This is a genomic window from Nitrospira japonica, from assembly GCF_900169565.1.
Taxonomy (GTDB): Bacteria; Nitrospirota; Nitrospiria; order Nitrospirales; family Nitrospiraceae; genus Nitrospira_C; species Nitrospira_C japonica_A.
Window position 1 is genome coordinate 2,392,501 of sequence record NZ_LT828648.1, and the last position, 115,343, is coordinate 2,507,843.

General features: G+C 58.8%; 96 protein-coding genes, 2 rRNA genes and 2 pseudogenes (2 of these 100 only partly in view). 49 read left to right on the plus strand and 51 right to left on the minus strand.

The window, feature by feature from the left end:
• The 8 genes from NSJP_RS11535 to NSJP_RS11570 all read left to right on the plus strand — a co-directional run.
• Positions 1 to 585: ribosomal RNA gene (locus NSJP_RS11535) — 23S ribosomal RNA — on the plus strand; it begins 2,423 nt to the left of the window's first position.
• A gap of 75 nt (positions 586 to 660) precedes the next feature.
• Positions 661 to 777 (plus strand): 5S ribosomal RNA (gene rrf / locus NSJP_RS11540).
• 757 nt (positions 778 to 1,534) lie between these two features.
• The gene (locus tag NSJP_RS11545) at positions 1,535 to 2,419 is read left to right on the plus strand and encodes a hypothetical protein (protein ID WP_080887040.1); all 885 of its coding nucleotides are present in this window, start codon (positions 1,535 to 1,537) and stop codon (positions 2,417 to 2,419) included.
• 26 nt (positions 2,420 to 2,445) lie between these two features.
• Positions 2,446 to 3,012, plus strand: coding sequence for a hypothetical protein (locus NSJP_RS11550; protein ID WP_172834294.1), 567 nt, complete (start codon positions 2,446 to 2,448; stop codon positions 3,010 to 3,012).
• Positions 3,013 to 4,113: 1,101 nt separating this feature from the next.
• Positions 4,114 to 5,070 (plus strand): SAVED domain-containing protein, encoded by a 957-nt coding sequence (locus tag NSJP_RS11555; RefSeq protein WP_197685406.1) that lies wholly within the window; start codon positions 4,114 to 4,116, stop codon positions 5,068 to 5,070.
• Positions 5,063 to 6,253: a nucleotidyltransferase domain-containing protein gene (locus NSJP_RS19300; RefSeq protein WP_155970123.1), complete on the plus strand. Its 1,191-nt coding sequence runs from the start codon at positions 5,063 to 5,065 to the stop codon at positions 6,251 to 6,253. Before NSJP_RS11555 ends, NSJP_RS19300 begins: the two co-directional genes overlap by 8 nt.
• A gap of 1,082 nt (positions 6,254 to 7,335) precedes the next feature.
• Entirely contained in the window at positions 7,336 to 7,692 is a 357-nt protein-coding gene (locus tag NSJP_RS11565; protein WP_155970125.1) for a hypothetical protein, read from the plus strand.
• A gap of 224 nt (positions 7,693 to 7,916) precedes the next feature.
• Positions 7,917 to 9,368: a nucleotidyl transferase AbiEii/AbiGii toxin family protein gene (locus NSJP_RS11570; RefSeq protein ID WP_172834295.1), complete on the plus strand. Its 1,452-nt coding sequence runs from the start codon at positions 7,917 to 7,919 to the stop codon at positions 9,366 to 9,368.
• A 193-nt stretch (positions 9,369 to 9,561) separates the two neighbouring features.
• Here the strand turns inward: NSJP_RS11570 and NSJP_RS11575 are convergent.
• Positions 9,562 to 10,691 (minus strand): IS3 family transposase gene (locus tag NSJP_RS11575; RefSeq protein ID WP_231989370.1). Its coding sequence is split into 2 segments (ribosomal slippage): positions 9,562 to 10,442 and positions 10,442 to 10,691, totalling 1,131 coding nucleotides; the frame shifts between segments, so codons are not numbered across the junction.
• A 73-nt stretch (positions 10,692 to 10,764) separates the two neighbouring features.
• Here NSJP_RS11575 and NSJP_RS19305 point away from each other — a divergent pair.
• Positions 10,765 to 11,004, plus strand: a pseudogene (locus NSJP_RS19305) (integrase core domain-containing protein); the annotation flags it as partial.
• Here the strand turns inward: NSJP_RS19305 and NSJP_RS11585 are convergent.
• The 4 genes from NSJP_RS11585 to NSJP_RS11600 all read right to left on the minus strand — a co-directional run bounded on the left by NSJP_RS11585 (position 10,920) and on the right by NSJP_RS11600 (position 15,614).
• On the minus strand, positions 10,920 to 12,164 hold the full coding sequence (locus NSJP_RS11585; protein ID WP_080887045.1) for an NAD(P)-binding domain-containing protein: 1,245 nt from the start codon (positions 12,162 to 12,164) through the stop codon (positions 10,920 to 10,922). The pseudogene NSJP_RS19305 and the gene NSJP_RS11585 sit on opposite strands and share 85 nt — an antisense overlap.
• A 66-nt stretch (positions 12,165 to 12,230) precedes the next feature.
• Positions 12,231 to 13,103, minus strand: a complete 873-nt coding sequence (locus NSJP_RS11590; protein WP_080887046.1) for an exodeoxyribonuclease III — start codon at positions 13,101 to 13,103, stop codon at positions 12,231 to 12,233.
• 44 nt (positions 13,104 to 13,147) lie between these two features.
• On the minus strand, positions 13,148 to 13,855 hold the full coding sequence (locus NSJP_RS11595) for a 2OG-Fe(II) oxygenase (RefSeq protein WP_080887047.1): 708 nt from the start codon (positions 13,853 to 13,855) through the stop codon (positions 13,148 to 13,150).
• Between the two features lie 655 nt (positions 13,856 to 14,510).
• Entirely contained in the window at positions 14,511 to 15,614 is a 1,104-nt protein-coding gene (locus tag NSJP_RS11600) for a GlxA family transcriptional regulator (protein ID WP_080887048.1), read from the minus strand.
• Positions 15,615 to 15,782: 168 nt separating this feature from the next.
• Here NSJP_RS11600 and NSJP_RS11605 point away from each other — a divergent pair, with 168 nt between their 5' ends.
• The gene (locus NSJP_RS11605; RefSeq protein ID WP_080887049.1) at positions 15,783 to 16,382 is read left to right on the plus strand and encodes an OsmC family protein; all 600 of its coding nucleotides are present in this window, start codon (positions 15,783 to 15,785) and stop codon (positions 16,380 to 16,382) included.
• A gap of 517 nt (positions 16,383 to 16,899) precedes the next feature.
• On the opposite strand, the gene NSJP_RS11610 is transcribed toward NSJP_RS11605, so the two are convergent.
• Together NSJP_RS11610 and NSJP_RS11615 are read right to left on the minus strand one after the other, a co-directional pair.
• Complete coding sequence (locus NSJP_RS11610) at positions 16,900 to 17,535, minus strand: hypothetical protein (protein WP_080887050.1); 636 nt, start codon at positions 17,533 to 17,535, stop codon at positions 16,900 to 16,902.
• A 178-nt stretch (positions 17,536 to 17,713) separates the two neighbouring features.
• Positions 17,714 to 20,164, minus strand: coding sequence for a hypothetical protein (locus NSJP_RS11615; protein WP_080887051.1), 2,451 nt, complete (start codon positions 20,162 to 20,164; stop codon positions 17,714 to 17,716).
• A gap of 256 nt (positions 20,165 to 20,420) precedes the next feature.
• Here NSJP_RS11615 and NSJP_RS11620 point away from each other — a divergent pair, with 256 nt between their 5' ends.
• The 3 genes from NSJP_RS11620 (at position 20,421) to NSJP_RS11630 (ending at position 22,218) form a co-directional block, all read left to right on the plus strand.
• Entirely contained in the window at positions 20,421 to 20,888 is a 468-nt protein-coding gene (locus NSJP_RS11620; protein ID WP_080887052.1) for a hypothetical protein, read from the plus strand.
• Positions 20,889 to 21,045: 157 nt separating this feature from the next.
• Positions 21,046 to 21,573 carry a P-loop NTPase family protein gene (locus NSJP_RS11625; RefSeq protein ID WP_080887053.1) on the plus strand — a complete coding sequence of 176 codons (528 nt, stop codon included), beginning with the start codon at positions 21,046 to 21,048 and terminating at the stop codon, positions 21,571 to 21,573.
• Between the two features lie 72 nt (positions 21,574 to 21,645).
• Positions 21,646 to 22,218 (plus strand): pyridoxamine 5'-phosphate oxidase family protein, encoded by a 573-nt coding sequence (locus tag NSJP_RS11630; protein WP_080887054.1) that lies wholly within the window; start codon positions 21,646 to 21,648, stop codon positions 22,216 to 22,218.
• A 53-nt stretch (positions 22,219 to 22,271) separates the two neighbouring features.
• Here NSJP_RS11630 and NSJP_RS11635 read toward each other — a convergent pair whose 3' ends face one another.
• The 5 genes from NSJP_RS11635 to NSJP_RS11655 all read right to left on the minus strand — a co-directional run bounded on the left by NSJP_RS11635 (position 22,272) and on the right by NSJP_RS11655 (position 26,283).
• Positions 22,272 to 23,027, minus strand: coding sequence for a cytochrome c biogenesis CcdA family protein (locus NSJP_RS11635; RefSeq protein WP_080887055.1), 756 nt, complete (start codon positions 23,025 to 23,027; stop codon positions 22,272 to 22,274).
• A 27-nt stretch (positions 23,028 to 23,054) separates the two neighbouring features.
• Positions 23,055 to 23,549 carry a TlpA family protein disulfide reductase gene (locus NSJP_RS11640; protein ID WP_080887056.1) on the minus strand — a complete coding sequence of 165 codons (495 nt, stop codon included), beginning with the start codon at positions 23,547 to 23,549 and terminating at the stop codon, positions 23,055 to 23,057.
• A 17-nt stretch (positions 23,550 to 23,566) separates the two neighbouring features.
• Positions 23,567 to 24,094, minus strand: a complete 528-nt coding sequence (locus NSJP_RS11645) for a DsrE family protein (RefSeq protein ID WP_080887057.1) — start codon at positions 24,092 to 24,094, stop codon at positions 23,567 to 23,569.
• A gap of 94 nt (positions 24,095 to 24,188) precedes the next feature.
• Positions 24,189 to 24,857, minus strand: coding sequence for a response regulator (locus NSJP_RS11650; RefSeq protein ID WP_231989371.1), 669 nt, complete (start codon positions 24,855 to 24,857; stop codon positions 24,189 to 24,191).
• A complete protein-coding gene (locus NSJP_RS11655) occupies positions 24,838 to 26,283 on the minus strand; it encodes a sensor histidine kinase (RefSeq protein WP_080887059.1) in 1,446 nt (481 codons plus the stop codon). Before NSJP_RS11655 ends, NSJP_RS11650 begins: the two co-directional genes overlap by 20 nt.
• Positions 26,284 to 26,687: 404 nt before the next feature.
• Between NSJP_RS11655 and NSJP_RS11660 the strand changes: the two genes are divergently transcribed.
• The 3 genes and pseudogenes from NSJP_RS11660 (at position 26,688) to NSJP_RS11670 (ending at position 28,842) form a co-directional block, all read left to right on the plus strand.
• Positions 26,688 to 27,887 (plus strand): alpha/beta hydrolase family protein, encoded by a 1,200-nt coding sequence (locus NSJP_RS11660; RefSeq protein ID WP_172834296.1) that lies wholly within the window; start codon positions 26,688 to 26,690, stop codon positions 27,885 to 27,887.
• An 87-nt stretch (positions 27,888 to 27,974) separates the two neighbouring features.
• Positions 27,975 to 28,079: pseudogene (locus NSJP_RS11665) on the plus strand (nucleoside deaminase); the annotation flags it as partial.
• Between the two features lie 100 nt (positions 28,080 to 28,179).
• Positions 28,180 to 28,842, plus strand: a complete 663-nt coding sequence (locus tag NSJP_RS11670; RefSeq protein ID WP_080887061.1) for a hypothetical protein — start codon at positions 28,180 to 28,182, stop codon at positions 28,840 to 28,842.
• 132 nt (positions 28,843 to 28,974) lie between these two features.
• Here the strand turns inward: NSJP_RS11670 and NSJP_RS11675 are convergent, their stop codons facing one another.
• The gene (locus tag NSJP_RS11675) at positions 28,975 to 29,445 is read right to left on the minus strand and encodes a hypothetical protein (RefSeq protein WP_080887062.1); all 471 of its coding nucleotides are present in this window, start codon (positions 29,443 to 29,445) and stop codon (positions 28,975 to 28,977) included.
• 246 nt (positions 29,446 to 29,691) lie between these two features.
• Between NSJP_RS11675 and NSJP_RS11680 the strand changes: the two genes are divergently transcribed.
• From NSJP_RS11680 to NSJP_RS11690, 3 genes are all read left to right on the plus strand, one after another.
• A complete protein-coding gene (locus tag NSJP_RS11680) occupies positions 29,692 to 30,021 on the plus strand; it encodes a hypothetical protein (protein WP_080887063.1) in 330 nt (109 codons plus the stop codon).
• Between the two features lie 36 nt (positions 30,022 to 30,057).
• Complete coding sequence (locus tag NSJP_RS19525) at positions 30,058 to 30,399, plus strand: hypothetical protein (RefSeq protein ID WP_197685410.1); 342 nt, start codon at positions 30,058 to 30,060, stop codon at positions 30,397 to 30,399.
• Between the two features lie 129 nt (positions 30,400 to 30,528).
• Entirely contained in the window at positions 30,529 to 31,173 is a 645-nt protein-coding gene (locus tag NSJP_RS11690) for a dihydrofolate reductase family protein (protein WP_080887064.1), read from the plus strand.
• A 308-nt stretch (positions 31,174 to 31,481) separates the two neighbouring features.
• Here NSJP_RS11690 and NSJP_RS11695 read toward each other — a convergent pair whose 3' ends face one another.
• Positions 31,482 to 32,219, minus strand: a complete 738-nt coding sequence (locus tag NSJP_RS11695; RefSeq protein WP_155970129.1) for a hypothetical protein — start codon at positions 32,217 to 32,219, stop codon at positions 31,482 to 31,484.
• A 131-nt stretch (positions 32,220 to 32,350) separates the two neighbouring features.
• Between NSJP_RS11695 and NSJP_RS11700 the strand changes: the two genes are divergently transcribed.
• Both NSJP_RS11700 and NSJP_RS11705 read left to right on the plus strand, forming a co-directional pair.
• Positions 32,351 to 33,361 carry a phosphotransferase family protein gene (locus NSJP_RS11700; RefSeq protein WP_080887066.1) on the plus strand — a complete coding sequence of 337 codons (1,011 nt, stop codon included), beginning with the start codon at positions 32,351 to 32,353 and terminating at the stop codon, positions 33,359 to 33,361.
• A complete protein-coding gene (locus tag NSJP_RS11705) occupies positions 33,362 to 34,105 on the plus strand; it encodes an HAD family hydrolase (protein WP_080887067.1) in 744 nt (247 codons plus the stop codon).
• 19 nt (positions 34,106 to 34,124) lie between these two features.
• On the opposite strand, the gene NSJP_RS11710 is transcribed toward NSJP_RS11705, so the two are convergent.
• Positions 34,125 to 35,816 (minus strand): glycoside hydrolase family 13 protein, encoded by a 1,692-nt coding sequence (locus NSJP_RS11710; protein WP_080887068.1) that lies wholly within the window; start codon positions 35,814 to 35,816, stop codon positions 34,125 to 34,127.
• Positions 35,817 to 36,090: 274 nt separating this feature from the next.
• On the opposite strand from NSJP_RS11710, the gene NSJP_RS11715 reads away from it, so the two are divergent.
• The 5 genes from NSJP_RS11715 (at position 36,091) to NSJP_RS11735 (ending at position 38,641) form a co-directional block, all read left to right on the plus strand.
• A complete protein-coding gene (locus NSJP_RS11715; protein WP_080887069.1) occupies positions 36,091 to 36,537 on the plus strand; it encodes an SRPBCC family protein in 447 nt (148 codons plus the stop codon).
• A gap of 87 nt (positions 36,538 to 36,624) precedes the next feature.
• A complete protein-coding gene (locus NSJP_RS11720) occupies positions 36,625 to 36,975 on the plus strand; it encodes a cupin domain-containing protein (RefSeq protein ID WP_172834297.1) in 351 nt (116 codons plus the stop codon).
• Between the two features lie 42 nt (positions 36,976 to 37,017).
• Positions 37,018 to 37,494, plus strand: a complete 477-nt coding sequence (locus tag NSJP_RS11725; protein WP_080887071.1) for a glutathione peroxidase — start codon at positions 37,018 to 37,020, stop codon at positions 37,492 to 37,494.
• A 36-nt stretch (positions 37,495 to 37,530) separates the two neighbouring features.
• Complete coding sequence (locus tag NSJP_RS11730; protein ID WP_080887072.1) at positions 37,531 to 37,959, plus strand: hypothetical protein; 429 nt, start codon at positions 37,531 to 37,533, stop codon at positions 37,957 to 37,959.
• A 100-nt stretch (positions 37,960 to 38,059) separates the two neighbouring features.
• On the plus strand, positions 38,060 to 38,641 hold the full coding sequence (locus NSJP_RS11735; protein WP_080887073.1) for a hypothetical protein: 582 nt from the start codon (positions 38,060 to 38,062) through the stop codon (positions 38,639 to 38,641).
• An 8-nt stretch (positions 38,642 to 38,649) separates the two neighbouring features.
• Here NSJP_RS11735 and zwf read toward each other — a convergent pair whose 3' ends face one another.
• The 3 genes from zwf to NSJP_RS11750 all read right to left on the minus strand — a co-directional run bounded on the left by zwf (position 38,650) and on the right by NSJP_RS11750 (position 41,795).
• Complete coding sequence (gene zwf, locus NSJP_RS11740; protein ID WP_080888579.1) at positions 38,650 to 40,044, minus strand: glucose-6-phosphate dehydrogenase; 1,395 nt, start codon at positions 40,042 to 40,044, stop codon at positions 38,650 to 38,652.
• A gap of 25 nt (positions 40,045 to 40,069) precedes the next feature.
• Positions 40,070 to 41,086 carry a phosphogluconate dehydrogenase (NAD(+)-dependent, decarboxylating) gene (gene gnd, locus NSJP_RS11745; protein WP_080887074.1) on the minus strand — a complete coding sequence of 339 codons (1,017 nt, stop codon included), beginning with the start codon at positions 41,084 to 41,086 and terminating at the stop codon, positions 40,070 to 40,072.
• 199 nt (positions 41,087 to 41,285) lie between these two features.
• Complete coding sequence (locus NSJP_RS11750) at positions 41,286 to 41,795, minus strand: DUF2938 family protein (protein ID WP_080887075.1); 510 nt, start codon at positions 41,793 to 41,795, stop codon at positions 41,286 to 41,288.
• A gap of 135 nt (positions 41,796 to 41,930) precedes the next feature.
• Here NSJP_RS11750 and NSJP_RS11755 point away from each other — a divergent pair, with 135 nt between their 5' ends.
• Complete coding sequence (locus NSJP_RS11755) at positions 41,931 to 42,941, plus strand: cysteine synthase A (RefSeq protein ID WP_080887076.1); 1,011 nt, start codon at positions 41,931 to 41,933, stop codon at positions 42,939 to 42,941.
• Between the two features lie 126 nt (positions 42,942 to 43,067).
• Here NSJP_RS11755 and NSJP_RS11760 read toward each other — a convergent pair whose 3' ends face one another.
• Complete coding sequence (locus NSJP_RS11760; protein WP_080888580.1) at positions 43,068 to 44,174, minus strand: Rieske 2Fe-2S domain-containing protein; 1,107 nt, start codon at positions 44,172 to 44,174, stop codon at positions 43,068 to 43,070.
• A gap of 176 nt (positions 44,175 to 44,350) precedes the next feature.
• Positions 44,351 to 45,073, minus strand: coding sequence for a hypothetical protein (locus NSJP_RS11765; protein WP_155970131.1), 723 nt, complete (start codon positions 45,071 to 45,073; stop codon positions 44,351 to 44,353).
• Positions 45,074 to 45,282: 209 nt separating this feature from the next.
• Here NSJP_RS11765 and NSJP_RS11770 point away from each other — a divergent pair, with 209 nt between their 5' ends.
• Positions 45,283 to 47,034, plus strand: coding sequence for a thaumatin family protein (locus tag NSJP_RS11770; protein ID WP_080887078.1), 1,752 nt, complete (start codon positions 45,283 to 45,285; stop codon positions 47,032 to 47,034).
• Positions 47,035 to 47,067: 33 nt separating this feature from the next.
• On the opposite strand, the gene NSJP_RS11775 is transcribed toward NSJP_RS11770, so the two are convergent.
• From NSJP_RS11775 to NSJP_RS11800, 6 genes are all read right to left on the minus strand, one after another.
• The gene (locus NSJP_RS11775) at positions 47,068 to 47,622 is read right to left on the minus strand and encodes a cytochrome P460 family protein (protein WP_080887079.1); all 555 of its coding nucleotides are present in this window, start codon (positions 47,620 to 47,622) and stop codon (positions 47,068 to 47,070) included.
• A gap of 299 nt (positions 47,623 to 47,921) precedes the next feature.
• Positions 47,922 to 48,230 (minus strand): antibiotic biosynthesis monooxygenase, encoded by a 309-nt coding sequence (locus NSJP_RS11780; RefSeq protein ID WP_080887080.1) that lies wholly within the window; start codon positions 48,228 to 48,230, stop codon positions 47,922 to 47,924.
• Between the two features lie 42 nt (positions 48,231 to 48,272).
• Positions 48,273 to 49,472 carry a fascin domain-containing protein gene (locus NSJP_RS11785; RefSeq protein ID WP_080887081.1) on the minus strand — a complete coding sequence of 400 codons (1,200 nt, stop codon included), beginning with the start codon at positions 49,470 to 49,472 and terminating at the stop codon, positions 48,273 to 48,275.
• 422 nt (positions 49,473 to 49,894) lie between these two features.
• Positions 49,895 to 50,359: a DUF302 domain-containing protein gene (locus NSJP_RS11790; RefSeq protein WP_080887082.1), complete on the minus strand. Its 465-nt coding sequence runs from the start codon at positions 50,357 to 50,359 to the stop codon at positions 49,895 to 49,897.
• A 60-nt stretch (positions 50,360 to 50,419) separates the two neighbouring features.
• Entirely contained in the window at positions 50,420 to 51,196 is a 777-nt protein-coding gene (locus NSJP_RS11795) for a class I SAM-dependent methyltransferase (protein WP_080887083.1), read from the minus strand.
• A 132-nt stretch (positions 51,197 to 51,328) separates the two neighbouring features.
• On the minus strand, positions 51,329 to 52,015 hold the full coding sequence (locus tag NSJP_RS11800) for an outer membrane beta-barrel protein (RefSeq protein WP_172834298.1): 687 nt from the start codon (positions 52,013 to 52,015) through the stop codon (positions 51,329 to 51,331).
• A gap of 259 nt (positions 52,016 to 52,274) precedes the next feature.
• Here NSJP_RS11800 and NSJP_RS11805 point away from each other — a divergent pair, with 259 nt between their 5' ends.
• The 6 genes from NSJP_RS11805 (at position 52,275) to NSJP_RS11830 (ending at position 73,395) form a co-directional block, all read left to right on the plus strand.
• Positions 52,275 to 52,691: a DUF1398 domain-containing protein gene (locus NSJP_RS11805; protein ID WP_080887085.1), complete on the plus strand. Its 417-nt coding sequence runs from the start codon at positions 52,275 to 52,277 to the stop codon at positions 52,689 to 52,691.
• Between the two features lie 41 nt (positions 52,692 to 52,732).
• On the plus strand, positions 52,733 to 53,311 hold the full coding sequence (locus NSJP_RS11810; RefSeq protein ID WP_080887086.1) for a dihydrofolate reductase family protein: 579 nt from the start codon (positions 52,733 to 52,735) through the stop codon (positions 53,309 to 53,311).
• The gene (locus NSJP_RS11815; RefSeq protein ID WP_080887087.1) at positions 53,308 to 54,639 is read left to right on the plus strand and encodes a flavin monoamine oxidase family protein; all 1,332 of its coding nucleotides are present in this window, start codon (positions 53,308 to 53,310) and stop codon (positions 54,637 to 54,639) included. The genes NSJP_RS11810 and NSJP_RS11815 overlap by 4 nt, the downstream gene beginning before the upstream one ends.
• Positions 54,640 to 54,788: 149 nt before the next feature.
• Positions 54,789 to 61,103, plus strand: coding sequence for a SpvB/TcaC N-terminal domain-containing protein (locus tag NSJP_RS11820; RefSeq protein WP_080887088.1), 6,315 nt, complete (start codon positions 54,789 to 54,791; stop codon positions 61,101 to 61,103).
• A 64-nt stretch (positions 61,104 to 61,167) separates the two neighbouring features.
• Positions 61,168 to 62,535 (plus strand): RHS repeat-associated core domain-containing protein, encoded by a 1,368-nt coding sequence (locus NSJP_RS11825; RefSeq protein WP_172834299.1) that lies wholly within the window; start codon positions 61,168 to 61,170, stop codon positions 62,533 to 62,535.
• 144 nt (positions 62,536 to 62,679) lie between these two features.
• Positions 62,680 to 73,395 (plus strand): Tc toxin subunit A-related protein, encoded by a 10,716-nt coding sequence (locus NSJP_RS11830; RefSeq protein WP_080887090.1) that lies wholly within the window; start codon positions 62,680 to 62,682, stop codon positions 73,393 to 73,395.
• A gap of 71 nt (positions 73,396 to 73,466) precedes the next feature.
• Here NSJP_RS11830 and NSJP_RS11835 read toward each other — a convergent pair whose 3' ends face one another.
• Positions 73,467 to 73,931, minus strand: coding sequence for a hypothetical protein (locus NSJP_RS11835; protein WP_080887091.1), 465 nt, complete (start codon positions 73,929 to 73,931; stop codon positions 73,467 to 73,469).
• 95 nt (positions 73,932 to 74,026) lie between these two features.
• Between NSJP_RS11835 and NSJP_RS11840 the strand changes: the two genes are divergently transcribed.
• On the plus strand, positions 74,027 to 75,319 hold the full coding sequence (locus NSJP_RS11840; RefSeq protein ID WP_080887092.1) for a hypothetical protein: 1,293 nt from the start codon (positions 74,027 to 74,029) through the stop codon (positions 75,317 to 75,319).
• A gap of 21 nt (positions 75,320 to 75,340) precedes the next feature.
• Here the strand turns inward: NSJP_RS11840 and NSJP_RS11845 are convergent, their stop codons facing one another.
• From NSJP_RS11845 to NSJP_RS11855, 3 genes are all read right to left on the minus strand, one after another.
• Positions 75,341 to 76,834 (minus strand): MltF family protein, encoded by a 1,494-nt coding sequence (locus NSJP_RS11845; RefSeq protein ID WP_197685412.1) that lies wholly within the window; start codon positions 76,832 to 76,834, stop codon positions 75,341 to 75,343.
• 150 nt (positions 76,835 to 76,984) lie between these two features.
• On the minus strand, positions 76,985 to 78,163 hold the full coding sequence (locus NSJP_RS11850) for a thiolase family protein (RefSeq protein ID WP_080887094.1): 1,179 nt from the start codon (positions 78,161 to 78,163) through the stop codon (positions 76,985 to 76,987).
• Between the two features lie 40 nt (positions 78,164 to 78,203).
• Complete coding sequence (locus NSJP_RS11855; RefSeq protein ID WP_172834300.1) at positions 78,204 to 80,105, minus strand: acyl-CoA dehydrogenase family protein; 1,902 nt, start codon at positions 80,103 to 80,105, stop codon at positions 78,204 to 78,206.
• A gap of 193 nt (positions 80,106 to 80,298) precedes the next feature.
• Here NSJP_RS11855 and NSJP_RS11860 point away from each other — a divergent pair, with 193 nt between their 5' ends.
• The 3 genes from NSJP_RS11860 to NSJP_RS11870 are packed head-to-tail and all read left to right on the plus strand — an operon-like array spanning position 80,299 to position 85,514.
• Positions 80,299 to 81,624, plus strand: coding sequence for a thiolase family protein (locus NSJP_RS11860; protein WP_172834301.1), 1,326 nt, complete (start codon positions 80,299 to 80,301; stop codon positions 81,622 to 81,624).
• Between the two features lie 2 nt (positions 81,625 to 81,626).
• Complete coding sequence (locus NSJP_RS11865; protein ID WP_080887096.1) at positions 81,627 to 83,813, plus strand: 3-hydroxyacyl-CoA dehydrogenase NAD-binding domain-containing protein; 2,187 nt, start codon at positions 81,627 to 81,629, stop codon at positions 83,811 to 83,813.
• Between the two features lie 42 nt (positions 83,814 to 83,855).
• Positions 83,856 to 85,514, plus strand: coding sequence for a long-chain-fatty-acid--CoA ligase (locus NSJP_RS11870; RefSeq protein ID WP_080887097.1), 1,659 nt, complete (start codon positions 83,856 to 83,858; stop codon positions 85,512 to 85,514).
• On the opposite strand, the gene NSJP_RS11875 is transcribed toward NSJP_RS11870, so the two are convergent.
• Positions 85,511 to 86,677 carry an NAD(P)/FAD-dependent oxidoreductase gene (locus NSJP_RS11875; protein WP_080887098.1) on the minus strand — a complete coding sequence of 389 codons (1,167 nt, stop codon included), beginning with the start codon at positions 86,675 to 86,677 and terminating at the stop codon, positions 85,511 to 85,513. The two genes, NSJP_RS11870 and NSJP_RS11875, sit on opposite strands and share 4 nt — an antisense overlap.
• Before the next feature lie 53 nt (positions 86,678 to 86,730).
• Between NSJP_RS11875 and NSJP_RS11880 the strand changes: the two genes are divergently transcribed.
• From NSJP_RS11880 to NSJP_RS11900, 5 genes are all read left to right on the plus strand, one after another.
• Positions 86,731 to 87,942: a patatin-like phospholipase family protein gene (locus tag NSJP_RS11880; RefSeq protein ID WP_080887099.1), complete on the plus strand. Its 1,212-nt coding sequence runs from the start codon at positions 86,731 to 86,733 to the stop codon at positions 87,940 to 87,942.
• 132 nt (positions 87,943 to 88,074) lie between these two features.
• Positions 88,075 to 89,052: a hypothetical protein gene (locus NSJP_RS11885; RefSeq protein ID WP_080887100.1), complete on the plus strand. Its 978-nt coding sequence runs from the start codon at positions 88,075 to 88,077 to the stop codon at positions 89,050 to 89,052.
• A gap of 97 nt (positions 89,053 to 89,149) precedes the next feature.
• The gene (locus tag NSJP_RS11890; RefSeq protein ID WP_080887101.1) at positions 89,150 to 89,536 is read left to right on the plus strand and encodes a hypothetical protein; all 387 of its coding nucleotides are present in this window, start codon (positions 89,150 to 89,152) and stop codon (positions 89,534 to 89,536) included.
• Positions 89,520 to 90,308, plus strand: a complete 789-nt coding sequence (locus tag NSJP_RS11895) for a lipid-binding SYLF domain-containing protein (RefSeq protein ID WP_080887102.1) — start codon at positions 89,520 to 89,522, stop codon at positions 90,306 to 90,308. Before NSJP_RS11890 ends, NSJP_RS11895 begins: the two co-directional genes overlap by 17 nt.
• Positions 90,305 to 91,528: an endonuclease/exonuclease/phosphatase family protein gene (locus tag NSJP_RS11900; RefSeq protein WP_172834303.1), complete on the plus strand. Its 1,224-nt coding sequence runs from the start codon at positions 90,305 to 90,307 to the stop codon at positions 91,526 to 91,528. Before NSJP_RS11895 ends, NSJP_RS11900 begins: the two co-directional genes overlap by 4 nt.
• A 25-nt stretch (positions 91,529 to 91,553) precedes the next feature.
• Here the strand turns inward: NSJP_RS11900 and NSJP_RS11905 are convergent, their stop codons facing one another.
• The 10 genes from NSJP_RS11905 to NSJP_RS11950 form a co-directional block, all read right to left on the minus strand.
• Positions 91,554 to 92,156, minus strand: coding sequence for a DUF1579 domain-containing protein (locus tag NSJP_RS11905; protein WP_080887104.1), 603 nt, complete (start codon positions 92,154 to 92,156; stop codon positions 91,554 to 91,556).
• 77 nt (positions 92,157 to 92,233) lie between these two features.
• Complete coding sequence (locus NSJP_RS11910) at positions 92,234 to 92,593, minus strand: DUF1428 domain-containing protein (RefSeq protein ID WP_080887105.1); 360 nt, start codon at positions 92,591 to 92,593, stop codon at positions 92,234 to 92,236.
• A 71-nt stretch (positions 92,594 to 92,664) separates the two neighbouring features.
• Complete coding sequence (locus NSJP_RS11915) at positions 92,665 to 93,090, minus strand: YciI family protein (protein ID WP_080887106.1); 426 nt, start codon at positions 93,088 to 93,090, stop codon at positions 92,665 to 92,667.
• 96 nt (positions 93,091 to 93,186) lie between these two features.
• Entirely contained in the window at positions 93,187 to 93,672 is a 486-nt protein-coding gene (locus NSJP_RS11920) for a VOC family protein (RefSeq protein WP_080887107.1), read from the minus strand.
• A 52-nt stretch (positions 93,673 to 93,724) separates the two neighbouring features.
• Positions 93,725 to 94,087 carry a YciI family protein gene (locus NSJP_RS11925; protein ID WP_080887108.1) on the minus strand — a complete coding sequence of 121 codons (363 nt, stop codon included), beginning with the start codon at positions 94,085 to 94,087 and terminating at the stop codon, positions 93,725 to 93,727.
• 32 nt (positions 94,088 to 94,119) lie between these two features.
• Positions 94,120 to 94,476 carry a YciI family protein gene (locus NSJP_RS11930; protein ID WP_080887109.1) on the minus strand — a complete coding sequence of 119 codons (357 nt, stop codon included), beginning with the start codon at positions 94,474 to 94,476 and terminating at the stop codon, positions 94,120 to 94,122.
• A 40-nt stretch (positions 94,477 to 94,516) separates the two neighbouring features.
• Positions 94,517 to 94,924, minus strand: a complete 408-nt coding sequence (locus NSJP_RS11935) for a VOC family protein (RefSeq protein WP_080887110.1) — start codon at positions 94,922 to 94,924, stop codon at positions 94,517 to 94,519.
• Between the two features lie 214 nt (positions 94,925 to 95,138).
• Positions 95,139 to 96,395: an RNA polymerase sigma factor gene (locus NSJP_RS11940; RefSeq protein ID WP_080888582.1), complete on the minus strand. Its 1,257-nt coding sequence runs from the start codon at positions 96,393 to 96,395 to the stop codon at positions 95,139 to 95,141.
• 104 nt (positions 96,396 to 96,499) lie between these two features.
• Positions 96,500 to 96,796 (minus strand): MoaD/ThiS family protein, encoded by a 297-nt coding sequence (locus NSJP_RS11945; protein WP_080887111.1) that lies wholly within the window; start codon positions 96,794 to 96,796, stop codon positions 96,500 to 96,502.
• Complete coding sequence (locus NSJP_RS11950) at positions 96,793 to 97,980, minus strand: WD40/YVTN/BNR-like repeat-containing protein (protein WP_080887112.1); 1,188 nt, start codon at positions 97,978 to 97,980, stop codon at positions 96,793 to 96,795. Before NSJP_RS11950 ends, NSJP_RS11945 begins: the two co-directional genes overlap by 4 nt.
• A gap of 318 nt (positions 97,981 to 98,298) precedes the next feature.
• Here NSJP_RS11950 and NSJP_RS11955 point away from each other — a divergent pair, with 318 nt between their 5' ends.
• A complete protein-coding gene (locus NSJP_RS11955) occupies positions 98,299 to 99,228 on the plus strand; it encodes a hypothetical protein (protein ID WP_080887113.1) in 930 nt (309 codons plus the stop codon).
• 27 nt (positions 99,229 to 99,255) lie between these two features.
• On the opposite strand, the gene NSJP_RS11960 is transcribed toward NSJP_RS11955, so the two are convergent.
• Complete coding sequence (locus NSJP_RS11960; RefSeq protein ID WP_080887114.1) at positions 99,256 to 99,606, minus strand: hypothetical protein; 351 nt, start codon at positions 99,604 to 99,606, stop codon at positions 99,256 to 99,258.
• 94 nt (positions 99,607 to 99,700) lie between these two features.
• On the minus strand, positions 99,701 to 100,435 hold the full coding sequence (locus tag NSJP_RS11965; protein WP_172834305.1) for a Tll0287-like domain-containing protein: 735 nt from the start codon (positions 100,433 to 100,435) through the stop codon (positions 99,701 to 99,703).
• Between the two features lie 195 nt (positions 100,436 to 100,630).
• Between NSJP_RS11965 and NSJP_RS11970 the strand changes: the two genes are divergently transcribed.
• The gene (locus tag NSJP_RS11970) at positions 100,631 to 101,029 is read left to right on the plus strand and encodes a PilZ domain-containing protein (RefSeq protein WP_172834306.1); all 399 of its coding nucleotides are present in this window, start codon (positions 100,631 to 100,633) and stop codon (positions 101,027 to 101,029) included.
• A gap of 13 nt (positions 101,030 to 101,042) precedes the next feature.
• Positions 101,043 to 101,405, plus strand: a complete 363-nt coding sequence (locus NSJP_RS11975) for a PilZ domain-containing protein (RefSeq protein ID WP_155970135.1) — start codon at positions 101,043 to 101,045, stop codon at positions 101,403 to 101,405.
• Positions 101,406 to 101,555: 150 nt separating this feature from the next.
• Here NSJP_RS11975 and NSJP_RS11980 read toward each other — a convergent pair whose 3' ends face one another.
• From NSJP_RS11980 to NSJP_RS12005, 6 genes are all read right to left on the minus strand, one after another.
• On the minus strand, positions 101,556 to 103,877 hold the full coding sequence (locus NSJP_RS11980) for a GspE/PulE family protein (protein WP_080887118.1): 2,322 nt from the start codon (positions 103,875 to 103,877) through the stop codon (positions 101,556 to 101,558).
• 200 nt (positions 103,878 to 104,077) lie between these two features.
• Positions 104,078 to 105,796, minus strand: coding sequence for a proline--tRNA ligase (locus tag NSJP_RS11985; RefSeq protein WP_080887119.1), 1,719 nt, complete (start codon positions 105,794 to 105,796; stop codon positions 104,078 to 104,080).
• A gap of 6 nt (positions 105,797 to 105,802) precedes the next feature.
• Complete coding sequence (gene rseP, locus NSJP_RS11990) at positions 105,803 to 107,188, minus strand: RIP metalloprotease RseP (protein WP_080887120.1); 1,386 nt, start codon at positions 107,186 to 107,188, stop codon at positions 105,803 to 105,805.
• Positions 107,189 to 107,217: 29 nt separating this feature from the next.
• Complete coding sequence (locus NSJP_RS11995) at positions 107,218 to 108,378, minus strand: 1-deoxy-D-xylulose-5-phosphate reductoisomerase (protein ID WP_080887121.1); 1,161 nt, start codon at positions 108,376 to 108,378, stop codon at positions 107,218 to 107,220.
• Between the two features lie 10 nt (positions 108,379 to 108,388).
• Positions 108,389 to 109,258, minus strand: coding sequence for a phosphatidate cytidylyltransferase (locus NSJP_RS12000; RefSeq protein ID WP_080887122.1), 870 nt, complete (start codon positions 109,256 to 109,258; stop codon positions 108,389 to 108,391).
• A gap of 61 nt (positions 109,259 to 109,319) precedes the next feature.
• Positions 109,320 to 110,105 carry an isoprenyl transferase gene (locus tag NSJP_RS12005; RefSeq protein ID WP_080887123.1) on the minus strand — a complete coding sequence of 262 codons (786 nt, stop codon included), beginning with the start codon at positions 110,103 to 110,105 and terminating at the stop codon, positions 109,320 to 109,322.
• 208 nt (positions 110,106 to 110,313) lie between these two features.
• On the opposite strand from NSJP_RS12005, the gene tldD reads away from it, so the two are divergent.
• From tldD to NSJP_RS12020, 3 genes are read left to right on the plus strand one after another with little or no spacing between them, the layout of a single operon-like run.
• Positions 110,314 to 111,747, plus strand: coding sequence for a metalloprotease TldD (gene tldD, locus NSJP_RS12010; protein WP_080887124.1), 1,434 nt, complete (start codon positions 110,314 to 110,316; stop codon positions 111,745 to 111,747).
• A 3-nt stretch (positions 111,748 to 111,750) separates the two neighbouring features.
• Positions 111,751 to 113,118 carry a TldD/PmbA family protein gene (locus NSJP_RS12015; RefSeq protein ID WP_080887125.1) on the plus strand — a complete coding sequence of 456 codons (1,368 nt, stop codon included), beginning with the start codon at positions 111,751 to 111,753 and terminating at the stop codon, positions 113,116 to 113,118.
• A gap of 54 nt (positions 113,119 to 113,172) precedes the next feature.
• Entirely contained in the window at positions 113,173 to 113,640 is a 468-nt protein-coding gene (locus NSJP_RS12020) for a hypothetical protein (RefSeq protein ID WP_080887126.1), read from the plus strand.
• Between the two features lie 356 nt (positions 113,641 to 113,996).
• Here NSJP_RS12020 and NSJP_RS12025 read toward each other — a convergent pair whose 3' ends face one another.
• Positions 113,997 to 114,635 carry a glutathione S-transferase N-terminal domain-containing protein gene (locus NSJP_RS12025; protein WP_080887127.1) on the minus strand — a complete coding sequence of 213 codons (639 nt, stop codon included), beginning with the start codon at positions 114,633 to 114,635 and terminating at the stop codon, positions 113,997 to 113,999.
• Between the two features lie 66 nt (positions 114,636 to 114,701).
• On the minus strand, positions 114,702 to 115,343 hold the 3' portion of the coding sequence (locus NSJP_RS12030) for a uracil-DNA glycosylase (protein WP_080887128.1). It continues 3 nt past the right edge of the window; the window shows 642 of its 645 coding nt (coding positions 4-645); its start codon lies beyond the right edge, outside the window — the gene reads right to left on this strand; it ends in the stop codon at positions 114,702 to 114,704.

The following is a 115,343-nucleotide window of genomic DNA, read 5'->3' on the forward strand; positions in this document are numbered from 1 at the left end:
GTCGAGTGTAAAGGCAGAAGGGAGCTTGACTGCGAGAGCGACAGCTCGAGCAGGGACGAAAGTCGGGCTTAGTGATCCGGTGGTTCTGTGTGGAAGGGCCATCGCTCAACGGATAAAAGGTACGCCGGGGATAACAGGCTGATCTCCCCCAAGAGTTCACATCGACGGGGAGGTTTGGCACCTCGATGTCGACTCATCGCATCCTGGGGCTGAAGCTGGTCCCAAGGGTTAGGCTGTTCGCCTATTAAAGCGGTACGAGAGTTGGGTTCAGAACGTCGTGAGACAGTTCGGTCCCTATCTGTTGTGGGCGGAGGAGAGTTGAGAGGGGCTTTCACTAGTACGAGAGGACTGTGAAGGACGGACCGCTAGTGTGCCGGTTGTCGTGCCAACGGCAGTGCCGGGTAGCTATGTCCGGTGTCGATAATCGCTGAAAGCATCTAAGCGAGAAGCGTGCCTCAAGATAAGCTCTCCCGGGGCGCAAGCCCCCTAAAGACCACTCGTAGACCACGAGTTTGATAGGCTGGGTGTGGAAGGTCCGTAAGGGCCGTAGCTAACCAGTACTAATCGGTCGTGCGGTTTAACATCCTTTGCTCCTGATAGACATGGTCTTCAACAATCACACGGCGAAAAGCCGTGAAGACCTGTTCAGTGATGAATGTTCCCGGTGGCCATACTGGAGGGGCCACACCCGTTCCCATACCGAACACGGAAGTTAAGCCCTCCAAGGCCGATGCTACTGCTGCCGTGAGGCAGTGGGAAAGTAGGACGCTGCCGGGTTACAAAAAGAGCCCGATGATCGAAAGATCATCGGGCTTTTGCTTTTCTGATTTGGATTACCGGTGTGCCAAGGCTCAGCCGCTCCCACACCTTTCGGAGCGACCCCTTCGGACTCGGTGGGCGGAAGCCTTCTGGAATTCCTTCAGCCGCGATCATGCGATCGCAGTGCGTTCAGTCAGTTCCAGCTTTCCTGCCCAGCCGAGTCTCGGTGGGTCCCCGCTCCACGGTGTGAAGTCGCGCTGAGCCTTGGCACACCGGCCTCAATAGAGGAAGATTGCCAGTTGTTCTTTCGATCCACGTACCTTTGGATTTGCAAGGCAGCTTTTAGAGCGTATTGCTCGTTCCGTTGAAAGCTGCGCTTGAACGGAACTGCGCAAGGCTACGAGTTGATCGAATGCGGCGGCATGAGCAAGCGAACGGGTAAAGAGCCTGTCTCGGCAGGCTCGGGGCGGGGGGTGAGTGAAATATTTGGACCTCTGCCGGGTTTATAAACAAGCGCCCGCTGGAGCCAGTCAGCGGGCTTTTGTTCGTCCCGAGCAGGACAGGACGGCAGGGGAACCGCTTTGCGGATTAAGAGGTTGACACAAATTTCCATAAAAAGTAGCCTGTCTCCGATTTCCACTATTCTCCTCTCGCTGTACCTGTGAAAAGGAATGTTCAGGCATGAGCAAACTATAAATTCTTAACAAGAATCAGGAAAAGAGATCCTAGAGAACAAGAGTGAAGATGAGCTTGTTTTACAGCAATCCATCACATCATGCCTGACACTGATTTTCACCCGGATAAGGACAGCGAAGAGCTCGCCCGCAAACTGGCCTCTATTGGCGTCGAAGACATTCGCAGGTCAGGGGAACCATCGTATGCATCCGATGCTTTGCCTGTATTTCTGGAAATGCACGCCCGCGAACTCGGCATAGAAGCCCCGATGCGTGATGTAGCGTACGTAATGCAAGAGTTCGCATGGCAATGGGGACTGGGACGCGAGTTTGGGCGGATGCCTTGCGTACGAATCGCTAGTGGCGAGCAATCGGAGATAGTTCCCTTATCTTTGCCATTCGATTTCCCATTCCCGAGGGGTGTTCGGCCATGGCCTTGGCTTCGCAGGTTGTACCCGTTTCCGCCGGGGTTTCTTTTTGAAGCTTACGAGGATTTCCTTCGTTCGCGGGGCGATAGCGAGGGAATTAGTATCGAGTCTGTCGACTATGTTTTGGAGCGTCTTCGAAATGGCTTGGCTAGCTTCCTAGCCTATCGGATTGCCGGGTTTCGTGATTGGGCAATGGGAAAGGAAAAAGGTGGACAAGGAAATTTGGGTGGCAAAGGCGGCAAAAGGGCACGGGGCAAAGGTGGCGGGGGACAGGGAGGCTCCGGTTCTGGCGGTCCGCTACCGCCAGCATCCTTGTCTTCGGGAGGCGGTATGGGAGTGGAGATGTGGTGCACCTCGCCTGGCCTTACTATCGAGTTTTCCCACGCATATTTCATCCACTTTCTGAACTTCGGGGCGCCGAGTTTCCCAGTCAGTAACACGTTGCTAGGTGGACGTTACGTGTTTCAGGGCAAAGGACCAACTTATCCTTCAGGCACGGTGCGTTCGCAGGTGTTCAGAATTCCACCCGACTACAAGGCAGTAACAACTTATTTCTGATCATGCTTACTGCTTCCGAATACGGTGTGTTTGCGCCACTGGTCGCTATTATTTCCACAATTATGGCTGCTGGGGCAGCGGTTATTCTTCTATGGGCTGGCCCTCTAGAAAAGTGGCGTCCTGCAGATGCGGATCTGCCAGGAATGGCAAAGAGAATCATCTTTCTCGCCTGCTCTGTCGTGATGGTTCTATTGGCTCTCGAATCCGCGCCACAGAATCTCGAATGGATGAAAGAGACTGCATGGTGGCTGCTTGGCGTTTGGGTGGTACTCGGAATTGTGTATTCGGCTCTTCGTTACGGACTTTATCATTCAAAAGTGAATCCGAACGGAAAAGGAAGGAAACCAATCCTCGGTGGGCTTTGGATGAGGGCAGCAGCGAAAACTTCGATGAAACAAAACAAGATAACTGAGGTCGATGATCTTCTTGATGGTGCTCCTGGGCCGCAAGCAATCTGGTCAGGCCCTTCACGCTTTCTTGCCCGAGTTTTGATCCTCGGAATGTTCATCGTGTTTGTTGTTTCGGCCACTACTTCGCTCATGGCGGTGGGCTTGATCACATACGTCAAGACCACAGGGAAAGCTCTTTTCTGAGTAGATGGCGAGTGTGAGTGAGAATAAGGGAACAGGCTGAGCCTGAGTGTAAGCAAACTGTAGCCAGAAATCGTTTGCTGTTCCGGACAGTCTTCGGCATCCGCTCTGCGGACCGCAGCTGCTCGGCAAGTTTGGTAACCCGAACCTCCGCAATTCGCGACGCGCGGTCCACCATCCAGCTCGACAACACCCTTCAGCTAAGCAAGAGACGGGAGCGCCGCGATCGCTCATGGATCGCGGCGTTCTCTCTATTGGCACGTCGTGTCAATCGTCCAAAATTTTGCCTGGTTAGGCAGAGAAAAATAGCATGTTGCGATCCTGAGATCTGTGGAGAAATCGCGCGCGGTCGCCGCCAAAACCACAACAGATGCTGGCTTAGGCTTATCCACAGGAACTCCGTGTTATCCAGCGTGGGCCACAATATTTGGTGTTGACAATTCTCTCCGATGGCTATATGTAGAACCAGGTTAAGTAGGATTTGGAGATAATTATTATTTGCAGATTATTCAATCATGCCCGACCGAATCTACAAATGCCCTTGTGGGCAGCATCTCGTGAAGTCAGTAGGGGGTGTTGTTGTTAACCGGTGTAAGGTTTGGCGGGATGAATTCTTGGAGTGTCCGAAGTGCAAATCGCATCTTCCGTATCCGGTGTGGTTACCGTGGAGGCCCAAAAATATTAGTTGATCGTTTGAATTGAAAAGTTGGTGGGTTTGAAGGCGTAGAACTCTAGTCGAGTTTTTCGATTAGGGACAGAAAGCCGCAGTGAGGAGGCGAATGCTTCCTTAGGGCGGCTTTTTTATTTGACGAAAGTCGTAGGAAGAGAACTTATTCCAAAGGTGAAGAGAGATTCGTGATGCCACAGATGAAAATGAAAAAAGGTCACTCTGGGAGAAGGGGCATAAGAGTTTTGTACGAGGTGACTCGTCACATAGGTCGCTGTGAGGAGAGAGAACTCTGGGCTCGTGCCGCGGGGCGTTGTCAGTTTAAGGGTTGCAACCGAATCTTGTACAAGTCCCCAGTGACCCAAGAGTGTGTCAACGTATCAGAAAAGGCTCACATATATTCATTCTCCGCCCGTGGTCCACGAGGACAAGGACCGTTGAGTCAGAAAAAACGCCTTCTGAATAACATAGGCAATCTCATGCTGGTTTGTCACGATTGCCACAGAAAAATTGACAAGGAGTTGGATGGAGGCCGCTACACAGTGGAGTTGTTAACGAAATGGAAACATCACCACGAAAAACGAATCGCAATTGTAACAGGAGTGGCCCCAACGAAAAAATCTACTGTAGTCCTCTATGGAGCCAACATTGGCGATGAGTTGTCCCCACTTCAGGCTCAAGAAGCTCACTTAGCCATGTTTCCACATTCTTGTCCATCAGAAGAGCTGCCCCTTAGACTTAATATGAAATGGGAGGGAAAGGACAACGACCCACAGTACTGGATGACTGAAGAACAGAATCTCCGAAGAGGGTTTGAGCGCTTAATATATCCGCGGATAAGCGAGGGTGACAATTTCTCTATCTTTGGATTGGCGCCTATCCCTTTGCTTATCAGGCTCGGCACTTTAATGACTGATAAGATCCCAGCCCAAGTATATCAATTGCACCGTGAGCCAGATCAAACCTGGCTGTGGAGCAAGAAATCGCATGATACAAACTATCTTTTAAAGTCTCCCGCATCGTTCGAAGACCCGCCTGCATTGATTATTTCACTTAGTTCGCATATCGCTCCACAGCGCGTGACATCTATTTTAGGAGAACATGTTGCGATCTGGGAGCTTACCATTGAGGAACCGCACAACGATTTTCTTCAATGCCGTATGCAGCTCTCAGGCTTTCGCGAGGCTGCTCGACGCATGATCGCCAAGATAGCCAAACAACACGGACAGAATACTCCATTGGCGATCTTTCCTGCTATGCCGGTCGCTACTGCGATTGAACTTGGGCGTGTAAGGATGCCGAAGGCTGATATGCCATGGATTATTTACGATCACAACAACAAAACTGGAGCCTTCGCAATGGCTCTGAAAATTTCTGGAGGTGTATATGAATGACAGTCTCAGAGATCGATTACTGACCGACCTCGTTCGGGAGCTGGATATACCGGATAATGCTTATGAAGCAGCGGAGAGTCGCTATCATGACCTTGGAGAATGGTTAAGAGACGAGTCGAAAGCTAAGATTGCTCAATTTCAACCTCTTGTTTCGGCACAAGGGTCATTTCGAATGGGAACCGTGACTAAACCATGGAAGACAGATCATCATGACCTAGACATCGGTTGTAGTTTGCAAGAAGGAATTACTCCGGAAACCTGTACGCAATATGACCTCAAACATCTCGTGGGGAGTGATCTTTATACGTATCGGAGTGAGCGACGAATTCAAGATGAACCTGAGGAGAAGCATCGTTGCTGGAGACTAAACTATCAAGACAATCTTCACTTCCATGCTGACGTCGTGCCATGCGTTCCCCATAGTGAACGAATCCAAGCAATTATCAAATCTCGGATGCTACAGACCGGGACTTCTCCATTGTTGGCTCAAGACATTTCAAAATTAGCCGTCGCCATTACCGACGATCGTCATCCTGGCTATCGGCGGTTAGATCATGATTGGTACATTAGTAATCCAGAAGGCTATGCTCGTTGGTTCGAATCGCGAATGAAGCAAGCGCATGCTTTATTGAAATCTAGAACACTCCAAGCAAAGGTTGGTCGAATAGAGGATCTGCCGGTCTTTCGTTGGAAGACCCCTTTGCAAGCAGCCATCCAGATTCTCAAACGGCATCGCGATGTAATGTATGAAAATCTCCCAGAGAGGAAGCCAATTTCGATCATCATCACTACTTTGGCTGCCCATGCGTATCGAGGTGAATTCGATCTGTCAGATGCACTGATACAGATTCTCGATAATATGTGCGTAAACCCTTCCGAACCGCGTGTGCCCAACCCCGTCAATGCCCAAGAGGATTTCGCAGATCGGTGGAAGTCGTCAGAGGGCCGAGCGTTACGGCTAGAGGAAAACTTCTTCGTATGGCTAGAACAAGCTAAGCGTGATTTTTACGCAATTCTTTCTCCGTCAGACTACGGAATGCTTCCTGAACACATACGAAAACGTTTCGGAGTATCAATAAACCAGGACCTTATGAGGCAAATATCTGGCACTTTATCACCCAGGATTTCGTCACCAGCATTGCATATCAAGCGAGAAATGGTTCCTAAGCCTTGGGGCAGGTGAGCATGAACGGAATTATAAAGATCGATGAATTCCTCCGTTCTTATCCGCGGATGAATGCAGCGCCCATTTATGATGGCAGTATGTGTCTTGAAGGGATCATCGATTTCTCGGCCGACTCTGAGGAGTGCGGCTTAATTAGTGATTCGTTCCAACTTAGAATGGTCGTGCCAGAAACGTTTCCGAATGACCTTCCGATCGTATACGAACTTGGCGGCCGAATACCTCGTGACCGGAGTTACCATATCAATCAATATGATAATTCTTTATGTCTCGGCTCACGCTTAAGATTACTTCTGACTATCTCCAAGAGGCCGACACTAATGGGGTTCACTCAAAACTGTCTGATCCCTTATCTTTATGCCGTTTCGCGCAAACTTTCGCTGGGGGGATGTTTTGCCTTTGGAGAGCTTCCCCATGGGATGAAGGGTGAAGTTGAAGACTATCGCTTGCTGTTTTGTCTTCAAACGACAGATCAAGTCTGGAAGACTATCGATTGCCTTGGCATGAAGAAGCGACGGGCAAACAAACATCCTTGCCCTTGCGGGTGCGGGAGAACATTGGGCAGATGTCGGTTTAACAGACGCATCAGAAAGTTTCGATCGCTGACTGGAAGGACTTGGTTTCAAAACGTTGCACGAGAACTGAAGCGAGAACCTCCGACGCAAGCTTCATTGGTCACGACGGCTCAGAAGGTAATGGCGTGCATCTGAAAACTATAAGGAAGGAAAGAAAAACAATGGGATCGGAAGTCATTATTTTAAGCCTCCTTTGCTTGCCTGCGGAACTCACCTGATCAGTCAGCTGTACTGAGATTCGTCTCAAATAGTCCTCGGCTCCGCATCTACTCGGCAAGTCTGGTGACCCGAACCGCCGCAATTCGCGACGCGAGATCCACCATTCCGGAGAGAATACCCTTCAGTTAAACGGAAGACAGTGGAGCGCTGCAATCGCTTTGTAGATCGCAGCGCTCTGATGGTGGCTTTTGCCTCCTTGATCAATCAGTGCTCGGCGTCCAATTGACATGACAAGCTTCCCCAGCTAGGTTGTGGCCATGCGACGGGAAGATCTTCAAGCTAGACGCCATGCCCAACGTACAGCAAGAGCTTGGCCTCAGTGACGAGCAATTCGGTAAGCTACAGCTATTCAATCGTATCCTGATCTCATACAACGACTTCAGGCAAGTATTTGAAGTTGCTTCACTCATGCTTGACGGCGACCTCTATCGTAATTACCCGAGGGAGAACCGGCAACTCGTCATTGCGCTGAACATGGCAGCTGTTATCGCCTACTCTCGGCCATTCCTTAACAGCGGTGGTGAACTCGCTCACAATCGATTGCCTCGTCGAGTGCTTCGCGATTTCACCGCGGAGGAGCTCAATATTCATGAGCAAGGGCTCAATGATCGCAACACGACGATGGCGCACTCCGATGCAGATTAGAACGTATCGATACCGGTTGTAATTGAGACAGATCGGGGACCGGTTGTGATTCCCAATAATGCAAGCGCGTATGCAATTCCACTGCTGCCGGAGGCAATCTAGCTATTACGAGAGATGGCGTTCAAGCTCCAAGAGAAATGCTTTGCTTTGCGCCAGGAGATGGAGCCGGAAGTGATCCCGTTTCTCCCCAGAGTTCAGCCCGAATCAGAATGGGAGTCGCGGCCGTGATTGATAAGGAAGAGATGGACAGTAAGTCGGAGGAATTGGGCGTTCATGTTTCGAATGTCCAGCGCGACTACGTGTTCGGATGGCTGTTGAGCGGCCTTTTTCAGCCTGGTAATCCCTTGGGCGAATTGTTGATACTAAAAGGCGGAAATGCGTTTCGGAAGGCATACTTCGAAAACGCACGGTTCTCAAATGACCTCGATTTCTCAACCGAAGTCGAGCTAAATGAAGACCTTCTCCGAGACGGCGTCGCGCAAGCGTGCGCTCACGCGAAGGCTGGGAGCGGAGTGGAGTTTTTCGTTGATGAAAATCGGATAGGAGCGCGGAGTCTTGCAGGAGAAGAGATCATCCTTTACGAGGTCCGCGTGTACTTCAAGAGCTTCTATGGCGAGGAGGATCTAACCCTCAAGGTAAAGCTCGACGTCCAAGAGTTTGATCGCATCTTTCTGCCTGTTCAGACGCGCAAGCTTATCCATTCCTACTCCGATTACGCTGCATGTCAAGGGCACTTGCGGAGTCTCAAGCTCGAAGAGTTGCTGGCCTCAAAGCTAAAGGCGCTTCTTCAGCGGCAGCATTCTCCAGATCTCTATGATTTCGTTTATTCCATCTTCTTTCAGAAAGTCCTGGACGTATCCAGACGCGAAATCATTACCACATTTCTGAAGAGGACTATCTATGAACCAACTCCTCATGTTGCTCGAAACATGTTACTTGAGCTTCCATTTCAAGTTCTTAGAGGACTTTGGAATCAGTACTTAATCTGCCCGAAAATATCCATTGTTAGTTTCGACGACGCGGAATCGTCATTTCGCAGTTCTGTCGCGGAGATCTTCAACATTATCGCGCCAGGACCGAGGCCAGCTTTTGCGACGGGTGGAATCCAGGGTGTCGGCCGCCTGAGCTTCTATGATCGTGGCTATCGCGAGACTATAATGGAAGCCGGTCGACTCAGACGACTTCTAAAATTGGTCTATGACGGATACGAGCGTCTGGTAGAGCCATATGCGCTGTCGTTCAAACGAAGGCAGGATGGCATAGCGAGAGAGTACTTTTACGCGTGGGACCGGAGTGGTGGTCGAAGCATGCAGACCGGGATCAAGTCATTCATATCCGATAATGTTCAGTCTGTGCAGTTGACTGAACAGACATTCGAACCACGTTTTCCAATCGAGCTCGCCGGGGGAGGCGGATACTTTAGCACGTCTTCATTTTCGACCGACTCCGGGACACATTCCTCCTTCGGGAACACGGCTCCGCGCTCGCGCACAAGCTCGACCTCTCATTTTGGCCGTTCTCGTACCAAGACAACTAAAGCGTTCGGAATCATGTATACCATACAGTGTCCTTATTGCAATAAGCGCTTCAAGCGAGACAAGTTAGACGCGAAGTTGAACGAGCATAAAGATCAATATGGCAATCGTTGCTTCGGACGTCTTGGGTTCATCGTCTAGGCGCTGCAGCTGCACCCGGCTCGGTCCCCACTGTCTAGGCCATGGCGCTAGCAACTAAGATCGGCGCGCGGCAATTCACGAGGGTTGCGCGATCAACACTTCCTGCTTCCATTCTTATTAGAACAAGAAAAGGGGACAGGCTGAATAAAATACACTCGACCTGTGGCTCGTCGCTATGACCTTCCCCCCTTTATTACACCAAAGCTGAGGAAGTTAGCGCCTGTGTCGGCTGGGCCTGGTTTTGATAGTTGGTAATGAACTCCTGGGGTGTCACATCCCCACTGGCCCTATGCGTCCGGTCTTCGTTGTATTCCCGACGCCACGCTTCAATCACGACCTGCGCTTCCTGCAACGTCACAAACCAATGCTCGTTGAGACATTCATCCCGAAACTTACCATTGAAGCTCTCGATAAACGCGTTCTGCACCGGCTTCCCTGGCTGAATGAAGTGCAGATGCACGCCGTGCTGTGCCGCCCAGGCATCGAGCGCCGTCCCCGCGAATTCTGGGCCGTTATCCAGGATCAGCGTCTCGGGCAGCGGGCGAGTCAAAAACACCCGATCGAGAATCCGGCACACCCGTGCCCCACCGATCGACACATCGACCTCAATCACAGGAACCTCTTTGGAACAGGGATCCGTCATCGTCAAACATTTGTACCGGCGCCCGGTCACCAATCGGTCATGCACGAAATCCAGTGCGTAGCAGCGCCCTGGATCCGCCGGCTGGGGGAGTGTGACCCGCGGCACCGCGGCGAATTTCTTCCGTCGACGCCGGCGTACCGACAGCCCTTCGTCGCGATAATAGATCCGTTCGACTTTCTTATGGTTCACGCGCCAGCCCGCGCGCCGCAACCGGATATAAATCCGAGGGCAGCCGTACCGCCGCTTGGCCTCGGCAATCTCGCGGATCCGAGTTCGCAGCGCCTCATCCTCATAGCGGCGGCTGCGATACCGGAGCGTCTGGCGCTCGAGCGCCAGGAGCCGGCACACCCGTCGTTGACTGAGCCCAAAGCGCTCGGTGCCCCACTGAGCCGCCGCTCGCTTCGCCTTGGGCCCTACCAGTTTTTTGCGTTGATCGCTTTCAGCGCTTGGATGTCCAGGGCTTGGTCCGCCACCATCTGCTTGAGCCGCCGGTTTTCGTCCTCCAGCTGGCGGAGCGTCTTTACAGCGCTGACTTCTAGCCCGGCATATTTCGCCCGCCACTGATAAAACGTGGCGTCCGAGATGCCGTGCTTGCGGCAGAGCTCTTGGACCCCGGTGCCCGCCTGGGCATCCTTGAGTACCGCAATGATCTGTTCCTCCGTGTGCCGTTTCCGTGTCATGGCCCCCTCCTGTGGGGCCCATCTCAGCACAGGTGCACTTCCTTGCCAATGGTCTAATTTTCGGGAGGAAGGTCATATCCAGCCCGGGAAACCAGATCAGAATGCGTTCATCGAACGGTTCAATCGCACCTATCGGACGGAAGTCCTCAATGCCTATGTGTTCGAATCGCTGGAGCAGGTGCAGGAGATCAGTGCCGAGTGGTTGCAGAGTTACAACGACGAGCGGCCTCATGATGCGCTGGCGGGCCTGCCGCCTGCCATGTATCGGGCCCAACTTGAACGCGGAAGTTCTCCTTTAATCGTGTCTCGTTGACCGGGGAGCTTACACTGAGACACTGCTTCGCCGATGATTCTCGCCGCCACAGGACAGCCGACGGTGAATCCAAAAAAGGGTCCGAAATCCTGCACGGCAGCGAGTCCAGTGACATAGAGATTGGAAAGATTTGTTTGGAATTCCGTATCGAGCATTGGAGAGCCGTTGAGAGTCTGGAGTTCTTGCAAAATCGTCGTGCGGTCAAGAAACGCGACATTGTGCATGTTAGGCGCATAGCCAGTCGCCAGAATGATGTGATGCACCTGAACGGTTGTGTTGTCCTCCAGTGAGATCTCGTATGTGCCGTCAGCCAGGGTGCGCGTGGCGGCGATCGTCGTGTTCTCGTGAATATGAATATGGGGTTGATGTACGCGCGGTCCCAGCCATGCTTCAAGCGTCAGACGTCCAACCGCCCAGAAGTCGCTACGAATCTTCTCCTTCTCTTCCGATGTGGACCGTCGCCACCACCCGTGGTCTTCCAGCGTTCGTCGGACCATCGGCTGTACCCAACTCCAATCCGGTTCGGTGAATCGTGGGGTGGGGTGGCGATGTGTGACATGAATTTCATCAGCTCCCTTTTCCTGGATCAGCGCCGCCCACTCGAATGCGCTCTGTCGCCCACCCACGATCAATACCCGCTTGCCGCGCAGAAATTCAAAGTCAACCATATCGCACGTATGCATATAGGACCCGACCGGCAGTGTATTCTCGAGCTCGGACGGATAGTGCTTGAACCACGCAAAGCCCAGACTCAATACCACCTTGTCTGCGCGAATCTGTGAGCCGTCGTCGTGCGTTGCCGTATAGGTCCCATTCGACCTGGCGAGATGTGTGATGAGAGCGGGGCGGGGCGTCAGATCATATTGCCCCATGAACCAGCTTGCATAATCGAGAAACATGTCGAGCGGAACGGGTTTGACTTGCGTGGGTGTCAGTCCGCGCATTTTGAAATATGCCTGAAAGGTCGCGACATCCCTCGCGTCAAGGTGCCAGTCGGGTCCCGAGCGCAAGAACATCCCGCGGGGCATATTCGTCTTCCAAAAATCGAGCGTCTTGCCCACCACCGTCACCGGCACGCCCAAATATTTCGCGTATGCCGCCGTTGCAATACCGTATGGACCCGCGCCGATGACCAACAGCGCAGTCCGTTTTGTCTCCATTCCGTTCACCCTTTTGCGCGCAAAGGCTTCTCGCAGGTTCCGTTGCGTGTGCGCCGGCCCGAACCTCTAAGAGCGACGTGACGCGATTCGCGACTCCGCTGAAGCCCAGCCGGCGTCGAACGGCTGGCCTGGGCTATCGATGTCGATGACCACCGGTGCGTGATCCGAGGGCACAGGTTTGCCCTTCCGTGCCTCGCGATCGATTTCGGTCCAGACGATGCGCTGCTTGAGAGGTACCGTGACGAGCAAGTGATCGATGCGCATGCCGACGTTTTTATGAAAGTTACCGGCGCGATAGTCCCACCACGTGTACCGCCCTGATTCCGCATGATGCAATCGGTATGCATCGACGAATCCTGCGTCCAAGAGGCGCGCAAACGCCTGCCGCTCGCGTTCTGAAACATGTGTCCCGCCATGACAGGCGCCGGGGTCCCACACGTCGATATCTTCAGGCGCGACGTTGAAATCACCGCCGATCACGGCCGGTGTATCCGGAGTGACTGTCTCATCGATCCACCGGGCCAGCCTGTCGAACCATACGAGCTTGGCTTCATAAAACGGCGAACCCACGAGCCGGCCATTAGGCACATACACCGAGATGATGCGCACGCCGCCGCATTCGGCAGCGATCATCCTGGCTTCAGCCTGCGGCTCATCGTCGCCCCTGTCAGACGTCCGGGCGGGCCGTAATGGCTCTCCAAAGTTTGTGATCACGCCGCCGATGCCGCATCGACTCGCGATCGCCACTCCGTTCCATCGACCCTCGCCGTGGTGCACCAGCTCGTATCCGGCCTGCCTGAACGGTTCGACTGGCGCGTCCGCGTCTGCCAGCTTCGTTTCCTGCATGAGAAGTACGTCCGGCTTCGCCCGTTCCAACCACCACAACACCTTTTCCAGGCGAGCCTTCAGTGAGTTGACGTTCCAGGTCGCAATTCGCATGGCTAACAATTAGCTCCTCTCTGGGCCGCGTCTCATGGTGGTCATCACGTGGCATCATGGAAGATGACTCCGAGCGTAACGCGTGAACCGGAGCGAACGGTGCTCACGCCGTGTCGCATGTTTCCCCGGTAATAGCCACGGCTTCCTTGTACCGGACGGTATCGTGTCGCAAAGATCACGACGTCTCCCTGCTTCGGGGCCAAAACCTCACCTCGTGATTGTGCCCGTGGTCGCTGTTCGACGAGCAGAAACTCACCACCGGAAAAATCGCGGCTAGGCCGACTGAGGAAGGCGGTGAGCTGCAGCGGGAATGCGACCGTTCCATAGAGATCCTGATGAAGACAGTTATAATCCCCGGCACCATACCGAAGTAACAACGGCGTGGGCTTGGCCTGTCCGTTCCGCCGACAGAAGGCCAGCAGTTTATCGTGGCTGAGAGGAAAACTCTCCGGTTGGGCTAACGCCTTTGCCCAGGAATTGGCGATCACCGCAAGCTGGGGATAGATGGTTTCCCGCAGGGTCTGGACCAGCGGTGGCAGCGGATACGTGAAGTACTTATACTCCCCCTCGCCAAACCGAAAGCGCTTCATGTCGATCCGGCTTCGGAACAGTTGGTCTTTGCCGTAGAGGGCGACGAGCGCATCGCACTCCTCACTCGTCAGCAACGAATCAACGTTGGCATATCCCCGCTGCCATAACGAGGCCTCAATCGATTTCCAGTCTAACCGGGCCACTCTGTCTTCTATGGTCATGCTGATCTTACTTCCGACTCTCCGTCGATCGGTTGTGGCATCACCGTCTTGACCACCTCAGTCAGTTCGTCCTATGTAATGGATTTAATTGCGCACAGATTCCGATGTCGATTGTGGTCATTCCGAACGACTATCTGTCAAGACAGCGTTTGCCGAGTCGAATTGGAGGGGCGAAGCCATGAAATATCTGCTTCTGTGTTGCCACGAAGAGAATTGCCGAAGGGCACGAGATTATCCGCAGTGAGTTGCAAACTCATCGTCAGGAATTGAAAGGTGAATTCAAGGAAGCCAAGTCGCTGATGCGGCTTTCATATACTCAGCACGATCAGCGAATTGACACCGTGGAATCTGATGTGTCCGCGCTCAAATCCCGTGTGGATCGGCTCTAATCTCACCAAATCACTCTTTTCAAAGCCCTTGATCTTTCGACGCGGGAAATGGCCCGTTCTCTAAGGTCACAAATTGTGGCCTTTAACGTCGCCAGTTAAGCTAGCAGAAGAGGGCTTTGCTGATCGAAAGATCAGTGGGTGTTACATTTTTTGATCCGAAGCTGCGGTTCTGTCCTGGGGAGCAGCCCCAGCATGCTCACTCCACCCACCCTCAGCAGTTGTCTTTCGTTCCGCGTGCTCGGTGAAAGCTCTTGGCGCAGCGGTACTCAATGGAGCACCGATCGCCGCCTTGTTGAAAAACCGGCACTCTTAACACCTCCCTCCGTTCGCGAGACGCTAAATCCATCCAGTACGGGCTGGAACATACGCCGGTATCTAGCTGGCGTGAGTCCCGTTAGACGCCTAAAGAGGCGGTTGAAAAACGAGTAGTCTTCGTACCCGACCGCTGGTCCGATCTCCTCGGTGTTCATGCCAGTGGTTTCGAGTAGACGTTTGGCCTCCTCAATGCGCAGGTTTTGCACGTACTCGATAAAGGTGATGCCGGTGGCGGCCTTGAAGCGGCGCTTCAGCGTGCGTTCGGGAATCCGCGCCTTTTCGACGATCTGTTGGATCACATCCGACTCCCGATAGCGCCGATCGAGTTGTCTTTGGCATTCGCGAACTACGGAGTCGGCATGCGGCGAGATGCGTGAAAGCGGTGCGTACGGCAATTGACCCTCGCCGTGCCATTTGAGCAGATAGACCTTGGCGATGCGCAGCGCTTCACCGGGATTGGCGTGGCGTGCGATTATGTGGATCGCGAGGTCGTGCCAAGAGGTGGTGCCTCCAGCGGTAACGATGCGACCATCGCGGTCAGCGATGACGAGGTTTGGTTCGGGGTGAAACTGTACATTGGGGTAGCGTCTACGGAACAAATCCTGATAGGCCCAGTGCGAGGTTGCAGAACAGCCGTCGAGCAGACCGGTAGCTGCCAGCATCACCGCACCAGAGCAGGCTGAGTATAGAAATGCGCCCTGCTTGTACGCCCGGCGCAACCAGGCCATCAGAGTCGGATAGCGGTCGCGGATGTCCTCGTCTGGCCCGAGCCAGAGCTCTGGCAGGATGACGATGAGCGCCTTCGGCTCGTCGGCTATGACGCAGTCCGGCCTGACGGGGATGCCGTTGCCGCAAACGAAGGCCTTCCTTTTTGGCGCAACGATGCGCACGTTGAAGAAGCTCTTGCCGTCGCCCTGCCGAGTGAGCGTTTCCCACACACTGCCCGCAGCCTTGAGCACATCCAGCATGCCGTACAGAGCGGAGCCGGCGGTCTCCGGAACAGCGACGATGAGCACGTCCACCTGGGTTTCTCCTGATTTTTGGGCGGCAGCCATGGGTTTCAACTCAAGCCATCGATTTAATTAGTGGCACGAATGACCAGGTTTCGTCATAAACGCACCTTACTCAGTTCGCTGTCAAGCGGTATTGTTCTCCTGCGGGCGATAGAAAGCATTGGGCGATCCGATGCTACACCACATTAACCCTCACCTAAGGAGATCATCATGAACAAGCAAGTCAGCAAAGCCTGCAATGGACTGGACCTCGAGGAGATGGGGCAAACAGTCAGAGCGCTCAAGAACGATCCAACACTGGCGCAGTTCCAATTCCGCGCCCGCAACCGGTGGATCGATGGCGGCGAGAACCGTTCGACGATCAAGGACTTCTACGGTGTGGGGGCGGAAGATACGTCGCGCAGCGACGCCTTCATCTTCACCAATGGCGAGCCCCCGGTGCTGCTTGGGCGCAACGAGGGCGCCAATCCCGTAGAGTTCCTGCTCCACGCGCTGGCCGGCTGCGTCACGACCACGACGGTGCTGCACGCAGCGGCACGCGGTATCAAATTACACAAGTTGTCGACCGAGCTCACCGGCAACATCGACTTACAGGGTTTGCTCGCGCTCGACGACAGCGTGCCCGTCGGCTACGAGTCGATCCGGATCAAGATGGACATCGAGGCTGACTGCAGCGATGAGGATCTGGCGGAGCTTATCGCTTTCGCCCAGCTACATTCACCGGTGTGCAACACGGTCTGTCGTCCGGTGCCCGTGACGATCGAGCGCGTTGTTGCCCATCGTGCGACATCTGAGGCGCACGCTGCCTGACTTCCGAGGGAAGTAGCCCGGTCGGCGGCGCCGCCGACCGGGCTACTTCCCAGCCATTTTCACTGAGGTCGAGACCCATTGGCGAAACGTTCATGAGACGAGACGATAGAATGCATGAAGTGCAGAGCCAAGAACTGAGCCTATCTGATGACCCTATGACCTTAGGACGTGGCGCTAAGGCCCAATCACGATGGTGCGCATGTTCAGTGTCTTCCTCCTTCTTGTTGGAGTCGCACTCATCCGAGTTTTATAACAACAAGGACCATCGGCGAGGACGATACATCGCGATGGTATCTGGTCGCACGGTAAGGTATCTACTATTGAACGAGACTGGCTTATGCTGAGACCGGCCTCTCCGTGCGTCCATGAGCACTCAAGAACGGAGGCGCAGGTCCACTATCCCATGAATGCGCCGGCGTGCCGCAATTAGCGAATCGGCTGAAGTCCTGCTGGTATCGAATGGATACGGGAGTGACGGTCGTGAGATGCAGGCAAGGAGAGCGTTTTGTGGAGGACGCTACTTGTGATCTGTTGCGGGAGAGCGAAAGAGTAATCCAGTAGTCGAAATCCGGAGCTCGTACGTCGCCTGATCACGGGCGGGGATAAATGCTGCCGACCCGTACTCCGCGTCGACAAGGGGTGCGAGCCAGGCATAGCGGCGCCGCAAGGTGAACACATCGATCAACCGGTCGCTGGAGAGGGCGTAGATGGTCCGCGGCTTCGCCCGCTCGTCAGCAATGTCGTGGTACCGTCCCGAGATCCGATCCAATTCGTACGCCGTATGCAGGCCGATGAGGTTCGCCCAGGACTTCCACTTCAAGATGTGCGCATCGACATATATTTCATTGCCGCCCAAGGCATAGGTTTCCAGGCGTCCGTCCGGAAAGCGCATGGTCACGAGAAATTCTTCCGGACCAGTCGATTCCGCGCGAATCGTTGCGGCGAGATCTTCTCGCGTCAACGCCTGATAGCCCTGCAGCGACAGATGGATCGTGAGAAGCAGCAGCCCGGCGGCAAGGCAGGCTAAGGCCACCCCGCTGTGCAGGGAAAAACGGAGAAACCGCCGCCGGCGAACCGCAGCCACAGCAGTCCAGAGAAATGCCAGGCCCAGCACACCGAAACCGATCGCGACGACGGTCAACGTAGAATCCATCTTGTTCTCTCCCAGAGCGATTGTTGCTCAGGCGTTGACGACTGTCACGTGAAAAGCTGCTAGTTCAGAGCGGGGAGATTCTTGCGCTACGAGTGGGGAGAAAACGGAATCGATTTCCACTTAGACGACATGGAACAGTGATTTGGAAAAGCGCTTCCATGCGTCGCTGCCCTCTCGTTCAGGGTCCAGAGGTCGTGCCGACGGTTAACGGCCGGAGTTCCCAGTTCCAGGTGTAGACTTCGCTTCTGTTGGAGGCCGACTGCTGCTGGAGGGCTTGGAGGGCGACGTCTGGCAAGACCGTGCCCGGCGGCAGCATACTCATAAACCCCATCGACGCCGCCACATCAACGGTCTTAGTCCCCGTGAACGCGACCGTGGGACCTTGATAAATATTCTTTTCCGAAACGACCAGCAGAAGCCAGCCGACGCCGGAAAAGTATTTGGTGACGATCAGCGGATCGCCGGGGCACGTTTTCTTGAAGAAGGCGTTGCGACTGGTAGCCGAGACCTTGATGCTATGGAAATCTCCGCCGTCCAACCCCACCACGTTCATGTAACCGAAGGCCGGCTGTAGTACAAGATTGTCGAGCGGCTGGTTCTCGAAGCTTGGAATGGTGATGGAAATCTGTCCGTCGATCGTGCAATCCCCTTCGTGTCCTGACGCGGTCCAGGTCACGGCGGTCGGCATCAAATCATATTGCGTGTTGCCTTGCATGTCCTGGAGCGGCGACGCACGCGGCTTGAACTTTAGATTCGCGCGGCTCGACACGTAGCTGACATCGTTGTCCCCTTCCTTGACCCGCAACGTCGCCTGTGCCCATCCTGCGATATAGTCGCAGCCGACGCTGTCGCCGATGATTCGGGGCGCCGGGTCTGGCGGCAGCGGAAACTGCTGATGGGTATTGCTGACCACGATAATCAGCTCGGTCAGATTCTCATCGGCCATATCCCGGCAAAAGATCTTCTGCTCCTCTTTCGACCAGTCCTCTGGCTCTTTCCAGTCGTTGCCGATCTTCTTCACCGCCCACACATGGGCATATGGAATACTGGAGAAGAAATTTTCGAAGGTCACTTTGCGAATCCCGTTGGCGAACGTGACGCGGTGGTATCTGGCCGCCAGCGGCGTCACGGGCTTATTGAGCGTTTGGATCGTCGCCCTCAAGAAGTTCACCGGCGTAATCGGGTCAGGCTTCAAGTCGGGCGGAAACGTCTTGTCATTGGTCTTGTAGGGCCATGGCTGGGGAACCAGATCTTGATTCCAACTGCGCACGGCGTACCGCGGGAAGTGCTCGCCGAGCGGGATGACAGCATTGACCGCTTCAATCCCCCGCGGGGGGCCCACTGCGGCTTGCCAGACGGCCTTCACGATGTTGTCGCCGAGATCGACCGACGCCGAGTAAAAGAAGAGCCATCCACCGTAACTATTCTGCGTCAACGTGAGGTTTTTATGGAGGTTGGGAAACACCGGCGTCTTGTCACTCGAGAAGGCAAACTCTCGTAAAAGCCTGTATTCCAGCTGCGGTGTGTTTCCCAGGGCTTTCAACACCTTGTAGGCCACCCATGTCGCCGTGCTTTCGTACAGCCAGTTCTCGTCATGGGCATCGTAGGCGCACTGTCCAGCGTGCGCCAACTCATGGGCGATCGTGTCGAGCACCGACGTTCTATCCAAGGTGTCGATGTTGATCAGCATGTAGGCGGACGACTTAGGCGGCGTGGTCGATTCCGTGGACCTGGTCGCGCCCGCTCCCTGGAGGCCGGTCAGCGTGCAGCCGGAGGGCGCTGACGACAGGCTGCATACTACGTCTCGGGGATCGACGGTGCTGCCGATTACCAAGTACATGTCGACCGCGCTGTCGGGATTACTTTCGTCGCAGAGATTCCCATTGTCCGGCAAGGGATAGGTAAAGTAATCGGGAAAGGCACGCCAGACCTTGCTTACCATCGGCGCGAAGACATTTTTTAACTCCGCTTCGGTCCCTTCTCGAATCCAGAGTCTGATGTTGGTCCCGGGCACCACATGGGTCTTCCAATTCGGATCCATCTTGGTCACGGTAATACATCGGGCCTGCGCCTGGCTTCTGTTTGCGACCCGCCGCAGCAGACTCTCGCCATGAGGCGCCTGTGAGCTTTTCTTGTCCGTTCGGCGGCGGTTGAAGACGCTGATCTCATTGCTGGGTCGGGCCCGGATGGGGGCGAGATCGGCCAAGAGTTCCTTACTCAAGGTCGCGGCTTTCTCCTCAATCTCGGCAAAGAGGGCGCGACCGGCTTCCCAGTCGATGACCGGACTGCGAAACCGCGCATCGAGACGCGGATCGTGGTAGAGGGCAAATGCGCGTTCCCTGAGAGAGCCTTCATAGCTGATGGTCCCCGCTTCAAGCGCGGCCGCGATCAGGTCTTCGCTCGTTGCCGGGGGATCTTTGGGGGCTTTCGGCTGGTCCGTTGCGGGCGGAGCGGTGGCATCCACCTGGGCTTCCTCTAGGGGTTTAGGCTGGTCGTTGGCAGCGGGAGCAGTCTTTTTCTCTGCCGGGCGTTCGGGCGAGGCCCGGGAGACGAGCGCAGAACCGGCAGTCAAGAAGGCGAGCAGGGAGACGGTCAGAATGAGGCTGCCAATCCGACGAGTGGCCGTCATGCGTTGGCCGCGCTCCGATGAGAATCGAGGGCACTGTCGCTCGCGGATTCTAAGGAAGGTCAGGGACAAAAGCTAGAGGAGGAAAAAAAGAGGAAAGGACAGAAAGTGGGACAGCAACTGTTGAACATCGAGTATGAGCCATCCGATTCGGATTTCAGTGTCAAAGAAAAGAGGACAGTCAGTTATATTCGACTATTGATAGAGGCTTTTGCCATGGCGTATCGTTCATGATCAATCCTTTTTGGGAGGAACTTTCATGGCAATCTGGAAACCCCGACGATGGGCTTCTGCGCTTGTATATAGCGTCGCCCTTGCGGCGATGGATTCGACCATTCACGCCGCACCGCCCACCATCGATCCCTGCACGTTCGTCACACCAGCGGAAGTGGAACAAGTGATCGGCAAGCTCAAGGGCGCACCGACCAGCGAAACGCTGGGTGATGGGGTGAGATGCAGTTACAACTTTGCTGACGAGAACAACGAGCTCGAAATCTGGGCTTCCGGGGGGGCCTGGTCGAAGCTGTTGCACAAAGACGCGAAACAGCCGGTCATGGTGAAAGGCCTTGGCGACGAGGCTTTCATGGATCGGGGTAAGAACGATCCCGAAGCGGTGGATCTCTACATCAAGAAAGGAGCCATCTTGATCGTGCTCATGACGAGAAAAGGTCCAGGCGATGAAGAGAAACTGAAGACCCTGGGCAAGAAAGCTGTAGGCCGGTTGTAATTCGCCGACCAGAAAATGGACAACTTCGATTCAGGAAGTTTTCGGCATCCGCATTTGCCAACCGTATCTGATCGGCAAGTCTGGCGACCTGAACCTCGGCAATTCTCGACATCAGTCCAGCGTTCGGCTTCATATCATTCTTCAGCTACAAAGAACGATGAAGATCGTCATCATCGGCAACAGTGGTAGTGGCAAGACCTGGCTGGCTCGAGAGCTCGCCGGCCGGGCTTGTATGCCGCTGATCCATCTGGATGAGATCTTTTGGGAACCAGGCGGCTTCGACAAAAGGCGCAGTAGCGAGAGCATGGCGTCACTCATTCGCGACAGCAGGCTCAGTGAGAGCTGGGTCGCCGAGGGTGTCTTCGGCGAGCTTGCCAAGGACTATCTGGACGATGCCGACACCTTCATCTGGCTGGATCTTCCGTGGCAGATATGTGAAGCAAGGCTCAGGCTACGAGGCTGCGAGAGTAAGCGGCACATGAGCCGGAGTCAGTCAGAGCAGGGATTGAAGGACCTCCTCGACTGGGCTGCCGGCTACTACTCACGTGGAGATCTGCGGTCACATGAAGGGCACAAGGCGCTGTTCGACGACTTTCGCGGCACCAAGCTGTGGATCAAGGATGAGGCTTCGGTGGCAATGTTGCTTGAAAATAGTCCTGCATTTCAGAGAGGCACGGAGTCATGATCGCAGATCATTGACCAGTGACGTAGGCGTTATAGCTGGCTTCTTGCCCTGTTTGCTGGAGGTCTCGACGATATGGCCAAATTCTATACAGAATTGAATGACGGGATCCGGCAGTTCATCGCCGCGCAACATATGTTCTTCAATGCCTCAGCACCGAACGAGGGACGCATCAATGTGTCGCCCAAGGGGCTGGACACGTTTCGTATCCTGAATGACAAGCAGGTCGCCTATCTGGACTTGACTGGCAGCGAAAACGAAACGGCCGCTCATGTCGCGGAAAACGGTAGGTTGACCCTGATGTTCTGCAGCTTCGAGGAAAAGCCGTCAATCCTGCGTCTCTACGGAAAGGGACGCGTCGTTCTCCCGCGTGATAACCAGTGGCAAGAGCTGTACAACCATTTCCCGACGATCGTCGGGGAACGGCAGATCGTGGTGCTCGATATCGAGTCCATCATGACCACGTGCGGATTTGCCGTGCCGCTTTTCGAATTCAAAGGGCAGCGCACGTTGTTGCCGGACTGGTCCTGCAAGATGGGCGAGGAACGGCTCAACGAGTATCGCCGGGAACGCAACCAACGGAGCATTGACGGGCTGCCGACGTATTTGAACGAACAGCCGCCGGACTCAACTCACTCCTCCATGTAACCCAAGTCGGAGTTAGGCGCAAATCACTCGAGAAGAAGAATGTCGATCTGGCATTAGCCGCCGTCCGTCCCCAAATAGGATCCGATGCCGTAGCGTTCGAGAAACGATGTCATGAGCGTGAGAGAGTCGCTGTAGATTGCGAGACCGAAGACCACGAGGAACACACCGCTGATGCTGGACATGACTCCAATATATCTATGGACGCGCTTGAAAGATGAGAGGAATCGCTCCATCCCCATGGCTGCTGTGAAGAGCGGCAGGCCCAAACCAATCGAATAAAAGGCAAGCAGGGTGACCCCATCGGCTAGGGTGTCGGTCGTGCTTGCGTACATGAGCATGGCCCCGAGCACCGGGCCGACACAGGGAGTCCAACCGGCGGCAAAGGTGGCTCCAATCAGCAGCGAACCGGCATATCCGGCAGGGCGACTTCTCAGATGAATGCGCTTCTCAGTCATCAGAAACCTGAGCTTCACGAGTCCCATCGTATAGAGCCCGAAGACAATGATAAGAATCCCGCCCGCTTTGCGTATGAACTGCTGATGATCGGTCAGCAGCTGGCCGATCAGACTGGCTGAAGCGCCGAACGCGATGAATACGAGCGAAAAGCCCGCGATGAACAGCAAGGCATTGACGACGATCGTCATGCGTTCGAGACGCCGTTCGGCGGCATCAGTCAGCTGATTCAGCGAAAGACCGGTGATGTACATCAGATAGGAAGGGACAAGCGGCAACACACAGGGAGACACAAATGAGAGAAGGCCTGCGAGGAATGCGGCCAGGAGGGACGTCTGAGGAAGAGAGTCGAGCATGTGTCTGTTCGGAAGCAGAGGAAAAGGCTATTTTAAAGTTGCGAGAAACTCGCGGAACTGAGGGTTCTGAAGCACTCCTCCCCCTCGATGGACCAGTACGATGCTTCCCTGATCATCCATCAGCACATACGTTGGAGTGGCATTGACCTTGAAGGCCTGCGCCACCCAGCGATCTTCGTCGTACGCAGTCGGATAGACGAACATTCCGGATCGCTCTTTGACAAATCGCTCCACGTTCGATCTGGTGTCGGCGAATCCAATTGAGACGACACCGAGCTGCGTCGGCTTCTCGTGCTGATAGAATTCGCTGAGGAGCGGCAGATCACGTTGGCACACTTTGCACCACGGTGCCCAGAACACGAATAAGGCCGGCCGGCCTTTCTGTGTTTGGTTGTTGTAGCTCTCGCCCGAGAACGTGACCAATTCGAAAGCCGGCGCCGGCATCGCAGCTGCTGCCAGGAGGTCCGCCGGACTGGAGAGCAAGAGGAGGAATATGGCAATACTGACGATAGCCTGGTTCATGACCACGCACCTCCTCTTCAGGGCTTGATATAGAGATAGCCTTCCTTCTGCAGATCTGCGATGCGCTTGACCGCCACCGGATGCTGTGTGGCGACGAATCCCTTCGCGAGATTGTCAAGGGTCCTGCCGAACGCTTTCATGGAGACCTGGCACATCTCCGCTTTCGTGCCCTTCTCGATAATCTGATCGAACCGCTTGGTCATTTCCGGATCCATTCTGTCTTTCTCGAACAGCTCCAAGGCCGGTCCATGGACGACCAGCTCGACATCGATCTTGTCGGGTCCTCCTTCCGCATCAATATGTTTGTTGATGAGGGCAAGGGCGTACTTCGCCACTTCCGGATCTTTTCCGTCGACATGGTAGAGCACCTTGACCTTTCCCTGTTCCTGTCCCTCAGCTGCGGCCGCTCGATTCTGGATCAACGGCAACGCCAACGTCACTGCGAGAGCGAAGACAGCGAACGGCGTCAGTGTGCGACTCGGCATGGTCAACATGTGAACCTCCTTGGTGTGATCAAACGTGATGTGATATGGCATCGAGCTCATGCGCCCATCGTACGGCGCATGGAGATCAACCCGGTAGGGGAGGCTGCGCAAATAGAGGAACTATTCTTCCCCTATGATCCAGGGGAAGATGCCCCTACTGCTTCGACTGTTGTTGGGTGAAAAAAACCGCCGCTTGCGCGCGACGGGTGACTTGCAGCTTCTGGAAGATGTTTTCGAGGTAATGTCCGACGGTCTTGTCGCTCAAGTTCAAGGTTAGGGCTATTTCTTTATTGGTCTTACCTTCCGCAACCAAGGCCAGCACTCGTTCCTCCTGCGGTGACAAGGGGTCGTGTTTATGCTGCGGTGCAGGAGTGGACATGGATCGGACTTTGGCGAGCACCCGCTGCGTGACGGCCGAATCCAGGATCGACCGTCCTGACGCCACCGTCATGACGGCTTGGATGAGCTGCTTGCTGCTCACTTCCTTCAGGAGGAAACCATCGGCTCCCGCTAGTATGGTGGCCAGCACGGCATCATCGTCCGCGAAGGAGGTCAAGAACAGCACCCTCGTATCCCGATGATGGGCGCGAATCGTTCGACACGCCTCGATTCCGCTCCCATCCGGAAGCCTCACGTCCATCAGGACGACCTGCGGCTTCAGTTTCGCGGCTTCACGCACAGCATCGGCCATGGTGCCGGCTTCGCCGACGACGTGAAACGCTCCAGCTTCAGTGAACAATGTCCGCAAACCAATACGAAGGACTTCATGATCGTCCACGAGCAAGAGCCGGATTGGTTTCGTCTCAGATTGAGGCTTCATCATGCCTGTGATGGAGAAGGCATTCTATTCGTGTTCCGTGGCCCGGGCCAGACTGGACTTCAAATCGGCACCCCAACATTCTGGCACGTTTCTCCATATTCTTCAGGCCGTGGCCATGACCGTGAACCGTCGCGCGATCGAATCCGACTCCATCGTCTTCCACCATCAGACGGATGCCGCCATCATGCAGATGGAGCGAGAGATTGATCGTGTGAGCGGATGCGTGCCGAAGTATGTTGCTCGTGGCTTCCCGGGCAATGGAGAGCATCTGCGCGGCCTGCTCAGGAGTCAACCGTTCTGCGGCTTCGGGCTTCACGTCTAACAGACAATGAAGTTGAGATGAGTTGTTCACGTCGTTCACCAGCGAAGCCAACGCCGCTTCGAGTGCGCGTCCATTGGAAATCGGGGACTCCAGACCGAGAATGTATCCTCGCAGATCCCGAATGACTCCCTTGAGGCCCTCAGCGGCTGACCCCAATTGCGCGGCGACCTCATGATGGGCGGTCGACACCAGACGTTGGCAGCGTTCGAGATTGAGTCCGATCGCGAAGAGCGACTGGATGGTGCTGTCGTGCAGGTCTTGAGCCATTCGTTCTCGTTCACTCAGTATCTGGCGGAGCTGTCCCTCGCGCTGGCTGATCGTCTCTTTTGCCTGAATATTTTGGGCGAGAGAAGTCTGTAGGTCTGAGGTGATCTGAAAATAACTGTTCCCGATGAATCCCAACGCGAGAAGGCAGGCAATCAGGCGTAGAGAATGCCAGAACCACCAGCGATTGTCCCAGGGAATCGAGTACATGAATACAAACTCGGCCAGACCGAAGAGGAGGGCCAGACTCGCGAACAATGCATCTTCTGACTGGCCCGAGCGCCGGTAGTCTAAAAGAAAGCGTACGGCTCCTAACAGAAACAGCAGACATGCCACGCTTTGGGGAGCGACGGCTGTCGGCGTAAATTCGCCATTCCGCACCATCTCAGGGATGGATTGAGGAAACATCAGGAACCACGTTCCGATCATCACTGTACCGGCCGCGATCATCCAGGGGACCCATCGCCGCTCAGATCCGCCGACCGTGCCTCGCGACCTCCAGACGAGAAGAAAGCCAATGCCGCCGGCCAAGCTCGCCATATTCCGGAATAGAACGAATGCGTTGCCTGGTCGTGCCATCGCATGAAACTCTTCAAGGATGCCCATGCCGAGAAATCCTGCGGCCAGCGCGCGATACTTGTCAGTCGTAGATTTGCCGTACCTGTGCGGCAGCACCATCGCCATCCCAATGGCGACGAGACCTCCCACGGCCTCTATTGTGGAATGAAGCGGTTCATACTGCCAGCGCCAGTCAGGCCACAGAGTGTGCAGGGCGGTGCTGACGAGCAGCGCTCCTCCTCCGCACACTGTTACGACAAGATAGAGCACGAGTGGTTGGTTCATGAGCTTGAGGACCGGCTGAAAGCATACGCCCAGCGAGGTGATAAACCAAGGTCCTGCTCACGCATCTTCGTCGCTGAGAAATTGGCACGCGCGCAGTAGATCGCGTCGTCAGGACTGACTATTCGAAGTGTGAGAGCCCTTTGCGGACGGCAATCGGGCCATAGGTGGGACTGTATTGATGCGTCGTTGCATGCGACCGCCGGCGATTCCCTAGTCGGGAATGACCAACTTAGAGCTTCCGGTGGCAACCGTTCCACTACCTAAAGGCTTGACCCAATACCCGAGGAAGCTCTATAGGGATTGGGCGTCGAGAGATGTCGGCCCGAGGCGGAAGACGGAACTCATTGGAAAAGAGGATAGCCTCTGGCGAGCGCGGAGATGTTCCAATCACAAAGGTGAAACCCATGCTCTCGGGAGATACGTTTTTCGAAGAACAGGCGATGCGTACGCTATCCCATACTCAGTTCGGCGGTGCGGACTTTGGCGAATGCATGGTGACGATGCAGCGCGTACCGCCAGGCGACATGGCGGCGTGGCATCGTGAATGGACTGCCACGGCGGATCGGGTCGCCGCCATCGGCGACGCCTGCGCCGCCGACGGACATGCCGTTAGCGCCAGGGAAGCGTACCTGCGCGCCTCCAACTACTACCGCACCTCCTATCTCATGCTGTTCGGGACCCCCGTGTCTCCTGAGCTGATGCACGCATTCGAACGCGAATCCGCGACCTTCCGTGAGTTCGCTTCTCGTGCGGATCCGCCGCTTGAGCCGGTGGAGATTCCCTACGAGGGCACCACGCTGCCCGGCTACTTTTGCCCATCTGCACGGGCCAAGGGCCGCGCCCCGACGTTGATTGCCACCAACGGCTACGACTCGACCATCCACGAAATGTATTTTGCGTTCGCCGTGGCCGCGAACCGGCGCGGGTATCACTGCCTCCTGTTCGACGGTCCGGGGCAGGGTCGTGCCCTCATCAAGCAGCGTCTGCCTATCCGGCCGGACTGGGAACAGGTCATTCGTCCGGTCGTCGACTATGCGCTCACGCGTCCGGATGTTGATCCCTCGCGGCTTGCGCTCGCGGGCTGGAGCTTCGGCGGCTACCTCTCATTGCGCGGTGCCGGCGGGGAGCCCCGGCTCGGCGCCTGTATCGCGGATCCCGCGTTGATCGGACTCTGGGAGCCAATGAAGAAGATGTTTGCGGAGTTGCCGCCCGATGCGCTGGCCAATCCGCGCGCGGCCGATCCGGCACTGTTCGCACCCTACATAGCCCGCATCGAATCCTCGCCGGTGATGCGCTGGAAGGTCGTGCGGCGGGCATTCTGGGTGCACGGCATCCAGTCGCTCGCCGATTATCTCGCGATCGCGCGCGAGTTCGACAATCGGCAAGCTCTTCAATCGATCCGCTGTCCGGTGTTCCTTGCGTGGGAGGAGAACGACAGCCTGGCAGCGACGGCCCCGCAAGTTTTCGACGGGGTCACCGGTCAGAAGACGCTGGTTCGCTTTCTCGCAAGCGAAGGCGCCGACGGTCATTGCGCGATGAAGGCGCGTTCGCTCTTCCATCAGCGCATGTTCGATTGGCTCGACAGCGTGCTTCCCGCGAAGTGATGTAAGAGGACAGGCGGCCGATCTACTCACGAGTGTGGTGGGCAGCTATCAACGTTGATCCGAAAAGCCAGGACCTATTAGGGATCTATGATGGTGAAGAACTCTGAAATGCGATACCTGCGCCGCTGCGTTGAACTGGCGACGGAGGCGTTGGAGGCGGGTGATGAGCCGTTTGGCTCGGTGCTCGTCGCACAGGTGCATGCTCTTCATCGTCGCTTCCACCGTTCGTCGTAGGCGACATCCTCCTTTTCCCTCGCCTTCATTTCTAAACGCGATAGGATGACATCATCCTATGCTGCTGCTGCTGCGGCGAATCGTCTCTTTGACGCTCGGCCTCGTTCCGCTTTTCCTTATCTGGGCGGGGCTGAGATCCCTGCTGTTTCCCAATCCGCCTCCTGACCCAACGCTGTACTCTGTCCGTGGACAGAATCTTCAGCCTATCAATCCACTCCTGTTTTTCGGCGGTGGGGTCGTCGGACTGTTCGGGTGTTATCGGATGTGCCGGGCGGATGGCGGTTGGAAGTGGGTGCTGGTCTTGATGGCTGTCTTCGTCTATGCGTTGATCCTTCCCGTCATGCAAAATGGGATTCACGGGCCCCCTGGGCAAGGGGCATCATTCGGCACGTCCAGGCAACTTAGGTATTTGGCACATACGGCGACTCGGCTTGCCCGTGAGCAGGGAAAGTTTACATGCGATGCTGCCACGGAACTCACCCAACCGTCCCTGTTTGTTCAGGAAGGTCAAACGCTTTCGTATGTGATCCAATGTGTATCCGATGCGACAGGCCCGGTCGCCGGTACCCCTCCGGAGCGCCCGGGCACTCTCGTCTTCGCCGTCAGTCCTGATCGGAAACGCGCGTGGTTCACCGCCACGGTCCTGGCTCGAACGCCCGACTCGCATGCAACCTGGATCAAGGATAACGGGGGACGCTTCTTCATCGAGGTGCAGCTGTAACGCAGGCTATGGTCGTCCCTTGCGCGATTGCGCAGCAGAAGAAGGGGCCGCTGCCGGCATCAATGGAGGGTGAGGCTGTCGATGTGCTGAGGGGCTAAAGGAAGATCAGCGAAATCGGCAGTTGCGGAGATGTCAGCGAAGGCGGTTCACTGCCGCTTGCGCGACGGAGAAGACCTGCTGGCGTCGCTTCTGATTGACGCCGTCTACCGATACACCAAACCATACCGTGACGCCATTGTCGCCGGTCCGAACATAGATTCGGGTGTCCCAGTAATAGCCGGCATCGCCGACTCCCGCAACGTTTTCCAGTCGCGCACCGCCATCGGAGAGCGTCTTCTTGAACTCGTCGAAACTTTTCGGGGTCGTGGGCCAGAGCGAAATGTTCAGGGTATCGGTCCCTCCGACCGAGAATCGGCAGGCCGTTCCCTTTTCAGCGGTATCGGGGCGCGGCCGTCTGATCGGGCTGCCGAGCAACCGGCCGAGTTCTTCAATGCTCAGCAATGAACAGGCATTTGGCTCGGATGGCTTCTTCTCAGCCGCTGCCGCGTGTGAGGGTTCACCCTGCATTGCGGTGAAAATCGCAATCAGGCCTGCCGCGGTCATAAGGAGCAGTGGCTTCATTGGCACAGGACGAATGTATATGCTTCGAGAGTGAAGCGGCGGGATGCATCAACGTCGAACACGGGCTCAACTTACCTGAAGCGGAGCGGGATGACAACTATGTCTGAGATAAAGCGTGTGAGAACCGTTTCCATGCGGTGTGTGGTCGAGATGACATTCTGATGAGCCCACGCTATGCTCGGGTTCCATTCGCGATCTGTCTGCAGCCTAACGATAAGGAGGAAGGGAATGAATCAAACGAAGCTGGGTCTGTGCGTGGCGGTCGTCGTATGTCTGATGCTCGCCTTCGGAGGACCGATGGGAACGCTACCGTTGGCGACAGCCGAAGAACCGCAGCTCGATCTGAACAGCCCCGACGTGATCAAGCAGGTGCTCGATCAGCAGGTGGGGAAGCGAGTCAAAGTGAAGCTAAAATCAGGGCAGGACATCGAAGGCAAAGTTGCGAGGGTGGGATCCCATGCGGTGCACTTGACCGAGTTGAGCGGCATGGAATTCTTCGACGCGACGGTCAAGGTGGATGACGTGACGACCGTCATCGTCAAAGTGCGCACGAAGTAGTGTGTGACAGGCTAATTTCTTAGAGTCATCTGTGCGGTGCACGTCATTGTGGAAGTTACGTCACAATCAATTCCGTCGGTGCATGAGCAACTGTGTTTTGCGATCAAATACAAGCGGCTCATTCGCTTCCACTATCAAGGGTACGACCGCACAGGAGAACCTCATGATTATGGAGTGCTGAAAGACCACGTAACGGTTCTATTCTATCAAACGAAAGGTGGAAGCAAGACTGGAAAGATGGGTTGGAAGCACATGAACGTGGGTGAGATTCGTCAATTGCAAGTTCTTGATGACTCGTTTCCAGGCGGCCGACCTGTGCCATCCGGCAAGCATAAGAACTGGGATCAGCTATTCATTCGGGTAGATCCGGCCGCGTAACTGCCTTCCAGAGACATGCTCCAACCCGGAATTCTTATTCAACGGCGTGGCTGAGAACTTTGATCTCATTTTCGTCTCGCGCCCTGAGGACGTTCGGGTACATTGTGTTGTGAATAAGAAGGAGGTTGCATGGGCAAGGTGAAGGTTGCGGCGTTTTCCGTATCGCTCGATGGATTTGGTGCGGGACCAGGACAGGCTCTGAAGAATCCGCTAGGCGTTCGTGGATTGGAGCTGCATTCCTGGATCCTCGACACGGACGTCTTTAAGAAAATGCAAGGTGAAGGCGAAGGCACGCATGGCATCGACAATGACTTTGCTGCGCAATCGATGGACAATATCGGAGCCTGGATTTTGGGCCGCAATATGTTCGGGCCGGTGCGCGGTCCCTGGAAAGATGAGTCCTGGAAGGGATGGTGGGGTGACAATCCGCCGTATCATACCCCCGTGTTCGTCCTCACGCATCATGCTCGTGCGCCGCTGAGGACGGAAGGCGGAACGACCTTTTACTTTGTCACCGATGGCATCGAGTCGGCATTACAAAAGGCGAAGGACGTGGCCAAGGGACAAGACGTTCGGATTGGGGGTGGTGCAGCTACGATTCGCCAGTATCTGACTGCCGGCCTAATTGATCAGATCCATCTGGCTCTTTCACCGACTTTCTTGGGCGAGGGGGAGCACCTCTTTGCCGGCCTCAATCTCCATGCTCTCGGGTTCACATCAATCAAAACCGCCGCCGGTGAGAAGGCCACGCATGTGGTCATGGAAAAGAAGTAGACCGCCTTCTTGTGTTCTTCGAGAGTCGCGCCATTCGCGGTTGCGCCTCGGATTCAGAAACCTCTCTTGATTTGCGAGTTTTTGAATCTCGAGGCTGGCGGATGCCACTTCATTTAGGGATTACCCTAGTCCCGATCTGCCATCGTCCATGTATGATTCCGTTGATCCTTCCTGCCTATGGAAAACGGATCCGACCTTCATAGGGTGTTGAAGCAAGGTGCGGGATGATTCGGCAGGCTGTGTGCCGCTGCATTCGCCTCGGTCAGCGCTTCGTTCCGGACGTGGAAACATGCGGCTGCATGGTCGAGTTACGTGGAGGATGTCCGGAGGGCAACGCGGTGAACGGTCATCAGTCCGAGCAGGTATACAAGGGCAAAGGGGCTGGTTAGGATCAGCACGAGTGGAAAGATGTTACTCCCGGCTTGGAAGGCGTAGACCGTATAAATCAGGACGCCGACCATCGGTATGACGGGCACCAGGGCCGCATACCGCCAGCCATCGCGATACCGTCGGAGCAACCGGATCTGCATGATCACATAGACTGGTCCAGCCCACATCATCAGAAAGAAGAGCACATTCTCCCACCATGGTTCCGGACGATTTCTGTGAGCCTCCAATTCGGCATTCAGTCGACTCGCATTCTCGGCGCGCAACCGCTCGATCCACGCAGCCGGTTGGCGTGGGGGTGTCTGTCGTATTCCGGTCCACGTCAACTGGACGGGGATGTCTATCTGGGCCTGTCGTGTGTTCCGTGCGTCAGCCCTGGCGACGATCCTATCGACTTGCGCAGGTTTGTCATGGGCGACCCAGACATCCGCCTCTCCTCTGCCGGCAGGGTAGAGCGGCGACGCGCTGGTAAACGATGAAACACGAGAATGGCCATGGAAGGCCTCAACGTAAATATGGATGGCTTGATCCGTCTCGTAGCCGAGATGTACGTGAAATTCTTCCCAATGTCCAAGGCTGGAGGGCGACGGAGGATCGGTTTCGATCACATGGAGCTGCACCGCGCCGAGTGCCGGCTCGTGGAGCCAGGCGAGCAGCACGAGGGAAAGGATCCATCGAAGGAGGGCGAAACTCCGGCGTCGTGTGCTGGCCTCGTGGCACATGGCAAAAGTGAAACAAGAGCATCGGGAAATGTCCAGCCAATGTTGAGAAACCCCCGGTGCGTGACGTAATGCATAGAACCTATCTTGGGCGTCTACCAGAGCAGGATCCGCTGCATGCCTATCTTCGGTATGACATTCAGCCGCAGATGACCGGCGTTCCAGGCGGTTCGACCTATCGAGTCTTCCGGCTGAACGGCTCCAACGATGTGTATTTGTACGAAGACCGCGAGACTGCCACAAAATTCATCGGCAAATTCTTCCTCTCTTCACGAAAGAATAATGCCGCCAAGGCCGCGTCGCACCTCACGCGCGAGTTCGACAATCTCTGCACGGTGCGGGATTATGGGTTGACGGGCTATCCCCACCATGTCGTGAGGCCGCTGGGACGCCACTACGCGATGAACGCCCTTCTCGTGACCGAGTACTGCGAAGGAGAAATCCTGAGTGACGTGATCCGGGAAAGCATTCGGCATGGCGATCATGGCAGGCTTTCTCACAAATTGACCGCCCTGGCCTATTTTCTATCGGCGTTGCACAATCGGACGGCGGTCGGCGTAGGAGTTGAATTTCATTATGATTGCCACTATATGGACCATTTGATCGGCCGACTCCTGGAAATCTCGGCGATCGGATGGGACGAGGCTCGGGAGTTGTATTGGCTACGAGATCAATGGCGCAATCAGCCGAGGATGTGGGAAGACCAGCAGGTGCTCGTCCACGGGGACGCGACGCCGGAGAACTTTATGTTCGGCCATAACCTGCAAGTCGTCGCGTTCGATCTCGAACGGGCCAAGCGTGCCGATCGCGTCTTCGACGTCGGGCGTATCGCCGGCGAACTTAAGCATTTTTTTCTGCGTGCCAGTGGCAATCCGCATGCCGCCGAATCCTCCATCGGGCACTTTCTTTGGGAGTATGCCTGCCATTTTCCGGATCGCCACAGCGCCTTTCGTTCCATTACCGGACGAACTCCGTTCTACATGGGGATGACGCTGCTCCGCATCGCACGAAATAGTTGGGTCGAACCGGAATACCGACGACGGCTGATCAATGAAGCAAAAGCATGTTTGAGGGGCTTCTAGATGCTCATCAAGGGGATTATTTTCGACGTCAACGGGACGCTGGTGGACATCCGTACGGACGAAGGGTACGAAGAGATCTATCGGATTTTGAGTAATCTCTTGTCGTATCAGGGGATTTCCCTGGATCCGAACGGTCTTAAAGATGTCTATTTCCAGATCATGAAGGAACAACGGACGGTGTCCCGCGAGCGTCACCCGGAATTCGACGCGGTCGGCATCTTCCGTGAGATCATGACGCGATATGCGACCGACTTCACGCGTGGTCTGTCGGCGGTGAAGCTCGAGCAGCTGCCGACGTTGCTGGCTGAAACGTACCGTGCCGCCTCACGCTTCCGGTTGCAAGTGTATCCCGGCGTGGACGACACGATGGCACAGCTGCAGGCGAAATATCGGCTGGCGGTGGTGTCCGATGCGCAAACCGCCTATGCCATTCCGGAGTTGAACGCCGTGGGCTTATTCAGATATTTCGACCCGATCATTATCTCGGGAGCCTTGGGGTGTCGTAAACCTCATGAACGTCTGTTCACCCAAGCCTTGGCGGCCATGGACATGCAGCCATCAGAGGTTCTGTACGTGGGCAACGACATGTACCGCGACGTGTATGGGGCGCAGAGAGTCGGGATCAAAACCGTCTTTTTCAGGTCCAACCAAGGAACGCAGGAAAAGGAAGGCGTCAATCCGGACTACATTATCTATGCCTTCCCAGAGTTACTGAACGCCGTCCGATTCTTCGAGGACCAGTGATTCAGGAACAGTGTGTTTGCTATCGCGGATCGTTGTCGAGCGATGACGCGTGGGCGTGCGATTCTAACCGCACGATAATCCCTTCGTCCGGTCCAAGCCGAAAGCGATCGGCGGTCCAAGTTTCTTCGCCTCGTCGTGGATGGGTGGAGAGGATGAGTGTTCCGGTTCTCGTCGGGATCGACACTGTTTCCAGCAATGAGAAGGTCTGTTCTCTTGCACTAAAATTCAATGCGATCAGCATCGCTTCCGTTTGTCCCTCAGATTGGAACACCCGTTGATAGGCGAGACATTCACGTCCCTCGACCTCGACTGGTTGATAGATTCCAGAGGTCAACGCACGAGACGTTCGCTTCAACCGGATGAGCTGTTTGTAGAGCGACAGCATTGAGCCTCGGTGTTTCTGCTCCCACGCGACGTTCGTTTGCGGCCAATCCGGAGACAGAGGGAGCCAGGGCTTGTCGGTCGTGAAGCCGGCCTGGGGACTATCATCCCAAGGCATTGGAGTTCTCGCCGGGTCCCGTCCGGCCTTCCATGGCCAATAACGGATCGTGTAGGGATCGCGCAGATCCGACCGCCGAAGCGTTCCGTCTCGTAGTCCCAATTCTTCCCCATAGTAGAGAAAGGGAGTTCCGCGAAGCGTAAACAGAAGGAGCGCCGCAGCCCTGGCACGCCGGACGGGATCGCCATTCTTGCCGTAGCGGTCGATATGGCGGGATTGGTCATGATTGCTGAAGACGACCGGAGGCCAGCCGCCGTGCGGCACGGCCCGGTCGCTCTCGTAGATCAGCCGACGAAACGCATTCAGGTCCCAAGACGAGCGGAGCAGGCGAAAGTCGAACACCTCATGCAATTCATCCGAGCCGGTCCCATAGAATGCCGCCGGTCCGCCGGGAGTGTCCGATGATGCCTCGCCGACTAGAAGGATGTCGGTGCGATCTTTGAGAGCGGCCCGCAGCGCTCGGAGGGCCGCATGAGTTTGGGGCTGGTCGCGGTCGTATAGGTGCACTTGGCGATAGTAGCTGCGCCAAGCCAATCGACGGGGGTTGTCTGGCCAATTGGTGTCTTTCCCGAGCCAGTTGATCGCGTCGAGCCGAAAACCGTCGACACCGCGGTCGAGCCAAAAGCGAACCACATCGAAGATGGCATCGCGCACCGCGGGATTGGTCCAATTCAGGTCCGGTTGCTGAGACAGAAACGAATGCAGATAATACTGGCCCGTGTGCGGATCCCTGGTCCAGGCTGAGCCTCCGAAACGCGCGGCCCAATTGTTCGGAGGACGGTGTCCTGTCTTCCCAGCGGCCCAATAATACCAGTCACGTTTCGGGGACGTGCGGGATGATCGCGATTCGACGAACCAGGGATGTTGGTCCGACGTATGATTCAGGACGAGGTCCATCACGATTCGAATGCCGCGGCGATGGGCTTCGGAGATGAGACGGTCAAAGTCCGCCAGAGTCCCGAAGCGCGGATCGATGGCGCAATAGTCCATGACGTCATAGCCGAAGTCATCCATGGGAGAAGGATAGATCGGCGAAAGCCAGATGGCGTCGACACCAAGCGAATCGGAGGTCCCATTGAGGTAATCGAGTCGGCTGATGATACCAGGGAGATCGCCGGCTCCATCCCCGTTGGAATCTTGAAATGACCAGGGATATATCTGATAGACGATGGCAGATTCCCACCAGTGAGGATCTGGATGAATCCGGGTCATGCTCGACCCTACCTCAGGTCCTACCATTTGGACAAGCGGCGGCCGAAATCTCTTCATTCGCGTGTCATCTGCCGCCTAGTCAACGGGCTTCCGCGCGACTCTGCCCCCAATTGCAGAAACTGGTCATGCCGATCGCGAGGTCGTCATGCATGCTCCGGAAGAGGACGGAGGCAATCGATGTCGATTTGTCGACTCCCCTTCGACTACAAGGTAAGGGGTCATACCTCGTGTTATGTGTGCTCAGCCTAAACCTATCAAAAGGGAGAAGTCATTTATGGGTTCCAATACCATTCGGCTCCATCGTGTATTTCGATCCACACCGGAACGGATCTATAAGGCATTCCTCGACGCGGATGCCATGACCAAATGGCTGCCGCCAAATGGATTCACGGCAAAGGTGCATCATATGGACGCGAAAGTCGGCGGCACCTTCAAGATGTCCTTTACCAACTTCACCACGGGCAAGAGTCACTCGTTTGGCGGCAAGTATCTCGAACTCGTGCCGCACGAACGGATTCGCTATACCGACCAGTTCGACGATCCGAATCTACCTGGCGAAATGCGCGTGACGGTCACGTTGAAGAACGTCTCCTGTGGTACGGACGTGAACATCGCGCAAGAGGGTGTGCCGGAGGTGATTCCAGTCGAAGCCTGTTATCTCGGCTGGCAGGAATCGCTAATTCTTCTGGGAAAACTCGTCGAAGCGGAGATCCCGGACTGAGGGATTGAACAATTGTGCTCATCTTGCTTTTATGTATAAATGGACTCGGGAGGAGGGTTTGTCGGCGAGGACAACGGGAGGATGGTCATGGATGTCACCACGCTCAAAAATATCGCCGGGCAATCGGAACTCAATAAGCGGGGAAAGGTGCTGGCGAGAATCGGCGAGGCGAACGTATGCGTCTCACGATTTTCTCAACATCCGAAATGGGAGATTCATCCCAAAGGGGAAGAAGTGCTGATCGGCATCTCCGGGGAATTGAGCGTCGTCATTCTCGATCCGTCCGGTCCCCGGACGATTGTCGTCAAATCCGGCGATGTGGCGGTCGTTCCAGAAAACACATGGCATTCTCCGGTCCCTCATGGCGAAGTGTCCGTCCTGAGCATGGGGGATTATGCCGGGACGATTGTGTCCAACAACGATGATCCGCGGCAATAGCAGGCGAAAAGAAAAGATGGATGGGCGTAACCTCGGAGCGCTATGAACCTCTACGACATCGACCTCGTCACCATCGACGGCAAGCCGCAGAAGATGGCCGCCTACCGCGGCAGGACATTGCTCATCGTCAACGTCGCGAGCGAGTGCGGCTTCACGCCGCAGTATGCGGGGCTGCAGGTGCTCTACGAAAAATTCAAGGACAGGGGATTCGTGGTGCTCGGTTTCCCTTGTAACCAGTTCGGGCACCAGGAGCCGGGCGGCGAGGCTGAAATCGGGCAGTTCTGCTCCAGAAATTACGGCGTGACGTTTCCAATGTTCGCCAAGATCGACGTGAACGGCGCGAATGCCCATCCGCTCTACCAGTATCTCAAGTCGGAAAAGCCGGGGATTCTGGGCACCGAGGCGATCAAGTGGAACTTCACCAAGTTCCTTGTCGGGTCGGACGGCACGATACTGAAGCGCTATGCCCCGAGCGACAAGCCTGAGGCGATCGAGGCGGACGTGGCGGCGAAGCTATAGGACTGACGGAGAGACGTTGGTCCGCTGAGGTGAGCGATGTCGTGGCTCTGCTCATGGCTCCTCGGCCCCGAGGGGCTGTGGGTTGTGATCTGTTTGTTCGCGTATCTTGCTGCGGTTTCAAACAACCCCTCCACACCGGCCGGTAACGAGTTTCTCGAATCGCTCTGGATTGCGATCCCGCTTGTCGGCGTTCCGCTCACGTTTCTGACCGGCTATCTGCCGGGAGGCTGGAGTGGGCGGTGGCTATTGCGTCTCATCGTCGCATCGCTCTTCGGCGTGGTGGTTGCCTCATTTCTCGCTGCCAGCGGGGTCGATTATCACGACTCGCGTAACTCCGGTTTGATGGCCGCGCCATTCTACAGTCTGACCATCGGCCTGTTTGTGCTGATTCCCGGCGCGGCGATCGCGGCGATCGCGGCGATCCTCTTGTTTTGGCGACGGAACAAGGCTCATGGCAGAGGATGATCGTCCTGCGGTCCCGTATAGGGGTCACGTCAACCGGCCGATCATGCTGAGTGTTATACTGTCTCGCAGACAGACGACCGATCCAGGCTGGAGGCGGGAGATGCGAGAAGCACAATCCACGCGGATGCCCGGTGCCATGATGGCTCTCGGGAGCATGGTCGCAGTCCTGACGTTGACGGCCTGCGAGAGCACACCCAAGTGGGTCAAGACCGGAGTCTACACCGGCTCGGACGCCAAGGCGTTTTACAGCACGGGAGAGGTCATGGGGATCCGGAACGAACCTCTCGCCTGGGATGTCGCCGAGAATCGGGCACGGGCCCAGATGGTGAAGATTCTGTCCACGTACACCGCGTATCTGATGCGGGACTATGCGGCGTCGACCGTGGGGTCCGATTTCAAACGGACGGCCGAGGAGCAGCATGTCGAAGAAGCGACGAAGACGTTTGCCGCCGCGACCCTCAATGGAGTGCGGCCCGTCGACCGGTATAAGGACGAGAAGAAAGGGATTTACTACGTCGTCGTCAAAATGGAACTCGAGGATGTGAAAGACATGATCGTGCAGTCAAAGGAACTGAACGGTCAGATGCGGGACTATGTCCGCAAAAATGCGGATCGGGCTTTTGAGCGGCTCGAGAAGGAAGAACAGAAACGGGAAGCACCGGTACAGAAGCCGAAGGAATAACGTCGGGTTCATCTCCTCTCCACGTCAGTCCTCCCCACGATAGGGTTCTGCCAGCCTCCGGCGGGCGCGATGAAGTGGTCGACTTCGCGCGGCCCCCACGTGTTCGGCTCATATTCGTAGACCGGTGTACGCGCCTTCAAGGCACGATCCACGACGCGCCAGGCTTCTTCCACATAGTCTTCACGGGCGAAGAGGGTGGGGTCGCCGGCCATCGCGTCCGCGAGAACCCTGGCGTAGGCGTCCATGTCATCGGTTCCGGGCCAGTGGCTCGCCACCATTTCCACGGTTTGCCCGATCATTTTCTCGGCTTCGTCCATGACGGTCGTACCGAACGCGATGGTCACCTCCGGGCTGATTCTGAAACGGAAGTAGTTGGGCTCGGACGTACTGGTGGGAAACAGAGTCGGAGGGCGTCGAAGGCGGACGACGATCTCGGTGCACGTCACCGGCAGACACTTCCCCGCACGAATGTAGAATGGAACGCCTTGCCAGCGCCATGAATTGACGTTCAGCCGCAGCGCGACGAACGTTTCCATCTGCGAGTCCGGGGCCACACCCGCCTCGTTCCGGTAGCCGCGAAATTGCCCGCGCACAATGTCGATCGGCTCCAGCGTCGGAATTGCCCTGAGAATTTTGACTTTTTCGTCCCTGACCGACTCGCTGTCGATTCTCACCGGAGGTTCCATCGTCAAGTACGCCAGGACTTGGAACAGGTGATTTTGCACCACGTCTCGCATGGTGCCCGTTCCGTCGTAGAACGCCCCTCGGCCTTGTATGCCGAAGCTCTCGGCCATGGTGATCTGTACGCTCTCCACGTGCTCGCGATTCCAGAACGGCTCCAAAAACGCGTTGGAGAAGCGGAAGAAGATCAGGTTGTGTACGGGACGCTTGCCGAGGTAATGATCGATACGGAAGATCGCGGGTTCATCAAAGCTCTTCAAGAGGATCCCGTTGAGCAGCTGTGCGGACTTGAGGTCCGTCCCGAACGGTTTTTCGACGATGACGCGTCCGGCATGATCCGAGCCCGACTTCGCCAATTGCTCGATGACTGTTTCGAACAATACAGGCGGAATGGCCAAGTAATGAGTCGGCCGTACGGCTCCCTTGAGCGCATCGCGGATCGCCTGAAAGGTGGCAGGATCTCGATAGTCGCCGTCCACGTAACGCAGCAAGGCGGTCAGCTTGGCGAAGGCCGCCGGGTCGATGCCGCCGTGCCGCTCGAGACTCTCACGGGCCCGTTCCCGAAACTGCTCCAGCGTCCAGCCGGCTTTGGCGACGCCGATGACCGGCACGTCGAGACGCCCGCGCTTCACCATTGATTGCAGGGAGGGGAAGATTTTCTTGTAGGCGAGATCGCCCGTGGCTCCAAAGAAGACGAGAGCATCGGAGTGAGAATCGCTCATCATCAAGTCTCCAATCCCTTGCGCGTTACTTGGCGGGGACTTCCACGTGTCCCCCGAAACCGAATCGCATGGCCGAGAGGAGCCGATCTTCGTAGTCCGCCTCGCCACGGGAGGAGAACCGTTGGTACAGTGCGGCGGAGAGCACCGGGATGGGCACCGCCTCGTCGATGGCCGCCTTGACCGTCCATCGGCCTTCGCCTGAGTCCGATACCCGGCCGCTGAATTGGGAGAGGTGTTGATCTTTGATCAGGCTCGCCGCCGTGAGGTCCAGCAGCCACGACGCGATCACGCTTCCGCGGCGCCAGACCTCGGCGATATCCGTCAAATTGAAATCGTATTGGTAGTGCTCAGGGTCGCGCAACGGCGTGGTCTCCGCATCGATGTGATGTTGCTGCTTGCCGATGTTGGCATTGCGCAAGATGCCCATGCCCTCGGCGTAGGCGGCCATCAGGCCGTACTCGATCCCGTTGTGAACCATCTTGACGAAATGGCCGCCTCCGGCGGGCCCGCAGTGCAGGTAGCCCTGTTCGGCCGTCCCGCCCAAGGTCTCGCGCCCCGGCGTACGCGGGACCTCTCCCGCGCCGGGCGCCAAGGCCGAGAAGATCGGGTCCAGGCGTTGAACGACCTCCTTGGGGCCGCCGATCATCATGCAGTAGCCGCGTTCCAGCCCCCATACCCCGCCGCTCGTCCCCACGTCGACGTAGGCGATACGTTTCGGGGCGAGTTCTTTCGCGCGCCGAATGTCGTCGATGTAATAGGAGTTTCCTCCGTCGATGAGTATGTCTTCCGCTTCAAGATGGGGTAACAGGTCGGCGATCGTCTGGTCCACGGCTGCGGCCGGAACCATCAACCAAATGGCCCGAGGTTTGTGCAGCTTCTTCACCAGGTCGGCAAGGCTGGATGCGCCGACGGCCTTGTCGCGGGCTAATTCCTCCACGGTCTTCGGGGACCTGTCGAACACCACGCACTGGTGTCCGCCCCGCAGAAGTCGTCGGACCATATTTGCGCCCATTCTCCCAAGGCCGATCATGCCGAGTTGCATAGCGACTCCTTTGTTGTCATGGGACGTATTGAGTGAATCATGCAGGTTGTAACGGAACGCCCTAAGATATCTTGATTATATCCATCCGGTACAGCGTTGAACTCAGCGGTTTTTCCCACGCAATCCTCCGGAACGGTACGGCAGGAGATGCCGCTCCTGACATCGTCCGGCTCGCGACCTGCGTGCCTCTCTGCGATGGCTAGGCCGCCGCGTGTCTGAAGACATTCCATAAGACTGCAGAAAGGTAAAGTCCGATGCCAAAGGCCGTATGAGTCATCAAGCTTTTCAGCCTAGCTTGCGTCGGATTTGATGTGTTGGCCGAGGCGATACCCAGCCCCAAGGCCGGCTGCACGACACAATATGGAATGAGCACCGTCCCGACACCAAGCAGCAGGGCGGGTGCGAGAGAGGGATGATCGAGCCAACGCCCCGACGTGGGAACGATGAGCATCAGTGCAAAGGCGATGCTGATCAAGAAATGCCCGGCCCAGCCGATTGCACATTCGGCCGGTCTCTTCGCCGCCGAGGCAATGTTTGGATGTGTGAAGGTGCCGGTCGGCATCGCGCTCAGCCAACGTCCGACAAGACAGAAATTGAGCGAGGAAATATGAAAGGCGCGCTGCAAAAACAGGTTCCAGAGATCCATGGTCAGGGCCGCACCGATTCCCACGAACACTGCCCCGACGATGTGCAGGGTGTCGATGGTCATCCCGGGATCTCCTCTGCCTCGCTGCAGAGAGAATATACGGGCATCTCACCGTTCGTCACAACTAAATATCCGGAGAGCCGTCAGCCTGAGATTCCCTTTGATTTTTCATATCCTGTTCAGTGTAAAATCCGCTCGATGAACGCGCCGCGTCATTTTGGACTGGACCGCCACGTCGGTAAGACCCCGCTCATTCGCCTGCGGCGTCTTTCCGAACTGACCGGCTGTGAAATTCTCGGCAAGGCGGAATTCATGAATCCCGGCGGATCGGTGAAGGACCGCGCCGCGCTGGGCATTATCGAGGACGCCGAAGCGAGAGGGGTATTGCAGCCTGGCGGCACGATCGTTGAGGGGACGGCAGGCAATACCGGCATCGGCCTCACGGTCATCGGCCATGCCAAGGGCTACCAGTCGGTCATCGTCATTCCCGAGACCCAGTCTCCTGAAAAAATCCACCTCTTACGCGCGTTGGGCGCGGAGGTGCTTCCCGTACCGGAGAAGCCCTATTCCAACCCGGGCAACTATAACCACGTTGCCAGGCGCATGGCGGAGGAGAAGGGTTGGTTCTGGGCCAACCAATTCGACAATACGGCCAACCGCCTCATCCACTATCGCACCACCGGGCCGGAAATCTGGGAGCAGACGGACGGGAAGGTGAGCGCCTTCGTATCCGCCGTCGGCACCGGCGGCACATTGGGCGGAACCACGCTGTATCTCAAAGAGCGCAATCCGAAAGTCTTCGTCGGATGCGCCGATCCCTACGGTGCGGCCATGTGGTCCTGGTTCACCAACGGCAATACGGAGACGAACGACGGCGATTCATTCGCCGAGGGCATCGGGCAAGGCCGTGTCACGAAGAACCTCGAAGGCATCGCCGTGGACGGGGCCTGGCGCATTCCCGACCAGGACGCGCTGACCATCCTCTATCAATTGCTGCGCGAGGAGGGCCTCTTCCTCGGCTTGTCCTCCGGCATCAACGTGGCCGGCGCCCTGCGGCTGGCGCTCGAACGTGGACCGGGTCAGACCATCGTCACGATCCTCTGCGACTCGGGCGCGAAGTATCAGTCCAGGATCTTCAATCCGGAATGGCTCACTGCCAACGGACTGAAAACTGATATGCCGCTCGAGACCCTTCTTTCCAAGCCCTGATCGGGGCACATAAAGATATCGAGAGCGTGCGCCCGGAATCTTCGTAACGTGCTCTGTTGCAGATCCGGGTGGCATCACGCACATTTCGTGTGCGCGACGATGGGACGCCTGGCAGGATTGCGCCCGTTATCCCGTCGGCTCGCTATCCAGTTGATGGGCCTTGCGACCTCCACGGGCGAGCGGGCGTGCCGGTACCTGGCCTTCCACCATGAGTCGAGCCATGTCCGCGGCTCGCGTCACGAGCTCCTGCGCCCCCTCGCGTAATTCCTGACTGTGCCGGACCTCGCTGACATTTCTCTCCATGTCCTCAGCGCTCCAGCCTCGCGAGTGAGCGATGAACGGAAATTGTGGAAACTGGCAGCCGACTTCCGAGAAGAAGGTCATCAGCTGTCCGGCCACGCCCTGGACGTTGTCTTGCCCGCCCATGATGATGAAGGCCGCAACCTTGTTCTTGAGCAAGTGCTTGTTCGCGATGGTTTCCTGATTTTGGATGCAGTTCATCCGTTCGACCATCTTGTAGTAGAGACTGCTGGCATTCCCCCAACGAATGGGAGTGGAAATCAGAATGACGTCCGCCCAATGCACGATCGCCTCATAGACGCGATCGAGCTGATCGTTCGGGTCCATCTGCGTAATCGAACAGGGCCAGGTGCAGGCCAGGGCCGACTTCGAATAGAAGCCTTCGCAGGGGCGAAAGTTCAACTCGCGGAGCTTGATGCATTGGGCCTCCAAGCCGAGCGTGGTTCGTGCATACTCCAAGGCCACGTCCAGCAGCGCATCGGAGGTGCTGAAGCGCGGATGGTCCTGCGTCATGGTCGTCGTCGAGATGCCGACCACGCGAATCGGACCATCCTGGCGGACGATCGGGCGAGCCAACGGATGGGGGGCATGCAGCTGTTTGTGCCGCTTCGTGGCGGAGGAACGATCGATGAAGAGCCGGCCGTTGTCGACCCTGGTCGCATAGGTCGGAACCTGATCCTGTTCGTACCCCGCTTCTCCGCGGCCGGTTTGGCGATGAAACTTCCAATAGTGCCAGGGGCACACGACGTAGTCGCCCTCCAGTGTGCCTTCGCCGAGGGGGCCGCCGACGTGATTGCAGACTCCGGAGATCGCCGAAAAGACGCCGTCCTTGTAAGAAAGCGCGATCGGCGTCGTGCCGCACATCACTTCCTGCAACGGTGTTTTCTTCAGCTCTTCGACCGTTCCGACATCGACCCAGCGGTTCTCAGCCATCACGAAACCCTTCACTGCGCACAACTCTCGAATCGTCCATCGGCCTGGGCCGCATCATAGCATCGAAATCTTCTCGCCGTGAAGGAGAGGGACCGGCGGCGCGGGTCGTTATCGGAGGGAAAGGGACAGGCTAGTGTTTGGGTCGGGTTCTTGGATCTCAGCCTATCGCCGCAGGCTCAAGGCATCTGCGCATTGAGCTGGATGAGGCGATCCGTGAGCTTCCTGCCGAGATCGGCGATTGCCATTTTCTTGGCTGCGTATACGGAATCGGTATCTTCCGTGACGAACGCCGGTCCGATTCTCTTCCCTATGCCTTCCGCGTCCTGCGTGGCATAGAGATAGCCGTTGCGGACGTCCCACAGCGATGACCGCATCATCACGAGGGCATCGCTCTGCGTACCCGGCACGAGATAGGCTCCGACGATGGTCAAATAGAGCAAGGCGGCGGGATTGTTGTAGCGATCGACGGACGACACATCCGTGATCACGAGCAGGGCATCCGCCCCGTATCGGGCGGCTTCCAGCCGAAGGTCTTTGAGGGCATCCCGGTTGGACGTCGAGACATACCCGGAGCCGTAATGGCCTGGAATGGTGTCCTCCGAGATCAGGTAAATGACGGAAACCACACCTGCTTCCTTGAGCCGATTGCCATAGGTCAACAGATCATTCTTCTCTTCGTCGGTCCAAACTCGTGTCTTGTAGTTTGAACGGTTGCTATTGAGGAAGACCCCCAGCTTGAACGGTGCCGGTAACTGGGGTTTGAGAGCCAAAACCTCCTGAATATCCTTGTCCGTCGTCACCTGACCCAAGGAGTCCCGCAGCGTCCCACGGTCGAAACCCTTGCTGGCTGCACATCCGGCCAATATCATTGCGAGCCATGCTATGACGACAGCCCTCATATTTCACCTCCGGTTCATGCTGTGTACGAGGATAGGCCGCAATGGGATCGGGGTCAAAATAAACAGCAGTTTTGGTGAACCACTTCTTGAACCACTTCGGCTTGTCTGGTAGATATCCTGCCTACTTACGTGTTCGGACCTAATCCATACCCTGTATCCGTCCTGAATTAGCTGCCATAGCGAATAGTCCTTGAACGAGGAGGGAAGGCATGATCCATAAACTATCGTCGCACAAAGGAACGATGGTGCGGTCACGAGGGCTTTTCACCAGCCTCTGTCTTCTTGCGGTGCTCACGGCGTGGCTTGGATGCAGCAGCACGAAGAACCCCGGCACCGGCTCTACCGGTTCGGTGGCCGCAGCCGATCAGCGTGCCAAAGGTCATGCGACGGCGGGAGATCGGCGCGGCAAGGTTCTCGGCAGTGCGGGACGTTCGTCCGGCCCCGCCGACAGTTGCCTCGCCAACCTGCCGGTTCCTACGCCGACCCCGCCGGCACACCGTGTCGTCCAGTTGGTCAATTGCTCCGATCAAACCGTACTCGGCGCCGCCAATGCGGCTAAGCAGCCTGGACCGGCCGAGCCAACGTCGGTATTTCCGAGAGAAGGCACATGGGTCATGGCACCGGCGACGCCGGGAAGCACCGCCAACGTTCTGACCATCGATATCCCGCCGCAGTGGGAAGACACCAAGTGCGCCCCGGGCGCGTCGAGTTGTGACGCGATCGGACCACGGTTTTGGGCGCGGACCGGCTGCCGCTACGATATTGCGTCCGGCCGGGCCCAATGCGAAACGGGCGGCTGCGGCGGACAGTATGACTGCAGCGCGGCCAGGCAAGGCGCGTCCGTGGGCACGACGATCGCCGAATGGACGTTCTATGAGCCGGTGGTCGCTCCGTTGCCTCCGGACAAACCCCTTCTCCATTACTTCAAGGACTCGCCGGACATCAGCGCGGTCGACGGCGTCAACCTCACCATCGACATTCAGCCGCTCAACAGCAGTCCGCATGATCCGTTCGACGCATTAGGAGGCCACGACATTCAATGGCTGGCGGAACAATATCCGCTGAGTCAGTATGGCCAGGATTTGCGGGCCGCAGGGCAGTGTCTCGACAGCTTCCGGCTGAAGCGATCGGACCTGACGTCGGGAACGCGCGCCTACGTCATCGTCGACAACGACGGCCAACCTCTGGGAGGAGACAGCACGGTGGCCTGCTTCTCGAACTGTGCCAAGTATGCGTACCCTGCACCTCCGCCGGAGAACTGCGACGATTCGGATCACAATTCGCAATGTTATCTATGGAAGGCGTTTTGTTTGGGCGATCCGAGCCAGTACGGGCCGGCGAGGGGAAAATGCACGCAGAACAGCGATTGTCCGGTTGGCGGCGCCTGTTGGGACCTGAAAGATCCGTCATCGCCCCTCGATCATACCTGCCAAGGCCGGGCCTTCATCAAGAATGCGACGTGCGATGCGAACGTCTGTACCTACCCGTACGGCTATATCGATCCGGTGAAGCAGGTCACGTTCTATTCGACCCAACCTCCCTTCGGCCAATGCACCGATGTCACCCCGGATCCAAACAAGTGTATCGGCGACGATACCTTGCACGCGGTGCTTCCCAAGGCCTACAGCTGGCCGAACGATCCGCAGGTATATGGAGGTGACGCGACCGCCTATCGAATCATCTTCGCTCCGGGAGGTACGACGGTGCCGATTACACCGGCCGGCCAGATTCCCATGTGCAGCGCACTGCCGACGATCTATGGCTATGCGAGCCAATACGGAGGACCGAACAGCGACAGCAAGCCTTGCGACTTTCCGGTCAATCAGGGCGGGGCGGTATTCGGCGTCGCCTTTCCCAATTCGACGGCGCAGACTCCCTGGGCCTGTAACGTGGGGGGCGGGTCGGGAGACAACGGGGTCATCTGCCGCTGGAAGCAGGATACGCCGGCCACCCGCAAATGATCGCGGGGCCGGCGAACCGTTGGCGGGGGCGCGCTAGTGTTTCGTGCAGCGGAGATCCGATCGTTGGATCTCCGCGAGCTTCTGATCGTCGAAGGGGATCGGGGCGCAGCCGTGCCCCTTTTCACAGACGAAGTCGTATTTCACCGCCGGCTGGTGACAGCTCAAGCAGGTGACTCCCTGTGACCGATTGACGACGTTGTCGCCGCGATCCTTGATGGTCGTGCCTTTCTTGGACACCTCCAGGAAGAAAAACTCCCACCCGTTCGTGTTGGGGAATTTCTCGCGGGAATGCTTCACCATGGCCTCGAAAGGAACCAGCTGGAGGATGGTCCCGACCGGGTAGTCCTTGTCCGGCACACTGTCCCGGAAGATTCGCATCGCCTCCTTCAACTTTTCGGGATCGGCATGTTTGAAGCGCGTATTTCTGACCTTCGGCCAATCGAGAATACAGCCGAATGTCTCTTCCGACACGGCGACGTCTTCAGCCGATGCGCCGGCTGGCATCGCGACCGCGAACGCCGACGCCAGCAGAATTCCCGTGACGAGTGAGCTGCGATATCGACGCCACGCATTGATCACTTTGCTCATGATGCCTCCTCCATTCTGCTCTCCATCGTAAAACCCCGGGGAGATTGTACCGGCTCGTGGGCGATTATGCCGCCGGTCCGTTCCTGATTGGAATAGGCAAAGGGTTTGAGCGCTCGACGCGTCGATATGGCGGCGAAGCACGGTACGAGCCCGATTGAGCATCATGCCGGCCTTCCTTGTCCCATGTCCAGCGGTTCGTCTCGCTCGTCGGCCACAATGCCAGACCTGTCCAGCAGCTCAACGAACGCGAAGTCGACGAGGAGTAAGCCGGTCGGCGCCGAAGGTGGGCGAGGGAGGGATCAGGGCGTCCCTGATCCTCGTTCCGGGGAGAGCACGCCCCGCTCGATCTCGCGCAAGTAGAGAAAGGTCGGGGCTTTGACGCCGGCCTTTCTCCTGATTTCCACCAATTCCGGAGATTCGAAAAAACGGCGGGCATCGTCCAGCGAGGTCCATTTGGAGAAATGGACGACGGTATTGGCGTCGGTGTCGTATCGAAGGAGTTGATAGCTGATTTCTCCGGCCAGTGTTCTGATATCGGCTGCCCGGTCAAAAACCGTCTTCCAGGCCGTATAGGCGTCAACCTCATGAATGATCAATACGTGTGGCATGAGCACTCCCGGCTGTTCATGACAACGGCCCGCGCCTGAAACTCAAAACACCATCAGCAACCGGAACTTTGTCGCTGCATTGATGTCCTGAACGTTCGTGGCGAACCACCCCAAGGCTGTGCCCGGCGCAGCGGTACTCTTTCCCAAATAGTAGCCTCCGACGGTTTGGATGACATAGGTGCAGGCGCCGTGCTCGACGAATCTGAAAGTTTCCCATGCCTGCACCTGCGTCCGGTCCGTCACGAGACTGTCATAGCTGATCGTGCCGTGCGGAAGGCCGCCTCCCTTTACCGCCGTCACATAGTTGATGCCGTTTGAGGTCTGCAACGCATATGAACCGTCGCCCTGCCGTATGAGCCTGAAGCGTTGCCAGGCATTGTCAAACGGCTGCGGCCGCGCATTGTAATCAGAAAGAACGCCGAGCGCCCCGGTGACCACAATGTCCGGATGTGTCGCCACGTGGCCCCCTCCTCCGTACGCAAACAAAACCCCGCTCGGGCCGTTCAGCGCTGATATGGCGTATTGGTAGCCCGATCCCAGGTCGCCACACTTCCACAGATAGAACTGTTCCCAGGAATTGGGTTTCACCGCGTCGGTGTGGAAGGCATCCGTGGTTTTCCCTCCTGCCCCGACGGCCGTGAGGTAATGTCCGTTCACCGTCTGAATGGCGTTTCGCCATCCATATTGATCCAAGACGATCTTGAACGTTTCCCACGATTGTACTTGCGTCGCATCGGTGTGAAGCGGGTCGGTGGGCTGACCGTTGGGCAATACGGCGTTCGACAGACCTCCTCCGTTGACCGCCGTGAGGTAAGTGCCCTTCATGGTTTGAAAGGCATACTGTCCGCCGAAGCCGCTGCCTCCCAGCAGCTTGAATTGTTCCCACGCCCCGATGCCTCTGGCATCTGTGTGAAGAACGTTGGTCGTACGTCCGCCGCCGTCGACCGCCGTGACAAAGTTCTGATTGAAGGTTTGAATGGCAAATGCTCCAGGAAGCGGTGTCGGGGCAAGCTGAATAGGACGCGAGGGAATTTGTGATCCTACGCTGGGTTTGAGGCGCGGTGAAAGTCCTCGCTCTTGAATGTCACTATCCGGAAGTTGGCCCGGTTGCGGATTGGTGTCCGTCGTTGACACTGCCTGAGCATCCTGTGACACGGACGGAGTCGACTCCGTGGCGCAAGCCGCCAGATTGAACACGAGGATACCTGCCACGAATATGGAAACCGGTCGAGCGTGCTGCATCCTCCACCTCCACCACGGTTGTAACCGGATACAATGTTCTTTGAACGACATCCTGCGCTGCATTCCGCCGCCATAGTCCTGTTGCATCCATGTGTCGAATGCCGTGCCGTAAAGGTTCACGGACTGGCCAGAGCATTTGATGACGGGCCGTGGTTTATGACGCGTCCATGATCAGAGTTTCCCGGCAACGATCTGACACGTAGAACGCCTCGTCGCCGACGCCGGTGACCGGTTCGATCGGTGGTGCCGGAATATCACTTCTGCGGCATTACTCCTGCCCTCTGTGAGCGCTCGCTGTCGCGAATGCCCGGTTGGTCTTCTCCGCACGTCTATGAGATCCGATGATATGTGCTTCGTTTGAACAAGACAATCCCCCATCATTTGCTGCTGTTCTTCGATCCGTCGAGAGGGGCATGCGATGTTCACTCCACAGCTTGCTCCAGCAGCGTACCCACGGAGTGAAGCTTTGAGGTGAATTCAACCGGTACGGCGTGCCGTTCCTGGAGCAACTCCGGTGAATTATACGTGAGCCAGACCTTTCCTTCTGCATCTTCCCAGGCCAGGGCTTTCATCGGAAGATCGATGGCCGCAGTCGGTCGTGCGACCATCAATGCCGTTCCGCCCTTTGGATTACCGAAGATGAGCAGTTGAGCGGGTGACATCGTGAGTCCGACGTTCTTTGCCTCTCCGCCATGATCGATACGCGCAAACACCTTCATCCCTTTGGACGTCACGGCCTGCTCGATCCGGTCGATGGTGTCGGAAACCGAGTAGCGGCTGGGCTTCGTAATCAAGTGGCTTTCCGCACGTGCTGTGCCGGCACTCACCGGCGTGAACCCTATGCCAAGCAGCAGCGCGCCGTTCAGTAGTGCCTGAATGAGTTTCATAGGCCACCTCTCTTTCCTTCTCGTCTCGCAAGTCCATGCATCAACGATGTGGATGGATCGTCAAGCTTCGGCTGCGGGAGTCTTGGCTCGAATCTCTAGGAAATCTTGATGGACTGGGATCCGGTATCCGCCTTCGGCGGACGCAAAGTGAGCCTGGAGATAGGCTTCCACGTCGCGCCTTGCCGGCGCGTGCTTCATGTCCAACAGGTTCAGCATGAATTCAGCGACGGCATACGTTCTGGCCAGGTCCGGCGTCGTCACGTGTGCGTGATCGAGCGTCGTGACGACGTCGTAGCGATCGCCGTGCTTCGTGCGAAATGTCTCGGCGGTCCTCCGCAGTTCGAAGCGGTGCCCCAGGAAATGATGGAGCATATTCATGCACCCGCTCTCGCGGTGCTGGAGGACGACGATCGTGACGCCGGTCGGGGACATCCAGGACACGAGGCGCTCCAGATGCGCGAACCAGTCCTCCGCCGGGATATAATAGAACGTGTGGGAACACAACACGAGATCACCCGGTGCCGGCGGCCGGGCCGTCATGATCGATTGGCCGATGGCTTCGGCCAGGGGAACCGCCTGTTGCAGCTGCTTGAGGAGATAGGCGTTCGGTTCGATGGCGATGGTACGTTCAAAGGCGGGAGCGAACGTCCGTGCGAGCTCGCCGTTGCCCGCACCGGCATCGATGAATACTTTGCGCGCCGGCAGACGGTCCACCACCTGCTGAAGCCATCCTTTGGCGTTTCGCTTCTGGTCCGTGTGGTCCAGGAAGACTTGAAAGGCCTGTTTGTACGCTTCGCCCTGGGAATCGAAGATGCGCACGCGTTCTTGATCGGTCATCTGAACCTCCGTCGTGTGGCTCCTATACCATCGAACGGTCACGGCTGCAAATCACAAAACTAACCTGTTCCTCAGGGTTGTCTGAACGCTCAGACATGGCTCGACGGAAGGATGAGTCGGTTCAATGGCAGGTCAATGACTCGATGTCGGCAGCGGTCGGTCGAAGTGGAGTGAGATCCCGAAGACGAAAATCTGCGAGGAGTAGTCTCCCTGGATGGTCTCGGTTCGAAGGGTCGCCCGGTTGTATTTGAACTCCCCGAAGAGTGCCAGTTGCGGCATCACGAAATAGCGGGCTCCGGCGATCAGGTTCACGCCGAGACTGACGTTGGTGTCCCCGCTGGTCGAGAAGAACAGCGCGGGGCCGATTCCGCCGTAGGGTTCGAGCTCCGCGACCAAGGACGGGCTGCGCACGATGGCATTGATGGCCCAGGTCGTCAGCTGCATATGGGAACCCGCCATCGTTTCCGAGAAGACTCTCCCCGGCACGCCTCCCACGACGGTCTGTTGCTTGATGTTCAGCTGTGACGTAAAGGCTTCCGTTTCCAGCCCGAACCACTCGCGTTTGGGGAAGAAAAACCCCACCTTCGCGCCATAGAACGGGGAAGCTTTCTCCATATCGATGTCGGCGACTCGAGCGTCGGTCACGCCTCCTGCCAGCGTGGGGCTATTCACGGTGGCATTGGAGAGACTGCCCGGCAGGATCACGCCGGTCTGGCCGACGATGTACCATTCTGCCTTGGCGGGGAGTGCGGCGAGATAGACGATGGTGAAGAGACAGAGAGCCGTGGAAATGGAGTGACGCGAAACAATCGTTCTCAATAGACCGCCTTCATCGAGGTTCAATCGGCAGGGCGACACCGACCCGATACCGCAGTCGTTCGCCTACTGGCCGCATGTTAACACGATTGACGAATCGTGCGGTCGAGTAACTGAAAAACCACACATGAGAAGTGGAGACCAGGCGTGATGGAGTCGCCGAGGGTTACGAAGGAGCGTGAACATCACATGCGAGCCGATCGACTTGCCCGAGCCCTCCGGGAGATGTACAGTTCGACACACATTCTGCGGGAGGACGGTCATGAGCAAGGCAATCGAGAATCTCCAGGCGGCACAACAGCGGGCGATGGCCGTGCGGCCGAAGGTCGGCGGCTTCCCCCATCTGGCTGAGGTGCTGCGTCAAGCGGGCGTTACACGAAACGTCTGGTCCCTACCGGCCTGTCAGAGCCTGTACCTGACGAAGGATGGGCCGGTAGTGGCGCAAGGAGCGCCGCTGTTATCCGGTATGGGAGACGTGCCCCGATTCGACCAGCCGGCGCTCATCAAAGCGTTACGGACGGATCAAGCGGGCGAAAGCACCTTTCAGGAGTTTTTGGCGGCGGCCTGGCACGCCGGCGTCGTCCGATACGAGGTCGATTTCGCCGAGCGCACGGTGATCTACTCTGGTTGTCAGGGCGAAGAATACGTCGAACGCTATCCAATGGTCGAAGTGAAGTAGCACCTGTCACACCCCATCACCTCATGACGAAGGACGGTGAGATGGACGAGGCACGTCTTTCAGTCCCGGAGTGTTCGGTCTTTGTCGGGGTCAGCCTCGACGGGTTCATTGCGCGCACGAATGGCGATCTTGACTGGCTGATGGGGGAGGGCGGCGGCGATAGCGCGGAATTCGGATACAACGAGTTCATCGCCGGCATCGACGCCGTAGTCATGGGGCGCGGGACGTTCGAGAAGGTTCTGACGTTCGACAAGTGGTACTACGGCAACAAGCGAGTAGTCGTCCTGAGTCACCGAACGCTTGATCTCTCCGTTGCTCAAGCGCGTGGAGCTGTCGTCGATCTGATGGCCGGAGCCCCGGTCGAGATCGTTTCCAGACTGACCGCTTCCGGCTTTCGCCGCCTCTACGTGGACGGTGGCCTCACGATTCAACAGTTCTTGCGGGCGGGACTCATACAACGGCTGATCATCAGTCGCCTGCCGGTGTTGATCGGTCGGGGCATTCCGCTGTTCGGTTCGCTCGAACACGACGTCCGGCTTCGACATCTCGCTACACATACCTATGCAGGCGGTATGGTCCAGAGCGAGTACCGGATCGATCCTGGTGAGCTGACTCCATGACTCGATCATTGCGTGACAAGTCCGTCATCGTCGTCGGTGCCGGTCTGGCCGGATTGACCGCCGCCGTGGAGCTTCAGAAACAGGGCATGGCCGTCACTCTATTGGAGGGTCAGGAGCGGGTAGGCGGCAGAGTATTGACGATCAGGGACGGCTTCGTCGATGGGCAATATGCCGAGGCCGGGGCCGAGTTCATCGACGAGGATCACGAGGAGATCTGCCGCCTGATCCGCAGTCTTCGTCTCAGGCTCACCCCGGTGCTGCGGGAAGGATTCGGCTTCGCCTTGTCGTCCGGCGGACGAGTCCGCCGCTTGTCCGGGGACGGCATGTGGAAACGGCTGGCGGAGCAGCTGGCTCCGATGATTCGAGCCTATCGGCTGAGCGAGCAGCGGTGGGACGGTCGGGTGGCGGCTGAATTGGGGGCCCGCTCCGTGGCGGAGTGGATGAAAAGCCGCCGTCTGTCAAAGGAATTGCGTGAAATGCTCGTCGGCCTGCGCGGGTTTTTCCTGGCCGATCCGGCCGATCTGTCGCTGCTCAGTTTGGTCGATCAGGTCGCCTCGGGCAGTCCCGGCAAGGGTGGGATGTACCGCATTGCCGGCGGTAATGACCGGCTCCCGGAGGGGCTTGCCGCCATGTTGTCCGATCGGTTGCTGCTCCGGCACGAAGTATTGGCGATTTCCCGATCGAAACAGTCGGTCCGCGTGCGCGTGCGTGCCGGGTCTCAGGAATCGTGGCTTCGAGCCGACTACGTCATCCTTGCAATCCCTGCCACGAAAATTCGGACGCTCGACATCACGCCGGCGCTTCCTCCGGAGCAGGCCGCTGCCTTTTCGACCTTGCGCTATGGGCCGGTGACCAAAGTATTGCTGCAGTTCGATCGCCGGTTTTGGAAGCGACGGAATCAGCCGTTGGCCTATGGGACCAACCTGCCGATCGGCGCCCTCTGGGATGCCAATGAACAACAGAAGGGCAGGCAGGGGATTCTGTGCCTGATGGCCGGAGGGCAAGCGAGCCGGGCGACGAGAACCCTCGCATCCAGGACAGGCTCGGCCGGTCTGGTGCAGACTCTGCGCTGGCTCGGCGCACCAGGGAAGCAAGCGGTGGCCATGCGGATGGTGACGTGGGAACGCAATCAGTGGATACGAGGCGGTTATGCGGTATTCGGTCCGGGATTCGATCCGAAGCTGCGGTCCTGGCTCGCCCGGCCTTGCGGCCGGCTGTTCTTCGCCGGCGAACATACCAGCCTGCGATGGCAGGGCTACATGAATGGCGCCGTCGAGAGTGGGTTCCGTGCCGCTGCCGAAATCCAGGCCGATATCCGTTTCAGGTAGTAGGCGCCTCTCCGGATCATTCCCGTCCGCTCGTATTTCACGCGTCACTCGCCGAATGGTGATCGCAAACGCTCCCGTTCTGCCATTGACTCGCTCGCCTGTTTCGGGCACGTTGACGCCCGTGCAGTGCACCGGCCGAGAACGCAGAGATGCCTGAGGCGACAGGAACGGAAGACCGAGGCAAGGAACCCAGAGAAAACTCCTTCCAGATTACGCCGCCGGCGATCGCGCTCCCCAAGGGCGGAGGCGCCATCCACGGCATGGGCGAAAAGTTCGGCGTCAATCCGGTGACAGGAACCGGGTCGCTGACGATCCCGATCTATACCAGTCCGGGCCGGGCCGGATTCGGGCCGCAACTCAACCTGTCCTACGACTCCGGGTCCGGCAACGGGCCATTCGGGTTCGGGTGGAGCCTGTCTCTTCCATCCGTCTCCAGAAAAACGGCGAAGGGCCTCCCGCGTTACGACGATGCAGCGGACTCGGATGTCTTTATTCTTTCCGGTGCCGAGGATCTGGTTCCCATTTTGGTGCAGCAGGGGGCTCAATGGATTCCCGAGGTCGTTCCATCGAGAACGATCGGCACGAAGACCTACCACATTCGACGCTATCGGCCCCGTATCGAGGGCCTCTTTGCCCGTATCGAGTGTTGGACGAATCAACAAGATGACACCGACGTCTCCTGGCGATCGATTTCGAAAGACAACCTCACGACCTGGTACGGGAAAACACCTGAAAGCCGAGTCTTCGACCCTGCCGACCCGTCCCACATCTTCAGCTGGCTTATTTGCGAAAGTCATGACGACAAGGGGCAGGCCATCGTGTACTCGTACAAGCCGGACGACTCGGAGGGCCTCTTGTCCGGCCGGGCGCACGAAAAGAACCGGACGACGGCGATCCGGGGGACGAATCGCTATCTCAAGCGCATCAAGTATGGGAATAGGCGCTCCCGCCTCGTCGAGCCGGATCCGGACCGGTCCCAATGGCTCTTTGAAGTTGTATTCGATTACGGCGAGCATGATTCGGACAGGCCTCAGTCGCTGAATGAGCCCAAGAAGTGGGAGTGCCGGCAGGATCCGTTCTCCACCTACCGCGCCGGCTTCGAAGTGCGCACCTATCGTCTTTGCCAGCGCGTGCTCATGTTTCACCATTTTCCCGACGAAGACATCGGCGCCGATTGTCTCGTCCGTTCCACCGATCTCACCTACTCATATGAACGGCAGGCGGACGACGCTCGCAGTCCCACTTACTCGTTCATCGAGTCCGTGGAGCAGGTGGCCTATCAACGGAACATAGGGGGAACGTACGACCGGCGCTCGTTTCCTCCCGTCACATTTGAGTATGCCGCAACGGCAGTGAGCGAGACGATTCGCGACGTCGATCCGGACAGCCTGGACAATCTTCCGTTCGGTCTGGACGGCCGTCACTATCAATGGGTGGATCTGGACGGCGAAGGGCTCGCCGGTATTCTCACCGAGCAGGGTGGCAGCTGGCTCTACAAGCGGAACCTCAGTCCCGCGACGGAGCGAGAGGTCGACGGCGTGACGATCACGGACGTCTGTCTTGCGCCGGTCGAACTCGTGGCTTCCAAGCCCTCATTGGGGACGCTTCGCGCCGGAGGACAGCAGCTGCTCGATCTCGCGGGCGACGGACAACTCGACCTCGTTCTTCTTCCCGGACCGGCTCAGGGGTTCTACGAGCGAACGCCGGATGGGCAGTGGACGACGTTCAGATCGTTTCAATCGGTTCCGAACTGCGACTGGTTCGATCCGCATCTCAAGTTCATCGATCTGACCGGAGACGGTCATGCGGACCTCCTGATCACCGAAGACGACGTCTTGCGCTGGCATCCCTCGCTGGCCGAGGAGGGATTCGGACCTGCGTCCTACGTGCGGCAGGCGCGCGATGAAGAGACAGGGCCGCGACTCATACTCGCGGACGGCACAGAGTCGATCGTGCTCGCGGACATGTCGGGTGACGGGTTGGTCGATATCGTCCGCATTCGAAACGGAGAAATATGTTACTGGCCGAATCTGGGGTACGGAAGATTTGGCGCCAAGGTCACGATGGATCAGTCGCCTTGGTTCGAGGAGCCGGATCTTTTCGATCCCCTACGCCTCCGCCTGGCGGACATCGATGGATCCGGGACGACGGATATCCTCTATCTGAGCGAACAGGGCGTTCACCTCTATTTCAATCAATCCGGCAACGGATGGGCGGTCAGGCAGTCGTTGAAGGCCTTTCCTCCGGTTGACGATCTTGCAGGGATCATGACGGCGGATCTGTTCGGCAACGGCACCGCATGCCTGGTATGGTCGTCGCCGGCTCCGGGCAATGCGCGCCGGCCGATGCGCTATGTGGACCTCATGGGAGGCCGGAAACCGCACGTCATGGTCCGTACGGCGAATAATCTCGGAGCCGAGACGCGTATCGAATACGCGCCGTCGACCAAGTTTTATGTGGCAGACCGCCTTGCCGGCAAGCCGTGGGCGACGAAAATTCCTTTCCCGGTCCATTGCGTGGAGAAAATCACCGTCGCGGACAAATGGCGCAGGGCCACGTTTTCATTCACCTACAGTTATCACCATGGCTACTTCGACGGCATCGAACGGGAATTTCGCGGATTCGGCCGTGTCGAACAGACGGATACCGAAGACTACGGAGCCTTCGCCGGGGGAAATGTCGAAAGCCCCTACATCACCGACACCAAGGAACTGTATCAGCCGCCGGTCAAGACCGTGACCTGGTTTCATACGGGAGCGTTTCTCGATCGGCATACAGTGCTCGGCCATTTCCAGGACGAATATTTTCCCAACTGGTACGAGGCGCTGAAGCCGGACGACACGACCGTGCTCGGGGGCTTTCGCGAGAACACGCTGCCCGAGCCCGATCTGATCGTCCAGGATCTTTCCGCGGATGAGTGGCGTCAGGCGTTGCGGGCTTGCAAGGGCATGGTGCTCCGGCGGGAAATCTACGAACTCGACGTGGACAAGCTGGCGGTCGGAGTGCATGACCCGGTCAGGTTGTTCTCCACGGCGTACCACAACTGCCATATCCGGCGGGTGCAGCCCGCACAGGGCAATCCCCATGCGGTGTTTCTCGTCACCGAATGCGAGTCCATCACCTATCAATATGAGTTGGACCTGACGACGGAGATCCTGACGCCCGACCCTCGTGTCGCCCATACGCTGAATCTGCGCATCGACGAGTTTGGCAATGTCCAACAGAGCGTCGCGGCCGTGTACCCTCGGTTCGGAAGGCACCGTGACGCTTCGCTGCCGAATGAGACGGAAGACCTGGTTGCTGCCATCCAACGGGAACGGCACCTCGTGTACACCGAGACGCGCTACACAGCGGATGCTCAAGATCAGGACAATTACCGGCTCCGCCTTCCCTGCGAGGTGTCCCGTTACGACGTGACGGGCATCACTCCATTGAACGGAGGTTATTTTGCATTGGGCGAGTTGAGGAGCTGTCGGCTGAGCCCCGGCCGATATCAAATCGACCCCGCTCCGGGAGACGTCGAGGTGGTGGAAATTCCCTACCACCAAGTCGCCGACGGGACATCGATTCAGAAACGGCTGATCGAGCGGCTCCGCACGTTGTTTTTCGAGACGGACCTCGCGACCTTCCTACCTCTCGGCGGGTTGAACAGCCTCGCGTTGAAATATGAGGATTACAAGCTGGCATTGACCGATGACCTGCTCGAGGCCGTCTTCGGAACCAAACTGGCCCAGCTCGCTTGGGACGGTCTCAAAGATGTGACGATGAGCGGATATATCAGCGGGCAGCCGCTTGGCGCTCGCTTTCCGAACGAAGCCATCGACGGGGAATATTGGGTCAGATCCGGGACGGCCGCGTTCTCCGACGATGCGGCCGAACATTTCTACTTGCCCGAGCGTTATGCCGATCCCTTCGGTCACGTCACGACGCTGTTGTTCGATCGGACCTACGATCTGTTCATCAAGTCCAGCACCGATGCGTTGGGTAATACCGCCGCCGTCGAAGCGTTCGATTATCGCGTGCTCGCCCCGTCGGCCTTGAAGGATATGAACGACAATCTGACCGAAATGCGCTACGACATTCTCGGCTTGCCCGCCGTGATGGCGATGAAAGGAAAAGGAACTCAAGGAGACAGTCTGGACGGCATCACCCCCGCGGTCCTCAACCCGTCGCTCGATCAACTCATCGGCTACTTTCAGGGTGCCTTCGACAACGGGGAGGCGCGCCGTCTGCTCGGCAACGCCACCGTACGGTATGTCTACCACATGGGAGAGGAACGGCAAGGCACGGAAGTGACCTTCGCGGTTCATCCGCCGGTTGCCGGGAGTATCGTGCGGGAGCGACATGTTGCGCAACTCGGTCCGGATGAAGAAAGCCGGCTGCAGGCGGCGTTTGAATATTCCGACGGATTGGGTGCGCTGTTGGTTACGAAGTCGCAGGCGGAGCCGGCAGCGGGATCAACGGTCCTGCGCTGGATCGCCTCGGGCAAGACGGTCTTCAACAACAAGGGCAAGCCGGTCAAGCAATACGAGCCGTACTTCAGTACGAGCGAGCATCGATTCGACGACGCCGAGGCTGAAGCTGAAATGGGCGTCACGCCGATCATGTATTACGATGCCGTTGGGCGCCTCATTCGCACCGAACTGCCCGACGGTTCCTTCAGCCGCGTCGTATTCTCTCCCTGGCACGTCACGGCTTTCGATCGCAACGACACGGCCTATGATCCGACGGGACATGCTCACAGCGACTGGTACAAGCGCAGGACGGATCCCGCTCATCCTCGATTCGGCGAATTCAACGCTGTGGACGATCGGCGGGCTGCCGATCTCGTGAAAGTTCATGCCATGACCCCTGCGCAGGTGTTGTTCGACAGTCGGGGGCGCGAAGCGATGTCCGTCGCCCATAATGCCTATGCCTATCCCAACGGAGGTTCGAGCGGAGACGAGCGGTACGTGACCTTCACCAAGCTCGATGCTGAAGGCAAGCCACTCTGGATCAGAGACGGGAACCGAAATCTCGTAATGCAATACATCACGCCTCCGAAACCGGGCCGATGGAGCGAACAGCCGAATGAAACGGTACCTGCCGGCTCCGTGCCCTGCTACGACCTGGCAGGACATCCGCTGTATCAGCACAGCATGGATGCCGGCGATCGATGGACGCTGAACGACGCAGCGGGCATGTCCCTCTATGCCTGGGATCTCAACGAGCGCCGTGAGTCGGACGGCTCTCTCGTCGTGGAGGACCGCCAGTTTCATTCGACGTACGACGCGCTCCATCGGCCGTCCGAACAATGGCTGACGGTCAACGCGTCTCAGCCCCAATTGATCGTACGGTTTGGTTACGGAGAACGTGAAGCCGGCGCGAAGCAGGCCAATATACGCGGCCGGCTTTATGAGCACATTGATCAAAGCGGCCGCCAGACGGCCGATGCCTACGATTTCAAGGGAAACGTCGTGACGGCTACGCGACAACTCGCCGCAGGCTATCGCGAGCCGGTCATCGGATGGCAACCGGGCAGTTCGACCGCCGTCTTGGAGGCGGAGCGGTTCGAGCAGCGGACCGAATACGACGCGGTGAATCGCATCACTCGCCGCTATAACTGGCATTCGGGCACCGGCGGCCTCGTCGCCGTATATGAACTCACGTACAACGAGCGCGGCGCGCTTCAACGGGAAGAAATCGTCGTTCGCGGGCTGAAGACGCCGGATGGGTATCAGGAAAGCACGCAGAGCCGCAGGACGGCGGCGATTGCCGGCATTACCTACAATGCCAAAGGCCAACGAGAGCGAATCGAGTATGGGAACGGGACGACCACGTGCTACGACTATGATGCTGAAACGTTCCGGCTGACCCAGTTGCGCACGACGAGGCCGGCATACGATCCACCGTTCCCGAGCCGCCGGTCGCAATTCAAGAACGACCGAGTGCTCCAGAACCTGTTCTACGCCTACGATCCCGTCGGCAACATCATGGAAATCGAAGATGATGCGTATGAACCGGCGTTCTTCGACAACCAGCAGGTCGATCCCAAGAGCCAGTATGTCTACGATGCGCTATACCGGTTGATTTTTGCGATGGGGCGCCAGAACGGAGCCTTGCGCGGTGCGCCGGCGAATATCGAGCCGGATGCCCCCGGCCTGTCATTTCCAGTTCGCCCGACGGATCCGCACGCACTGAGCGCCTACAGGCAGACGTATCGCTATGACCCCGCTGGGAACATCCTTCGCCTCCGCCATGACGCAGGCCTCGGCAGTTGGACGCGGGACTACGCCTATGCATTTGAGGATGCGGCGCAGCCGGCGAGCAACCGCCTCTGGCAAACGTGGGACGGCGGCGACAGAACGCAGGCGGTCTCCTATGCCTACGACGTTCACGGCAGCATGCAGAACTTGGCCAACGTGACGCCGGCTCAGTACGTTCGCTGGGACTATCGCGACATGATACGCGAGTTGGAACTATGACAGCGGGAGGCAGCGGACTCGGAAAGTCATCGAGAGTCGTACCGGGACGAAGCAGTGGGAGCGCGTGGATCTCGGCGGGTTCGAACGGTATCGCCGCTATGCGGGCGGTCACGTCGTCGAGGAGATCGAGACGCATCATGTCACGGGTGACTCGCGGAGGTTCTTGCTCGTGGATGATGTGCTCAGGACGGACCATCCGCGGCTGTCGACGGGCGCGCACTATCGCTACCAACTCGGCAATCATCTGGGATCCGCCTGTCTTGAGCTCAATGACGATGCCGAGGTCATTTCCTACGAGGAGTACCACCCCTACGGAACGAGCGCGTACCGGGCGACGAACAACGCGGTCGAAGCGCCGATGAAACGGTACCGGTATACGGGCATGGAACGGGACGAGGAAAGCGGACTCAATTATCACTCTGCGAGGTATTACGCCCCTTGGTTGGGACGATGGGTCAGCGCCGATCCCTTCAGCCTGATCGATGGAGGAAATCTCATCGGCTATGCGTTGGACAATCCCATCGGACGCACGGATACAAGCGGTCTCGCCAGCACGGGAGAAGTGACCGAATTCGATTCAGACAAGCTGATCAAAGAGTTCGACGCACTGCCGAATGTATCGGGCGATTGGATCGAGGCCCACAAGAAATTCAACGAGACAGTTCAAGCTAATTTGCTGGAAGAGCCCACGCCCACGACGGCACGGGAAAAGTCCGTTGACGCCGATATCGAAACCGAGGCGCATGATCGCGCCGTCGTCAACATCGTGAATGCCGCGATTGACACCGCGTCCGCGTTGGTCAGGTCCAAGGGAATCGAGGTGTCCGAGCATGATCTGCTCAAGATTGCTCTGCAGATGGTCGTCTACCCCTATCGGACGGGTCATGGCCTGACCGAGAATCTGATTTTGAGGGACGTCGATCACTTTCTGACCGGCAGAATTCAGGCTTGGCGAGATTATGTGCCCAGAATTCCTCTGGTCGATATTGCCCCACTTGGGAAGGGGGCCACGAACGATCCCGGAATCATCTTGCTCGGCAACTATGCGGCGATGGTCTATGACGACATCAAGCGTGTATCGTTTCGCACGCATCCCAAGCCGGATGAGAAACATGCCAAGAGTTCCATGGATCAAGACTCCAAGCCGGCCTCGGCGCCGGGCGGCCGGTTTTGGGCCTATTTCGGAGGAGACTTACTGACGACCCGCGACCATCCGAGCGAATCGGCCGCCCCCTGGAAATTGAAGATTTCGTATGACGACGTAAAGGCGGCGCGATCCACTTGGTCAGTCATGAAGACGGCGCTCGAAATCTCGTACGAGGTGGCAAAACAGAAAGCGGCCCAAACGCTACAAGAATTGATCGACGCGATCGAGAACATGGGGGATCCAACCGGCACGCTGCGGTTCATCGGAGAACGAATGCATGACTAGCGTTGCGCGGCATGTCGTGCCGTGTATGCAGATCGACGATGGGACAACCATGAGACGCTGCGACTTCTGAAGCCATGCTGTCAATCTTGCGGCCCATTGGGGCTCTTTTCATGCGCGAGAGTTGCGAAAGGATGTAGGTGAGCTGTGGCCAAAAACCGAAAAACCAAGCCGGCTGGTGCGGCAAAGTCGCGGAGCAAGACGCCTGCCGGACGATCGAAGAAACGAGAGACGAAGCTTGCGGATTCCGCCGCCTTCGTGGTCAGCGGCCGAATTCGCGACACGGACGATCGCCCCGTGGCCGGGGTACTGGTGCGCGCCTACGACCAAGACCTCCGTAAGAGCCAACTACTTGGTGACGATTGGACTGATGAACTGGGGCACTATCGGATTCCCTATCGCCGGACGGCGTTCTGCAGGGCCGACAAAGAAAACGCGGATCTGTATACGGTTGTCGTCAGCGCGGACGAGCGTGAGCTGCTCCGCTCATCCGTGCTCTTCAACGCACTCGCGGAGACTCAGATCGACCATGTGATCGCCGGCGTCGAGAATCGGGAATCCGAGTACGAGCATGTCTTGAAGGCCATTCGTCCGCTCCTTGCAGGGCAGGGCGAACGGGGGCAGGATCTGCCGGTCACGGAACTCACCGACAAGGACATCCTGTTTCTAACTCAAGACACGGGTGTTGCGTCCGAGCAGATCGCGCTGCTCGTCAAGGCCCATCAGTCCGCCGCGACGGTTCGACCGGACAAGACGGCCTCGACACACCGAGGTCGATCGGACGATCAGGCCGTTCCCGCAGAACTCTACTACGGCTGGTTTCGACAGGGTGTTCCGACCGAGCCGAAGGCACTTTGGTCGACCAAGCCCGACGACCTGATTGCCGCGTTCACCGCCGCGATCCAACGGAACATCGTGCCGCAACGATTGAGAGAGTGGTTGGACAAGCTGTCGGCTCTTGTCGAAGCGATGAACGTATCCACGGCACTGCAGCCGGCGGCTGACGGGCACAGGGCGTCTCTGGGCGATCTGTTGGCCACGATTCCGGGACGGCTCTCGACGAAGAAGGAACGCCTTGCAGCGGGAGCGCTCCTCGACACCGGCTTGACCGAGGCGAGTTTCGCCGGGCGACTTCGCGACGCGGGCTTCAGCGCCGGAGAGATCGCGTCCGTCCAGGTGACGCGGGCGCTTGGGGACTTGACCGGTGGAAACCGGACGTTGGTCCAGGAACTCCAGGCATTGCGCGGAACAACCAGCGATCCTTCCCTGCGGTTTCTCGCACCGGTGCCGCCGGCCCGTTGGCTGGAATTGGCCGTCAAGCACCGGTCCGATGGTCCGCTTGGAACCAGTCCGGAGATTCACGCCGAAGAACTCGAACGAGCCGTTGAGGCGCAACATCCGACCGCGGTTCTCGCCGCGCGCATTCAATCAGGTCATGTGGAACTGCACGATGCCGCTCTCAAGGCTGCGGCGGCGCTGCTGGCGTCGAACCCTGAGTTGGAATTGCAGGAGCGCAATGCGCGCGCAGTCGTTGATCGTCTCGAGGGCGTCAAGGATAAAGAGCGGCTCGTGAGCAACCTGCAAAAGATCCAGCGCGCGCAAAGGTTGGCCGGTGGGTGGCGCGAGGCGGGGCTGTTGCTCGATAAGGGTTTGGGGACGGCGAGGACCATCGTGCAACTCGGACCGAAGGCCTTTCAAGAATCCGTCGGGCCTGCGCTTTCCTCCGAGCGCGCGGCCGCCATCTATGCTCAGGCGCAGCGCACGCACGATACGGCGGTCGCGCTCATCGCCATGGCGTATGCCGATCGGGGCGCCGTGTTGGGTTTCACGGCAGCCGGAGAAAATGAACCAGACTCTCCGGATACGTCGAACTATCCGAATCTCCGCCGCCTCTTCGGCAATCTGACGACCTGTGAATGCGCGCACTGCCAGTCGGTCCTGAGTCCCGCCGCATATTTGGTCGACCTGCTTCGTTTTCTCGATCCGCAGAGCGACGCGACGCGTACGGTCACGCCCGCGTTGTCGACGCTGTTGGCGCGGCGGCCCGATATCGCGGACATCGAACTCACCTGCCGGAACACAACTCAGGAGGTGCCCTACATCGATCTCGTGCTCGAAGTGCTGGAGAATGCGATCGGCCTGCCGATCGAGATTTCTGCTCCCTACGGATTCGACCCGCAGGCTGATCTGGCGTTGAATCCGCTGCCGAGTCGCGTGATGACGGCGTTGCGTTCGGTGCTGGAGCGAAGCGCCATCTCGATCGATGAACCGCTTCGCATCGAGCGGTCCGCCAGGCAGTTGCTGATCGGGACCTTTACGGACTGGATGATTACCGATGGGGCGCGGTATTGGACGCTGCGCCACTTTCCACGATCGCTGACCTTGTGGCGTCTTGGCATCATTCCCAAGGTCTTGGACGTGACGGATTATGAGGCGGTTCGCCTTCAACTTGACCAAGGCCAATTGCCGAACGTCGATTGGGTGATTCCGTCTGACGGTAGTTCGCGCGACGGGAACCTCCCCCTCACGGGCACGCCGGCGGTGACGCCGGTGCAAGCCGGCGTCAGATGGACCGTCACGTATACGCGGGCCGTTCGAGTGACGTTTACGATGGCGGCCCCGATGAGCGCCATCATCCTGAGGTCGGCGGACGGAGGGCGGCAACTCGACGCCGGCCAGTATCCCACCGCCATGGCGCAGATGGTGTTCGTTGGGTTGAGGAGCGGACAGATTGTTGAACCACTGCGCAGCATGCTGCCGGAAGGCTTGCCGTACCGGATCGCCCAGGCCGGAGCCGACTGGGAGATTACGGTGGCCGACGAGGTGACGCTGCGCTTCGTTCCCGAGCGGCTGTTCATCGCCTCGCTGACCTACCAGACCTCCGACGCACGGGAGGACGCGCTGGCAAGCCCGGAAAACCGAAATCCTGAGGCCTACAACAGGCTGGATGGAACGGTCTATCCCTGGACGCTGCCGTTCAATCTTTGGCTCGAAGAGGTCAGGACGTTCCTCGATCGGGGCGGCGTGTCGCGTCGCCGACTGATGGAGCGATGCAAGCCGGCAACGCGGCTGGCCGATCACGCCATCGCGCGCGAAGTGCTCGGTCTCTCATTGGCGGAGGCGAATATCGTCACAGCGACGAATCCGCGTCCTCAATGGGAGTACTGGGGCCTGCTGGAGAACGGAAATCGCATTGTCGATCGCAATGAGGAGCACCTGATTGCTTCGGGATCATGGACCGACGTGCTGAACTTCAACGTGTCCATGCTGTTGCAGCAGTCCGGGCTGAGCTACCGCGAATTGCTCAATGTGCTGCAGACCCGGTTCGTTCGGGCCGTCGCGCCGGTGTTGACGCCGGTTGGCGGGGAGTGCAATCCCAGCGCCATGAGGCTTCCGGGATTGACCGCCGCGCATCTGGATCGCATCCACCGGTTCGTGCGTCTCTGGAAAAAGACCGGCGGCTCCCCCTTCGAACTCGATCTTGCGATCGCCGCCACGCCGGTCGATCGGACCAGCCTCAACGAGACCGCGCTCCTGCGCCTGTCGCATCTCCGGCAGTTGCACGAGTTGCTCGATCTTCCGGTTTCAGATCTTGCGGGCTGGTGGGGTTCGCTGACGGAGAGTTACGACGACTTTACGGCGGCGACGCGGCGGCCGGTCAAAAGCCTGTATGAACGCCTGTTCCTCAATCCCGCGGTCGCCAATCCGCCGGATCATGACTTCTCACTGAACGATCAACGATCTGAAATAGCCTATCAGACGCCCGGGACTCCTCCTGCGCTCGCGAGCAAAGCCGCGGCCGTGACCGCCGCGTTGGGCATTCCGCGGCCCGATTTCGACGCCCTCGTCGAACACCTGCTCGCGCAGCAAGAGTTGGATGATCCGCCTTCGTTAACGCTCAAGAATTTGGGCGTGCTGATTCGCAACGTCTCCATGGCCAAGGCCTTGCGCCTGTCGATTGCCGACTTCATTCGCCTGAAGCGCGTGACCGGGATCGATCCGTTTTCCAGTCCAGCCCAGGCGATCACATTCGTCGAACAGGCACAAGTGATCGCGAAAAGCGGATTTCCGATCGAAACGCTGCAATACCTGTTGCAATATGCGCTCGGTGACGAGCCGAATCCGCTGCTTCCCGTCGAGTGGCTGTCCGGTACGATGGCGAGCCTTCGCGAGGATCTCCAGGTCGTGCAGCATGACGTCGCCGGCGCTGATCGTCCGGGAGAAACTCTCGCCAAGGTGCTTGCGGGCTTGGGCTGGTATGACGAACTGGTCAAAGAGGCGGTCGACCTGTTGGGATTGTCCGACCGGCTCACGGTGACGGTGCCGGGAAGTCCTGCGGTCGTCGTTCCACCGGCTCTTGCCGGTTTCGTCGTGTATCGTAGGGCCGACGGCCTGCTGATCGGATCGCCCGCGCTCAGTGCCAATCAATGGAACGCATTCGATCTGGCGAACGCCGCCTTGCCGCCGGCGAGGGTTGCCATTACCCTGTTGCGCGCAAAGATCGACGCCTTCATGGTCGCGTTGCCTGCTTTGGCGCACCGCCTGCAGTCATTCGAGCTTCCGGTGTTCCGGGTCGCCTATATCCAGCCTCCGCCGGCCATCCCCAAGAACTTGTCGCGCCGCTGTTATTTCGACAAGGGTTCGAAGGAGATCGTCTTCGTCGGATGGATGAGCGACGATCAGCAGGCGGAGTTCGCCGCGGTTCTGTCCCTGCCGGTCGCGGCCGCCCTCAAAGCGAAGTCGGATCAGTATGCGGAGACGGTTCCATTGAATCGTTTCTTCCCGGCCGAGAGCGATATTCGTGCCCTCTTTGCAGTGGATCAGGCGCCCGAGACACGGGTCGAACAGGTCCTGCAACGTCTGCTTCCCTACCTGCGTCGCAAGGCCGCGGCAGAAAGCCTTGCGCAGGCCCTTGAACTGGATCGAACCCTCGTCGACGGCTTGCTGTCGACCGGACTGGACCGCGTCTCGACACTGGAAGCGTTGGTCGACGACGAGTTTGCAAACAGCGATGCGCGTGTGACGCCGACTCCGGCTACTTTTCCGCGTCAAGCCCGCGCGTTGTGCAAGCTTCATAAGGCGGCGCTCGTCTATCGAACCGTCAAGCTTCGTCCGGACGAAGTGTCGTGGCTGCCGCCCGCCGTTCTTCAATCCATCGCATTCGACGTTCCTCCGCTCGATGCGTTCCCGAGCGCGACTGGAGACGCGGACGTTCCTTACGACGCCTGGCGGCGATTGGCTCAATTGTTTGAATTGCGGGAGCGACCCTCTGTCGGATCGAAATTGATCGCCAGGCTTCACTCGCTCATGGCCGTCGAGCCGGCCACGCTGGTTGAGGTCCAGGCGGACGCCACCGCACAGATCGCCTACCTGGCGGCCGGTCTGGACAGTTCGGTCGACGACCTGTCGTGGGCGGCGCAGACACGACTGAATCTGCAATGGCCGGCCGACTATCAATCCGCCGTCCGGATTGCGGCGGTGATCGCCTGGCTGGCGAAGTGGACGCTCGCCAGTGCGATGCGCGTGTCGGCCGACGATGTGACCGACGCGATGACCAAGTTGAATGTCGCATGGCCGGCGGAATTGCGGAACCCGTTACGGCTCGATGCCTTGCTGCAGTTGCTGTCGACGGTGCGGAAGCTCGGGGGAAAGGCGAGCGAGTGCTTTGCCCTCGCCGAAGACACGGCTCCGGCCCCCGGGGTGCTTGCCCGACCGGGGCCAAGCGAAGTGAAGGTCGCGCGCGGGCTCTTGCGCGCGCGATCCGAGGGCCATACCTGGCTGCAACGGCTCAGGCCCATCTCGGACGGGCTGCGGCACAAGCAGCGCGATGCGTTGGTCGCCTATCTGATCGCCAATCCCCCGGCTAACGCGGTGGCGAAAGGATTATGGAAGGACGCAAACGATCTGTATGAGCATTTCCTGATTGATCCGCACATGAGCGCATGCAAGGTCAGTACGCGTATTCTCCACGCGATCAGTGCCGTCCAGTTGTTCGTGCAGCGGTGTTTGATGAATCTTGAGGACGGCGTGTCGCCGGCGTCCATCAACGCCGAGCGCTGGAGATGGATGAAGAACTACCGGGTGTGGGAGGCCAACCGGAAGGTGTTTTTGTATCCGGAAAACTGGATCGAGCCGGAGTTGCGCGATGACAAGTCCGAGCTGTTTATGGAGTTGGAAGGGCAGTTGCAGCAGAGCGAGTTCGATAACGAGCGGGCAGAGGAACTCCTCAAGGTGTATCTCAAGCAACTCGAGGACATCTCCAGTCTTGCGGTGGTTGGCATGTATGTGGACAACGAGGCATCGGAAGGCGAACCCGAGGTCCGTATCCATGTGCTCGGCCGCACGCGAAACCGTCCGTCGCGGTTCTACTATCGGCGTTGGGTGTTGACCCAGAGGACGAACCGTTGGGAGCCGTGGGAGCACGTGGCCCTGGAGGGCGTCAAGTCGGACCATGTGTTGCCGTTCGTCATGCGCGGCGACGTGTACATCGCGTGGCCGGAGATCACGCAACTGGCGGCGGAGCCCGGGGTGGGGGGTGCGACGGCGCCGGGAGCAAAATGGCGGGTTCAAATGGCTTGGATTCGCCGCACGACCCGCGGCTGGACCGATCGGCTCATGGGCAGCGACGTCTTTGAGCATCCCTGGGTCTACGGCAAGGACGAAAACCAGACCTTCACGTTCAGAGTCAGGAACAGCGTGCCGGGTTCGATGGACATCGACTGTTACGGTGCCAAGCGTGAAGGCGAGTTGTTGTACGACGCCCCGTCTACGGCCGATATCAACCCCTTCAGAACATTCTTTCTGATGATCCCCAGTGCCCCGTGGATCACGGTCGCGGTGTCGGGCGTCGTCTATGCTTCCTATGCGAATGGCACGGTCTTTCGTCCGCTCGGAAATGCCTCCGTGCGCGTCTATGTCAAGCTCAACGGCACCCCGGACGAGATCACGACGGCTACGAATGACGTCAAGTGGGATGAAGAACACGGACTTGGATTGTCCGGCGCACCCGCTTATCGCAGTACGGTGGATACATCGACCGTCACGGATGCCAACGGCAACTTCACCCTCACATTGAGCCTGGCCGCATGGCTGTACGGCAGCGATCTCTTCGGCAACCATGATGTGGGCTACTATCGGCAGAGCGTCCTGAAAACGAATCCGACCTTTGAACTATCCGTGTCGTTCGGCAGCGCACCGTCCCAGTCCAAAAGCTTCCCATACAAAGATTCGTCGTCGAATGAGGTGTACCAGCACCACTCCCGGCTATCCTTTCAACAAAACTTCATCATCGGCATCGGGGGCGCTGCGCCGGGCGGCGACGCCGACCGCCCGGTCTCGATCGTGCCGATCAGGAAGTTCCGCATCTATGCCGCAGACGATGCGGAATGGTTGCCGTTGGCGACGCCATTGCCGGCTCCGCCGTCCGGCGCGCTTACCTACGGTTCTGGTTTCAAGTTCACGGGAGCCAATCAATCATCCGCATTGACCTTGTCCGGCGCCGGCGGCGGCAACGCCGCGACGGTGTGGACCGGAGTGTCGCCGTCGTATTCATTGCTGCCGGCGGCTCCCTTCGAATCTCAGGCCGCCGAGGTGGTCGTCTATCGCGATCCGCAGAACAGCTATTTCATCCGCTGGGAAAACACGAATGCCGATCCGGCCGGCTCGCAAGGACGCCTGCAGATCGTTGTGAACGGGCATCCCCGCGCGGGTGAATTGCGCCGTGAAGTCTCGATTGGAGGAGTGCCGAAACTCTTCGAGCTGATTCAGCAAACCTGGCAGCACGCGGCGAATTTCGACATCCATACTCCCGGCTCGTCCGTCGACCTCGATCGGTCGCTTCCGCGGCCCGCCATCTACTTCGAACCGGAACAGGCGCATTCGCCGTATGCCGGCTATAACACGGAACTGTTCTTCCACTTGCCGATGCTGGTCGCAGGATTTTTGAGCAGCAACCAGCGTTTTGCCGACGCGCAGCAGTGGCTGCATTTCATTTTTGATCCGACCACCGAAGATGCCGTGAACGGGAACCAGCGCTACTGGCGCTACCTGCCGTTCCGCACCCAGAGCATGACGACTCCGATCGAAGAATTGCTCGCCCTCTTGGGCGATTCCGGCGTGCCGGCGACCGACGGCCGGAAGCAGCAAATCACCGCGCAAATCGACGTGTGGTCGAAGAACCCGTTTCGTCCGCACGCGGTTGCGCGCATGCGTCCACGGGCCTATCAGATCAACGTCGTCTTCAAGTATCTCGACAACTTGATCGCGTGGGGCGACTCGCTGTTCAGGCAATACACGACTGAATCCGTCAATGAAGCGACGCAGTTGTATGTCCTGGCGGCGAAGCTGCTGGGGCCCCGTCCGCAGTCGATTCCACGCGCGCGACAACCTCAGCCGCTGACCTATCGCCGAGCGAACGATCGGTGGGATGAGTTCTCGAACGCATGGCTCGAGTTGGAATCGAACTTGCCGACGGGCGGGCGTATAGCCGGATCGTGGGGTATGTCAATGCACGGGGACAAGGGCCTCTCTACGATATCGAGCGTCGGATTGCTGTATTTCTGCGTGCCGCGCAATGAAAAGCTTGCGGTGTATTGGGACAAGGTGGATGAACGCCTCTTCAATATCAGACACTGTCGCAACATCGACGGCGCCGAGCAGCCGCTGCCGTTGTTCCAGCCGCCGATCGATCCCGCATTGCTGGTACGCGCGACGGCGGCGGGCCTCGACATCGGGGCCGTGTTGGCCGAGGCCGCGGCGCCGATTCCGTACTACCGATTCGGTGTTGTAATGGGGAAGGCCATGGACCTGTGCAATGAGGTGCGAGGGCTCGGTGGGGCCTTGTTGGCCGCATTGGAAAAGAAGGACGCGGAGCAATTGTCCCGATTGCGGTCGAATCAAGAGATGGACGTGCTGAATCTGGTGTCGGCGGTCAAAGAAGCGCAGATTGCGGAAGCCAATGCAAACATCGATGCGCTGCGTCAGAGCGAACAGGCGGCCACGGCACGGTTTACTCAATACCAGCGGTTACTAGGCAACAACAGCGCGCAGGTGCCGGACGATTTTGGCGCCGACGTCGAGCAGACATCCGCCGTCGCCGTGGCCAAGGCCGACTCCTCGAGTGAACTGACGAATTTGGGGCTGACGCAAGCGGAGCTCGATCAAATAGGATGGTCGGATACGGCGATGACCTACGCGACGGTCGCCGGAGCATTCAATACCGCATCGGGCATTCTGTTCGCATTTCCGGACATCAGCGCCGGTACGCCATTTTTCCAATCGAAGTTCGGCGGAACCAATCTTGGCTACGTCGCGAATGCGATCGGTTCATTCTTCAGCATTTTGGAGCGAAACGCCGTCCACCAATCGAGTCGATCCGCCGCGATCGGGCAATACCAGAGGCGCCAGGACGAGTGGGTGTTCCAGAGCCGCATGGCGCTCAAGGAGATTCAGCAGATCCGCCGTCAGATCATCGCGTCAACGATTCGCGCGGATATCGCCGCCAAAGAACTGGACAACCACAAGAAGCAGATCGAGCAGGCCGAGGAGACGGACCGATTCATGCGTGATAAGTACACGAATCAGGAGCTGTATCACTGGATGACGCAGCAGCTCTCCGGCGTATATTTTCGCGCGTATCAAATAGCCTACGACTGCGCAAAGCGCGCCGAGCGGGCGTTTCAGTTTGAACTTGGACTGCGGCAGTCGAGCTACATTCAGTTCGGCTACTGGGATAGTTTGAAGAAGGGGCTCTTGTCGGGAGAACGATTGGGACAGGACCTGCGGCGCATGGACGTGGCGTATCTGGACCAGAACAAGCGGGAGTATGAGATCACAAAACATGTGTCCCTTCTGCAGCTCGATCCCCTGGCGTTGGTGGTGCTGCGCGAGTCGGGCCGTTGCGAGTTTGCCGTGCCGGAGGCCTGGTTCGACATGGACTATCCCGGTCACTACATGAGACGGCTGAAGTCGGTGAGCGTGACGATTCCGTGCGTCGTCGGTCCCTATGCCACCGTGTCCTGTACGGTCACGCTGCTGAAGAGCCAGATCCGCCACAGCAATTCCCTTGACGGCGGGTATGGCCGCGACGCCCAACAGGATGACCCGCGTTTTTCCGATCTGTTCGGCCCGATGCAGTCCATGGTGACCAGCGGCGGACAGAGTGACAGCGGAATGTTCGAGACGAACCTGCGGGACGAGCGCTATCTGCCCTTCGAAGGCGCCGGGGCGGTCAGTTCATGGCGGCTGGAATTGCCGACGGACTTCAAGACGTTTGACCACGATTCGATCTCCGACGTGATTCTGCATCTGCGCTACACCGCCAGGGAAGGCGGCGAAGGGCTGCGTGCGGCCGCCGCCGGCGATCTGCAAACCGCCGTCAATGAGATGGTCGCCAATGAAGGTGGAAAAGGCGTGACCCGATTGTTCAGTCTCCGGCACGAATTTCCGACCGAGTGGCAGCGATTTCTGAACGTGGCCGCGGAAGGCACGGGAGATCATAAACAGGCTCTGTCATTCGGGCCTGAGCGGTTTCCGTTTTTCCTGCGCGACCGGTTTGCGGCGGGCAAGGTCAAGGTGAGCAAAGTGCATCTCTTCTCGACATTCACGAGGAAACCGGCCGACGACGGTGCGCTCTATCTCACACCGCCGGGGAATGCCTTCGATGAACAGGAAGACAGGATAGACCTTTCTGCGCGCGACGAATATGGAGACGCCTTGTATGGTCAACGGAGCTTTCAGCAGCCAAAGACCGTCGGAACCTGGACCGTCCTCGCCACGGCCGCAGATTTCGACGCACTGAAGAACGAGTCGGGGGACGTCCTGTTACGGGATGTCTTCGTCTGTTTTGAGTTGACCATTGCATGAGTGCCGGACGTTTCAAGGCGAGGAATCGACAAACATATGCGTGCGGCGTCGCGAGAACGCGGTGATCCGTTTTATTGCGGATTGTTCGGCATGCGGCATTTGATGCCGGGCAGGAAGGTGCAGGCGGTTTTGGCGCAGCTCGACCTGATGCGGTTCATCGCTTCGGTTTGTTGCGCGTCGTGGTCGAGCCACGTCTGCTCCTCCTTGGTCATGCGCCCCACTTCCTTCACATAGAGACCCCAGAGAGCCTTGCACCGCAGGTCCTTTGCGGCTGCGTCGCGCATGTCCGCCGCGTTGCACGCGGCCCCGAAATGCCCGAAGTACTGCTGGGCCTTGTCGTCATGCATCTGCCAGTTGGCATCGTCGTCATCGACGAGCCGCAGTTCGTCGCTGTAGTGCTTCCACAGCTCGGTGCAGGACGCGGTGAGCACGGCTTCGGGGATGGAATCCTGTACGGGAGACGGATCGTCGTCACGGTCGAAGAACGCGCATCCCGCCGTCATGGTCAGTACCAGAAACAGGAGACAGGCGCGCATGGCGAAAGCATATTGAAACGGCGAACGGGATGCAAGCGTGCGGGGGATGTCATGAGCTTGACACTCCGCGGAGACCCATCGTAGTTTGTCGCTCGATGGGTCATCTCCTCCCGCTCCACGTCGGCGACTCGCGGCTGGGCCGAATGTGCCTGTTCCTCCTCATCGGTGTGGTCGTATTTCTGATCGAGAGCCTCTCTCATGCGACGGCGGCGACCGAGTACGAAACACCGGAGCCGAGAACGATCGAGGATGCGCTCCCGCCCGAGTTGCGCGACGTGCCGCACGGCCGCATCGAAGCGCCAGTTCAGCACGACGGCTACATGCACGGCTATACGGTCGATACCGATTTCGGCGTGTATCTGGCGCACGGCGACACGATGTTTCGGCGCCTGCGGCTTGAATTGACCGCCATCGCGGATCTCCGGGCGCGGTTCGCGCCGAAGGTCGCCGTCGAATCGGCGGTGAAGGTCGTTGTCAGGCCCATCCATGCGGTGGGCCGTCTTGCGTCGGAGCCGCTGGATACGCTGGCCGGTATGCCGCGCGGCGTGTACCGCTTGATTGAATCCAGCGTCACCGGCATGTTCCGTGATTCCAGCCAGTACGAGGACTCGGACTTCAAGAACCTGGTCCAGGTTGCCGCCTACAAACGCCGTATCGCGGCTCATTACGACGTGGACGTGTACTCGTCGAATCCCATTCTCCAGTTGGAGCTGGATCGCGTGGCCTGGGCGAGCTTGGCCGGGTATACGACGACGTTCGCCATGCTGCTCGTGCCGGTTCCCAATCCGCTCCCGCTGGCGGTCGTGAGTTTGAACAGCGTCGAGGTGTTGAACCGCGTGCTCGAAGAACGGGGTCCGGACGATCTGCGCCTCCTCAATCGAAGGCAGCTGCGGGCCATGGGAATCAAGGAGGAGCTGATCGAGAAATTTCTCGATCAGCCGTACTATTCACCCCGCCATCAAACCATCATCGTCGCCTGCCTCGGGACGTTGACCGAAACCAAGCGGCGGGACCGGTTTCTGACGGTGGCGTTGAACGCGTTGTCCGAGGAGGAGGCCTTCTTTTACCAGCAGGCGGCGGAACTGCTGCAGGCCTACAACAGAGAAGAGTCTTCCATCACCGAGATCACGATATTCGGCCGAGTTCCGTTGGGACGCACGAAGGATCGATCGGCGATCTTTCCCGCTCCGGTCGATTACGCCATCTGGACGGACAAGACCGAAGCGGTCGTGAACCGACTGGTGTCCGCCGTTCGCCATCGGAAGCGAAGCGCGCGCGTCGAGATGTGGATCGCCGGATCGCTTTCGCCTCGCGTGCGTCAAGAATTGCGCGAGCGTAAAATTGTGACGAAGGAACAGATGCAGAACAAGATGCAGTTGGTCGACTGACGGAGCGGATGGACGAACGGATTACTGCGGACCGGAGAGGTCGTGTTGCAGATCGGCGCGGCGTTTTTCCTTCTCCGCCCGCTGTTCTTCCACGAGCTTGTAGGCGATGTAATACTTGTAGATGTTGGCCACGTACGTGACGGTCTCTTCGCCGATGCGCCGTGCGGCGATGAGTTCGACGTTATTGAACCACACGTTCGGATTGAGTCCCCGTTTCTCGGCTTCCTTCCTGAGCTTTTGCACCCGCGCCGGCCCCGCATTGTACGCGGCGAACGAGAACAGAATCTTGTTCCGGCTGTCCATGTCCTCGTTCTCGAAGAACTGATCACGGATGTAACGGACATACTTGATGCCGGCGTGAATGTTGGGTTCAAGCTGTGTGATATCGCCGGTCTTCATTTCGTTTCCGGTCGCCGGCATCAACTGCATGACGCCGACCGCGCCGACATTGCTGCGCGCGTTCTGGTCGAGCAGCGATTCCTGATAGCCCTGGGCGATCATCAGGAGATAGTCCATCTCGTACTGAGCGCCGTACTTGCGGAACAAATCGACCGTCTTGGAGAATTTCTTGATCTCGGTGCCCGACGTGGCCTGCTTGACGATCCGCGGATTGCCGTCTCCGCCGTATTTTTTGACCAAGGCGTTGCCGAACTCGGACTTGCGCCCGTACTTTTTGGCGAATTCGTCGATCTCGGCCTTCAGCTTGGGGCTGTCCTTCCTGAGCATCCATGCGAAATCCCCGCCCGCGTTGAGCACGACCCCCTTGTGCGCAACGAGCTTTTTGAAGACTTTGGACCAGAGCAATGCTTGGTAACGATCGACGACGATGATTTCGACGAGCCCCGCGTTGACCATTTCCAACAAGTCGTCGTCCTGCAGATCCTCCGGCGCGGGTTTCAGGATCACCGGAGCCTTCTGTTCCTGAGCAAACTGTTCGTTGAGGCGCTCCAGGTGGCTCCAATAACTCGAGGACTTGCGGACGAACACCTCTTTGCCGGAGAGGTCGCTCAAGGACGTGATGTTGGGAGACGCGGGCCCTGTCACGACGATTTCCTTGACTCCGCGGAAGAACGGCTCCCCGAAGTCCACTTTTTCAAGCCGTTCCGGCGTCACGGTCAGGATGCCGGCTGCGATATCGCCGCGTCCCTCGAGCAATGCGGGAATCAGTTGGTCGCGGGATGTCGGAATGAAGACGACGTGGACGAGGATGTGCTTGTTGCGACTCTGGTACTTGGCGTTGATTTCCTCCTGAAATGCCTTCAGCAGTTCGTACTCGGCCCCGGTTTGTCTGGCCCCGTTGAGCCAGTATGACGTGCGCGACGGGGCCACGAGCGCCCGGATGACGCGGCGCTCGACCATGCCGTCGAGATCCCCGGTCCACGGCCGGAGAATGGACGACTGGACGAGGTCGTGATCGTCGGATGATTGAAGAGCGGCTGCGAGGGACTGTGGCGTCGGCAGGCCGACGAGAAAGAGCGAACCAAACAAGGCGGTGGCGAGAAATAACCGCTTCACGACGCTGTTCCGTATGAGGTCCCGTTCGAGCATCCGCCCCATGCGGGCGGGCAAAAGACTAGCACTCGTGAGAGGACCGGGTCAAGAATGTGGAATCCGAGCATCTGCGCCACGTCGGCACATCGAAAACGGGCGCCGGTGAGGGGAGAACTAGATGCGTTCCACGACGATCGCCAACGCCTCTCCTCCGCCGATACAGAGGCTGGCCAGTCCACGTTTGGCATCCATGGCCGGCATAGCGTGAAGCAGGGTGGTGAGGATTCGCGCGCCGGTCGCTCCGATCGGGTGCCCGAGGGAGACTGCGCCTCCGCGCACGTTGACCTTCCGGCCGTCGAGGCCGAGTTCGCGATTGACGGCCAGCGACACGGCGGAAAACGCCTCATTGATCTCGAACAGATCGATGTCCGTGAGCGAGAAACCGGTTTTCTTGAGCACGAGCTTGATCGCTTCCACCGGGGCAATCGTCAGCCATTCTGGGGCCAGCGCCGCCGACGCATACCCGACGATACGCGCCATTGGAGTCAGTCCGAGCGTCTCGGCTTCCTCCGACGCCATCACCACCAGGGCCGCAGCACCGTCGTTGCAGGACGGGGAATTCCCGACGGTCAACACTCCGTCCGGCCGGAACGCCGGGACCAGATGGCGCAGTTTACCCAAGTCGACCCGGTTGGGTTCCTCGTCGTCCGTCACCGTGCCTTTTCGCTGTACCACGTCAACCGGTACGATCTCAGACCTGAACAGTCCCGCTTCTATGGTCTGACGGGCCCGCCGATAGCTCTCGAGCGCAAAATCATCGAGCTCCTGCCGGGTCAGACCGTATTTCCCGGCGCAGAGCTCTCCGGCATCGCCCATGTGGAAATCGTTATAGACGTCCCATAGTCCGTCTTTGATGAGGCTGTCTACCAGCTCCGCGTGTCCCAGCTTGTATCCTTGCCGGGCCTTCTCCAGCAGGTAGGGCGCGCGCGTCATGTTTTCCATCCCGCCCGCGACCACGACGCGGGCTTCGCCCAAGGCGATGGCTTGCGCCGCCATCATGACGGTGGCGATGCTTGAGCCGCAGACCTTGTTGACCGTCGTGGCTCCCACGGAATACGGAATTCCTGCGCCGATCGAGGCCTGTCTGGCCGGGGCCTGGCCGAGTCCGGCACTGAGCACGCATCCCATCAACACCTGGTCGACACGATCCGGGGAGACACCGGTCCGGCGGAGTGCCTCCGCGATCGCAATACTTCCCAGTCTGGTGGCCGGCACGGTGCTGAACGCCCCGTTGAAGCTGCCCATCGGGGTTCGAACTGCGCTGACAATGACGGACTGCGGTTGGTTATTCATCGCGTTGATGGAACGGGCTGGACTTGCCGGACGAGACCGACTATTTCGGGTGATTCGCGGTCCCGGCTGCTGTTGGATCAGAATTCATGCCGGGCATGATCCCGTCCTCCAGCCAGGCGTAATCGCCGTTCATGATCGCCTTGGAAAGCCGATAGACGGCCGTATCACGGCCCGGCCGTCCGCCCCGCCCGGTCACGGATGATCCGGTGCGCAGACGGTCGGCCATGTCTTCGCAAAAATAATCGACCAGTTGACGGATGCCCGGCTTGATCCGCATCTCCGGCTGAGAAGCGAACCATAGCACTGCGGTCATGGGAAAGATCAGCAGGCTGTCGTCCACCAGGCCTTGAAGCTGGAGTTGTTTGTTGTGCAAGCCTTGCCGGTGGCGCAATGCCGCGACGAGCGTGGAGCGGCTCAACTTGCGCGACGCGGATTCGATCAGCCTCGTCCACCGCGCGTAATCCTTCCCGAAGAGGCCGCTGGGACCTTTTGCATGAAGGAGGGGAAGGCTCGAACGAAGACAGGCACGGCTGTAATACAATGCGGCCGCCGTCTTCTCCGACCACGAACCGTCCAACAGGGCCAGTCCCTGATCAATGTAGGGGGCCAGGGCTTCCCGCGCCATCCAGATACGCAAAATTTCGCTGGTCCCTTCCCATACCAAATTGATCCGCGCGTCGCGCATCATCCGCATTACGGGAACGGGAACCTCGCCGCTCTTTCTCTGGGAGTCGGCCGTCATGAAGCCGCGCCCGCCGCGCACCTGAAAGAGGTCGTTGACCGCCTCCCAGTACCATTCGCTGCCGATGATCTTGGCGGCCGCCGATTCGAGCCTGAGATCGCCCTTCTTGTTCGCCCAGGCCCCGCAATACGCCATGACGGCTTCGAGCGCCAGGGCGTAGGCGGCGGTCCGGCAGAGTTTCTCCCCGATCAGCGTGTGCTCCCCGATCGGCTTGTTCCACTGGACGCGGGCTTTCGCCCACCAACGCATGAGCGCGACGCATTGCTTGAGCCCGCCCAGGCAGGCGGCGGGGAGGGTGAGACGGCCTACGGTCAGGGTGGCGAGGGCGATGCGCAGGCCGTCCTCTTCACCGCCCAGACGGTTCTCAATCGGCACGTAGACCCGGTCGAAGGACGGCGCTCCATTATAGATGGCCCTGACGCCTTCGAAATGGAGCCGCGTCACGGAACAGCCGGGCCATTGGGTTTCCACGATGAACGCGCCGTAGCGTTTCGGCGCGCGCGAATCCTTCATGTCATCCGGCTTGTCTACGATTCTTGCGATGACGACCAGCATGGACGAGAGGAATTCGCCGTCCCGTTTGGCGGAATTCGTGATGAAAAACTTGTCTCCGGTGAGGCGATATCCCACGGTCTCGCCTCGTTCCAGCACGCGGACCGCGTACGTGTCGACCTTGGAAATGTCGCAGCCCACGTGACGTTCCGTGAGCGCAAAGCCGGAAATCTCGCCGCGCGCCAGCCGGGGGAGATACCGGGCTTTCTGGTCATCGGTGCCGAAGAGGCGCAGGGGTTCCGGGACGCCGATCGACTGCGCGGCCGACAAGAGGACGGTCAGCGAAGCGTCCACGCTGCCGCACAGGGTCGCGACCTGCTGGTATTCGGATTGGCTGAGCTCGAGGCCGCCGTAATATCGGGGAATTTTGATTCCGAAGGCGCCCAGACCGGCCAGGTCCTTGATCGTCGAGTCAGGCAGTTCTCCCTCCCGGTCGATGCGTTCCGCGTCGAGTGAAAGGAGCGCGGCTTTGAAACGCTCCAGGAATTCGAGCGCCGGGGGGCTGGTGGGGGGAATGCGGATTGAGGAAAACAGATGCCAGCGGATGTCGTGGACGAAGAGCCCTGCCAGGAAGCCCTGGTAGGCCGCCTTGTCCCGGGCGGTTTCCGCGACTGCGACAGAGCCCTGAAATACGTCCGATTGAGTCATGCGCGCCGGTTTTGAGCCAGACGGCGTTGCCGGTACCTTCCGTACCGATTCTACCTGAAGTAGGCTCGGGCCGCCATGGTTCAGGTTCATGAGGCGTTCCCCCCTCCATTGTGGGAGGCAAAACGGCGATCGGCGACTGCGTGGAAATGGTCCAGCCGTGGTACCATGGGGTGAAACGAACGGAGATCGCACGATGCGCAATGTCGTGGTCGTTGATGCGTTCCGAACGCCGCTCTGCAAAGAGGGAACGGATTTCAGCGGGACCGATGCGGAAGTGTTGGGCGCATGGGTCGTCCGCGAACTCATCATGCGATGTCACCGCTGGAACCTGCCGCTCACCACAATCGATTGCGTGCTCGGCAGCAACGTCGCGACGCCCATGCACGCCGTCAATCCGACGAGGGTGGCGGCCGTGACCGGCGGGCTGCCCGCGACGATTCCCGCCGACACCGTGGCAGGAAAGAATTGCGGCTCGGGCGTGACGGCGCTCTACTATGCAAGCCTTCGCATCCGAAGCGGTGACGCGGATACGGTGTTGGCCATGGGCATGGAGGCCATGAGCCGCATTCCGGTCGTCTACGACCGGACCGTCGCCGATCTCATACTTCGCTACGGGAAAGGCCGGACGTTCCGTGAACGGGCCGGCGCCGCCTTGTCGTTGATTCCCAAACTGCTCAATTTGAAACGGTATCCGCCCCGCGTGGGACTGGTCATGGGTCTCACTGATCCGATGTGCGACCTGATCATGGGATTGACCGCCGAGAACATTTCGAAGGACCCCGAACTGCGCATCAGTCGCGAGGAGCAGGACGCCTATGCGGTCCAGTCGCACCAGCGGGCGGCGCGCGCCTGGAAGAACGGCTTGTTCGCCGACGAGGTGGTCACGACGTACGTGCCCGAGCGACAGGCCTACGTTACTCACGACAACGGGATCCGCGAGGATGCGAGTCTTGAGACCTTCGGCGGCGTCAGACCGGTGTTCGACCGGTTCCACGGCTCGGTCACACCGGCGAATGCCTCCCAGATCACCGATGCCGCCGCCGCCATGCTGCTGATGGAAGAGGAAAAGGCCAAGTCGCTCGGGTTGCCCATTCTGGGATATGTGCGGGAGTACGCCGATTTCGGCTATGAGCCGTCCTGCATGGGGTTGGCTCCCGTCGGCGCCATCGCCTCCTTGCTGGCTAAGACCGGGTTGAGCCTGAAAGATTTCGCCGTTTGCGAGATCAACGAAGCGTTTGCTTCCGTGGTGTTGGGTATCACGCGCATCCTCGATTCTTCCGCACTCATGGAACGGAAGTTCGGGCGGTACGGCTGGACGGAACGGCTTGGGCACATCCCTTCCGACGATCTCAATCCCCACGGGGGTGCGATCGCGCTCGGCCATCCGGTGGGCGTGTCGGGGTTGCGGCTGGCAATGACGGCGCTCTACGAGCTCAGGAGACGCAATGCCCAGCGGGCTCTGATCAGCGCCTGCGTCGGCGGCGGGCAAGGCGTGGCGATGATCGTGGAAAGAAAGTAGGGATGGCGAACGATCCAATCGGCACAATCGAGGGCCCCGGCGGGCTTCGGCATTTCAAGACCGCCGTGTTGGAGGACGGGACCCTGCTGGCAGGATTCGATTACCAGGGCAAGGCCGTCAACGTGCTCAACGTCGACAGCATGGCCGAATGGCGGCAGTTGGTGCAGTGGGCCGAAGGGGCTTCCGCCGTTACCGGGGTCGTGTTGTTGAGCCTGAAGCACGGCAATTTTTGCGCGGGGGCCGACTTGGAGGAAATGCACGACGCGCAGCGGCGGAAGTCCTTTCAGGAACTGGACCGGCTGGTCGTCGACGCCCATACCGTATTCGACGCGATGGGACGGTCGCGGAAACCGTTCGTGGCGGCCGTGGAAGGGGTCTGTCTCGGAGGAGGTCTGGAGTTGGCGCTCGCCTGTCACGCACGCGTGGCCAGTACACACGAGAGAACTGGCCTGGCGCTCCCCGAAGTGAGGTTGGGCATACTGCCCGGATTCGGCGGGACCCAGCGGCTGCCGCGGCTGATTGGTCTCGTGCCCGCGTTGGACATGATCACCACCGGCAGGACGGTGTTCCCCCGCCAGGCGCTGCGCATGGGATTGATCAATGCCATGGTCACCTCGATTCCCTCCCGGGTGAGGCGGCTCGACGAAATCCAGCAGGAAACGCTCATTCAGGCGGCACTCGCCCAGGTACGGAGGCTGCGGGGCGCGACCGACCGCCGGTCCAGTCTCCCGCTGAGCCGATGGCTCCCGGGTGCTCCGCTGATTCGCTCGCTGGTCTGCCGCTTCGCCAGACGGCAGGTCCTCAAGCGCGTCCGGCATTTTTACCCCGCGCCGGTCCGTGCCATCGACGCCGTCGAACGCGGGCTGGGTATGGATCTGCTTGAAGCGTCGTTGACCGTGGAAAAGCCTCTTCTGATCGAGCTGATGGCGAGTTCCGTGTCCACACATCTGGTGGGACTGTTCCTGGCCGGTGAAGCGGTCAAGCGGAAGGCGGCTACCGCTGCCCAGGGGGTGACGCGCCTCGGCGTGCTCGGCGCCGGCCTGATGGGCTCTCAGATCGCGGGACAGCTGGCCGATCGAGGGTATTCTGTCGTGTTACGGGATCTCGCGCCGGACATTTTGGCCGCCGCAGCCGGGCGGATTCACAAGGCGCTGGCGGCACAGGTGCGGAAGAGAATCATCCTGCCTTCCGAACTCCGCTATCGAAGTTTGAGGATCGCCCCGACCACGCGCATGTCCGACGTCAGCTCGGCGGGGCTGGTCATCGAGGCGGTATCGGAGAAGCTGGAAGTAAAACGGGCGGTGCTCGCGGAGTTCGAATTGGAGGCGCCGTCCAACGCCATATTCGCCACCAATACCTCCTCTTATACGCTGGCTGACATTGCGGTCAATGCGATTTGTCCCGACCGATGCGTGGGGCTGCACTTCTTCAATCCGGTGGCCAAGATGCAGTTGGTGGAAGTCGTCCGAGCGCCATTTACGTCCGAATGGGCGCTGGCGGAGGCGTGCACCGTGGCCAAGCGGCTGGGCAAGTTTCCGCTCCTCGTGCGCGACGGGCCGGGGTTCCTGGTGAATCGTATTCTTTCTCGCTATCTCGCGGAGGCCGTCATCCTGGTCGGGGAGGGAGTGCCAATTCAGCGTATCGACCGTATCGCGCAGGATTTCGGCATGGCGGTCGACAGCGGACATCCGATGGGTCCGCTGGAATTGATCGACCTGATCGGCTTGCCCGTTGCCATCCACGTGCTGGCGTCACTGACCGTATTAGGCCATCGAATCGAATCACGCGAGGCCCTCTTGCGCGGACTCCTCGGAGAGGGGGGTGTGCCGCTGCCGTTCTGGAAGTCGGGAAAGGAGAATCCGGAGGCAGTCGAGGCGATCAGAGAGCATCGCCGGGCTTTCGGTGCGGAACCGGCGTCGTTGTCGGACGAAGTGCTGCACCGCCGCCTGTTTCTTCCGATGGTGGATGAAGCGGTGCGATGCCTGACTGACAACATCGTCGAACAGCCGCAGGAAGTCGATCTGGCTCTCACCTATGGAATCGGGTTCCCTGGATTCCGCGGCGGCTTGCTGACGTGGGCTCGTGATACGATGACGCCGCGGGCGCTTGCCGGAGAGCTGGAAGCCCTGGCGCAGCGGTATGGAAAGCGATTCGAACCCTGCCCCGGCCTGGCGGCCGGCGAGTGGTAGCCGGGAGGCTCGGGCAGGCACGCAGGGCAGGATGGAGCGCATATGCCTGAACGGCTCTGGATGTCGCATTATCCGCACGGAGTCCCGCCGCAAATTCCGCTGAGTTCCGAAACGCTCCTCGACGTGTTGTCCGGCAGCGCGCGTCGCTTCTCCCGCCGTCCGGCGCTCTATTTTTTCGGCAAGACGATTTCCTATCATGATTGTCAAGCGCTCGTGGACAAGTTCGCCTGCGGCCTCGCCGCGCTGGGAGTGCGCAAGGGAGACCGGGTGGCCTTGTGTCTGCCCAATTGCCCGCAAACCGTCATCGCCTATTTCGGCATTCTGCGGGCGGGCGGGATCGTCGTGGCCTGCAATCCGACCTATACGGAGCACGAGCTGTCTCATCAGTTGCACGATGCCGGGGCCAAGGCGATCGTCGTTCTCGATCAGATGTACCAGAAGATCAGGCACCTCGACATCGAGCTCGTCATCGTCACGCAGATCACGGATTTCATGACCACCATCGCGCGGTATCTGTACAACCACCGCAACAATCGTCATGTGGTCGACATTCCGATCGGGGGCGCGACCAGACTCTTTCATGACGTCCTGAACCTGACGGACGGCGACCCGGCGCAGCTGCCCGTGGTGACGCCGGAAGACATCGCCGTCCTGCAATATACGGGTGGGATCACGGGCCTTTCCAAGGGGGCGGAACTTCGCCATCGGAACCTGACCGCCAATATCCGCCAGCTGGTCAGCTGGTTCTCGCCGGCCGAACGAGTCGAGAGCTTTCTGGCGGCGCTTCCGCTGTTTCACGTGTTCGGCATGACGGTGACGCAGAATATCTGTCTCGCGGTCGGGGGATGCATGATCCTGGTTCCCGATCCGCGCAACATGTCGGTGTTGCTCTCCCTGCTCCGCAAGAAACAGCCGACGGTGATCACGCTGGTGCCGGCATTTGTCAGAAAATTGCTCGAACACTGCGTGGCGACAGATTTCGCCTCCACGAAGTTCGTGATCTGCGGCGGGGCGGCATTGCCGTACGAATTGCTGAAGAAATTCAAAGAGCACACGGGCCACCTCATCGTCGAAGGCTACGGCCTGTCCGAGGCTTCTCCCGTCACACACTGCAATATTCCGCGGGGACTATCGGTCAAGCGGTCCATCGGCTTGCCCGTCCCTAACACCGACGCCCGCATCGTGGACGAATCCGGCTGCGACGTACGGGAAGGGGAGATCGGCGAATTGTGGGTCCGCGGGCCGCAAGTCATGGAACGGTATTGGAACAACCCGGTGGAGACCGCCAACGCCGTCAAACCCGGCGGATGGCTCGCCACGGGAGACATGGCCAGGACCGACCAGGACGGGTTCTTCTATGTCGTGGATCGGAAGAAGGACATGATCCTCTCGAATTCGGGATTCAACGTGTATCCTGCCGAGGTCGAACAGGCGTTGCAGCTCCATCCCCTCGTACAAGATGCGGCTGTCATCGGCGTACAGGCGGGAGACGGGGGTGAGTCGATCAAAGCATTCGTAGTGCCGAAGACCACCGCCCTGACCGCCGAGGACCTGGTGACCCATTGCCGGCATTATCTGGCAGCGTACAAGGTGCCGAGGAAAATCGAATTTCGCAACGAGCTGCCCCGGTCTATCCTGGGCAAGATGTTGCATAGGGTGCTGCGGGTGGAGGAACAGGCTCGACTTCAGCCGAACGGCTAGGCCGGCGCGGCTGCAGCGGGGAGCCGCCAGCGGCCTGTGACGCAGGGGAGGTTGACGACGTGCCGCGCGAGACCCATGGCAGCCGACAAGCCGGGAGATTCGATGCCGATCAGGTTGACGAAGGGTGGAGCCTCCCTGGCGACGGCGACGATGAAATCCTGCTTGCGCCCGCCGTCCGTCATGATCGACGGCCGGATTCCGGAATAGGCCCAGCGAAGATCGCCCTCTTCGAGAGAAGGGAGGAACCGCTGTACTGCCGTGATGAACTGGCCTGGCGGAGTCTGGTTCGAGGTATAGTCGGTTTTGTCCCGTACGGCGACTTCGTTCGGTCCGATGTACAATCGTCCATTGGGCCTCGGGCCGAAATGTATGCCCTTACCGGCGGCGCCGGGAGGCAGGGCCGGGTAGATCAACCGCCCGATAAGCCCTTTCTTCTCCGGAGCGACAATCTCATAATACTCGCCGCGAAGGGGACGGATGGTGTATGAGCTTTTTCCTGAGAGGAACGACGCCACTTCGTCGGCATGGAGGCCAGCTGCATTGATCAGGCCGTCGGTTCGGATCCGTTTCCGATCGGTGGTGACCATATATCCGTCGTCCTCGGGATCGATGCCGACGACCCGCTGTTCGAAGGCGAACGTGACCCCCGCCGCTTCCGCATCGGCTTTGAGCGCCGATACCCAGGCGGTAGGGTCGATGACGCAGATGCTCGGAATGACGATGGCCCCGCAAGCCTGGAGGTGGGGTTCCCACCTGCGCAGACCGCGCGCGGTGACGAAGGAAACCGGCAGCCGGCTGCGGCGGGCGTTGACCCACAGTCTCCGCAGCATGGTGATGTCGCGCCAGAGTCCGCTTCTGATGTCCTTCCAGGTCACGGCGATGACCATTCCGGACCGGAGCAACGGAATCCCGCGCTCGACGGCGTATGAAACCGCCAACCGGCTGCCTTCTTGCGCCAATCGGCCCTTCAGCGTGGCCGGGTCTTCGTGGATGCCGCCGTGGAGCACGCCGCTGTTGCGCGAACTGGTTTCTTCGCCCGCCCCTCGATGCTGTTCAAGGACAAGAATGCGCAATGAACGGTCCCTGGCGCGCATGGTGAGCTCTCGAGCCAGGGCGCAGCCGACGACGCCGGCGCCGACGATGCAGACGTCATACGCATCCATCGACCACACCCTCGACTGCGAACAGGCGGTGATCGTCAGACGGGAGCACCGGCATGCGTAGCCTCTCGGACAAATTCGGAAAGGTGATTTTTGTATTCTGCGGAGGCGGCTGCAAGGCCATCATCCAGGCCGTGGCCGCCGCGGAGTTTGTCAACGCCGGCATTACCCCGAGCCACATCGTCAGTTCGTCCGCGGGAAGCTGCAACGCGCTCGGGTTCGTCGAAAATCCGGGTCCGGTCGGGGCTGAAAAAACGGTTCGCATCTGGGAAGACTATATCACTTCACCGGAAGCGATCTATGAAGTTCATCCGTTCTTCCGCGAGAAGCTCGCCCGCCTGTTGGGCGTGGTGCCCAGGGCAACAAAGGGGCTGGCTCCGGGATCCGCGTTCCACGACGTGAAACGGGCGTTTCGCTTCTTTCCCCTGGTGTTTTCGCTGGGGCTCCGCATGCCGTTTCGGGCCGCGGGCCGCGCGGTCAGTTTCATCTTCCGTCTCATGGATACGTTCGAATCCCAGCAGAAATCCTTTCGCCGTCTCGTGCAATCCCCCGAGATCCTGGAAGCCTTCGGCGAAGTGGACAAGTACTTCGAATTCAAACGGATGAAGGCGTTTCTCGATCCCTTTCCCCTGCTGGCGAAGCTCGGTGAACAGATCGATCTGCAGAAAGTGATCGGCAGTTCCATCGTGTGGCATATCATGACCGAGCGATACGAGGACGGGGCGACGGTGGTCTTTTCCAACAAGGATGCCGATGTGAGGGCTGCGATAGGGGGGGACGCCAAGACGCAGAAGGTCGTCTACGACGCGTTTTTTAAGCGGATTCGCGCCTCCATGGCCCTCTATCCGTTGTTCGAGATGGTGGAGATGGACGGCTATCGCTATCTCGACGCGGATCTGGCCAATCCGCTGCCGGTCGAGGAAGCGTTCAGTCACGGTTGCGACACCGTCGTCATATTCCTGAACGTGCCGGCGAACAGTGTCCGCATCGATCCGCACCCGCTACGCGACTTGCTGGAACTCAATGATCTTCTGCGGCTGAACGAACGGTATATTCACCACCGTCTCCAGGAGGCCCAGATGAAGGCCAAGGAGACGGGTGTCAACCTCTTCGTCGTTCGGCCGGAATCCATTCCACCGGGTCTGGGACTGTTGGACATCGACGACAAAGTGATCGAGTATGTGAAGCAACACGAACGGCAGCGGATGAAAGAGTATCTCGCCGACTTGGATGCCCACAACCTGAGGTTTTCCCCTCCCATGAGCTGAGGGTTCGTGGGCCATGCCGCCCGCAGATACCGTAGACACTGTAGTTGATTCTCCCGACACGAAGGGGTAGCTTTCTTCCACTCGAGGATCCCTTGCCTCGACCGGGTGAGCGATGAGGGACAGGCTGGAATCATGGGCGGATTGATTGCCGCGACGCCTGATCAGACCAGCGCGATTCTCGGCGCCATGCGGGATGTGGCGACGGCCTCCGGCCGATTCCCGCTCAGTGCCGCCACGGTACGGTCGCTTCGATCCGCCGAGCGCCATGTCCTGGGAGGCAAGGGAAACGTCGATCCGGCCCTCTTGGTTCCCGTGAAGCCCGAAACGCTTGCCGCGGCGCTGGCGGATGCCGCGCTGGCCGAAATGACCCTGCGGTGTCTCTCGGTTTCGGCCCTGGTCGACGGGGAATTGAGTCGGCCCAGAATCGAAGCCGTGCTGGAATATGCCGAGAGGCTGGGCGTTCGGCAGGATTATGTGACGGAGCTGTCGAAGTCGGTCGACGGCGACCTTCAATGGGCGTTGACGGACATGAGCCGCCAGAATGTGCTGAGCTTGTGGAACGAACCCTGGGACGAATGTCTCGACATCAACGACATCTTCATGCCGTACCGGAGCCCGCATGGGGATCCGTCCTTGGCGGCTCGGTATCACGCCTTGGGCGAGTCGGCGGAAGGTACCTTGGGAAGGGCGTTTTCGGAGATCTACCGCAAGAACGGCTATGCCTATCCGGGGGAGGAACGGGCGGTCAATGTTCGCTTTGCCACGCCGCATGATGCGACCCATGTCCTCAGCGGCTATGATACGAGCCCGCGCGGCGAAATCCTGGTCTCCACCTTCACGGCGGGCATGCATCCGGTGCGACCGATGGAAGGCCATATTCTGCCCGTGCTATATAGCTGGCACCTGAACATCAAGATCAACGATCTTGCCGGCGCGGCCAAGGGGCAGCTCGATCCCGAGGCTTTCTGGGAGGCGTGGGCGCGGGGCGCTCGGACGACCGTCGATCTGTTTGCTCCGTCATGGGACTTTTGGAGCGTTGTCCATGAACCGGTCGCCGAGATCCGGCGACAGTACGGGATTCCGGCTCCATTGGCTGCCGGAAGCCGGTGACGGGGCCGTGGCAGGTTGCTCACTTGAATCTTACACGGCGAGTCTCTTAATCTGTGCGTATTCGCGATGGTACCGTTCCTTCAGTTCCTGGTGATCCATGTCCTATAACCTCAAAGTCATTCCCATCAGCGAGTTTCTCCGCAGCGACGTCACCGGCGTCGTGGATCTCAAGGCCAGCCGAGAACTGCTCAAAGGCCTGATCGAAATATGCGCGAAGGAGAACCTTGACAGAATCCTGATCGACGGACGGGAGGCGAGCTCATCCGCGAGCACGGTCGACGTGTGGACCCTGGCGAACGACCTGGGTACCTTGGGGCTGAGCCGCGACTATCGCGTCGCGGTGCTCAACCGCCCGAAGGACGACTTCGACCGCATGGCGTTTCTTGAACTCTGCGCGACGAATCGCGGATACCAACTGAGGGCATTCCGCGGTTTCGAAGAAGCGTTCACCTGGCTGACGGCCGGCGATGAAGTCGGCGAGTAGGTCCTCACCGTCGATGCTCTCCATCCGGGCCTTTTTCGCCGACTGCTCAACACCGCTGACGCGCATCATCTTCGCCCTCAGGCTGGGACTGTGCCTGCTCACCGGATGGGGAGTGCTGGCGTTTCCCGTCCCAGCGAGAGGGACGGATCTGACCGATCTGGAAGAAGTGGTCGATAACGCCCGCCTGACGTTCGCTCATTTCGCCGGCAACCCCGACCTGGCATGGATCCGCAGTAATCTAAAAGAGGCGAAAGGGATCCTGATTCTTCCACAAGTCTTGCAAGCCGGCTATTTTGTCGGCGCCACGCTCGGCTCCGGGGTGCTGCTGCTCCACGATGAGCGGACTGGAGAATGGAGCGATCCGGCGTTTTACACGGTGAAGGCGGGCAGCTTCGGGCTGCAGATCGGTCTGAAGCGATCCCAGGTCGTCGCACTGATCATGACGAAGAAAGGGATCGATTCCATGGTCGGTTCGAAATTCATGCTCGGCGGCGATCTCAACCTGACCGTTGGACCGGTAGGGCGTGGCCTTGCCGGCGGAGTGACGCCGACCATGAACGCCGACGTGGTTGCCTATGCCAGGTCCGAAGGGGCGTACGGGGGCATTTCCCTTCGCGGATTGATCCTCTCTCCGGACGACGACTGGAATGAGGTGTATTTCGGCCGATCGGTCAGCGCCTCGGAGATCCTCTTGAGCGGATCCTCAGTCCGGCATTGGTATTCGGCCCGACTGCGCGCGGCTGTGACGGACGCGCAAACGGAAGAGCCGTGACTCTCTGTCGTCGGTGGGTGATTGTCGTGGTATTCGGCATATGGACGGCCGCTTGCTCGTCCGCGCCGGCGCTCTTCGACGACAAGGCCGAGTCCCCGCTGGCTTCCGCTCCTCCGCCCGCTACGCTCAAATTCCTAACGTTCAACGCACTGCATGGTTTGGCGACCGGCCGGGTCAGCGTCTCGCTCGGTGAGACTCCCGAACAGAACAGGCGAAGGTTCCAATTGTTCATCAAGCAACTCGAACTCGAGCGACCCGACGTGGTGTTCCTGCAAGAAGTCAATCCGCTGCCCGACAGAGCCCAATATTACGTCGAGGCATTGGAAGCGGTCGGGTTGCACTATCGCGTGGTGTACCAGGTGGATGCCTGCGGGGTCCGATTCTCGGGAGACAGGGCGTTGTTTCCCGATCTCAACAACGGACTGGCCATCCTCGCCAAGGAGGAGCTGGAGTTGAAGAAAATCATGGGGCTTCGACTCAGCGGTGATCTTGGCAACTGCCGGAGCAATTCGGGGTTTCAGTTGGGCGAGTTGCGATACGGCCTCATCGCCGAGATCGGATTACCAGGCAGGAAGGGGCGTTTCCTGCTGGCCAGTACCCATCTGCATTCCGGATTCGAAACCGGCGGCCGGTTCATGAATCTGCTGGCCTCGCTCCATCGGGACGGACGGCTTCGGGACTATCCATCGTTCAAGTGGGCGGTCGACCAGACCCGTCTGCGAAGGATCGGCGAGTTGAACGTGTTGATCCGCACGTTGAACAAACTCAAGCGTGAAGAAGGGTACGAGGGGATCGTCATCGCGGGAGACCTGAATTTTGAGAGGGATTTCCCCGAATACAGGGAGGTGGAACTCCTGAGGTTCAAGGACACGGCATTGCTGGGATTGGAGGTCAATGAGCTGTTTACCGCCGATCCCACCGTGAATGCGTGGATACGTCAGGATGCCGAGGCGCCCGTTCCCACGCTGCTGACGAATGCCATGGCATCCGAGGAAATGGCCGTCCGCGAGCGGATCATCGCCGCTTATAGGGAAGAGATGATCCGCCCGCGCCGGATCGACTATATTTTTACCGACACTGATTTTCCCCGTTATTGCCTCCGCCAAACGTTGTTCGGTTTGGAGATGGACGACAAGGGGTTTCCGGCCTCCGATCACTATGGGATTCTGAACACCTATTCACTCCGGACGCCAAATCAGATGTGTCCACCGGGATCCTAGGGTCGGAGGCCGGGAGTCCGATCGATCAGGAGGCCTTCCTTGTATAGGTGATCTCGAGCACCTTCGACTCCTTCTTGCCGTGGTGGGTCCCGTACATTTCGAACGTCTGGGTATTGGAATCGACGATCTTCCAGACGGCCCGATGTTTCATCTGTCCGCCGCCCGGTTCAGGATGCTGGCCTTTCAGCGTGATCGTTTTGCCGTCCGGACTGGCCGTCCCTTCCATCAAGAAAATGCCCGTCCCCATCGAATCCATCCACGCGGTGACGTATTTCTTGGTCATATTGTCGTAGCTGTCGATGCCGATTCCTGAAAACGGCTGCCCCATCATCTGGCCGGTGTATTCCTGATAGAGAAAGCGGCCGTCCAACAGCATCTTCATCTCGGCGGTTCCGCTGGATTCCGTCGGAGGCTTGCCCGGCTCCATCCATTCCTTGGTGACGGTTGTCCAGCTGCCGGCCAAGCCGGCGAACAGTTTGTGCGGTTCTCCCGGCTGAGCCATCTGTTTCCACAGCTCCATCATTTGCTGAGGATCCATTTGCTTGTCGTGCTTCTTCTCCTTGGCCAGCACCGGGGCTGCCATGACGATCAATGAGAGACACGCGACTGGTATGAATCGTACACGCATACGGCCTCCTTTATCCGAGTGGGTGAGGGGATTGCTACGTCGAAACAGGCTCACGGCATCACGTTGAGATCCTAAGGTTAAGCACCCACCAGGACCTTGAATCCGCCGTAGGCCATGCGCTTGCAGTCGAACGGCATGTCCTTGTGGTCTCCCATGGAGTGGATGCGAGGATCCTTCATCACCTTGGCATTCACCCGGTCCCGATGGGCCCGGGATTTATAGACGATATAGGCAAAAATCACCGTCTCGCCGGTCTTGGCCTTCGCGCTCTTGGGAAAGGGAATTCCCATCTTCGTCATGAGATCGTCGCCCACGCACTCCTTGTAGTCAAGGGCGCCGTGCTCCCGCCAGATCTTCTCCGCCTGTCGGGCGATCCGGCGGTACCGCTCGATGTTCTTCTTCGGAATGGGAAGGAGGAACCCGTCAACGTAACCCATGCGCACCGTCCTTTCTTCTGTCTGTGCTGTCCGTCCGGTCGTGCTTCGTGATGGTCGAGCTTCGCGGTTCTTCATGTCTTCCTGGCGATGTCCTCCCGCAGCCGTTCTTCCCGCTCTCTGAGCTCCGGTGTGAATTCGGCCCCGAAGTCTTCCGCTTCGAACACCTGGCGGATCTCGATTTCCGATTCTCCCGGCATCGGATTGGGGCAACGCGTCACCCACTCGATGGCTTCTTCCCTCGACTTGCACCGCCAGAGCCAGAATCCTGCGACAAGCTCCTTGGTTTCAGTGAAGGGGCCGTCGGTCACGGTGCGAGTGTCACCGGAGAATTTCACCCGCGCGCCCTTTGAACTGGGCTGGAGCCCTTCACCGGCGAGCATCACGCCGGCCTTTACCAACGCTTCATTGAAACGTCCCATCTCAGTCAGCAGTTGTTCGCTCGGCATGATTCCGGCTTCTGAATCCTTGGTGGCTTTGACGAGGATCATGAATCGCATGGTGCAATCTCCCATTGTTGCGTCAAACCGCTTGTCGGCGAGCAGGCCGACGCTATGCCACGCGGTTCGATCGGGTTCATATAGCTGCGTGCCTCTTCAGCGGCCGTCATAGGCATGCTGAACCTGTTGCATGTCAGGTTTGCTCATTTGCAATATCGCCGCCATCACCCGCTCAGATTTTTCAGGGTTTGCATCGCGTAACATCTCATCCCAGGCTGGGACGACGATTTGCCAGGAGAGACCGTACTGGTCTTTCAGCCAGCCGCAAGGTCCTTCCTGTCCTCCCTCGGACAGCTTGGCCCACATTTCGTCGATTTCATGTTGAGACCGGCACTTGACCATCAACGAGATCGCTTCGCTGAACTTGAAGAGCGGTCCGCCGTTCAAGGCGACGAATTCCTGTCCCTCGATGTGGAAGGTCACGGTCATGACCGACCCCTTGGGCCGGCCGGAGACGTTCGCTCCTGCTCCTCCATAGCGGGTGATGGGCCCCATCCGGGAGTTCTTGAAGACCGACACATAGAACTTCGCTGCGTCCTCGGCTTGATCGTCGAACCACAGGCAGGGAGTAATGCGTTGCATTGGATGTCTCCTTTTCGCTCGCCGCGTCGTTTCGTATGGCTTGCGCAGGGTCTCAACGGGGCAATCCCGTGATCTCGATCAACGGCCGGACCTCGACTGTTCCGATGCGTGCGCCCGGCACTCTGCCCGCAATGTCGACGGCTTCCTCGAGATCCCGGGCATCCACCAGAAAATAGCCGGCGATTTGCTCGCGGGTTTCGATGAACGGCCCGTCCGTGACGACCGGCTTACCCTGACGCACCCGAACGAGGATCGCCGTTCCGGACGGTTGCAGCGGCGACGCGTGGACATATTGACCGACCCCGTGCAGCTGGTGGGTCAATGCAATGGATTCGTCCAGCAGTCGTTGCCGTTCGGCCTGTTCCATGTTCATGAACGTGTCTTCGTGATGATGCACGATCAGCAGAAATTTCATCGTCCGACTCCTGGGCGGATTGCGTCCATCCCTTATGCGCAGCCGTCTTCCTTCATGGGCCTGACTTCCACGCTCCCGTACCGGGCGGCGGGGAAATGGGCCGCAATGCGGATTGCGTCGTTCAGATCCCGCACGTCGATCATCAGGAATCCGCCCAGCTGTTCCTTGGTCTCGGCGAACGGCCCGTCGGTCGTCGAGGTTCTGCCCTCGCGGACCCGCACCGTCGTGGCCGTTTCCACCGGGTGAAGGGGCGAGGACGCCAGCAGCTGTCCTTGCTTCTGGAGGTTGCCGCAGTAGGCCATCGACTCGTCGGATAGCGCGATGCGTTCATGCCGCGGCATCGCGTGAAGCGTCTGTTCCTCGACATACACCAAACAAAGATATTTCATGATCGGCTCCCCCTATGGATGACCAGCTGCCGGCGCGTTTCTAGGCGGCCTGCTCATTCGGTTCCCAGAGCGCAAAGGTGTTCTGCTCCGTATCCCGGCAGATGGCCAAGTATCCCATGTGCGGAACGGCTGTCTTCGGTTGGCAGACAGTCCCTCCGAGTTTCTTGACCTTCTCCATGGCCTTTTCGACCGACGGAACCGACACGTACAGCGTGATGCTCTGACCGGGATGCATGCGGGGCATGAGCCCGCCGTCGGGTGTGGCATCCTTGCCACCGGTATCAATATGCCAATACTCGGCGATGGCGGCGGGAATCTTGTCGAACGTCCAACCGAACAGCGATCCGTAAAACCCCTTCGCCCTATCAAGATCGTCCGCCGGAACCTCGAACCAGCAGACCGATGCTGCGAGTTCGGATCGTGTGCTCTTCTTCCCTGATTTCGCCATAGTATCCTCCTCTCAGAGACTACACCAACGTGATGGCCTTTTCGATTCCATGCGCTTCGCCTCCGCATCAGTGTTCTCATGCATAAGATAGTCGTCGAGTCCGGCGAAAATCGACATGGTGTTTCCGACAAGCGTTCGGCATGCCGGAACGTCATGATAAATCTCAATAGTCTCCGAAAAATCCTCATATTCGCCATCATGATCATTAAAGGAATCAGTCTTGAAGACTCGCCAGCCGTCGTTCGAGAAACCGTCGCTCCGGCTCCTGTTGAGTGAGACTCAGGGCGCGCTGATATGACGCGCGGGCTTCCTCCGTGCGTCCGAGACGGCGGCACAGGTCCGCCCGTGCTGCATGAGCCAGATGGTAGCCGGACAGGTTTCCCTTCTCGAGGATCGCGTCGATGAGAGCGAGACCGGACGAAGGGCCGTCACGCATTGCGACGGCGACGGCACGGTTGAGATCGACGACCGGCGACGGTTCGGCCTGCGACAAGAACGTATACAATCGGACGATCTGGTCCCAGTCAGTCACCGCGGCATTTGGAGCCTGCGCATGCACCGCCGCGATCGCAGCCTGGATGGTATATGGGCCGATTTGTCCTTGAGAGAAGGCTTGCCGGACGAGGACCAGCCCTTCTGTAATCTGCTCGCGATTCCACAACGACCGATCTTGATCTTCGAGAAGAATCAATTCACCGTTTGGTGAGGCCCGGGCGGCCCGCCTCGAGTCTTGCAGCAACATGAGCGCGAGGAGCCCCATCGCCTCGGGCTGTGGGAGCAGGGTGATCAGCAGACGGCCGAGTCGGATGGCCTCCATCGAGAGGTCGTGACGTGTGACCATTCCACCGGAAGACGCAGAATATCCCTCATTGAAGACGAGGTAGAGTACCCGCAGGACCGCGTCCAATCGGTCGGGCAATTCGGTTTCGTCCGGCACGGCATAGGGAATGCGGGCGTCGCGGATCTTGGCCTTGGCTCTCACGATCCGTTGCGCGATCGTAGCGGGCTTTGTCAGGAACGCGCGGGCGATCTCTTCGGTGGTGAGGCCGCAGACTTCGCGGAGCGTCATGGCCGCCTGCACCTCGGGCGACAGAGCGGGATGGCAGCAGGTAAAAATCAGTCGAAGCCGGTCGTCGTCGATTTGTTCGTCGTCGTCCTCCTCCTCCTGATCGGCGGTGCGGGACTCCAATTCCCTGGCCAGTTCGACCAGCGACGCATCGAAGCGGGCCCGCCGTCGGATAACGTCGATCGCCTTGAAACGGGCGGTCGAGACCAGCCATGCCCGAGGATTGTCCGGCATGCCGTCCCGAGGCCATTGTTCCATGGCGGCGGCGAAGGCTTCGTGAAGTCCTTCCTCCGCGAGATCGAAATCGTTGAGGAGGCGAATCAACGTGGCCAGGACCTGTCTGGAATCCGACCGGTAGATCTCCTCGACCCGGGACCTTGCGTTGGCTTCGGCATCGTGGTTCATCGGCATGCTTGATCTCGGCAGGCTGCTGGTGCGATGGGGAGTACCGCAATCATTCCGACCATGGACGGAGAGACGCCGGCATGCGTGGCGTCATCGCATGACCGTCACCCGCCGGCCATCGCCCCGACGATGAGAAATGGCTCGGCGCCTGTCGCCACGGCCTGCGGGAGCGCTGTATCTGGTGATTCGTGGGACCAATCCTGCTCGCACGCGAAAAATCTGACGAAGGCCCGCCGTGTGTGCGTGCCGTGCTCGCGGATCGTTCCGCACAGCATGGGATAGCGCGCTTCCAGCGCGTCCAAGACCGCCCGCTGGGTCACGGGGCCCTCGATGGCCAGTGTGACCTCGCCTTCGACGCGGGCCAAATTCCGCAAGTGAGCCGGCAGCACGACCCGGATCATGGCAGCGTTTGCACCTCGACCGACATGACCGGCGGCAAGTCTCGGACGATCGCCGTCCAACGGTCGCCTCCGTCGGCCGAACCGTAGACCTGGCCGCCGCTCGTACCGAAGTAAATGCCGCAGGGCTCGAGGCTGTCGACCGTCATGGAGTCGCGAAGCACGTTGACGTAACAGTCCCGCTGCGGCAATCCGTTGGTCAAGGCCTCCCACTCGTTGCCGCCGGTTCGGCTGCGGTAGACCCGCAACTTTCCGTCGGGAGGGAAATGCTCGGAGTCGCTCTTGATCGGCACTACATAAATCGTCTCCGGTTCATGGGCGTGTACGTCGATGGGAAAGCCGAAGTCGGTGGGGAGATTGCCGCTCACCTCGTGCCAGGAGTCTCCTCCGTCGTCGCTCCGCATCACGTCCCAATGTTTCTGCATGTAGAGCACGTTCGGGCGGGATCGGTGCATCGCAATTCGATGGACGCAGTGACCGACATCCGAATCCGGATCGGGGAGCTCGTACTGCGATTTCAGGCCGCGGTTGACCGCGCGCCAGGTCTTCCCGCCGTCCTCCGTGCGAAAGGCTCCGGCTGCAGAAATCGCGATGAACATGCGGGCCGCGTCGTTGGGATCCAGCAGGATGGTATGCAGGCACATGCCGCCTGCACCCGGTTGCCAGAGGGGACCCTTGACTTCACGCAAGCTCGCCAATTCCGTCCAGCTGGCCCCGCCGTCCGTCGAGCGAAACAGTGCGGCATCCTCGACTCCCGCATAGACGGTATCCGGATCGGTCAAAGACGGCTCAAGGTGCCAGACCCGTTTGAACTCCCAGGGACGTTGGGAGCCGTCATACCATTGATGCGTGGTCAGGGGGCGGCCGGTCGCTTCCGACGTATCGTAGACAAACTTGTTACTTTCGCCCTTCGGCATCCCGTCCGGTGTCGTCGTCGGTTCTCCGGGAGGCGTGCCCGGTTGGTGCCAGGTTTTTCCCCCGTCATCCGACCGTTGGATGATCTGCCCGAACCAGCTGCTGGTTTGGGACGCATAGAGCCGCATTGGGTCGGCGGAGGATCCTTTGAGGTGATACATTTCCCAACCGCCGAACAGGGGGCCGTCGACCTCCCAGTGCTTTCTGGCCCCATCGGACGTCAAAATGAAGGCTCCTTTGCGTGTTCCGACCAACAGCCGTACCTTGCTCATGGATGGCTCCTTCCTGACTTACAAACCCTTGGGTGAGTGACTATATTTCTCGGATGTCTTGTCAACGAGACATCCCTTCCCGCTACCTCGTAGTCGTAGAGCAGTCGAAAATTCGACAGGGTCTTTCCCAGCTCAGAGTCCGTAGGTGAAAACATAAACTATCGTCTCCTGAGAAACCATGGGGGAAACGATCGAAGGGGCATCCCTGGGCGAATCCGGCTGGCCAAGTGGGCGAGAATTGAAGTAAAGTCGGCTCTGAACAGCCGCCTAGCCTCTCGCGCAAGCGGTATGTCCGGTGGGGGGTACTGCCCAAGGAGAATGGTTGCCGTGTACTTGCCCGTTCGATTCTTGACACGAAGCCTGGTCCTGGTCGCGCTGTTCGCCCTGTCTGCCGGCTGCTCGCCGGTCCAGCCGGTTTCGGTTGAGGTGATGCGGGTGCCGGAGACGCCTTGCACGGACAATCAGGCGATTATCTTCTGTGATGGATTTGAATCCGGGACGCTGGGGCTATGGCAGGATGGGGTCGATTCCTCGCGGCAGAAGGTGACGGCCGTCGATTCAGACGTGGTGAGCGGGCGGCGGTCGTTGGAAGTAGTCTATCCGGCCGGTGACGACGGAGGATGGATGACCCGCTGGTTCATGCCGGGCCATGACCATGTGTTCGCCCGGATCTACGTGAGGTTTCAGCCGGGTTGGCGCTGCGGCGGAAACTGCACGAAACTGATCGCATTTTATGCGAATCGGGTGGATGACCGCTGGTCCGGCTTCGGCAAGGCCGGGATACGTCCGACCGGGCAGGACTATTTCTACGCCGGGCTGGCGACATCGAATTGGCATCGCCAACCTGATCCCGGCGAGATCATTTTTTACAGCTATCACCCGGAAATGCGGCAGGCAAAGGACGGACGGTTCTGGGGCAATTTCTCCTATCAGGATGATCCCAGGGACGCCTTGCGGCCAGGGCGGTGGTATTGCGTCGAGTTTGAAGTGCAGGCCAACAGTCCAGGCCAGCACGACGGTTATCAGAATATGTGGATCGACGGCATGCTCAGGGGCCGGGTGTCCGGCATGAGGTGGCGGGATTCACCGGACGTGCGGATCAACGCGTTCCAATTGACGTTCTCCGGTGCGGTTCCGGTCACCGAGCGGATGTGGATGGATGACGTGGTTGTCAGTACGGAGCGGGTGGGGTGTAACCGTCCTCTTGTGAATGATACAGCCGATCAGGCGGCGACTGCTCCTCGATAGTCCTCGGGTTCCAGGCCGGGATCCCGCCTATTCGCAGATACAATTCGCCTTGTAGTCCGTGCACATCGGTCCAAAACTCTTGAGACAGTCGCAGCTGCACTTCGGCGTCTTGCCGGCCGGGCAGGTGATCTTGCAGGTGTCCTTGAGTCCACGACCACACGACACGATCTCGCAGGAATTGGAGCCCTCCGCCGTCCTGAGTGGGGGTTCCTTGCATTGAAGCGCGGCCGGACTGCCATTGGAATCGTGCAGCGTCACGACGGGGAGATCCGCCGTCGGCCGGTCATCCGACGGCAAGGAGGCAACTGCCGGACTCGAACACCATATCCATCCGGCGAGTACAAGACCGAGGCACAGGAACGTCGATCGTCTCTTCATTGATGGGCTCCTTTCAAAAGAGCCGCCCTCTGTGCGGGGCTCTCGATGCAGTCGATCGGGGAGGCAAGACCTGTATCAGGCCGACACCTGAGCGCTACCTGATCGGGATGCGGACGCTGATCGCTCCTCCGAGCTCTCCTTCCTTGGCTCCCTCGCGAGGATACCCTGAGATATCGCGCTGACCCTTCGGCTCGCCATGACAGCTCAAGCAGGCCTTGCCGTAATACAAGGGGAGCATCACACGGACATTTTGACCTTGATCCATCACCTCGGCTTGGACCAGGTCTGGTTTGGAGCCGGGCGGTAGCGTCGCCAGGCGTGCAAAGGACTCCGTTTCGTAGGAATCAGGTGCATTTTTGGGGTTACGGACGAAGAGTTGCGGTGCGGTCTGTTTGAGATAGACCCCTGAGCGGGTGTGGAATCGGGTCGCCGTCTCGGTACCAAACGTCGCCGGGATCAGCCCCTTATAGCGAATGCCCATGATATTGATCACCGGCTGATACGACGCAATGGTCTTCTTGCTCTCTTCGACCAGTTGGCTCAGGAGCGGTTTGGCCATGTCGGGCACCTGTTCCGTGTCCATCTGGGCCAGCGACAGGCCGGTGCGCAGGCGAAATTGTTCTTTCAGCCGTTGCTCGAACACCTCCGGCGTAAATCCCTTGTCTCCTCTTCCCGGGTCATTGATGACCTCCTGGTAATCGGCCACGGTCACACGGCCGGTATCCAGCAGGATGGCCAGGAGTCTGGCCGTCTCCGTCGCATCATCCACGGGGTTCGAGGCCGAGCCGGCCGGCAGTGCCATCACCGTGGCAAAAACCAGGCTAGCCATGCAGGCTGCTCTACTTGCTCGGATCAGTCCACGGGACATGTCCACCTCTCGTTCCACCATTGCCCACACCTATTCGGTAGCGGGCGCTACTGTGTCCCAGTGTCGGGCTGAAAATCAAGCATGGGGGCCGGGTGCCTCCTGCCGGTTTCCCGATTTCATTTTTTGAAGCGGCGCGCCTTGTGTAGAGTGGAGTCTATGAACGATCAGACCCGTGAGCAAGAGGAACCCAGACTATCCGACGTCAACCGTTTCAGGCGCCATCCGCGGGTTCGGATCGCCGCGCCGTTTGCCTGCGCGCTCTCGTCGTTGAAGCCGCGCCATTGGCTGCGGAAACCGACCGTGAATCTCGGGGTCGTCTATGACCTTTCGTTGAGGGGGGCGCGGGTCAGTACCCGTGCGGTGATGAGGCCAGGCGACGAAGTGACGATCACGCTTCGCTTGCCCAAACAGATCCGTTCCGCCGATGTCTCCTCGGCGACTGTCCGTTGGACGAGGGATCAATTCGTCGGGTTGGCGTTCACCAGACTCTCGGCGGCATCATATGGACGGCTAAAAAAGTACGTGGCGATCGCCACGGGTGCCGTTCACGTTTAGCCAGGTCAAGCACATGATCAATCAGATCGAATCCATCGATCCCGTCAAGGAACTCCGTCGGACACCCCGGTTGAGGATCCCCGTGCCCTTTGCCTGTTCCTTCTCCCGGCTGGGCCTTTCACGGTGGCGGTTCGGAGACCGGGGCGGCCATGGAGTCGTCTTCGATCTCTCGGTGAAAGGCGCCAGGGTCATGAGTCCGCTCTTGGTCAAAGAGGGCGACGAACTGGCGATATCCATCCGATTGCCTAATCATCCCACGACGATGAGCCTGGACGCCACGGTTCGGTGGCAGCAGGAGCACATGTTCGGTCTTGAATTCGGGACGATTCCTCAAGGATCTGAAACACGCCTGCGCAAATACCTCGCGAGAATCTGAGCGATCGAGTCATCTTCCTTCCCTCGACCCCCAAAGCGATTCATTCGCTGTGTTCGGCCTGCCGGAACCGGCGCTGAGACAGCTTCGTGTCGCGCGGAGAAATAGATACAGTCGTGGGCGGGTGCGGTTGAAAGTGAGGGTTGCGGCGGTCTACTTGATCGCGACCGCCTTGACTTCCTTGAAGGTGGTGTGGCCAAGCAGGCATTTCTGAATGCCGTCCTGCAGCAGCGTGGTCATGCCGTCCTCGATGGCGGCTTTGACCATCTCCTCGGTCTTGGCTTTGGTCTGAATCAGTCGCTTCATGCCGTCGGTTCCCAACAGCAGTTCGTGCAGCGCGACGCGGCCCTTGAAACCGGACCGGTTGCAGGTGTCGCATCCTTTTCCCCTGCTCAGGCGGAAGGCATTATCCTGCGGAATGGCGAGCTTATCCCACAGTTCAGGCCCGTAGCCCAGCCGGATTTCTTCGTATTCTTCCTTGGTCCCGACGTACTGCTCCTTGCAGTCCTTGCACACGCGCCGGGCCAGGCGTTGGGCCAGCACGCCGAGCATGGCATCGGCGAAACTGAACGAATCGCAACCCATGTCGAGCAGGCGAGTGACCGTTTCCACCGCGCTGTTGGTGTGCAGCGTGCTCATGACCAGGTGGCCGGTCAGCGAGGCTTCGATGCCGATCTCGGCCGTCTCTTTGTCCCGCATTTCTCCCACCATGATCACGTCCGGGTCCGCCCGGAGAAACGCGCGCATCGCTTTGGCAAAGGTGAAATCAATCTTCGGCTGTACCTGAACTTGGCGCAGCCCGTACTGCGTGATTTCGACGGGATCTTCCGCGGTCCAGATCTTGATGTCCGGCGTATTGATGTAGCCGAGCACCGAATGCAGCGTGGTGGTCTTTCCCGACCCGGTCGGTCCGACGCAGAGAATGATGCCGTACGGCTTTTCGGCGATGTCCTTGATGGCCTTCAGATTGCGGTCCGAGAACCCCATCTTGTCGAGCGGCAACGGTTCGCTTGCCGCGAGAATACGCATGACGACGTCCTCGTTGTATCCGGCGGTCGGGATGGTCGCCACGCGTAATTCGATGTCCTTGCTCTCGGTCAGCTTGAATTTGATCTTGCCGTCCTGCGGCTTTCGGCGTTCGGCGATGTCGAGACTCGCCATGATCTTGAGCCGCGACACGATCGCCCGCCGGTAGCTTTGGGGAATCTTCATGTACTCGAAGCAGTCTCCATCGACCCGGAAACGGACAAGGGTTTCCCGCTTCTCGCCGTAGGGTTCGATGTGAATGTCGGACGCATTTTGCCTGTAGGCATCGGCGATGATTTGATTGGCCAGGCGGACGATGGCGCTGTCGTTCTCGTCGAGTCCCCCTCCGGTCCCCGACTCCTCCATCGCCTCGGACTGCGCTTCGGTGACGAGTTCGCCCAGAATGTCCGAGACGTTCTCGTCGAGCTTGCGGTTGCCGGCGTCGCCGCCGCCCGTGGCGCTGGTGAGAAACTGGGCGATGTCGCGCCGGAGGCTGACGGCGAAGCGGATGTTGAGTCCGGGGAAGGTCCGTTTGATGTCCGCGACCCGGTCCAGGTCGCCGGGATCGTCCGTAAGGATTTCGATCGCGGTGCGATCGCGCTTCAACGGCATCCAATGGTTCTTTTTGAGATAGTCGACGTTGAGGTTCTTGAGCAGTTCGGCGTCTACGATCGTACGCTCGCTGTATTCGATATACGGGCACTTATGGAACTGGGCGAGCGACTTGCCGATGTCCGGCTTGGGGACTTTGTACTTCTCGATCAGAAGGCTCTCGAGGTCGGAAAGACCCTTGCGCGACTCCGCAATGGCATTGTCCAATTCGCTTTGCGTGATGCGGCTATTCGTGACGAGCAGATCGAACTTGGTGGGATTTTTCTTCGTCGCCACCTTGCGAAGGTTGAAGAAGGCGATGCCCAACGCTTTGGCGATTTCGGCGACCGATTCTTCGTCTTTTCTGGTGAAGCGGCTCCCGCTTTTCTTGTTGAGCAGTTGAAGTACGCCCATGAGGTACTTGTTGTCCGCGACGATCGGATAGGTCAGCACCTGCTTCGTCCTGAATCCCGTGCGCTTGTCATAGGCCGTGTCATGTAGCAAGGACGGATGGATGCCCTGGAGTTCCGCGACGTTGTACGCGTCGGCGATATTCACGGGGCGCAAGTATTTGGCGCAGAATCCCGCCAGACTTTGCTCGGTGATGGGGATGCGGACTTCCTCGACCGTGTCGATGTGGGGGACTTTGGAGAAGATTTCCTTCTTCTCCGAATCGAAAGCGAAGAGCGTCAGATCTTCCGCATCGAACAAACTCAGGATGTCTTTATGGAGATCGAGGAGGATTTGGTCCAGATTGCTGGCTGCGTGAATCTGGGAGGTGATCCGCTTGACGTGCTCCGCGAACTCGACTTTTTGCTGAAGATCCTGAAGATTCTGAGGCATCGGTTTCGACTGCATTCCGACTCGCTCCACTTGTCGTTAGAATTGGCTCCGCGGATCGAGATTCGCACGGAAGTCATGCACGCACTTCGGGAGGGTCACGAGTCAGTCTATCGGAACGGAGGTGGAAGGCAAGGAAAAGGTCGATTTACGATGGAGAAACGATGCCGGCATTCGACGGATGCGAAGGGTCCGGCCGCGTGGACGCGACGATGTCGTCAGGTGGTCGGAGTTCGAAATGCGCGGGAGAGATCCAGGAGAGTCCCCGGCACGTCGGCGGGCGCAAGCTTGATCTTTTCGCCGGTGCGCCGGGTTTTCATTTCCACGGTGCCGCCAGCCAAACCCTTCTCGCCGACGACGACTTGATAGGGTGCGCCGATCAGATCGGCGTCGTTGAATTTCACGCCGGCGCGCTCGTCGCGGTCGTCCAACAGGACTTCGAGGCCGGCTGCCTCCAGGTCCGCGTAGAGTCGTGCCGTAGTCTCTTTCACGGCGGACGATTCTCCCAAAGGGAGAAGATGCACGTGGAACGGTGCAATGGGGAACGGCCAGATGATTCCCTTGTCGTCGTGATTCTGTTCGACCGCCGCCGCCGCCGCCCGGCCGACGCCGATCCCATAACAGCCCATGACGGCGAGGCATTCCTTTCCGTTCGGGTCCAGGAACGAGGCGTTCATCGATTGGCTGTACTTGGTGCCGAGCATGAACACGTGTCCGACTTCGATGCCCTTGGTGGCCTTGAGAACGCCGTCTTTGCGCGGCGACGGATCACCCGCTCTGGCGTTTCTCAAATCCGCGAACTGTTCGACCTGGAAATCCCGATTCCAATTGGCGTCCACGTAATGCGTGTCGGCCTGGTTCCCCCCCACGACCACGTTGCGCGCGGTCTTGACCGCGTGATCGGCGATCACCCGGACGCCGGTGAGCCCGACCGGTCCTGCAAAGCCGACCGGGGCGCCGGTGATCTTTTCGACGACGGCCTGGCCGGCCAGTTCGACTTCGGTGACACCGAGGATTCGGCGTATTTTGATTTCGTTGGCGTCGTGGTCTCCTCGGACCAGTACGGCGACCGTCTGGTCGCCGGCCTTGTACAGTAAGGTCTTGACCAAACGGTTCGGCTCAATCTTCAGGAACGTGGTCACTTCTTCCACGGTCCGGCAATTCGGGGTCTTGACGGCCATCAAGGGACGGAATTCCTCGACGTGCTCCTCCTCGGGCGGCAGCAGTTCGGCCCGTTCCACGTTGGCGGCGTACGTCCCGGTTTCGGTGTAGACGACGGTTTCCTCGCCGGTGTCGGCCAGGACCATGAATTCGTGGGAAGACGAGCCGCCGATCAATCCCGTATCCGCCTCCACGGCGCGGAAGGTCAGCCCGCATCGCGTGAAGATGCGATGATAGGCGTCGTACATCTTTTGGTAGCTCGCGCGCGCGCCGGCTTCGTCCGCGTCGAAGCTGTATGCGTCCTTCATGATGAACTCCCGGCCTCGCATCAGGCCGAAACGCGGACGGATTTCGTCCCGGAACTTGGTTTGGATCTGATAAAAGTTCAGCGGCAACTGGCGATAGGAACGCACTTCTCGTCTGAACAGATCGGTAATGACTTCTTCATGCGTGGGGCCGAGACAGAAATCCCGTTCATGCCGGTCCTTGAACCGCAGCAATTCCTTGCCGTAAAAGTCCCAGCGGCCAGTCTCACGCCATAGCTCCGCGGGCGAGGCCACGGGCATCAGTAACTCCTGGGCGCCCGCGCGATTCATTTCTTGGCGGATGATGTCTTCGACTTTGCGGATGATGCGCAGCCCGAGGGGCAGATACGTATAGATCCCCGCGGCGACCCTGCGGATGAGCCCGGAGCGGAGCATCAGCCTGTGGCTGACGGTTTCGGCTTCGCCCGGATCTTCCCGGAGGGTGGGGAGGAGGAGTTGAGATGTCCGCATGAGTCGTTAGTGGGAGAAGAAGATTCGTTCGAGGTCGTTCCAGAAGGCAAAAATCATCACACCGACCAGCAGGACCAGCCCGACCTGCTGAGCCACTTCACGCTGGCGCTCGCCGAGCGGTTTGCGGAGAATGCCTTCTATCAGGAAGAAAAGCAAGTGCCCTCCGTCCAGAATCGGGATGGGAAGGAGATTAAGGACCCCCAGATTGATACTGAGGATCGCGATGAGGAAGATGACGCTCGAGACGCCTTGCGAGGCGGCTTCTCCTGAAATGTTGGCGATGGTCAGCGGGCCGCCGATGTTCTTGCTCGAAATGTCTCCGACGATCATCTTATACAGTCCGACCGCGGTCAACTCCGTCCAGCCCCACGTGGCACCGAGACCGTCGTAAAGGGAGAGGAGGGGATTGCTCGACCGCATGACGGAACGACCCGGACCCGAGATGCCGATCTTTCCGACTTCCACTTGGCGGCCGTTCACGGTTGTCTTCTCGCCGGACGGCGTCACAGTCAGCGGCATACGCCGGCTCTCGCGCACGACTTCCAGGTGGAGCGGTTGGTTCGGGTGATCCTTCACCAGCCCGGTCATCTGAGACCAGGTATAGATCGGCTGATTGTCGATGCTCACCACCCGGTCGCCCGCCTGAAGACCTGCGTGTGCGGCCGGTGAGCCGTGCATGACGGAGGTGACCAGCGCGGGCGTTTCTTCGATGCCCAGCGAGTAGGGGATGTCCTCGGTTTGTGAAGATGAAGCCGGCTTGGAAGGAACGACGCTGATGGCTTTGGTCCGGCCGTCGCGCAGAATTTCAAGTGAGATGGCTTGGCCGTTGCTCTTCGCGACCGCGTCAAAAAGCTCCGTTCGCGTGGAGATGTCCCGACCATTGACCTTGGTGACACGGTCTCCGATCTGCATTCCAGCTTCGGCGGCCGGCGATCCCGGCACCATGGCTTCGACGTCGGCGCTCAAGTCTTTGAACGTCGGCACAAACAGGGGAGACCCCGTGGCCAGCCAGCCCGCGAAGATCAAATAGGCGAGGATAAAGTTGAACCCCGGTCCCGCCGCCACGATGAGCACCTTGCCCCACAAGCCCTGATGCACGAAGGACCGGCGCCGGTCTTCCGGCGTGATGGCTTCCGCCTCGTCCTCGCCGAAGAGTTTCACATAGCCGCCGAGCGGGATTGCGGAGACGAGATACTCGGTCTCGCCCATTTGCCGGCCGAAAATCTTCGGGCCGAATCCAAGTGAGAACTTGAGCACTTTGACCCCGACCCACCGGGCTGCCAAGAAATGGCCGAGTTCGTGAAAGGCCACCAGGACTCCCAGGACGACAAGAAACCACCACGCCTTCTGGAGCAGAAGCCAGACGCTGTCGGGAGCCCAGGTCAACGCCATAAACACGGGGTTACTCCATTTTCAGATTGTTATCGAGCCAGTGATCCGGCAAGCGATTCGGCCTTTTCCCTGGCCCATCGGTCGGCCTCCAACGCGGTCTCGATTCTATCGATCTCGCGGCGTTGGTGAGCATCCATGGTCTGTCGAATGATGTCGGCGATCGCCGGGAACTTGATGCCGCCGTTCAAGAATGCCTCCACTGCGATCTCGTTGGCGGCGTTCATGGCCGCCGGCATCGTGCCGCCGATACGCAGCGACTCGTAGCCGAGCCGGAGACAAGGAAACCGATCGTGGTCCGGCTTGCAGAAGGACAACTTGCCGACTTCCGTGAGGTCGAGCGACGGAAGGTCGAGTGCCAGACGTTCGGGATAGTGCATCGCATACGAGATAGGGGTCCGCATGTCCGGCAATCCAAGTTGGGCGATCATCGACCGGTCTTCATATTCTACCAGAGAGTGGATGATGCTTTCCCGGTGAACCAGCACGTCGATGCGGGATTCGGGGATGTCGAACAGCCATCGCGCTTCGACCACTTCCAGGCCTTTGTTCATCAGCGTGGCGGAATCGATGGTGATCTTGGCGCCCATCTTCCAGTTGGGATGCTGAAGCGCTTGCTCCGGGGTGACTTCCTGCAGTTGCGCTTTGGTGAGCGTCCAGAGCGCGCCTCCGGAAGCCGTCAGGATCAGGCGTCGCACGTCCTCGATCCGATGGCCTTCCAACGACTGGAAGATGGCGCTGTGTTCGCTGTCCACCGGAAAAATCTTGACCTTGTGTCTGCGCGCTTCCTCCTGCATCAGCTGTCCCGCCATCACCATCGGTTCCTTGTTGGCGAGGGCGATGTGCTTTCCGCTGCGAATGGCGGCCAAGGTGGGAACGAGTCCGGCTCCCCCGACGATGGCCGAGACGACCAATTCCGCTTCGGGAAGCGCCGCGACGTGGGCCAACCCATCCTGCCCGGAGAGAATTTCAACGGAGACGTCGGAGCAGCGGCGGCGGAGCCTGGCTGCGGCCGCGTCATTGGCCAGGGCGACGACGCGCGGTTTGTATCGGCGGATCTGATCGTCCAACATGTCATCGTTGTTTCCGGCGGTCAACCCGGCGACCCGGAACTGATCGGGAAATCGGCTCACGATATCCAGGGTATTCGTTCCGATCGAGCCGGTGGATCCCAGGATCACGATAGTCTTCATGATGGCTCCTTCACGCCAAAGTCTCAGAGCGGGTCATCAATGTTACATAGTAGAAGAACGTCGGGGCCGTGAACAAGAGACTGTCGAGTCGATCGAGCATTCCGCCGTGACCGGGAAGCACGCCGCCCGAATCCTTGGCGCCGACGCTGCGCTTCATCGCCGATTCGGCCAGATCGCCCCAGAGTCCCGCCAGGGTCAACAGCGCGGCGAGCACGGCGCAGTCGATCATGGACAGTGTAGGCAAGAACCACCAGCGCGCCAGATAGGCGGCGATCATGGCCGCAAGCACGCCGCCCATCAACCCTTCCACGGATTTCTTGGGACTGATTCGAGGCGCCAGCCGATGCCGGCCCCAAATGGTTCCTGCGTAGTACGCTCCCGTGTCGCCGGCCCAGGTCACGAGCAGCAGAAAAAACACGAGCCATTCGCCATGCTCGAGCAATCGTAATCGGACCGCGAAGCTGAGCGTTACGCCGAGATACAGGATGCCCAGGAGCGTCGCGGCACTGTTCCTCAAGACCTGATCCAGGGGAAGCCGCATGATGAGAGGGAGCGAAAGGACTCCAAGCACCGCCGCGAGCAGCGTCGGGATCAGGAATTCACCGTGATGGGGCGTCAGCAGAAGAGCGGCGAATCCGAGGAGCCCGACTCCCACGTAAGGCCGCTCGCCCGGAGGCATGAGGCCGAGCCGGTAGAATTCCATCAAGGCGATCGAACCCACCGCCAGAACGAGTCCCGTGAACGCGAAGGGAGGGAAGTAGCGGATCGCCCCATAGAGGAGCGGCGCGAGGACCAGCACCGTATAGACACGGCGGGCGTCGAACCGGCGCGCCACCGTCGGTATGGGCTGATCAGGGCTCGTAATGCGGCACTCCACCATCGTTCGTCTTCACCAGGATCGGACGGGATGCGCCATGACGGTGTGTCGCTGAACGAACCGCCTAGGAAGTGAGGCTGCTGAAGACGCGGCCGAAACGGCGCTCCCGGCGTTGAAATTCGAGCAAGGCCAGCAGCAATTCACGCCGTCTGAAGTCGGGCCAGAGCGTGGGCGTGAAGTAGAGTTCGGTATAGGCCAACTGCCACAACAAAAAATTGCTGATGCGTGTTTCCCCGCTGGTGCGGATCAATAGGTCCGGGTCCGGCAAATCATGGGTGTAGAGGAATTGATGCACGAGCGGCTCGTCGATCTCGTCCGGCTGAATCTTGCCGTCCCGAGCTTCCCGGGCGATCTGGCGCACGGCGTCCACCATTTCGGCCCTGCCGCCGTAACTCAGCGCCACCGTCAGGTGCAGTTTGTTGAGATGTGCGGTTTCGTGCTCGGCGGCCCGCACCCACTGAAGGGCGGAAGCCGGAAGCAGTTCCGCGCGACCGATTGTCCGGAACCGCACGCCTTGTTCGATCAGTTTGTTGCGTTCGGTGGAGAGATAGTATTCCAGCAGTCCCATCAACGCGTTGATTTCCTGGGTGGGCCGGTTCCAGTTTTCCTGGGAAAAGGCAAAAATCGTCAACGCCGGGATTCCCAATTCCAGACAGCTAGTGATCATTTCCCGGACGGACTTGATCCCTTCGCGGTGACCGGCGATACGGGGCAGATTCCGTGCTTCGGCCCAGCGACCGTTTCCGTCCATGATGATCGCCAGATGCTTCGGCAGGAGGTCTGGATCGAGTTTGGCAGCCAGGTCCGCGTCAGAAAGTTGATCGCTACCAGCGGATAGTCCGGTGTTCATAGGGTCTTGTTTTCGGATGGCCCTTTCATTGAAAGTAGGTATGGCAGGCAAGGAAAGTCTACTGAGGCGGCTAGGGAAAGTCAAACAGTATTTCCCAAATTCCTTGCAAAAGCCGTGGGTTGGAAGCGTGGGCGTTGCGCCTGCGCAAAAGGGTCGGCTATACTTCGATTTTCCCGATGACCATCACCGCTCAACAGAGAGTTCTTTCATGGCACAGCTGATTCCTCTGGACTCATTCGGTCTCACCGAACGCGAGGTGTATGCGGCACTCGCCCGCGTCAAAGTGCGGGCAGTGGACTACGCCGATCTCTATTTCGAATCCTCCGTGACCGAGTCCGTTTCGATGGAAGAGTCCTTGGTCAAACGGGCCACCAAGAGTATTTCTCAAGGGGTCGGAGTGCGGGCCACCGCCGGGGAGAAGACGGGATTCGCCTATTCCGACGAGTTGCGCAAGCAGGATCTCGAGTTGGCGGCCGATACTGCCCGCTACATTGCCATGAGTCCCGCGGGGACCGACGCTCCGCCCGTTCCGGTGCATGCCAGGCCGCGCCACGATCTGTATCCGGTGCCGCAGACGGCGCTGGAAGTCGCGACGGGGGACCGGGTTGTGCTCCTGAATCAAATAGACGCGGAAGCCCGCAAGTACGACCCTCGTATCAAGAACGTCATGGCTTCCTTCAATACCGAATTCAAGATCGTCATGGTGGCGACATCGGAAGGGACGATCATCGGAGACGTGCAGCCGTTGTCGCGTCTGCAAGTCACCTGTATTGCGGAAGAGAACGGCAACCGCCAGGTGGGATCCTTCGGGGGCGGAGGGCGCATCGGGTTCGAATTTTATCGGGAAGGCGACCGTCATCTTGCCTATGCCAGGGAAGCGGCCCGAACGGCGATTCTGAACCTCTCGGCGGTGGACGCGCCGGCGGGCGTGATGCCGGTGGTGCTAGGCGGAGGCTGGCCGGGTATTCTCCTGCACGAAGCCATCGGGCACGGCTTGGAAGCCGACTTCAATCGGAAGAAGACCTCGGCGTTTTCGAGCCTCCTGGGGAAGCGCGTCGCATCGGACGTGTGTACGATCGTGGACGACGGTACGCTGCCGGGTCGTCGAGGCTCGCTCAACATGGACGACGAAGGCACGCCGACCGGGCGGACCGTGTTGATCGAACGCGGCATCCTTCGCGGCTACATCACGGACAAACTCAACGCACGGTTGATGGGGATTCCTGTGACCGGCAATGGCCGCCGGGAGAGCTATCAAAGCGTTGTCCTGCCGCGCATGACCAACACCTTCATGCTGGCTGGGCAATCTGAGCCCGAAGACATCATCAAATCGGTCAAGAAGGGACTCTATGCCGTGTCGTTCGGAGGCGGGCAGGTGGACATCACGAACGGGAAGTTCGTATTTTCCGCCAGCGAGGCCTATCTGATCGAGAACGGCAAAGTCACCAAGCCCGTCAAAGGCGCCACCTTGATCGGCAGCGGACCGGATATCCTGACGAAGGTGTCCATGGCCGGTCACGACTTGAAGTTGGACGAAGGCATCGGGACGTGTGGAAAAGAAGGGCAGTCCGTTCCCGTCGGCGTCGGTCTGCCCACGATTAAAATCGACGAGATCACCGTCGGTGGAACCCAGTCGGAATAGCGAATGAGCGGCGCCATTACTCCCACGGACGGTTATCGGCAACTCGCATCGGACATCTTGGCCATGGCGAAGCGCGGCGGAGCCACGGAGGCCGACGTCGTTATCGTCGACGGTGAAAATCTGTCGGTGCAGGTTCGGCTTGCCGCAGTAGACCGCCTGAGCAAGGCCAGGGAGAAACGCCTGGGCCTTCGCGTGTTCATGGGCAAACGCTCGGCCAGCACGTCGACCTCGGACTTTTCGAGCAACTCCCTCCATCAGTTGGTCGAACAAACGTGCACGCTGGCTCGGGCGGTCGTGGAAGACCAGGTTTCGGGTTTGCCTGCCGCCGAGGAAATGGCCAAGGAGCAGCCGGATCTCGATCTCCATGATACGACCAGGCTCGATACCGACCAGCAGATCGAGTTGGCGCGGCGGGCCGAATCCGCGGCGATGGCGGCCGATGCGCGGATTACTAATTCCGAAGGCGCCGATTTCGATTCTTCGTCCGGACGGATCGTCCTGGCGAACAGCCACGGGTTCGTCGGCGAATATCGTAGCTCCAGCTTCTCGCTGTCCGTCTCTCCCATCGCGGTCGATCCCGCGACCGGCGCGATGCAGCGTGACGCCTGGTACGGCGTCCAGCGGAAATTCACCAAGCTGGAATCGCCGGAAGCGATTGGAGCCGAAGCGGCGAAGCGCGCCGTTCGGCGGCTGGGGGCGAAAAAGGTGGGCACCAAGCGGGTGCCGGTCGTGTTTGATCAGGAAATGGCCGCCAGCCTCATGGGTAATCTCTGCGGCGCGGTGTCCGGCTACAGTCTCTACAAGGGCGCGTCGTTTCTGATCGGGCAACTCGGCAAGCCGTTGGCTCCGGACTATGTCACGATCTACGACGATGGACGCATGGTCGGAGGACTCGGTTCCAGACCGTTCGACGGCGAGGGATTGGCGACGAGGAAAAACGCGGTCGTCGAAAGAGGCACGCTCACCAGTTACCTGCTCGATGCCTATTCGGGGAAAAAGCTGGGATTACCGTCGACCGGCAATGCGTCGCGCAGCGTGGGGGAAAGTCCGTCGGTCGGTCCCACGAACTTTTATCTGGCCCCGGGGAGCCGGAGTGCCGACGACATCATCGGCACGATCAAGGATGGGCTCTACGTCACGGAGTTGATCGGATTCGGCATCAACATGGTTACGGGCGATTATTCCCGCGGGGCGAGCGGCTTCTGGATCGAGAACGGCGAACTCGCGTATCCGGTGGAGGAGATCACCATCGCGGGAAACCTCAAACAGATGTTTCGGGACATTGAGATGATCGGAAGCGATCTGATCTTCCGCGGCCGCATTGCCAGTCCGACCATCAAGATCTCCGAGATGACCGTGGCGGGGAGTTAACCGTCTCGACATTCTTCAACTGGATTTCAACGCGTTAAGGAGTTACCCAAGGCCATGCCGCTCGATGCCGAACTCGGGAAAAAAATGCTGCAGTTGGTCACGTCGCGCTACGACGACCGACACTGGAGAAAGAAGATCGAAAAGACCTTGAGCCTGCCTCAGTCGGGCGTGAGCGACCCGACTCAGCAGCAGATTTTCATGTATCTGAAAGTGGGCCTCAAGGCCTACAAGTCGCGTCGTGCCGATCCCGACTCCTGGATCATCGGCGGGTTTGCCACGAAGGAAGTCGTCGATCGTGCCAAGTTTCAGCCGCAGCTCGTCGATTCCACCGTCACCAAGGACGATGTCTCGTTTCTCGGCAGCGATCCGGGCCCGGAAGTGGATGAGGCGTGGTGGGATGAAATGCTGGTCCAGTGGTTCGACGTACCGGAAGAAGAGAAGCCTGCCGAGGGTGAGGGTGAAGATCAGGCGGCCGAGTCGACCTCAGCCGGAGTGCCGGAAGGAAAGTCGGCCAAGACATAAAGCACGTTCGATCAGGATTGCCGTCGTCGAAGACACCTGCTGGGCCACCCGACAAAGCCTCGCTCTCTCAAGCCCGTAAACTCGCCAAGCCTCGAACAGTACGGTCTTGACCGTTGCTACCTAAGAGCAACGGTCGTTCGCTCCAGCTTGTCGGGTCCCGGACCAACAGGTGAAGGACGACGACAATCCTGAACGAACGTTTGGCAGGAATCACTCCAATAGTGCTCTTGCAAGAAACTCAGAGCGTTAACGCACGGAACGGCAGCAGCGGGCGTTTCTGAAAGAGAAGTTCGGCTAGATCGGGCGAGACGATTCAGTCTGCACACATTTCCAGTGCTTCGATCGGCTAGGCGAGCTTACTCATGGCCCGAAACCAGCGCCGGAGGTTCTTTAGATTGGGGAATTTCGTTTTTCCGCTGAACAAATAGTTGCTCAGCACGCCGTAAAGGTCGTAGTCGACGAAAAGCGGACGATCGCTGAGCAGAAATGATGATCGTCTCAGGATATGGTCGAGCGGGATCAGCAGCTCTGAGAATTTGACGCTGAGAGACCCTCGATGGCTGATCCATTCCTGGACACAGCCCCTTCCGAATTTCCGCTCTTTGTGACGGATGAGCATGACGCGTTCGACCATGGGGGCGTGTTGGGATAAGATGGCTGTCGTTTACTTTGAACCCTACCATCTCCAGGTCATTCTCAATATAGCGGGATAGGATGAGCTGAAGGCCTTCGAACTGTTCAGGGAATAGATTCAGTTTGTAGCGACCATCAATATATCGCGCGACCTCCTGCCCAAAATCCGTGACATCGCATACCGCTTCTTTTGCGTCCATGACGCAGGGGACGGTGTGGCCGCGTCCCTTTGTCGCGGTGATGATGAGATCCCGCTCGTGGTAGGCAATGTTGCGCATCCGAAATGGGATGCCGTTGTGTTCGAGGATATGCCGCACGGTGATACAAAAGGGTGACCAAGGAAATTGGACGAGCGTGAGCATGGGACTTTTATGACGGAAGCAAGCCCAAAACTTCAAGTGGCTCCGCTTGATCTGAAGAGAGAAGACTCAGGACCCGAACAGATCCATCTGCGCCGGGTTGGGTGGTTCGATGGTGAGGGCTGGTGCGGTCGGCTCGGCTGATTCTGATGCGACCGGTTGCGTGTGCCGGTCAAGGAATTCCTTGAGCTTCTTGAAGTCGTCTCTCAAGGTTTCGAGCAGATTCCCTTGGTGCAGCGCGGCGGCGGGATGCAACAGCGGAAAGAGGACGAAGTCCTTCATGTAGAAAGGCTGAGCCTTCACTTTCGTGATCCCGACCTTTCTTTCAAGAAGAGTCTGGGTCGCCCAGTTTCCAAGCGTACAGACCAGCTTCGGGCGGATCATCTGAATCTGCTGCATCAGAAACGGTTTGCAGGTCTCAACCTCATCCGGTTCCGGATCACGGTTATTCGGGGGACGGCACTTGATCACGTTGGCGATGTAGATTTGGTCGCGTGACAGATTGGCGGATTGCAGGAGATCGTTCAGGAGTTTTCCCGCCGCGCCGACAAACGGCTCCCCCTTTTGATCCTCGTTGAACCCCGGCGCTTCACCGACGAACATGATGCTGGCGTGCGGATTTCCAACGCCAAAGACAACTTGTGAGCGGCCGAGCTTTGCGAGCTTGCAGAGCTGGCAGTTGTGCAGGGACTTGGCGAGTTCTGGCAGTGT

Excerpts from the sequence above, each read along its gene's own strand:
- NSJP_RS11545 (WP_080887040.1), top strand. The coding sequence starts at position 1,535 with ATGCCTGACACTGATTTTCACCCGGATAAGGACAGCGAAGAGCTCGCC.
- NSJP_RS19300 (WP_155970123.1), top strand. The coding sequence starts at position 5,063 with ATGAATGACAGTCTCAGAGATCGATTACTGACCGACCTCGTTCGGGAG.
- NSJP_RS11565 (WP_155970125.1), top strand. The coding sequence starts at position 7,336 with ATGCCCAACGTACAGCAAGAGCTTGGCCTCAGTGACGAGCAATTCGGT.
- NSJP_RS11585 (WP_080887045.1), bottom strand. The coding sequence starts at position 12,164 with ATGGAGACAAAACGGACTGCGCTGTTGGTCATCGGCGCGGGTCCATAC.
- NSJP_RS11590 (WP_080887046.1), bottom strand. The coding sequence starts at position 13,103 with ATGCGAATTGCGACCTGGAACGTCAACTCACTGAAGGCTCGCCTGGAA.
- NSJP_RS11595 (WP_080887047.1), bottom strand. The coding sequence starts at position 13,855 with ATGACCATAGAAGACAGAGTGGCCCGGTTAGACTGGAAATCGATTGAG.
- NSJP_RS11600 (WP_080887048.1), bottom strand. The coding sequence starts at position 15,614 with ATGGCTGCCGCCCAAAAATCAGGAGAAACCCAGGTGGACGTGCTCATC.
- NSJP_RS11605 (WP_080887049.1), top strand. The coding sequence starts at position 15,783 with ATGAACAAGCAAGTCAGCAAAGCCTGCAATGGACTGGACCTCGAGGAG.
- NSJP_RS11610 (WP_080887050.1), bottom strand. The coding sequence starts at position 17,535 with ATGGATTCTACGTTGACCGTCGTCGCGATCGGTTTCGGTGTGCTGGGC.
- NSJP_RS11615 (WP_080887051.1), bottom strand. The coding sequence starts at position 20,164 with ATGACGGCCACTCGTCGGATTGGCAGCCTCATTCTGACCGTCTCCCTG.
- NSJP_RS11620 (WP_080887052.1), top strand. The coding sequence starts at position 20,421 with ATGGCAATCTGGAAACCCCGACGATGGGCTTCTGCGCTTGTATATAGC.
- NSJP_RS11625 (WP_080887053.1), top strand. The coding sequence starts at position 21,046 with ATGAAGATCGTCATCATCGGCAACAGTGGTAGTGGCAAGACCTGGCTG.
- NSJP_RS11630 (WP_080887054.1), top strand. The coding sequence starts at position 21,646 with ATGGCCAAATTCTATACAGAATTGAATGACGGGATCCGGCAGTTCATC.
- NSJP_RS11635 (WP_080887055.1), bottom strand. The coding sequence starts at position 23,027 with ATGCTCGACTCTCTTCCTCAGACGTCCCTCCTGGCCGCATTCCTCGCA.
- NSJP_RS11640 (WP_080887056.1), bottom strand. The coding sequence starts at position 23,549 with ATGAACCAGGCTATCGTCAGTATTGCCATATTCCTCCTCTTGCTCTCC.
- NSJP_RS11645 (WP_080887057.1), bottom strand. The coding sequence starts at position 24,094 with ATGAGCTCGATGCCATATCACATCACGTTTGATCACACCAAGGAGGTT.
- NSJP_RS11650 (WP_231989371.1), bottom strand. The coding sequence starts at position 24,857 with ATGATGAAGCCTCAATCTGAGACGAAACCAATCCGGCTCTTGCTCGTG.
- NSJP_RS11655 (WP_080887059.1), bottom strand. The coding sequence starts at position 26,283 with ATGAACCAACCACTCGTGCTCTATCTTGTCGTAACAGTGTGCGGAGGA.
- NSJP_RS11660 (WP_172834296.1), top strand. The coding sequence starts at position 26,688 with ATGCTCTCGGGAGATACGTTTTTCGAAGAACAGGCGATGCGTACGCTA.
- NSJP_RS11670 (WP_080887061.1), top strand. The coding sequence starts at position 28,180 with ATGCTGCTGCTGCTGCGGCGAATCGTCTCTTTGACGCTCGGCCTCGTT.
- NSJP_RS11675 (WP_080887062.1), bottom strand. The coding sequence starts at position 29,445 with ATGACCGCGGCAGGCCTGATTGCGATTTTCACCGCAATGCAGGGTGAA.
- NSJP_RS11680 (WP_080887063.1), top strand. The coding sequence starts at position 29,692 with ATGAATCAAACGAAGCTGGGTCTGTGCGTGGCGGTCGTCGTATGTCTG.
- NSJP_RS11690 (WP_080887064.1), top strand. The coding sequence starts at position 30,529 with ATGGGCAAGGTGAAGGTTGCGGCGTTTTCCGTATCGCTCGATGGATTT.
- NSJP_RS11700 (WP_080887066.1), top strand. The coding sequence starts at position 32,351 with ATGCATAGAACCTATCTTGGGCGTCTACCAGAGCAGGATCCGCTGCAT.
- NSJP_RS11705 (WP_080887067.1), top strand. The coding sequence starts at position 33,362 with ATGCTCATCAAGGGGATTATTTTCGACGTCAACGGGACGCTGGTGGAC.
- NSJP_RS11710 (WP_080887068.1), bottom strand. The coding sequence starts at position 35,816 with ATGACCCGGATTCATCCAGATCCTCACTGGTGGGAATCTGCCATCGTC.
- NSJP_RS11715 (WP_080887069.1), top strand. The coding sequence starts at position 36,091 with ATGGGTTCCAATACCATTCGGCTCCATCGTGTATTTCGATCCACACCG.
- NSJP_RS11720 (WP_172834297.1), top strand. The coding sequence starts at position 36,625 with ATGGATGTCACCACGCTCAAAAATATCGCCGGGCAATCGGAACTCAAT.
- NSJP_RS11725 (WP_080887071.1), top strand. The coding sequence starts at position 37,018 with ATGAACCTCTACGACATCGACCTCGTCACCATCGACGGCAAGCCGCAG.
- NSJP_RS11730 (WP_080887072.1), top strand. The coding sequence starts at position 37,531 with ATGTCGTGGCTCTGCTCATGGCTCCTCGGCCCCGAGGGGCTGTGGGTT.
- NSJP_RS11735 (WP_080887073.1), top strand. The coding sequence starts at position 38,060 with ATGCGAGAAGCACAATCCACGCGGATGCCCGGTGCCATGATGGCTCTC.
- zwf (WP_080888579.1), bottom strand. The coding sequence starts at position 40,044 with ATGAGCGATTCTCACTCCGATGCTCTCGTCTTCTTTGGAGCCACGGGC.
- gnd (WP_080887074.1), bottom strand. The coding sequence starts at position 41,086 with ATGCAACTCGGCATGATCGGCCTTGGGAGAATGGGCGCAAATATGGTC.
- NSJP_RS11750 (WP_080887075.1), bottom strand. The coding sequence starts at position 41,795 with ATGACCATCGACACCCTGCACATCGTCGGGGCAGTGTTCGTGGGAATC.
- NSJP_RS11755 (WP_080887076.1), top strand. The coding sequence starts at position 41,931 with ATGAACGCGCCGCGTCATTTTGGACTGGACCGCCACGTCGGTAAGACC.
- NSJP_RS11760 (WP_080888580.1), bottom strand. The coding sequence starts at position 44,174 with ATGGCTGAGAACCGCTGGGTCGATGTCGGAACGGTCGAAGAGCTGAAG.
- NSJP_RS11765 (WP_155970131.1), bottom strand. The coding sequence starts at position 45,073 with ATGAGGGCTGTCGTCATAGCATGGCTCGCAATGATATTGGCCGGATGT.
- NSJP_RS11770 (WP_080887078.1), top strand. The coding sequence starts at position 45,283 with ATGATCCATAAACTATCGTCGCACAAAGGAACGATGGTGCGGTCACGA.
- NSJP_RS11775 (WP_080887079.1), bottom strand. The coding sequence starts at position 47,622 with ATGAGCAAAGTGATCAATGCGTGGCGTCGATATCGCAGCTCACTCGTC.
- NSJP_RS11780 (WP_080887080.1), bottom strand. The coding sequence starts at position 48,230 with ATGCCACACGTATTGATCATTCATGAGGTTGACGCCTATACGGCCTGG.
- NSJP_RS11785 (WP_080887081.1), bottom strand. The coding sequence starts at position 49,472 with ATGCAGCACGCTCGACCGGTTTCCATATTCGTGGCAGGTATCCTCGTG.
- NSJP_RS11790 (WP_080887082.1), bottom strand. The coding sequence starts at position 50,359 with ATGAAACTCATTCAGGCACTACTGAACGGCGCGCTGCTGCTTGGCATA.
- NSJP_RS11795 (WP_080887083.1), bottom strand. The coding sequence starts at position 51,196 with ATGACCGATCAAGAACGCGTGCGCATCTTCGATTCCCAGGGCGAAGCG.
- NSJP_RS11805 (WP_080887085.1), top strand. The coding sequence starts at position 52,275 with ATGAGCAAGGCAATCGAGAATCTCCAGGCGGCACAACAGCGGGCGATG.
- NSJP_RS11810 (WP_080887086.1), top strand. The coding sequence starts at position 52,733 with ATGGACGAGGCACGTCTTTCAGTCCCGGAGTGTTCGGTCTTTGTCGGG.
- NSJP_RS11815 (WP_080887087.1), top strand. The coding sequence starts at position 53,308 with ATGACTCGATCATTGCGTGACAAGTCCGTCATCGTCGTCGGTGCCGGT.
- NSJP_RS11820 (WP_080887088.1), top strand. The coding sequence starts at position 54,789 with ATGCCTGAGGCGACAGGAACGGAAGACCGAGGCAAGGAACCCAGAGAA.
- NSJP_RS11835 (WP_080887091.1), bottom strand. The coding sequence starts at position 73,931 with ATGCGCGCCTGTCTCCTGTTTCTGGTACTGACCATGACGGCGGGATGC.
- NSJP_RS11840 (WP_080887092.1), top strand. The coding sequence starts at position 74,027 with ATGGGTCATCTCCTCCCGCTCCACGTCGGCGACTCGCGGCTGGGCCGA.
- NSJP_RS11850 (WP_080887094.1), bottom strand. The coding sequence starts at position 78,163 with ATGAATAACCAACCGCAGTCCGTCATTGTCAGCGCAGTTCGAACCCCG.
- NSJP_RS11855 (WP_172834300.1), bottom strand. The coding sequence starts at position 80,105 with ATGACTCAATCGGACGTATTTCAGGGCTCTGTCGCAGTCGCGGAAACC.
- NSJP_RS11860 (WP_172834301.1), top strand. The coding sequence starts at position 80,299 with ATGCGCAATGTCGTGGTCGTTGATGCGTTCCGAACGCCGCTCTGCAAA.
- NSJP_RS11865 (WP_080887096.1), top strand. The coding sequence starts at position 81,627 with ATGGCGAACGATCCAATCGGCACAATCGAGGGCCCCGGCGGGCTTCGG.
- NSJP_RS11870 (WP_080887097.1), top strand. The coding sequence starts at position 83,856 with ATGCCTGAACGGCTCTGGATGTCGCATTATCCGCACGGAGTCCCGCCG.
- NSJP_RS11875 (WP_080887098.1), bottom strand. The coding sequence starts at position 86,677 with ATGGATGCGTATGACGTCTGCATCGTCGGCGCCGGCGTCGTCGGCTGC.
- NSJP_RS11880 (WP_080887099.1), top strand. The coding sequence starts at position 86,731 with ATGCGTAGCCTCTCGGACAAATTCGGAAAGGTGATTTTTGTATTCTGC.
- NSJP_RS11885 (WP_080887100.1), top strand. The coding sequence starts at position 88,075 with ATGGGCGGATTGATTGCCGCGACGCCTGATCAGACCAGCGCGATTCTC.
- NSJP_RS11890 (WP_080887101.1), top strand. The coding sequence starts at position 89,150 with ATGTCCTATAACCTCAAAGTCATTCCCATCAGCGAGTTTCTCCGCAGC.
- NSJP_RS11895 (WP_080887102.1), top strand. The coding sequence starts at position 89,520 with ATGAAGTCGGCGAGTAGGTCCTCACCGTCGATGCTCTCCATCCGGGCC.
- NSJP_RS11905 (WP_080887104.1), bottom strand. The coding sequence starts at position 92,156 with ATGCGTGTACGATTCATACCAGTCGCGTGTCTCTCATTGATCGTCATG.
- NSJP_RS11910 (WP_080887105.1), bottom strand. The coding sequence starts at position 92,593 with ATGGGTTACGTTGACGGGTTCCTCCTTCCCATTCCGAAGAAGAACATC.
- NSJP_RS11915 (WP_080887106.1), bottom strand. The coding sequence starts at position 93,090 with ATGCGATTCATGATCCTCGTCAAAGCCACCAAGGATTCAGAAGCCGGA.
- NSJP_RS11920 (WP_080887107.1), bottom strand. The coding sequence starts at position 93,672 with ATGCAACGCATTACTCCCTGCCTGTGGTTCGACGATCAAGCCGAGGAC.
- NSJP_RS11925 (WP_080887108.1), bottom strand. The coding sequence starts at position 94,087 with ATGAAATTTCTGCTGATCGTGCATCATCACGAAGACACGTTCATGAAC.
- NSJP_RS11930 (WP_080887109.1), bottom strand. The coding sequence starts at position 94,476 with ATGAAATATCTTTGTTTGGTGTATGTCGAGGAACAGACGCTTCACGCG.
- NSJP_RS11935 (WP_080887110.1), bottom strand. The coding sequence starts at position 94,924 with ATGGCGAAATCAGGGAAGAAGAGCACACGATCCGAACTCGCAGCATCG.
- NSJP_RS11940 (WP_080888582.1), bottom strand. The coding sequence starts at position 96,395 with ATGAACCACGATGCCGAAGCCAACGCAAGGTCCCGGGTCGAGGAGATC.
- NSJP_RS11945 (WP_080887111.1), bottom strand. The coding sequence starts at position 96,796 with ATGATCCGGGTCGTGCTGCCGGCTCACTTGCGGAATTTGGCCCGCGTC.
- NSJP_RS11950 (WP_080887112.1), bottom strand. The coding sequence starts at position 97,980 with ATGAGCAAGGTACGGCTGTTGGTCGGAACACGCAAAGGAGCCTTCATT.
- NSJP_RS11955 (WP_080887113.1), top strand. The coding sequence starts at position 98,299 with ATGGTTGCCGTGTACTTGCCCGTTCGATTCTTGACACGAAGCCTGGTC.
- NSJP_RS11960 (WP_080887114.1), bottom strand. The coding sequence starts at position 99,606 with ATGAAGAGACGATCGACGTTCCTGTGCCTCGGTCTTGTACTCGCCGGA.
- NSJP_RS11965 (WP_172834305.1), bottom strand. The coding sequence starts at position 100,435 with ATGGCTAGCCTGGTTTTTGCCACGGTGATGGCACTGCCGGCCGGCTCG.
- NSJP_RS11970 (WP_172834306.1), top strand. The coding sequence starts at position 100,631 with ATGAACGATCAGACCCGTGAGCAAGAGGAACCCAGACTATCCGACGTC.
- NSJP_RS11975 (WP_155970135.1), top strand. The coding sequence starts at position 101,043 with ATGATCAATCAGATCGAATCCATCGATCCCGTCAAGGAACTCCGTCGG.
- NSJP_RS11980 (WP_080887118.1), bottom strand. The coding sequence starts at position 103,877 with ATGCAGTCGAAACCGATGCCTCAGAATCTTCAGGATCTTCAGCAAAAA.
- NSJP_RS11985 (WP_080887119.1), bottom strand. The coding sequence starts at position 105,796 with ATGCGGACATCTCAACTCCTCCTCCCCACCCTCCGGGAAGATCCGGGC.
- rseP (WP_080887120.1), bottom strand. The coding sequence starts at position 107,188 with ATGGCGTTGACCTGGGCTCCCGACAGCGTCTGGCTTCTGCTCCAGAAG.
- NSJP_RS11995 (WP_080887121.1), bottom strand. The coding sequence starts at position 108,378 with ATGAAGACTATCGTGATCCTGGGATCCACCGGCTCGATCGGAACGAAT.
- NSJP_RS12000 (WP_080887122.1), bottom strand. The coding sequence starts at position 109,258 with ATGGTGGAGTGCCGCATTACGAGCCCTGATCAGCCCATACCGACGGTG.
- NSJP_RS12005 (WP_080887123.1), bottom strand. The coding sequence starts at position 110,105 with ATGAACACCGGACTATCCGCTGGTAGCGATCAACTTTCTGACGCGGAC.
- tldD (WP_080887124.1), top strand. The coding sequence starts at position 110,314 with ATGGCACAGCTGATTCCTCTGGACTCATTCGGTCTCACCGAACGCGAG.
- NSJP_RS12015 (WP_080887125.1), top strand. The coding sequence starts at position 111,751 with ATGAGCGGCGCCATTACTCCCACGGACGGTTATCGGCAACTCGCATCG.
- NSJP_RS12020 (WP_080887126.1), top strand. The coding sequence starts at position 113,173 with ATGCCGCTCGATGCCGAACTCGGGAAAAAAATGCTGCAGTTGGTCACG.
- NSJP_RS12025 (WP_080887127.1), bottom strand. The coding sequence starts at position 114,635 with ATGCTCACGCTCGTCCAATTTCCTTGGTCACCCTTTTGTATCACCGTG.